This window comes from Lysobacter korlensis (assembly GCF_042434515.1).
This window is the reverse complement of sequence record NZ_JBHLTG010000008.1, coordinates 1-114,117: the sequence shown is the minus strand read 5'-3', so window position 1 is coordinate 114,117 and position 114,117 is coordinate 1. Positions and strand designations below refer to the sequence as shown.

The following is a 114,117-nucleotide window of genomic DNA, read 5'->3' as shown; positions in this document are numbered from 1 at the left end:
TCGCGGGACTCGGCCGCCTGGGCTTCGGCCATGTCGAGGTCGGCACCATCACTGCGCTCCCGCAGCCCGGCAATCCCAAGCCGCGGCTGTTCCGGCTGATCCCCGATCGGGCCGTCATCAACCGGATGGGCTTCAACAACCAGGGCGCTGAGGCGGCACGCCGCCGCCTGCATGCGGTGCAGTCGGTCGCCCGCCGTCCCGTGATCGGTGTGAACATCGGCAAGTCGAGGGTCGTGGAGGTGGAGGACGCCGTCGCCGACTATCTGCGCAGCACCGCGATGCTCGCTCCGCTCGCCGATTACCTCGTCGTCAACGTCAGCTCACCGAACACGCCGGGCCTGCGCGGCCTGCAGGAGCTCGACCGCCTGGAGCCGCTGCTCAGCGCCGTGCGCGGCGCCGCCGGGCGGACGCCGGTGCTGGTGAAGATCGCCCCCGACCTGGAAGACGACCAGGTGCGGCGGGTGGGTGCCCTGGCCGTGCGGCTGGGCCTCGCCGGCGTCATCGCGACGAACACCACCCTGTCCAGGGCTGGGCTGCAGACGGAGCCGAAGACGGTGGAGGCCGCGGGAGCAGGCGGTCTCTCCGGTGCGCCGCTCGCCGCCCGGGCGCTCGAGGTGCTTCGCGTGGTCCGCGAGGTCGTGCCGTCCGAGCTTTGCGTCATCTCCGTCGGCGGTGTTGAGACCGCTGAAGACGTGCAGGAGCGGATCGACGCCGGCGCGACCCTGGTGCAGGGCTACACGGCGTTCCTGTACCGCGGTCCGCTCTGGGCCCGGTCGGTGAACCGTGGCCTGCTGCGGATCAGGCGGGGTACTGCCCGCGCTTGACCTGCGGCTTCGGCAGCCGCAGCCGGCGGAACTGCAGCGCCCGCATCGCGGCGTAGAGCTTCACGCCGCGCTCCACCTTGTCTGCGCCGAACTTCTGCGCCAGCCGCCTGCGGATCAGGAAGCCGAGAATGATCGAGTCGACCACGGCCAGCAGGATGTACGCGTACAGCGCGATGTAGCTGAAGAACTGCACTTCCAGCGACGGCACGAAGGTGAGCAGGATCACGATCAGCATCATCGGGATGAGCAGTTCACCGATGCTGAACCGGGCGTCCACGAAGTCGCGGATGTAGCGCTTCTGCGGCCCCTTGTCGCGGACCGGCAGGTAGCGCTCATCGCCGGCCGCCATGCCGACGCGTGCCTTCTCACGGGCCGCGGCCATCTTCGCGCGTGCCTCCTTGCGCGCCTGCGAGCGGTCGTCCGGTACCAGCGGACGCTTGCGCGCAGACTCACGCTCCTTGCGGGTGGGCGTCGCTCGTCCCTTGCCCGCGAGGCGCGCCGCGGTCTCCTCGGCCGTCTCGCCGGTCTTCTCGGCGGACGGCTCCTGTGCTCTTGCCACGAACTTCCCTGCTTTCGGCTCACCTTAAGATTACCCGCATGACCGACTCACAGCCCCCTACCCAGCCCGCAGATACGTCGGCGCGCCCGCTTTCGGAGGCGCTCCGGGATGCCGTGCGCGACGGGATGCCGTCGGCCGTCGCCGATCTGACCCGGCTGGTGCGCATCCCATCCGTCTCCTGGGACGGATTCGACCCTGCTCACGTGCAGGCGACCGCGGAGGCGGCGAAGGAGCTTCTGGAGGGGACCGGTGTCTTCGAGTCGGTGCGCATCGAGCGTGCGCCGATCGCGACCGGCGAGCATGCCGGGAAGCTCGGGCAGCCTGCGGTGCTTGCGACCCGTGCCGCCCGGAACGGCCGCCCGACCGTGCTGCTCTACGCCCACCACGACGTGCAGCCGCCGGGCAGGGACGAGGACTGGGAGTCGCCGGCATTCGAGCCGACGGTGCGTGGCGACCGGTTGTACGCCCGCGGCGCCGCCGATGACAAGGCCGGCGTGATGGCTCATGTGGCGGCGCTCAGGGCGCTCGTCGAGGTCGCCGGGCCGGACTTCGACTTGGGGCTCGCGGTGTTCCTGGAGGGTGAGGAGGAGTTCGGCTCCCGGTCGTTCGCCTCCTTCCTCGCCCGGCATACGGCGCAGCTGGCGGCCGACGTGATCGTCGTCGCCGACTCCGACAACTGGGACACCGAGACGCCGGCGCTCACCACCGGACTGCGCGGCAACGTCACCTTCAGGCTGACCGTCTCGACCCTCGAGCACGCGTCGCACTCCGGCATGTTCGGCGGTGCGGTCCCGGACGCGATGCTCGCGACGATCCGCCTGCTCGCGACATTCCACGACGCGGATGGCGCCGTCGCGGTCGACGGGCTCACCTCGTTCGACGGGACCACGCCCGAGTACGGGGAGGAGAAGCTCCGTGAGGAGGCCGGCCTCCTCGACGGCGTGACCTCGATCGGCCGGGACAGCATCCTGAGCCGGATCTGGAACCAGCCGGCGATCACCGTCACCGGGATCGACGCACCCAGCGTGCTCAACGCCTCGAACACGCTGAGCCCGAGCATCACGGTGAAGATCAGCGCGCGGATCGCACCGGGCCAGAAGTCGGGCGAGGCCTTCAGTGCGATCGAGCGCCACCTCCGGGCGCACGTCCCGTTCGGCGCACACCTGGAGATCTCCGACGTCGACACCGGTGACCCGTTCCTCGTCGACACGACCGGATGGGCGGTGCGACATGCCCTCGACGCGATGGAGACCGCATGGGGTGCCGCGCCGGTGCAGATGGGCGTGGGCGGCTCCATCCCGTTCATCGCCGACCTGGTGCGGGAGTTCCCCGCCGCGCAGATCCTCGTGACCGGTGTCGAGGATCCGGATTCCCGCGCGCACAGCCCGAACGAGTCGCTGCACCTGGGGGTGTTCTCGAGGTCCATCCTCACCGAGGCGGTGCTGCTCGCGTCGCTCAACCAGCTCGACGGTGTGCCGCGCACGGCCTGAGCTCTCGATACCCGCCATCCGCGCTCCTCGATCCGAGCGCGCCTCCGCAGGCGCTTCCCGCGGCGAGCATTTACACTTGACCTCAGATTTGCAGTCGAGTGAGCTTTCCGAGCAAGGAGCAGGCATGAGCGAGACCATCACCGCGTCGCACGGCGTCACCCTCACCGAGGCCGCCGCCGCCAAGGCGGCGAGCCTGCTCGAGCAGGAGGGCAACGACGATCTGAAGCTGCGCATCGAGGTCCAGCCGGGCGGCTGCTCCGGTCTCATCTACCGGCTCTACTTCGACGAGAACCTGCATGAGGGTGACGCCGTGGTGGAGTTCGGGGGAGTGGGCCTGGTGGTGGACCAGATGAGCGTGCCGTACCTCGACGGCGCGTCCATCGACTTCGAGGACTCGATTCAGAAGTACGGCTTCTCGATCGACAACCCCAACGCACAGGGCAGCTGCGCCTGCGGAGACAGCTTCAACTGAGGCAACCGGAACCGCGTCGGGGGCCGGCGCACAGGAAGAGGGAGCCGCGATCGCGGCTCCCTTTTTCGTGTCCACGTGCCGCCGTGCTGGCCGGGTGCCGCCGGGAGGGCTGATGCGTGGATATAGACTGGCGGGACACAGTCCGAGCTTTTCCGAGAGGTTCCAGGTGCGTTCTAACCGCCGTCTTCGTTGGGCTGCGATACCGGTCGCTGTCGCACTTGGCCTGGTGCTCGCCGGCTGCACTCAGGAGCAGCTTCGCGGATATCTGCCGGGCGAGCCGGGGATCACCAACCACACCGACCGCATCACCGGTCTGTGGACGACCTCGTGGATCATCCTGCTCGTCGTCGGCATCGTCACCTGGGGCCTCATCGTGTGGGCGGCTCTCGTCTACCGCCGCCGCCGCGGCCAGACCGGCCTTCCGGTGCAGTTGCGCTACAACATGCCGATCGAGATCCTCTACACGATCGTGCCGCTCATCCTCATCCTCGGATTCTTCGCCTTCACCGCGCGGGATCAGGCGGCCATCGAGAACGAGACGCCCGATCCGGATGTGCACATCGAGGTGTACGGCAAGCGCTGGTCGTGGGACTTCAACTACGTCAACGAGGACGTGTACACGCAGGGCACACAGGCGCGCCAGGAGGGTCCGGACAATCAGATCGACCGGTCGACGCTGCCGACCCTTTACCTGCCCGTTGGGCAGGAGGTGCGCATCGACGTCAACTCGCGCGACGTGCAGCACTCGTTCTGGGTGGTCGAGTTCCTCTACAAGAAGGACATGTACCCGGGTCTCGACAACTCGATCTTCTTCACGCCGGAGAAGGTCGGCAGCTACTCGGGCAAGTGCGCGGAGCTGTGCGGTGAATACCACTCGCTGATGCTCTTCAACGTCGAGGTGGTCGAGCAGGCGGAGTACGACGCGTACATCGAGGACCTGCGGGCCGCGGGCAACGAGGGTCAGGTCGATGGCACGTACGACACCCGCTACTACAACATCCAAGAGGACGCGCCGGTCGATGCACCGGTCGACGGAGAAACGGAAGACTGAGACCAATGACAGTCACCGCTGATCGCCCTGAGGTCGTCACCCCGACCGCGCAGCGCAAGGGGAACATGGTCGTCGAGTATCTGACGACCACCGACCACAAGAAGATCGGGTACCTCTACCTGGTCACGTCCTTCATCTACTTCCTGCTCGGCGGCGTGATGGCCCTCGTCATCCGCGCCCAGCTGTTCGCTCCCGGCCTCGAGATCGTGGCGACGAAGGAGCAGTACAACCAGCTGTTCACGATGCACGGCACGATCATGCTGCTGATGTTCGCGACGCCGCTGTTCGCCGGCTTCGCCAACGTGCTGATGCCGCTGCAGATCGGCGCTCCCGATGTCGCGTTCCCGCGGCTGAACGCGCTGGCGTACTGGCTGTTCAACTTCGGCTCGCTGATCGCGGTCGGCGGCTTCCTCACCCCGCAAGGCGCCGCATCCTTCGGCTGGTTCGCCTACACGCCGCTGTCGAACCTCACCTTCACGCCGGGGCTCGGCGGCAACATGTGGGTGATGGGCCTTGCGATCAGCGGTTTCGGCACCATCCTCGGCGCCGTCAACTTCATCACCACCATCATCACGATGCGCGTGCCCGGCATGACGATGTGGCGGATGCCGATCTTCACCTGGAACACGCTCGTCACCTCGATCCTCGTGATCATGGCGTTCCCGGTGCTCGCCGCGGCACTGTTCGGCCTCGCGATCGACCGGCTGTTCCAGGGGCACATCTACGACCCGTCGGCGGGCGGCTCGATCCTCTGGCAGCACCTGTTCTGGTTCTTCGGGCACCCTGAGGTGTACATCATCGCGCTGCCGTTCTTCGGCATCATCTCCGAGGTGCTGCCGGTGTTCAGCCGCAAGCCGATCTTCGGCTACAAGACCTTGGTCTACGCCACCATCGCGATCGCCGCACTGTCGGTGACCGTGTGGGCGCACCACATGTACGTCACGGGCTCCGTGCTGCTGCCCTTCTTCGCCCTGATGACGATGCTCATCGCGGTGCCGACGGGCGTGAAGTTCTTCAACTGGATCGGCACCATGTGGCGCGGCTCCGTCACGTTCGAGACGCCGATGATCTGGGCGATCGGCTTCCTCATCACGTTCCTCTTCGGCGGGCTCACCGGCGTCATCCTGGCGTCACCGCCGCTCGACTTCCACGTCTCCGACACCTACTTCGTCGTGGCGCACTTCCACTACGTCGTGTTCGGCACCGTGGTGTTCGCGATGTTCTCCGGGTTCTACTTCTGGTGGCCGAAGTGGACCGGCAAGATGCTGAACGAGACGCTCGGTAAGATCCACTTCTGGTTGCTGTTCATCGGCTTCCACACCACCTTCCTCATCCAGCACTGGATCGGCGTGCAGAGCATGCCTCGCCGGTATGCCACCTACATGGAGGAGGACGGCGTCACCTGGATGAACCAGCTCTCCACCGTCGGCGCGATGATCCTCGCGGCGTCCATGATCCCGTTCGCGTACAACGTCTGGGTCACCGCACGGCGTGCGCCGAAGGTGACGGTGAACGACCCGTGGGGCTACGGCCGGTCCCTGGAGTGGGCGACCTCGTGCCCGCCGCCCCGCCACAACTTCACCTCGATCCCTCGCATCCGCTCGGAGTCGCCTGCGTTCGACCTGCACCACCCGGAGGCGGGAATTCCGATCGGCGTCGGACCGCTGAAGGATGCTCCGGAAGCCCCGGTCAAAGACGCCGGCGACGGGAAGGTGAAGTAGGCACATGCGAGCCAATGCAGTCCTCTGGTGGGTGCTGTCCCTCTTCTTCGGCATCGCCGCCGTCGTGTACGCGTTCTGGACGCTGATCGAGTACGGCGACGTGCCGGAGGGCGAGTTCAAGCAGTCCGGCGTGGAATGGGTGGGCACCGTGGCGCTCAGCCTCACCTCAGCCCTCGGGATCTTCCTCGGCTTCTATCTGCAGCGGGCGCACAAGGCGCAGGGCGGCGAGCTGCCCGAGGACCGTGGTGACGCCGACATCGACGACGGCGACCCCGAGGTCGGGCACTTCAGCCCCTGGAGCTGGTGGCCGATCGCTCTCGGCGCCGGCGCGGCCGTGGTCGCGCTCGGCCTGGCGGTCGGCATGTGGATCCTCTACATCGGCGTCGCCTTCACGGTGATCGCCCTGATCGGCTGGCAGTACGAGTACTACCGCGGCAACTTCGGGCGCTGAGGTGCAGATCCGACCAGCCCGTCCGGAGGACGCCGACGCCGTGTTCGGTCTGCTCGGCCAGCTCGCGGCGTCATTCGACCCCGATCGCGCGGCGTTCGACCGAACCTTCGCCGACCTGTTCCAGGCGGCCGGCGCCCAGACGAGCACGACGACCGAGACGCTGCTGCTCGTGGTGGAGGACGACGAGGGCGTTGTGCGCGGGTATGCGCTGACCTCCATCGTGCCCCTGCTCTACACGAACGGCCCCGCCGCGCAGATCCATGAGCTGGTCATCGACGAGGCGGCCCGCGGCCAGGACCTCGGCAGCCAGCTTGTGCACGCGATCGAGCAGGAGTGCCTCTCCCGAGGCGTGCGTCAGCTCACGGTCGCCAGCAGGCGCGCTGCGGGCTTCTACGACCGGCTGGGGTATCACTCCACCGCTGAGTACCTGAAGCGCACCTTCTAGCGCCCGGTCCCTGCGCCGGTCGAAGGGGCCTCGGTCTGAGGCCGTCGCAGGGCACCGCTCGCTTGTGGGCCCCGGTCTCTGAGCTGGTCGAAGGGGGCCCGCTCGCTGATGACCTCGGTCCCAGCCTGTCGAAGGGGGCCCGCTCGCTGATGACCTCGGTCCCAGCCTGTCGAAGGGCCCGCTCACGGGAAAGCCCCCGTGCCGTGGGGCGACGGGGGCTTCCTCGAGCTGCTGGCGACTAGTGGTGTCCGCCGCCGTGCGAGCTGTGCGAGCGCTCCACCTCGGTGCGGGTCACCGGTGCGATGCGGTCCTCGAAGAACCACTTCGTCACGTACGCGCGACCCCGATCGGAGAGGGAGATGCGGCCTCGCGAGTTCGGGCGCAGCATCAGCGGCTTGTAGTCGTCGTAGCTGACCAGACGCCAGCGCTCGTAGTCGTCGAGAGGCTCATGCACCTCGATGTACTCGCCGCCCGGGAGACGCACGATGCGTCCCGACTCGTAGCCGTGCAGCGCGATCTCGCGGTCACGCTTCTGCAGGTTCAGGCAGATCCGCTTCGTCACGATGAACGCGAGGATCGGTCCGAGGATCAGCGCCGTCTGCAGCGCGTGCGTGACATCCTCCACCGCCAGCCGGAAGTGGGTCGCCATGAGGTCCGAGCTCGCCGCCGCCCACAGGACCGCGTAGAACGTCACACCGGCCGCGCCGATCGCGGTGCGCATCGGCGCGTTCCGCGGCCGGTCCGCCATGTGGTGCTCGCGCTGGTCGCCGGTGATCCACGCCTCGATGAAGGGGTAGATCATGACGAGCACGATGAAGAGCCCGAGCACACCCATCGGCACGAGGATGTTGAACGAGAACGTGTAGCCGAAGAGCACGACCTCCCAGCCCGGCGGGATGAGCCGCAGGATGCCGTCGGCGAAGCCGATGTACCAGTCCGGCTGCGTGCCGGCGGAGACGGGGGAGGGGTCGTACGGGCCGTAGTTCCAGATCGGGTTGATCGTGAAGAACGACGAGATGAGCACGATCACGCCGAACACGATGAAGAAGAATCCGCCGGCCTTCGCCGCGAACACCGGCATGATCGGCACGCCGACCACGTTCTGCTCGGTGCGTCCCGGGCCCGCGAACTGCGTGTGCTTGTTGATCACCAGCAGCACCATGTGCACGCCGAGCGCAGCGACGAGGATCGCAGGCAGCAGCAGGATGTGCAGCACGTAGAGCCGCGGGATGATGTCCGTGCCTGGGAACTCATCGCCGAAGAAGAGGTAGGAGGTCCAGGTGCCGACGATCGGCAGGCCCTTGATCATGCCGTCGATGATGCGGAGGCCGTTGCCTGAGAGCAGGTCGTCCGGGAGCGAGTACCCGGTGAACCCCTCTGCCATGGCGAGGATGAACAGCACGAAGCCGACGACCCAGTTCAGCTCGCGCGGCTTGCGGAACGCGCCGGTGAAGTACACCCGGAGCATGTGCAGGCCGATCGACGCGATGAACAGCAGCGCCGCCCAGTGGTGGATCTGCCGCATCAGCAGGCCGCCGCGGATCTCGAAGCTGATGTCGAGGGTCGAGGCCATCGCGGCCGACATCTCCAGGCCCTTGAGCGGCACGTAGGCGCCCTCGTACTCGACCTCGGTCATCGACGGGTCGAAGAAGAAGGTGAGGAAGGTGCCGCTCAGCAGGATGACGACGAAGCTGTACAGCGCCACCTCACCGAGCATGAACGACCAGTGGTCGGGGAAGATCTTGCGGCCGAGCTCCCGGACGAGACCCGAGATGGCGGTGCGCTCGTCGATGTAGTTGGCCGCCCACCCGGTGGCGCGCATGCCGCGGGAGGTGGTCTCCACCGGCGCTGTCGAAGGGCGGGTGGTTGGACGTGGTGCCTCGGTGCTGGTGCTCACAGCGCTCGCTCCCAAAAGCTCGGGCCGACGGGTTCGTGGAAGTCACTGCGGGCGACGAGGTACCCTTCCTCGTCGACCGTGATCGGCAGCTGCGGCAGCGGACGCTTGGCGGGGCCGAAGATGACTTCCGCCTCGTTCGCGATGTCGAACTGGGACTGGTGGCACGGGCAGAGCAGGTGGTGCGTCTGCTGCTCGTACAGTGCCACCGGGCAACCCACGTGCGTGCAGATCTTGGAGTACGCGACGATGCCGTCGTACGACCAGTCGGCTCGCTCGGGGGAGATGTTGAGGTCCGCCGGGTTCAGGCGGACGAGCAGCACCGCCGCCTTCGCCTTCTCCTCGAGGCGGTGGTGCTCGAGGCCGGGCAGATCCTCCGGGATCACGTGGAATACGGAGCCGATGGTCACGTCCGCTGCGCGGATGGGCGTGCCGTCGGGGTCACGCGCGAGGCGCATCCCCTCTTCCCACATCGTGTGCTTCAGCAGCGCGACCGGGTCTCCATTGGCCGGTGCGAGGTCGCGGAAGAGGGCGATGGCGGGAATGGGGCTCACCAGCAGGGCGCCGATCATGGTGTTGCGCAGCAGCGCGCGCCGTCCGAAGCCGGATTCCTGGTTGCCGAGGGTGAAGACCTCGACCGCCTTCGCGCGGGTCTCGGCCTTGCCGTGGGACGGGTGGCGGGCCTCCACCAGGTCATGCCCGTCCATCAGGGATTTCGACCAGTGCACCGCGCCGAAGCCGATGCCGAGCAGCGCCAGCGTGATGCCGACGCCGAGCAGCATGTTGTTCAGCCGGACCGTGCCGAGGTCGCCCTCCTCGATGGGGAAGGCGATGTAGGCGATGATTGCGAGCGCACTGCCGAGGATCGAGATCCAGAACATCCCGATGACCCGGCGCTCGGCCTGACGGTCCTTCTTCGGGTCGAGGTCCGTGACGCGAGGGCGCTCCGGCGGGAAGCCCGGGTTCTCGAAGGCGTCGGGCGCGAGAACGGCGACACCGGGGCGCTCAGGCCGCGGCGCGGCCTTCTCGAGAGCCCGGCTCTGTGTTGCGCCGTCGTGCTGCTCTGCCAATTCGTTTCCTTCCGAGAGTGATTCGGTGTGCTCGGTCGATTCGCTTGGTCCGGCTCAGTTCGATTTCGCTGTCAGCCAGACCGTGATGCCGACCAACGCACCGAGTCCGAAGATCCAGATGAAGAGGCCCTCCGCGACGGGACCGAGGTCACCGAGGTCGATGCCGCCTGGGGAGGTGGCGGACGCGTAGTTCACCAGGTAGGTGATGATGTCCCGCTTGTCCTCAGGTGTGAGGTTGAGGTCGTTGAACACCGGCATGTTCGACGGACCGGTGACCATGGCCTCGTAGATGTGCTTGGCGCTGACGTCCTGCACGCTGGGGGCCCACTTGCCCTCGGTGAGCGCCCCGCCGGCCCCGGCGACGTTGTGGCACATGGCGCAGTTGATGCGGAAGAGCTCCGCCCCGTTCGTGGCATCACCGTTCGGCTCGAGGTACTGCTCCTCGGGAACCGCTGGTCCCGGTGCCAGGGAGGCGACCCATGCCGCCATCTGGTCGATCTGCTCCTGGTTGAACTGGATCGGCTTCTCTTCGCCCTGCGGTCCCTGGGCGGCGAGCGGCATGCGCCCGGTGCCGACCTGGAAGTCGACGGATGCGGCGCCGACGCCGATGAGGCTGGGGGCGACGTCGGATCCCTCGGCGTTCAGTCCGTGGCAGCTGGCGCAGTTCGCGGCGAAGAGCTTCTGGCCCTCGTCGACCATCTCCTGCGACGCCTCGGTCGTCTCGGCGGCAGCGGTCGTCGTGAAGAGCGCGTACGTGCCGCCGGTCGTGAGCAGGCCCAGCACGAGGAGCGCGATCGATGCGAGCGGGGATCGGCGTCCGGTGGGCCGGGTGCGGGTGTTCTTCGCCATGCTGTGTGGTGCGTCCAATGCTTCCGAGGCTGAGCCTGACCGGGATCGTGCTATTTCAGGAAGTAGATGATGAGGAAGAGCGCGATCCAGACCACGTCGACGAAGTGCCAGTAGTAGGAGACGACGATGGCGCTGGCCGCCTCACGGTGGGTGAAGCGCTTGACCGCGTAGGCGCGTCCGATCATCAGCAGGAAGGCGATGAGCCCGCCGGTCACGTGCAGACCGTGGAAGCCGGTGGTGATGTAGAACGCGGAGCCGTAGGCGTCGCTCGAGAGGCTGACGAACTCGCTGACGAGAATCGAGTACTCGTAGGTCTGCCCGACGATGAAGATGGCGCCGAGGATGTAGCTGGCGAAGAACCACTCCACCATTCCCCATTGCGTGGGCTTCCAGCCTGTCGCGCGGTGCTGCAGGCGCTCCGCTGCGAAGACGCCGAACTGGCAGGTGACGCTCGAGAGCACCAGGATCACGGTGATCGTGAAGGCCAGCGGGATGTTGAGCTTCTCCGTCTGCTCCGCCCACACTTCGGGGGCGGTCGAGCGGTTCGTGAAGTAGATCGCGAACAAACCGGCGAAGAACATGACCTCGCTGCCGAGCCAGACGATCGTGCCGACCTGAACGACGTTCGGCCGGTTGATCGCAGGCGCGCCGAGGGGCCGCGTCAGAGAGGTGCTCACATAGCCATTATGTCGGATGCGCATCAAGCCGCGAACTGCGGCGCGCACCCGGGCACAAGCCGGGAGATACTCTGGTTCGCATGCTGACCGAGCCGACCTGGGCGTCCTTGATCACCGACCTCCTGGACCAGCGGGACCTCTCGATCGGCGAGGCGAGCTGGGCGATGCGTGAGGTGATGGCGGGACGCGCCACGTCGGCGCAGCTGGCCGGGTTCCTGGTCGCCCTGCGGGCGAAGGGCGAGACGGTCGACGAGATCGTCGGGTTCCGGGATGCGGTGCTCGAGAACGCGGAACGGCTGGACGTCGACCCGATGGCCCTCGACATCGTCGGCACCGGCGGAGACCGGTTCAAGACGGTGAACGTCTCCACGATGGCGTCGGTGGTGGCCGCGGCAGCGGGCGCCCGGGTGGTGAAGCACGGCAACCGGGCCGCGAGCAGCGCGTCCGGCGCCTCGGACCTGATCGGTGCGCTCGGCATCGACCTCAGCCTCGAGCCTGCACGCGTCGCCGAGGTGTTCGAGGAGGTGGGTATCACGTTCGCGTTCGCGGCGAAGTTCCACCCCGGATTCCGGCACGCGGGCCCGACCCGCAGCGAACTGGGCGTCCCCACCGTCTTCAACTTCCTCGGTCCGCTCTGCAACCCGGCCCGCCCGGAGGCTTCCGCTGTCGGGGTCGCGAACGCGGACAAGATCCCGCTCATCGTCGGCGTGTTCCAGACCCGCGGCGCCACCGCGCTGGTCTTCCGCGGCGATGACGGACTCGACGAGCTCACCACCACGGGGCACAGCCACATCTGGGAGGTGTCGCGGGGGCTGGTGACCGAGCACGACCTCGACCCGGCGGACGTCGGCATCGCCCGCACGGACATCGAGTCGCTCCGCGGCGGCGACGCGGCCCACAACGCGGGCGTAGCCCGGGCGACCCTGGGCGGTGAGCCCGGCCCGGTGCGGGACATCGTGCTGCTGAACGCGGCCGCGGGTCTCGTCTCCTGGCAGCTTGCGCAGGACAGCACGCAATCGCACCGCGACATCCGCGAGCGCTTCGCTGAGCAGCTGGTCGTCGCGGCAGCGGCGATCGACTCCGGAGCGGCCACAGCGAAGCTGGACGCATGGGTGGCGGCGACGCGCGCCTGACCAGCCGGCGCGCCGGAGCGGTCAGCCGTCGTCAGTCGTAGAACGCGGATGAGACGCCGCTCACGTCGTCGGCGGCACCGCCACCCGCCGTGGCCGACTTCGTCTTCGGCTGTCCGAGGCAGATGTAGTTGCCCTCGCTGTCCCGGAACCATGCGGCCCGTTCGCCATCCATCTCGGCGACCCCGTCGACGGTCTTGAGGCCAGGGAAGTCGTAGTCCTCGAAGATGATGCCCCGGTCGCGGAGCTGGCGCATGTCGCCGTCCAGATCGTCGGTATGGAAGCACATCTGGGTGTTCTTGGCGGTGCCGGCGTTGGAGGTCTCGTAGACCTCGAAGGCGATGCCGGCGCGCGGCCGGTAGACGAGATCCCCATTCCGCACCTCGACCGGGTCGAATCCGAAGGCGTCGTGGTAGAACGCCTTCGCTCTGGCGAGGTCGGAGGCGGGAAGCACGGCGATCGTTTCTGTGAACATGAGGAGCTCTTCCTTTCGCCAGGCCGGGCGACAGCGGTCGCCGGGCGCTGATCCGCGCACGCCTACGGGATCGGCGGCGACGAGCGCAGGATACGCCCGCCGCCAGCAGGGGAGTAGGGACCTTCGACCATGGTCGCCACCGGCGGTGGTGGACGCGTTCTTCGAGAAGACCTCGTTCACCTCCGCGAAGACGATGGCCGACTGTCCGCCGCCATCGCCTGCAACGAGCGGTGTCGGTGGCGGTGCCTAGATTGCCGGGATGGGAAAGATTCTTTTCGACACGGCGACCACCATCAACGGCTGGATCGCCGATGAGCACAACTCTCTCGCCTGGCTGTTCGCCGTCGCCGATGAGCCGGACGAAGAACTCCTGCCGCAGGGCGTCTCGGCGATGGTGGAGGGGTCGACCACATACGAGTGGGTTCTGAACGAGTCGGACATCTTGGCGAACCCGGAAAAGTGGCGCGAGTTCCACGGCGACAGGCCCGTGTTCGTGTTCACCTCGAGATCGCTGCCCGTGCCGGAGGGTGCGGATGTCCGGTTCGTCTCCGGGTCGGTCCGGGACGCGCTGCCGGCGATCCGGGCTGCCGCCGGGGAGGGCGACATCTGGGTGGTCGGCGGGGGCGATCTCGCGGGACAGTTCCTCGACGCCGGGGCACTCGACGAGATCGCGCTGTCCGTCGCGCCCGTCGCGCTGACCGGCGGTGCACCCCTCTTTCCCCGACGTGTCGAGTCCGACCGGCTGAAGCTGGTGTCGGCGCGCGCCGTCGGTCAATTCGCGCGACTGATCTACGAGGTGGTCCCGCCGCCGGCGTCCTGACGAGCGGCGGCAGCGTGCGGGTCTTGCCCGGCACGGTGACTGGGTTTACCGTCGGCAGTGGGCCGATGCCGCCCGCCGCTCGCCCCGATAGGGATGGTGAAGGCATCCACAACCATGGTCAACTGGCCTCACGATCACGATGCCCGGCGCCAATGCGAGCAGCACCGACCGCGCATCGGGAATCGAAGGACAAGTGATCACTGCCGACGACGCCAAACGGATGGCGAAGCGCCTGCGCACCGAACTCCGGGAAGACGGCACCGACGTCACCCACTCGCGGGCCCTCGAGTTGGTCGCACGCCAGCTCGGGTTCCGGGACTGGAACACCGCCGCGGCGGGGCTGGAGCCACACCCGGCCTCTGGCGCCGCGGTGCCGGTGCTGCGGGTGACGGAGACGAGCGCTGCGTACCCCTTCTATCTCGACTACCTCGGCTTCGCGCTCGATTGGGAGCACCGATTCGCCCCCGACCTGCCCGTCTACGCCGCGGTCCGCCTGGGAGGCTGCGTGCTGCACCTCTCCGAGCACTACGGTGATGGCACTCCGGGTGCTGTGTGCTGGATCCCCGTCGATGACGTAGTGGGGGAGTCGCTTCTCCCGTCCCGCCGTCGACGACGAGGCGCCCGGCGGGCCGATGCTGACGGTCACGGACCCGTTCGGCAACGTGCTGCGCTTCTGCGAGAGGGCGAAGCGGGGCTGGAGGAAGTCCGCGACAGTCAGCGGGTGAGGCCGAGCCAGGTGGCGAGGTCGTCGAGCTCGCGTTCGACATCGTCCCGGATCGCCGTCGAGAACGGCACGTCCTCGTGGACCGCGTGCACGGTGAGCACGCCGCGCTTGCGGTCCGCGAGGGCGTCCAGCTTGCCCACGAGCCGATCCCCGGACAGGATCGGCAGCGCGAAATAGCCCCAGCGTCGCTGGGCCGCCGGCTTGTACATCTCGAGCACATACTCGAAGCCGAACAGTGCCTGCGCCCGCACGCGGTCGTAGATCAGGCGGTCGAAGGGGGAGAGCAGCGCGGTCCGGCCGCCCTCGAACGGCACGCCGATCGCCTCCGGGTCGACGCGCCAGCTCCCCGGCACACCGTCGACGACGGCGTCCTCGCCGGCCTGCCCGACGTGCACCGGTTCGATGGGCTGCTCGGGGGCCTTCGTGCGGGCGATCCCGAGGGAGCGCAGGCGTCGCTCGTCGCGGATGCGCCGCGCCTCTTCCAGCGGGAGTGGTGCCACACCGGCGGGATAGACGCGTTCGGCGAGGTCGAAGAACCGCTCCCGGCCCTCCCGGCGGGCGATAGCGACCTCGCCGCGCAGCACCAGGATCTCCAGCAACTGGGTGACGTTGCGGTTGTTCGTCCACCCGGTCGATGCCCACGGCACCACGCAGGTGTCGGGGATGTTGCGGGAGCGCAGTGGTCCGGCGTCGCGGAGTCGGGCGAGCACGTCGACGCGGAACCGGTCGTTGGCGTGCAGCCACTCGCGGGTGCGCTCGCGGACCGGGAACGCCGCCATGCCGGCGAGGAACAGCGGCAGATCCTCCATCGGACGGATGAGCGCGTCGAGCTCGAACAGGCTGCGCTCTTCCTCGAGCTCCCGCTTCAGCTCCTCCGGGCGGTATGAGGCACCGATCCGGCTCCAGAGCACCAGGTCCGCATTCGGCGCGACCGCGGCGGTCGGGTCGATCTGGAGCAGCGTGAGCTGCCGGACGACGTCGACGATGTGCTCTGGGCGCCCACGGTCGAGCAGCTGCGCGCGCACGGCGATCTGACGCGCTTGGGGGAGCGTCAGCCGGAGGGCCACGGGTCCGAGGATATTCGACGCCCGACCTGGGTCATCGAGACCGCCGGTCGGCCGGGGGAGCGGGACGGTGGCGCTCCACGTCGAATTCGGAGGGGGTGAACCCGAGCCGCTCGTAGAACGGCATTGCGGACGCGCTCGATCGCACGGTCACGGTCGGGATGCCGAGATCGTCGGCCGCGGCGCAAAGCTCGGACATCAGTCGCCTGCCGACTCCGCGGCCGCGGAATCGGGGGAGAACGAACACACTCTGCACATCGCCCGTGCGGCGGCGTCGGTCATCCGGGTTCGGCACCCGCTCGTAGATCGCCAGCCATGCCATTCCGATCAGGCGTCCGTCGGCGACGGCGATCTTGCAGAGGACGTCGTCCCGGTGCGCCGTCATCCAGTCGGCCAGCCACTCGGTGAAATCGCGGAGCGCCTCGCGGTCATCAGGCTGGGCGGGCGGCGACCAGACCCAGCGCAGCGCGGCCAGTTCGCCGATGTCGCGCTCCTCCGCTGTGCGGACGACGACGTGGGGATGCATGCTTCACGATCCCACGCGGACCGTGAGGTCGGGTGAGCTTTCGCGCTCCCCGCGCGCCATCGGCCGAGGTCCGTGCGGCCCTGCGGCGACATGAAAAAGGAAGGGATTCTGCTTCCCTTCCACTCTCAATCTATAGCGCAGCGGGGGGCTTGCCACAAGACCCCTGTGGTGGTCGAGAATCGTCGACCGTGCACCTGACTACCAGCGCGTTCAACCTTCCCGACCGGCTCACGGCCAAGGCCGACCCGGCCATGATCGCCGACGACGAGCGGCACTTCGCGGCAATCGCCGAAACGCTCACAGAGTCGATCTCCGACCTCTGCGATCGCCTCGACGCCGAGCGCAAGAAGCCCGGCGGAACAGGCCAGTCGGCGATGGAACGCGACCTGGAGATCCACCGGCTGACCGCACGACTGCGGGCACTGCGCCGCTTCAGCCTGGACCTCTGTCTCGGCCGCATCGTGAGCGCGGATACCGGGGTGCCGGTCTACATCGGCCGGCTCGGCCTCGCCGACCGCGATGGCCGGCAGCTTCTGATCGACTGGCGCGCCCCCGCTGCCGAACCGTTCTTCGCCGCGACCCATGCCGAACCGATGGGTTTGGCGAGCCGCCGCAGGTACCGCTGGACCGGCGGCCGGGTCAGCGACTACTGGGACGAGGTCTTCACCGCGGACGGGCTGGTCGGGCACGCCGCCCTCGACGACCAGTCGGCGTTCCTCGCCAGCCTCGGCACCAGCCGGTCGCCCCGCATGCGCGACGTGCTCGGCACGATCCAGGCGGATCAGGACGCCATCATCCGGGCTGGATCCCGGGGCGCGCTGGTCGTCGACGGAGGCCCGGGCACCGGCAAGACGGTGGTCGCCCTGCATCGTGCTGCGTACCTTCTCTACTCCGAGCCGCAGCTGGCTCGCGGTGGAGGCGTGCTGGTGGTCGGACCGCACCAGCCGTACCTCGCATATGTGGCTGATGTGCTGCCGAGCCTGGGGGAGGAGGGTGTGCAGCTCTGCACGCCGCGGGACCTGGTGATCGAGGGAGCCGAGGCGGTGTCGGAGCTCGACCCGGAGGTCGCCCGGCTGAAGTCCTCAGCAGACCTCGTGACTGCAGTCGAGAGCGCCGTCGGGTACTACGAGAAGCCGCCGTCGAAGGGGATGACGGTGGAGACGCCCTGGACGGACATCTGGTTGAGCGCCGCTGAGTGGGCTGAGGCATTCGATGCCGCGGAACCGGGAAGCCCGCACAACGACTCCCGTGACCGAGTCTGGGAGGCGCTGCTCGACATCCTGATGGACCAGGTCGATGAGGACGACGCGCCTCCCCACCTGCTCCGCCGGTCTCTGCTGCAGAACGAGCAGCTGACCACCACCTTCGCGAAGGCATGGCCACTGCTCGACCCGGCCGGCGTCGTCGCGGACCTGTGGTCGGTGCCCGCCTACCTCCGGATCTGCGCTCCCTGGCTGACTGAGGATGAGGTGCAGAGCCTGCAACGCCCCGAGGCCCGCGCCTGGACCGTTCCCGATCTGCCCTTCCTTGACGCCGCGCGCCAGCGGATCGGCGATCCGGAGGCCTCGCGACGGCGACGACGGCAGGAGGCAGCACTCGCCGCTGAGCGCGAGCAGCGCGAAATGGTCGCCGACCATCTGATCGCCGCGGACGACTCCGAGATGTCGATCATGTCCATGCTGCGGGGGCAGGACTTCGACACCACGCTGGTCGACGAGGCCGCTTCGCTGGCGCCCGACCCCGATCTACTCGCCGGCCCGTTCGCGCACATCGTCGTGGACGAGGCGCAGGAGCTGACCGACGCGGAATGGCAGATGCTGCTGCGCCGTGCGCCGTCCCGGAGCTTCACGATCGTGGGGGACCGGGCCCAGGCCAGGCACGGGTTCACGGAGACGTGGGAGCACCGGCTGAAGCGGGTCGGGCTCAGGAACGTCCATCTGGCTTCGCTGAGCATCAACTACCGCACGCCGGAAGAGGTCATGACGGAGGCCGAGCCGGTCATCCGGGCGGCGCTGCCCGATGCGAACGTGCCGACGTCCATCCGCAGCAGCGGAGTCCCGGTCGCACATGGACCGGCCTCGGACCTGGAGACGGTGCTCGAGGACTGGCTCGCCGCGCACACCGAGGGCATCGCCTGCGTGATCGGCGACGGAAGATTCCGGGGGAGTGCCCGAGTCCGGTCACTGTCCCCAGAACTCGCGAAAGGCCTCGAGTTCGACCTCGTCGTCCTCATCGACCCGCACAAATTCGGCGACGGCATCGAAGGCGCGGTCGACCGTTACGTCGCGATGACGCGCGCCACCCAGCGGCTGGTCATCCTGACGAGCAGCTGACCGGGCGCATCGATAACGTGGGCGGATGAGAACCGACCGGGTCGACGCGGCGAGCATCGACGAAGCGCTGGTCCGCGAGCTCCTCGTCGAGCAGTTTCCTCAGTGGCGTGACCTGCCGATCCGTCCGGTTGAGGGAGGCGGCAACGATCACCGGAACTTCCGCCTCGGCGATGCACTGAGCGTCCGGCTGCCGAGCGCGCCGGGTTACGTGCCCCAGGTGGAGAAAGAGCAGACCTGGCTCCCGCGCCTGGCGCCCGTGTTGCCGCTGCCGATTCCGACGGTGCATGGAACGGGCCGGCCGTCGGTGCGGTTTCCCGCGCCCTGGTCCGTATACGGGTGGCTTCCGGGGGAGACGGCGTCGACCACGGACATCACCGATCCCGTGCGACTTGCGGCCGAGCTGGCCGAATTCCTCGTGGTGCTGCGATCCGCGGACACCTCGGGCGCCCCGGGCCCCGGACTGCACAGCGCATTCCGCGGAGCCCCGCTCGACCACCTCGACGACGAGATGGGAGCCCTGCTCGAGCGCGTGCAGGGGAGCGAACGAGACCGGGCGGCGGGGCTCTGGCGCGACGCACTGGCGGCCCGCTATACCGATGCGCCGGTGTGGTTCCACGGCGACGTCTCGTTCCACAACCTGCTCATCCGGGACGGGGAGCTCGCCGCGGTGATCGACTTCGGGTGTGCCGGGGTCGGCGATCCCGCGTGCGACACGGTCGTCGTCTGGACGTTCCTCAGCGGCGCCGCGCGCAACGCCTACCGGAGTGGGCTCGCGGTCGACGACGCGACGTGGGCGCGCGGCCGCGGTTGGGCGCTGTGGAAGGGGCTCATCATGATCACCAACAAGCCGCCCGGCCAGGCGGAGTTCGCGCGTCACGTGCTGGACGAGCTGTTCGCCGGCGTGTGAGCGCGGGGGAGCGCTCGACCTCGCCGACCGGCTGGGTCCGTTCCCTTCACCCGCCGAGTTCTCGCGGGCTAGCTTGGGGGGATGGCGTCCTTCACTGTCGACTTCTTCAGCAGTCTCGACGGCAACGGCTCCGCGCGGGGCTGGCCCGGATATTGGGGCAAGGAGGGCCCCGAGCTCCGCGAGGACCGGGTGCGCACCTTCGCGCAGGACCAGGTGCTCGTATTCGGCGCGACGACGTTCCGTGAGTTCCGGAAGTTCGTGGCCGAGTACGACGAGCCCTATTACGACAGCCTGAACAGGCTGCCGAAGCTCGTCTTCTCGAGCACGCTCGAAGAGCCGCTCGGGTGGGAGAACTCGACGCTCATCGCAGAGGATGCGGTGGTCGCGGTCGAGCGGCTGAAGCGTGAGACCGCTGTTCCGCTGCGCTCGCACGGCAGCATCTCGCTGAATCGCGCACTCCTGGCCGCCGGACTCGTCGACCGACTCGAGGTCATGCTCTTCCCTGCGATCACCGGGCGGGCCGGCTATGCGTCACTGTTCCAAGACGGGCCGGAGTTCGACCTCGAGCTGGTCGAATCGACGGTGCTCGACGGTCGCACGCAGAAGCTGGTGTACATCCCGCACCTGCACTCGGGCATCACTGAGGGCGTCGGACCCCAGCGGCGCGACGGGGGATAGGGAAAGCACGCCGCTATCCGGCCGCCTCGTTCTGCCCTTTCTGGGCGAGCCGCTGCAGCTGCCAGCTGTGCACCTCCGGCAGCCAATCCAGCGGGGCCGATGGACCGACCCGCGGGTCGTCGGGAACACCGCCGTCTCGCAGCGCCTCCACGTACGCCCGATCCTGTTCGATCCGTGCCAGGAGCTGTCCAGCTCGGCCGACCGAGCCGTGACCGGGGATGACCGCATCGACCCCGTCCGCCACGCTCTCGAACATCCGCAGCGCGGCGAGGTAGTCCTCGATCGGATCCGCGGCCTCCAGGTCGAGGAACGGCATCAGGATGTCGGACAGCATGTCGCCCGCCACGAGGACGCCGCGCTCCTCGATCAACAGCGCCGCGTGGCCTGGTGCATGTGCCCGATGCTCGAGGATCCGGACTTCGGGACCGTCCCAGGGAATCCGGGCAGCTCCGGCGGGCAGACCGGCGAGAAGTCCGAGCAGGGCCATCGGGATCTCGTCGGCGTACTCAGGGGGGAGTCCTTCGGCTATGCGGGCTTCCCAGTCCGCGTTCGACAGCACATCGTGGATGGAGGCCGCGCAGCGGGCCGTCCCGTACCGGGGCGGGTCGCCGAAGCTCCCGTGCCACAGCACATGGTCCCAGTCAGGATGCGTGGAGAATCCTGCCACGACGGGACGGCCGAGCTCGCGAAGGTCATCCGCGAGGTCCGCCATCTCGCTGCTCGTGATTCCAGGATCGATGAGCAGCACACCGGCGCGGCCCTGCACGACGACGGAATTGGTCCGGATGAACTCGCTCTCGTGAACGAGAACGCCCTCAGCGATCTCCGTCAGCATGAATCGCCTTCCGCTTGCTCCCTGCGACAGCTGTCGAGACAGTATTGCGTGGCGACCGGTCGACCGCGATGTGGATCACCTCAAGGCGAGCTGACATAATGTGCATTATCAGCGTTAGAATTCGCGAGGTTTTCGATGATCGACCAGTGCGACTTAGTTCCCTTCGCTCGGCCAAAACCAGACTTGGATTGCGACGTCGTCATCTCCAGATCGACCCGGCTGGCTTTGCCCTGATACGTCTGATCGGTGATGTACGCGCCGACGTCCGGCGCGTTCTCGACCCACGCGAGCTGCTGAGCGTCGACAGACACTCGGCCACCCTCAGCGACAACAATCTGCACCCACCGGCCCAGCATGTCCTGAACCGCGTGCTCGGCCGCTCCGCGGCCCGCCGCACGCGGCATCAGGACAAGCGGGTGCAGGTGCGGATGCCAGCCGTTCGCACCGATGTTGATTTCCAGCGACCGGATGAACTGGATCTGGCCACCCGCAGCGTCGACGATCTGCTGCCAGCCGGCGCCCTGAATCAGCCGGCGCCAGGAACGGTTCAGCGTACCGAGCGACATCGGCAACGGATCGTTCGGCCCATGGTGAACCGTCAGCGCACCGAAGAACATCGCGACGCCGTTGGCTTCGGCCCACTCAGTGACCGCCGCAACTTCTAGAGAACGGTACGCCGCGATCTTCGCCTGGCACGGCGGGCAGAGCCACACCGCGCCACAGGTCACCAGTCCCCCGTATGACGCCCGACCATCCGCCATGCGCAGCTCCACCGTTGACGAGTGCCGCACGCGGCCGCACTTCTGCACGTTCGGACGATGCGAGAGCCGCTGGACAGCCTCACGAGCTGCCCATCTCTCAGCCCGCCGATCAGCGCGCTGCTCCCCCGCCGAAACATTAACCGCGTAATTGTCTAGAGCCCCGGCCTGACGGCCGGGGGCAGTCGTAGAATCACCCATGTCGGGCTCGATTCCCGGCAGCCTCACCACAAGGCAGTTTCAGAACGCCGGGAGTTCCAGCTCCCGGCGTTCTCGCGTCAGGGCGTGACATCGACCCTGTACCGATCCGCCGCGACGCGGTCGGCTGCTTCCCCAATGGCGTCCCGCAGCGCTTCGTACAGGCGGGGGTCCAGTTCGACGCCCTCCGCAAACAGTTCCCGCTGCGGGCTTCCGGCAGTGACGATTTGCTGCAGGCGGCTCACGGTCATCCCGGCCGCGGCAGCCATGACGGAACGGCGCATGCCCTCCTGGCCGTCGAGCATCCGGAGAAAGTCGTCGCGGCAACGCTCCTGCAGCTGCAACTGCTCACGTACCTCCTCGACGCGCTGAGAGAGGCGGCGGACGAGGTCGAGGGCTTCTTCGGTCGAAATCTCCATGCACTGAGCTTACAAGTGCGCTTGCAATTGCGCTACAAGTGCGCTTGTATGTCACCACATCGACCCGTGCGGCTTTCGGCCGGAGATCGTACGGGACCACTCGCTCCGCGCACGGTCTCCCCCTCGACCGTTCCAGCGTGCCTGCGGAAGGTTCTCCGAACCTGCGCACGCCTGCTTCGCCGTGCCCGCGTCGAGGGAGACACCTTGCACTCCGCTCCCGGCCCCGTCCCCTGCAGGTGCCGAAAGGCGCACCCGACGCAGGGACAGGAGCAATGGAGCAGGAACGAGTCACGGAGCCCAAACCGGGCGAAGTGATCCTGCGCGTCAGCCTGCGCCCTGGATGGCAGCAGTGGATCCCTGAACCTCTCTACTCCGACGAAGTCACGAACCGGATGGCGAAGTACGCCCGATTGGCTTTACAGCAGTTCAAGAACGCTGACCACGTCGTTGTCACTGTTGTGGACGAGCACGGCGAGGTCCGGGAGTTGCTACAAGCAAGGACCGATAGTGAGCAGCTTGGGCCGGTGGTTCCCATGGCGGAATACATCCTGCTCCGCATGCAATACGAAGCCATGGCCCAACGAGTACTCGAGCTCGAGCTCGTCCTTGACAGTCTGGGCGTAAAGGAGCATCGGATAGCGCCGCGCACGACAACCCAAGGCCCCGAGTGACTCGAGCATCCGGGGCACCTCTGGCCCCGAGTGCGTTACATATCAAGTCGCGCCGCTCCGGTCCTCACCGGTACGGCGTGCCGGTCCTACCGTGCCAGCAACTGAACCCGAGTTTCTGCGCCATGAGGTGCTGCACTGCTTGCTGCTGAGCCCCAATATCCGTAGACGGTCCAACGATGGCGCCCGGACCGCCGAAGGACTCCTCACTTCGCATGGTGGGATGCTCAGGAGTGTGTAAGTCGAATCGCATGTAGACCTTCAGGCCGCTATCTCCCGGCATGAAGTGAAGTCGCGCGTCACCGACGTGGGAAGGGCGAGAGACCAGCCGCCATTCAAATTCCTCTTTGAACGTCGGGTGCTTCAGGAGCGGCCCGTATTGGGCGAGATCCGCGGCGAGCGATACGGCACATCGCTCACCTTCTTCGGCCTCGCGTGAAGGGTCACGCTCAATCTGACGCACGAAAGATTCAAGGTGGTGATCCACCAGTTCTCTGATTAGCCGCCACTGGGAGGCACCGTCATACAGGCACCGGGCGAGGAAAAACCCCTGCACGTTTGCCACGCTACGAAGGTGGTGCGCTGGCAACCCCAGAGCTACGCCACCGCTGCGAGGGCAGTACGCGCGCCACTGCGAGAGCACGTCTCGCTCGGCGCTCAGCGAAACGGTGTACACCTGTCGGTTCGTGAAGTGAACCGAATCCCTCATTCTCTCCAGTTGTGCGGCGACTCGCGGGTCCAAGTTGGATGCCGACTCCAGAATGCCCGCGATATAGACGCGGGCTTGCTCCGGTGCGTATTTCTGCTCGGTGGCGTCATTGAGGTCCGCCGCACGCCCGGCCCACATCTGCTTACTGTCGAGAATTCCAATCAGTCCCGCGCCGCCGGTGTAGTGGAACAAGTGCTTCGGAGGTTCCTCCGTCAGCAGCGAGTCGACGTAGGGCAGACGGCCGTCAGTAAGCATTGCTCCATCATGTTGTCGAGACCCAAGGATCGCTCTTGACTGGGCGCCGGACGACTGCTTCTTCACCCCGGTGGACGAGTATGACGTTCTTCCCCTCCTCGAAAGACTTATCAGTCACCTGCTTCAGCTTTGGAGTTCGCAAAATGCTTGCCGAGGAAGGCATCGGCTCGCGATCGGTGACACGGCAGATGCTGTATCTAGCGGCCACCGTATTGACTTTCAGTTTGAGTCGGGCAAGACGCACCTGACCAAGTGGTTCATCGGTTTCGGGATCTGTAATGTCCACCGTCCGAAAAAGCGTCACTTCGTCGCCGACCTCGATTCCGGAATCGGTCCCTTGATTCAGACTGAGCTGCGTCTCATCAACGACGCCAGCCACTTTCGCAGTCGCGACCACCATGTATTCGTCAGCCATCGAGGCCCTCCGTATCTGCCTGCACGATCACCTGTGGGGCTGAGAAGTCGGGCCCCGTCTCGAATGAAAAATCGGTGGTGAACGGCGCAAGCACCGCTCCTTTTGGCGCCGAGTCGTCTTCCCCGACCCTGGCAGCCAACCCCTCCCAGTACTTCTCCACGGTAGGCTCCACGCAGGTTAGTGGCACCCGGGCGCTTCCGGGCTGCGTGGCGAGAGCTTCGACCACTCCCCACACCTGTCCGGTGTACTCCGACCTGACCACGAATCGCGCGCCTTCTGGAACCGATGAATCCTGCGCTTCTCCAACCAGGATGAGTTCTCCGTGGTACTCCGCCACGCCTACGAGCCGAGGCGGTTCCACGCCATCCGCTTTCACCGCGCCGAGGATCCGGTTCTCGCCTTCCCTTACACCCTCAGCTCGAGCGGTGTGCAGGTTCTCGTTCAGGTCCTTGTTCTCGGCTTCAAGTTCCGCGACGCGATCCTTCAGGGTGCCGACCTGCAGGAGAAGTTTTGGGTAAGTCCGTAGCTTCTGAGCCCCGTCGAGAAGCGCGGGCCCGATGCCAAACAGTAGAGCAACGACGGCGGCAACCGCCACGATCAGCCAGAACAACCAGACCACCTTGGCGGCCTCTGCGGCCAGGTAGGAGGCCACGAGGCCGGCGCCCGAGCCGACCGCTACCCAGAACAACACGAGGGCGCGCCAGAATCGTCGCAACAGCACTCCCTCCAGCAAGGCTCAGATTGAGACTACCGGCGTCGAAGGAGGCGAACTCGCGACTGGCGCCTTTGCTGCCTCAGTAGGGCGCTTCCAGGAACTCGACTCCGTTGACGGTCCAAAGGACCGCTAACGCCTCCCAGCCGCCGCTCTCCAGGGTCGACAGTGAACGCAGCGCGAGTTTCAAATCCCGCACGCGTTCCCAGCCCATCGGCGTCAGCTCGGCAACGACCCGGCCTTCATGCGCGCCCGCAACCGTTTCATCCGACCTCTCGCCCGTCAGTCCTGCCGCAGAACGAACGGCACGCGACCACGTCATCTGGCGTTTGCGGCGCGTGTGCGCCTCTAGATGCCAGTACTGAGCGGCATAATCCGCGAAATGTGCATTATCGGCGCATCGATAGGGCGGCCGAGAGGGGCATTCGGGCGGGCTGACCACCGGTTCACCCGACGCTCCTCCGATGGTCCAAGCCTGGGCCGCGGTCGGTTCGCTGTCCGAGTCGTCCGGATGCTCCAGTCGAGCAAATTTCCGGATTCGTGAACAGATGCTCGGCCAGTGAACTGAGGATGTCTCACCCGGCATCGCGCATCGAGTGGACGCAGATGGCTGGTTGCGCGGCCGGATGGCAGCCGTCTGCGTCAGCCCGGGAGGTTCTCTGGGGGAGTCGCTCCCCCAGTGCACCCGGGATCAGCCGAAGGTGAAGCAGTACGCCTCCGCACCGGCCTCGAGGAACTCGATCTGGAGCAGCCGCTCGGTGATCCGGCCGGGCTGGCGGATGAGCTGGTACGTGTTCTGATCGCGAACGGTCCCCCGGCCTTCCGCGTCCACGTCGCTCCCCCGGCTGTCACCCACGGGGTCGCCGTTGAGGGTGACCCGAAAAGGAACGCTGGTGTCCGATCTCCGGGGACCCATGACCAGGTTCAGGTCTCGGGCATGGAACTGGAACGAGATCCGTGCCCCCGGGGCGTTCGAGACGGCGGCGTGCCTGCCGAAGGTCCAGTTTCCGGTCAGATCCCACGTGTTGAGCGGCAACCGGGACGCCGCGGCGTAGTCGTAGGGTCTGTCGAACGCCGCGGTGCCCTCCGACGCGAAACCGCTGCTCTGCAGGTATCCCAGGTACGTCTCGGGTGACCGCAGCGACTGCCAGTCGGCGGCGACCTCGAGTCCGCGAGGCTGGACGTCGACGAGGTCGAGGTCGAGGTCGAGGTCCTGCGTCCCGGCCTCGACGAGGAGGCGCTGGATCACCATCTCGGTCTGGGCGTACTCCCCCTCGCCGAAATGGTGGTGCCGGATGCGCCCCTCCGTGTCGGCGATATAGACCGCCGGCCAGAAGCGGTTGGCGAACGCGCCCCAAACCGCATATCCACTGTCGATGGCGACCGGATGCTCCACCTGCAGAATGCGGGTCTGCGCGACGACATTGTCGACATCGCTCTCGAAGCCGAACTCCGGCGTGTGCACGCCCACCACTGTCAGGCCCGCGTCCTCGTACTTCGCCGCCCACGCGCGGACATACGGCAGCGTCCGGAGCCAGTTCACGCAGGTGTAGGTCCAGAAATCGACGAGCACGACCCGTCCGCGAAGCTTCTCGGGCGTCAACGGCTCGGAGTTCAGCCAGCCGGTGGCGCCGTCGAAGGGCGCAAGGCGCCCTTCGATCGGCAGCTCCCCTCTGTCGCTCCCCAGCCAGTGGGCGATCGATCGGACGATGCCGGTGCGGGCGTTGCCGCCCGGACGCGTCGGCGTCGCGCCCGGGTCGGCAAGCGGATTCCGTTCATCAAGCATTCAGAGCTCGCTCTCTCAGCGTCATCGACCGGCGCCTCATCACCGCAGTGGCCTGAACGCGGCCCGCATCTCAGCGCAGAAGACCTCCGGCTCCTCCCACGCGGCGAAGTGGCCGCCCCGGTCGGCCTCGTTGAAGTAGGCGAGGTCGGGGTAGATCGCCTCGACCCAGCTGCGCGGCGACGCCCAGATCTCGTCGGGGAACGTCGTGAAGGCGACCGGCACGTTCACCGGCGGTGGTGCCTGGCCGCTCGCCAGCGCAGCCGCCAGTGCTCGTGCGTCCTCCCAGTACGACCGGGCGGCGGACACTGCGGTGCCGGCAAGCCAGTACAGCGTGATGTTGTCCAGGATGTTGTCCCTGGTCAGGTTGCCCACAGGAGCGTGGTCGACGAACGCCCGGGAGATCTTGACGTAGCTGTCCGTGTCATGGTCGAGCATCCAGGCAGCCAGCCCGACGGGCGAATCCATCAACGAGTAGCCGATGGTCTGTGGTCGTGTCGCCATCTCGAGGAAGTAGCCGAAGCCGTCCTCCCGGAACCTCCCGAACGCTTCGGCTGCTGCGCGTTCCTTCTCCGACTCCCTGGGCAGCTGATCGCCCACTGCGAGCACCGCCGTGAGCAGGCTCAGGTGATAGCCGATCAGCCCCTCGACCCCCTGGCGGCCCATGAGGTCCGTGACCAGGGCACCCACGTCGCCGCCCTGCGCGACGTAGCGGGTGTAGCCCAGACGGTGCATCAGCTCCGCCCATGCGCGCGCGGTGCGTCCGGATTCCCAGCCGAGTTCGACTGGCTCGCCCGAGAAGCCATAGCCAGGCAGCGAGGGCAGCACCAGGTCGAATGCGTCCTCCGGGGTGCCGCCGTATTCGGTGGGGTCGGTCAGCGGGCCCACGGTGTCCAGGAGCTCCAGAACCGAGCCGGGCCAGCCATGCGTCATGATCAGCGGCATCGCGTTCTCATGGCGCGACCGGACGTGGATGAAGTGGATGTCCACACCGTCGATCTCCGTCGTGAACTGCGGCAGCGCGTTCAGTTTCGTCTCGACGCTGCGCATGTCGTACGCGGTCGTCCAGTAGCGGGCCAGCGCCTGCATCGTCGCCAGCTGCACGCCCTGGGAGCGATCCGGAACGAGCTCCTCCGAGGGCCAGCGCGTCGCCTCGATCCGGCGCCGGAGCTCCGTGAACCTCTCTTCGGGAATCCGGACCTCGAACGGACGCACGTCCGACGGACGCCTGTCGGTGCCGGTCTCAGCTTCCGTGATGACCGACGACAGCCCCGCGGGTTTTGCGAACATGGTGATCTCCTCCTGCAACGCACCCTGCACCGGAATGCGGAAGCGAATATGCGGTCGTCGGGACTCGTCGACCCAGGAGGGGCGGTGCACCCACTGGCACGATTGCGCGCGCGGACAGCCCTTGTGGGGCCGGTTCGCTGGCGGCAACACCTCGAAGTCGTACGGGGTGCGGCCGAACGATCAGATCCCGGCTTCCCAGTGCCGGCTCAGTTGTCCCGCATCCCAGACAGGGAGATACATGAAGGAATCCCGATGTACCGCACGCTACGCCCGCCCCTGACCGGTCGCCAAGGTCGAAGGTCCTATTTCGCGATCTGCCCCTGCGGCTCAGACGGTGCCGGTAGCGTTCCTGGGTGGCTACGAAATCACCTGCACCGTTGAGCTTCGTCCAGGTCGGGATGGGCGGCTGGGGCCGCTCCTGGGCCGAGGAGCTCCAGAAGTACCCGGAACTCTCGCACACCGTCGGCTACGTCGACGTCGAGCCGGAGATGCTGCGTCTGCTCCGCCGGGATGTCGGCATCCCGGAACCGCTCTGCTTCGGCAGCCTGCAGGATGCCCTCGCTGCCACGGAAGCCGAGGCGGTGCTCGTCACGACGGCGCTGCCCGGTCATGCGCCGGTCGCCATCGAGGCCCTGGAGGCGGGCAAGCACGTGCTGGTCGAGAAGCCGATCGCGCCGACCATCGCCGACGCGCGCCGCATGATCGACGCGGCCCAGGCGGCCGGGCGGATGCTGATGGTGAGCCAGAACTACCGGTTCTACCCGGCCGCCCAGACCGCCGCGCGGCTCGTTCGGGACGGCGAGCTCGGCCCGGTCGGGTCGGTGTCGCTGCAGTTCCGCAAGTACGGCAACACGGCGGACCCGGCGACGAACGCGCACTACCGGATCGCGCAGCCGCTGCTGCTCGACATGGCGATCCACCATTTCGATCTGATGCGCTTCGTGCTCGACGCGGAGCCGGTGAGCGTCGCCAGCGTGACGTCGAATCCGCCGTGGAGCCGATTCGTCGAGCCGCCCACCGCGGTGACCACCGTGCGCTTCCCGAACGACGTCACGGTGGCGTACGAGGGCAGCTGGGTGAGCTCCGGCCGGCCGACGACCTGGGCGGGCGATTGGCGCGTCGAGTGCGAGCAGGGGGCCATCGAATGGACGGGCCGTGACGACCTCACCACCGACTCCGACCGGGTGTTGATCCGCCGGCTGGGGAAGAAGCCCCAGGAGGTGAAGCTTCCGGCGATGGACCGGTTCGACCGGGCCGGATCGGTCCGGGAGTTCCGGGACGCGATCCGTGAGGGCCGCTCCCCCGTGACCAGCGGCGAGGCGAACCTCGGCACGCTCGCGCTCACCCTCGCGGCCATCGAGGCGTCCATCACCGGCCGGCCGCAGGACGTGGCCGCGATGCTGGACGGCGACGCAGCCTAGCCCGCGAGGAAGTCGCGGATCCCCTCGAGCACGAGCCGGTGATCCGGCGGTCGGTGCTTCAACGTGAGGGCGGACGAGGGGTAGGCAGCCGCCCGAGGGCGGATCGGGCGAGGCCGACGAACCCGTCGGGCTGGACGGGCTCAGGGGTCGACTCGAGCCCGTCGAGCGTCCACCAGCGGAACGCGAGCACATCGTCGTGCTCCTCGACGGTCCAGCCGGCGTTCGACGGCTCGAAGGAATCGGTCCGGTAGACGAAATAGGTCGCCGGCACGATGCCGATATCGCCGTTCACCCGGGGCACCGAGATCTCGGTGTGTCCCACCGGCTCCCCCAGCGAGCCGGCGACGAGGCCGGTCTCCTCCTGCAGCTCTCGCCGGGCAGCCTGCTCCGCGGACTCCCCCGGCTCGATGCCCCCGCCCGGCGTCAGCCATCGCGGCTGCCGGTCGACAAGTCGATGCCAGCGGGTGAGGAAGAGCAGCAGCCGGTCCTGCGCGTCGAACAGGAGCACGCGGGCCGTCGGACGGCGGAACTCGGTCACCGCCCGGAGGCCACCGGCAGGTGCCGGCTCCACCAGTCGAGGATCGCCTCGAATCGCTGCAGCCGATGCCGCGGCCGCCCCGTGCGGCTCAGCTCATGGTTCTCGCCGGGGAAGACCACCAGCTCGGTGTCCACACCGTTCGTCTTCAGCGACCAGAAGTACCGCTCCGCCTGCGACAGCGGACACCGCAGATCGTCGGCGGAGTGCAGCACCATCGTGGGCGCAGTGACGCGCTCCACGACCGCCTGGGGGCTCTGGGAGCGCACCAGCTCCGGATCGGTGCCGACGTACTCCTGCCCGAAGTAGCTGCCGATGTCGCTGGTGCCGGCGAAGAGCTCGGGGTCGAGGAAGCCGCGCTCCACGATGCCGGCGGCGAACCGGGATTCGTGCGCGAGGATCCACGCCGTCAGGTAGCCGCCGTACGAGCCGCCCATGATGCCGACGCGATCCCGGTCGAGCATCGCGTACGCGCCGAGCGCTCCGTCCAGGAAGTCGAGCACGTCATGCATGTCGACCGTGCCCATCGCCTGCCGGATGGCGCGGCCGTGGGCCTGCCCGTAGCCGGCGGAGCCGCGCGGGTTGCACATCACCACCGCATATCCGGCGGCCGCGTACACCTGTGCCTCGTCGAAGAGCCCGCAGGTGTACGTGTGGAACGGTCCGCCGTGGATGTTGAGGAGCACCGGATGCGGCCCATCACCCTCCGGCAGCACCACCCAGCCGTGCACCGGGTAGCCGTCCCGGCCGGCCACCGTCAGCTCCCGCGCGGGGCGGACGCCGGCGCCGTGGATGGCGGTGGAGAAGTCGGTGAGCACCGTGGCGCCCTCGTCTTCGAGCAGCGCAACCTCCCCGGTGCTGTCTGCCGCGGCGACGGTGACGACGACCGAGCCCCTTGCGGTCGCGGACCCGGTGACTTCCAGCGGGCCGGACGTCAGCGCCGTGTGGGTGCCGGACGCGGTGACCTTGATCAGCTGCAGCGTGCCGAGGGACCGGTTCTGGGCGAGCACCGACTCCTGGTCGACCGCGGTGAGCGACGCGTCGGCGTCCCCGAAATCCAGGTGCTCCGGTTCGGTGAGCCGACGGAACTCTTCCTTGACGCCGCCGATCACTCCCCCGTGGGTGTCGAGCACATAGACGGATGCGTTCCGGGCGACGAAGTCCGTTCCGGACTCCCCGAGCTCCTGCGCTGTGAAGAACAGCCGGCCTGGCCCTGCGAACACCAGGTCGTGCACGGCGAGGCTGCCGTGCGCCGCCGTGCGGTTGACCGGCTCTCCCCCGGCGGCCGGGAGTTCGTAGATGTCGGCCCTCAGGTCGTCGTCGCGCGCCTCGTGTCGGCTGGACACGAAGGCGATGCTCGTCCCGTCGGGCGAGAACCGCGGCGACCGGGCATCGAATCCGCCGGTCGTCAGCTGGCGCGGCTCGGGCACGGCGGGCGCCTCGTCGCCGTCCGGGGCGTCGGGTGACGGCGCCTGTTCGTAGCGGGGCTCCGCCGTCAGGTCCGGCACGTCGACGCGGAACAGGTGCGCCCGCTTGTCCACCACGTAGCCGACCCCGTTGGCCCGGTATCGCTTCTCGGTGAGCCGGCGCGGCGGCTCGGATGCGGGGTCGAGCCCCTCCACGGTCCCGTAGCGGCCGTGCTCGGGTTCCCGGGAGACGAAGACCAGGGAGCGGGAGTTCGGGGCCCAGTCGAACTCGGTCACCCCGAGCTTCCGGTCCGTGAGCGTGACCGTCTCTCCCCCGCCGATCGGCATCACGACGAGCTGCGGCGGCGTCGTGCGTCCAGCGCGCAGGAAGGCGATCGCCTCGCCGTCCGGCGAGAACTGCGGCGACGTGTCGCGGAACCCCTGGGTGACCCGGCGTGGGGTGCCGCCATGCAGGGGCACCGACCAGAGCTGGCCCACGGACGCGTCGGCACCGAGGTCCGGCCGGGTGACGCTGACGACGGCCCTGCCGCCGGCCGGGTCCACGGTCGGGCGGGAGACGGTGAGCAGCAGCTCGATGTCGGCCGGCTTCATCGCAGGAAGTCGGCCACGTCTCCCACGTACCGGGTGCTGTTCTCGGGTATCGGCTCGACGGCCGCGAGCGCGACCTCGGCGGCGAACTCGCCGACGTTGTAGAGGCGTCCGGCCGCCTCCTTGCGGGTGGCGATCGCGCCCGGGTTGGCCCGCTCCAGGAGCGTCGCGGTGATGGTGCCCTCGATCATGTCCCCGGAGACGACCACGAACCCGATGCCCTTCTGCGTGAGCTCCGGGATGCGGTCTCGGAGAGCGTCCTCGCCCGCCCGCTTGCTGAGCGCCACCGGCACGTACTCCGGCATCGTCTCGACGGTGCGGATGAAATGCGCCTGGTGGCTGGTGACGAACACCACGCGAGAACCTTCGGCGAGCAGCGGCAGGGCGGACTCCAGGACGTTCAGCTGTGCATCGCGGTTCAGTCGCATCGCATAGTCCTCACCCATGCCGCTCTCCATCCCGCCGGAGGCGTTCAGCACGAGCACATCGAGCCCGCCGAACTCCCGCTCGACCTGCCGGAACATCTCGGCGACGGACTCCGGGTCGGTGAGGTCGGCGCCGAGTGCGATCGCGCTGCCGGCGCCCGCGTTCAGTTCGTCGACGAGCTTCTGGGCCCGGGCGGCCTTGTTGCGATAGTTGACCACGACTCGCGCGCCCGCCTCGGCGAAGTAGCGTGCCGTGTCGGCGCCGATGCCGCGGGAGGAGCCGGTGACGAGAACTCGCTTGTCGGCCAGGGATCCGGGCTCAAGGGGATTGCTCACGAGGATCGACCCTAGCAACAGCGTCTGGCCGCATCCCCTGCCCCCGCAGGTCAGCCTGCGTGCTCCGCCAGCCAGGACAGCAGCACCTCGAGCACGGCGTCCGGCCGTTCCACGCTGGGCAGGTGGGCGGCCGCCTCGATGCGCGCGGCGGTCACGTCCGGCAGGTGCTCGGCGAGGAGCCGCTGCTGGTCGTGCACGAAGCTCAGGTCGTGCTCCCCGGCGAGGACCAGCGCGGGGACGGCCACCTCTGTGAGGCGCCCGATGGCCGGTGGGTCGAGCGGCACGGGAATGCACTGGCCCTGCGCCTCGAATGCCGCGCGGTTCGACCGGCCGAGCGCGCGAGCGGTCTCGAGGAACGCCGGGTCGACGTCGTCCCGACTGCGCCGCGGTCCGATGTTCCACAGCTCGAGCTCCAGCTCGAACAGCCGGTCCCACTCCCCCGCTTCCTCGGCGGCGTCGGCCGCGTCCAGCATCGCCTCCTCCGCCGGGTCGATCGCCCCGTCCCAGCCGCCGGGGCCCGAGCCGATGAGCACGAGGGCGCGGACACGGGACGGATGCTCGAGCGCGGTGTCGAGAGCGATCGTTCCGCCCCGCGACGCGCCGATCAGCGTGGCGGACGCGACACCGACGGCATCGAGCACCGCGATCGCGTCGGCGCGGTTCGAGAACTCCACCGCCTGCGACGTGCTCTCACCGAATCCGCGGGTGTCGTACCGGATCACGAAGAAGCGCTCGGCCAGCGCCGGGATGAGGGGGTCCCACATCCGCCTGGTGGCGATGCCGGCATGCAGCAGCAGCAGCGCCGGTCGCTGCGGATCCCCATCGGTCTCGGCCGCCAGGGCACCGCGGTCCACGGCCACGGAATGTCGAGTACTCACGGGTTCAGACAGTAGCGCCCCGGCCTCCCCCCGGCGGGCCCCGCCAACTGGTAGCTTCGAGGAAACCGAGCACAGCAGCTGAGAGTGGCGGAAATGTTCCCCGATCTGACGTCCTATCTGTGGATCGTCTGGCTCGTGTTCATCTTCATCTTCGTGATCATCGAGCTGCTCACCCTCGAGTTCACCTTCCTGATGATCGCCGTCGGCAGCCTCGGCGGACTCGCGGCCAACCTGCTGGGCGCCCCCTGGTGGCTGCAGATCCTCGTCGCGCTGATCCTGTCGGTGCTGCTGATCCTCACCATCCGCCCGGTGCTGCTGCGACGGCTCCGCCGCGGCGAGGACCCGACGCCGAGCAACGTCGAGGCGCTGCTCGGGATGACGGGCCGGGTGCTGCTGCCGATCGGTGACTCCGCCGGTCAGGTGAAGCTGCTGAACGGCGAGACCTGGACGGCTCGACTGTCGCACGTCACCCAGTCTCGGGAGGTGGTCGCAGGCGAACGCGTCGTCGTCACCGCAATCGAGGGGTCGATCGCCATCGTCGTCCCCGCAGAGAGGAATGCACCGAATGCTTGACCCGGGGGCCTTCATCGGCCAGATCTTCGTCATCGCGCTGCTCGTCGTCCTCGCGATCTTCGTGCTGGTGGTGCTCATCCGCGCCATCCGCATCATCCCGCAGGCATACTCCGGAGTGGTCGAGCGGCTCGGCCGGTATCACCGCACTCTGTCGCCGGGCCTCAACGTCCTCGTGCCGTTCATCGACCGGGTGAAACCGCTTGTGGACATGCGCGAGCAGGTCGTCTCCTTCCCGCCGCAGCCGGTGATCACCGAGGACAACCTCGTGGTGTCGATTGACACGGTGGTCTTCTTCCAGGTGACGGATGCGCGAGCCGCCACCTACGAGATCAACAACTACATCGGTGCGGTGGAGCAGCTGACCACCACGACCCTGCGGAACGTGGTCGGCGGCCTCAACCTCGAGGAGGCGCTCACCAGTCGCGACGAGATCAACACCAAGCTGCGCGTCGTGCTCGACGAGACCACCGGCAAGTGGGGCCTCCGCGTCGGACGGGTGGAGCTCAAGGCGATCGACCCGCCCTCGTCCATCCAGGACTCCATGGAGAAGCAGATGCGGGCCGAGCGTGACAAGCGCGCGCAGATCCTCACCGCCGAGGGCACCAAGCAGGCGTCGATCCTGCAGGCGGAGGGGGCGCGGCAGGCGGACATCCTGCGGGCCGAGGGTGAGGCTCAGGCCGCGGTGCTCCGCGCGAACGGTGAGGCGCAGGCGATCACGACGGTCTTTCACGCGATTCACGCGGGCGACCCGGACCCGAAGCTGCTGGCATACCAGTACTTGCAGACGCTGCCGAAGCTTGCAGATGGCCAGTCGAACAAGCTCTGGATCATCCCGAGCGAGTTCACCGAGGCGCTGAAGGGCATCGGAGAGGGCTTCTTCGCCCCGCGGGGCTCGCGTCCGGGTGAGTGACGCCCCACTGCCCTATTTCTCCCCGCCGACGCCTCGGGTGTTCGCACACCGGGGTCTGGCTTCCGGCGTCCCCGAGAACACGCTCGCGGCGTTCTCGCACGCCCTGAACGCTGGCGCCGGCTATCTGGAGTCCGACGTCCGCGCCACCCGCGACGGCGTCGCGGTGCTCGCCCACGACGCCGACCTCCGGCGCCTGACCGGCCGCACGGACCGCATCTCCGACCTCACGGCGGCCGAGCTCGCAGACACCGACCTCGGTGGTCACCGGGTCCCGACGCTCCACGAGGCGCTCGCCGCATTCCCGGCGGCCCGGTTCAACCTCGACCTGAAGGCCGCCGACGCTGTCGACGCGGCGATTGCCGCCATCCGCGAGGCGGACGCGGTCGACCGCGTGCTCGTGAGCTCCTTCGATGAGCAGCGCCGTGCGGGCGCCGTGCGGGCGCTTCCGGGGATCGCGACCTCGGCGTCGTCACGCATCGCCACTCGGGCGCTCGCCGCCCTCCGCGCCGGGCTTCCCAGAACCGCGGCGAGAGTGCTGAATGGGGTACACGCTGTGCAGGTTCCGGAGACGGCGCGCGGCGTCCGCGTGGTGAGTCCCCGCACGGTGGCCGGCTTCCATAGCGCGGGCGTCGAAGTCCATGTCTGGACTGTGAATGCGGCGTCCGCGATGCGCCGTCTCCTGGAATGGGGTGTCGACGGGATCGTGACCGATCGCGCCGACGTGGCCGTCTCGGTCGTTCGGGGTACAAACCTGTCCCACTAGTCCACGGTCACTGGGAAGGTTCTGACAGAGGGACGGGCCGGGCATGAAACGCCCAGGCGCGCGGTTTATAACTGTTCGGAACGCGAGAGAGGGGAACGACATGGCCGACCGGAGCCTTCGCGGAATGAGACTTGGTGCTCAGAGCCTGCAGAGCGAGGAGGGTGTCGAATTCTCTCCCCGCAAGCGGAGCGTCTACCGCACGCCCGACGGCTCGACGTTCGAAGTCGTGTTCGCCGCCGAAGCTGATGTGCCGGAGACGTGGGAGTCCCCGAAGACCGGCGTGGAGGGCCGCCTCGTCGCCGCCGACGGTGAGCTCGTGCAGTCGGACGAAGCCGAGGCCAAGACCCCTCGCACCCACTGGGACATGCTGCTCGAGCGCCGCACCCGCGCCGAGCTGGAGGAGCTCCTTCAGGAGCGCCTGGAGTACCTGCGCGCCCGTCGGGGTCAGCACAAGATCGGCGCGTAGCAGTCGTCGGTGATCGAGGGGTGCCAGAGGTAACCCGGAATCACCGGACTTCCAGCAGACTTGTCGCATGACGACGGCTGACGACATCGTCGAGCGCCTGCAGCAGCTCGCCGACGAGACGGAGCGCGCGAAGATCCTCAAGCGCATGCCGGCCGATCAGGTTGTCGGCGTCCGCATGAAGCTCGTGTTCGACCTCGCGAAAACGCACACACGGCTGCCACTGGATCAGGTCGAGGCGCTGCTCGAGAGCCACTTCTACGAGGCGCGCATCGTGGCGGTCAGCATCCTCGACTTCCGTGCCCGTTCGCCGCGCATCACACCGGAGGAGCGCGCGGCGCTCTTCGAGCTGTACCTGCGCCGCCATGACCGGATCGACACGTGGGATCTGGTGGACCGCGCGGCGCCCCGCGTCGTCGGCTGGTATCTGCTCGACAAGCCGCGCGACGTGCTCTACGAGCTGGCGGCGTCGCCGAACATCTGGGAGCGCCGCACCGCGATCACCGCGGCGTTCTGGCTGATCCGTGCCGGTGACGTTGACGACGCGCTCCGACTCGCGGACCGGCTGCTCGAGGACGAGCCGCTGATCCAGACCTCGGTCGGCACGGCGCTCCGCGAGATCGGGCGTGTGGACACGGCCAGGCTCGACGAGTTCCTGGACCGGAACGCCGACCGGATCAGCGCCACGACGCGGCGGATGGCGACTGTCGACCGGCGCGACAGCACCCCGGCATGATCGCGTCGCTGTCGGATGATCGGGCTCGTGTGCGCCCATTCGGCAAGAACGCGATCATCTTGCGCGCCTCGGAAATCCCCATGCCGTGACGCGGATCAGCGCCTCGAGCACGATTCCGATGTGCATCTTCGACCGCCCGTTCGCGCGCTCGACGAAGGCGATCGGATGCTCCACGACCTTGCGGCCCCCTCGTTCCAGCCGCCACGCCAGCTCCACCTGGAAGCAGTAGCCCTGGCTCGACACGTCGGCGAACGTCAGCTGCCGAAGTGCCTCCACCCGGAACACCCGGTACCCGGAGGTGAGGTCCCGGATGCGGGACCGGAGCATGGTCTTCGCGTAGCGGTTCCCGGCGCGGGAGATCGCCCGCCGGATCCATGGCCAGTTCAGCACCGTGCCGCCGGGGACCCAGCGGGATCCGAGCACGAGATCGGCCCTCGTCTCCTGCGCGAGCGCCAGCATGGCCGGCAGCGCTGCCGGGTCGTGGGACCCGTCGGCGTCGATCTCCACCACGAACTCGCGGCCTTCGGCGATCGCGCGCTCGAATCCGGCGAGGTACGCGCGTCCGAGCCCGTCCTTCCGTTCCCGGTGCAGCACCTGCACCTGCGGGTCGCCCCCGGCGAGGCGGTCGGCCAGATCCCCAGTGCCGTCCGGGCTCGCGTCGTCCACGATGAGCACGTCGGCATCCGGAACCGCCTGACGAAGGCGGCCGATCAGCGCCTCGAGGCTCTCGATCTCGTTGTAGGTGGGGACGACGACCAGCACGTCAGGCACGGCTCCTCCGCGTCAGCGGCGGGATCAGGATGCCGGCAAGGCCGATGCCCGAGACCAGCAGTTCGATCCCGCGGCCGGCGAGCACCGCGAGTGTGAGCTGCTCCGACAGCGGGATCTCCCGCACCATCGCGCCCGGCGTGTACCAGTCCAGCCGGTCCACGATCTCGCCCGTCGGCAGGACGATCGCGCTCACCCCGACCGTGGAGATGTTCACGACCGTCCGCGCCGTCTCGAGCGCTCGGACCTGCGCGATCTGCAGCTGCTGGATGCTCTCGTCGGTGGTGCCGAAGTCCGCGTTGTTGGTCTGGGCGAAGATGGCCTGTGCCCCGCCGAGCACGCTCTCCCGGATCAGCTGGTCGTCGACGATGTCGAAGCAGATGTTCACTCCGACGGACACGTCGCCGAGGTCGAACACCGAATCCAGCGTTCCTGGCGTGTAGTCGCGGCCGATCATGTCGATGAGCCGGGGGGCGAACTGACGCCAGAACGGCCGGTCGGGCACGTATTCGCCGAACGGCACCGGGTGCTTCTTGTCGTAGAGGTCGGTGGCGCCCTCGCCCTCCTGCCACAGCATGGACGTGTTGTAGACGCGACCGTCCCGCTCGGTGATGGCCCCCGCGATGAGCGGGGCATCCATTTCCCGGGCGATCCGGTCGAACACCGCCGCGGCGGCGTTGGAGGCCAGCGGATCGATGTCGCTGGAACCCTCCGGCCACACCACGACGTCGACGTCCTCGCCGAAGAGCGGCTCGGTGGCCTCGACCTGGTCGGCAAGGTTGTCGCCGCGCTCCCGCTGGTCGAAGTATCCGGCCTTCGCGTTGCCCTGCACCGCGGCGACCGTGAGGGTCGAGGAGGGGATGACCGGCCAGGCGGGGACTACGACCGCCAGGGCGACGCCCGCGACGACGGCGGTGGCCCGCGGGAGCCGCGGAAGGCCGCGCTCCAGCCAGCACTCGATCGCGAACGCCACGAGGAACACCGCGACGAAGCTGACCGCCGCCGTGCCGATCCACGGGAACAGCGAGGCGAGCGGGCTCTCGGCCATCGAGAAGCCGACCCGCCCCCACGAGAAGCCTCCGTACGGCCAGACGGCCGAGATGCCCTCCTTGGCGGTCCACAGACCGGCGACGACGGCGGGAAGCAGCAGCAGGCGTCCCAGCACTCCCGGCCACGCTCCGGGCACCAGCCGGTACGCGAGGGCGATCAGGGTTCCGCCGAGCGCCGACCACAGCGCCATCACGGTCGACAGCGCCAGCCATGGCACCGGTCCGAGGAAGACGGTGGCCCACTGGATGTGGATCAGGAAGAACGACAGGCCGGCGACCAGTCCGAGGTGCACCGCGGCGAGGAGGCTCCTCCCCCGCAGCGCGACGAGCATCATGCCGACGCCGACGAAGGTGAGCGGCCACCAGCCCCGGTCGGGGAAACCGGCATCGAGCACGGGGCCGGCGGCAACGCTGAGGACCAGCGCAAGCCAAAGGGGCACCGCGGCCTGCACGTTGGAGCGGTGGCCGGATCCGGCCGTTGCAGTGCCGCCCGTGCCGGCGGCCGGCTCGGCCGTCGCTGCCCTGGCTGCGTTCATCGCATCCGAGCCTAAGCGACCGCAGAACTCTGCCGTCGACAGGCTCGGGTCGGCGGTGGGGAACGGTCAGCCGACGCTGGAGTAGGCGACGATCCCGCGGCGGATCGCGTCGAGGGCACGCCGTGCTGTGGTGCCGACGGGCGGGTCGGCGACGACCGAGAGTTGATCGAGCAGGTCGATGGTCTGCTTGGTCCAGCGGACGAAGTCCCCGGCGGCGAGGTCTGCCAGGGTGAGCACGGTGTCGAGGCTCGATCCCTGCGCCCACTTGAACATGGCGAGGCTGAGGCTCGACGACAGCGGTTCGCTGCCGGGCAGCTTGTGCTCACGCTCCAGGTCGTCGAGCTTGGCCCACAGGTCGGTGGTGCGGTCGAGTGCCGTGCGGAACTTGCCCGGCGGCAGGTTCCGTTCGTACGTCTGTCCCTCCTCGCGGCGGGGCTCGTAGACCAGTGCCGCGGCCATGGCCGCCATCGATGCCGGGTCGAGCTCGTTCCACACCCGGCGGCGCAGGCACTCGGCGACGAGCAGGTCCCGCTCGCCGTAGATCCGCCGGAGCATCTTGCCTGCCGGTGCGAGCGACAGGCGGCCTTCTGCGTCGTCGACCAGGTACTCGCATTCGACGAGCACCTCGGTGACCCGGTCGAAGATCTTCGCAACGGCGCCGGTGCGGCCGCGGATCTGAGAGGTGAGCCCGTCGGCCTGCTTCTTCAGCCGGTACCAGCGCTCCGCCCAGCGGGCATGCTGCTCCCGCTCCGCGCAGCCGTGGCAGGGGTGCTGCCGCATTCGCCTGCGGAGGCTGGTCAGCTGCCGCTGGCGGCGTTCGCGCTCACCCCGGCTCAGCGCGTCGGGACGTCCTCCCGACTTCTCCAGGTCGCTCAGCTCACGGCGCATCGAGAAGTACTCCCGGAAATCGCCGAGGTGGCACGACATCGACTTCTCGTAGCCGGCCATCGACTCCTCGAGCTGACGGGCCTTCCGTGCCATGTCGACCACCGCGCGGTCCGCCTGGAACTGGGCGAACGAGCTCTCGAGGATCTCCCTGGTGCGGTCCCGGCCGAACTGTTCGATGAGGTTCACGGCCATGTTGTAGGTGGGCCGGAAGCTGGAATTCAGCGGATAGGTGCGCCGGGAGGCGAGGGACGCGACGCCCTGCGGGTCGAGCGCCCCGCTCCACTGGATGACCGAGTGCCCCTCCACGTCGATGCCGCGGCGGCCGGCGCGACCGGTGAGCTGCGTGTACTCCCCCGGCGTGATCGGCACCCGCGCCTCGCCGTTGAACTTCTCGAGCTTCTCCAGCACCACCGTGCGGGCCGGCATGTTGATCCCGAGCGCGAGCGTCTCGGTGGCGAACACCACCTTCAGCAGCTTCCGCTGGAACAGCTCCTCGACAACCTCCTTGAACGCGGGCAGCAGCCCAGCGTGGTGGGCCGCCACGCCACGCTCCAGCCCGTTCAGCCACTCCCAGTAGCCGAGGACCGCGAGATCCTCATCCTTCAGGGTGCGGGTGCGGTCCTCGACCAGGGCGCGGATCTCGTCCCGCTCCCAGCCCTCGGTGAGCCGGACCCCGGCGGAGAGCACCTGCCGCACCGCCGCGTCGCAGCCGACCCGGCTGAAGATGAAGAAGATCGCCGGGAGCAGGTTCTTCGACTTGAGGAGCTCCACCACGTCCGGCCGGTCGATGCGGTCGCTCATCCCGGGACCGCGGGAGTGGTGCCGGGCCGGCCGGCCCTTCCAGTGGGGCGGGTTCCCGCCGCTGGTGGACTGCACGATCCGCAGGAGTTCCGGGTTGACCCGGTTGGTTGGCACCCTCGACGAGCCTGCGCTGAGCCCCGTCGACGTGTCGAAGAGGTCGACCAGCTTGCCGCGCACCAGCACGTGCTGGTCGAGCGGCACCGGGCGCTCCTCGGAGACGATGACGTCGGTCTCACCGCGTACGGCCTGCAGCCAGTCGCCGAACTCCTCGGCGTTGGAGACGGTGGCGCTGAGGGAGATCAGCCGCACCCGCTCGGGGAGGTGGATGATGACCTCCTCCCACACCGGCCCGCGGAAGCGGTCGGCGAGGTAGTGCACCTCGTCCATCACCACGTACTGCAGGTCGCGCAGCAGGTCCGAGTCGGCGTACAGCATGTTCCGCAGCACCTCGGTGGTCATGACCACGATCCGGGCGCCGCTGTTGATGTTCGTGTCGCCGGTGAGGAGCCCCACCTCGGCGGGTCCGTACGCGTCGACGAGCTCGCGGAACTTCTGGTTGCTGAGCGCCTTCATCGGCGTCGTGTAGAAGACCTTCGCGGTCGGGTGGAACATCGCGAGGAACACCGCGAATTCCGCGACGATCGTCTTCCCCGCGCCGGTCGGTGCCGCGACCAGGACGCTCCGCCCCTCCTCCAGCACCTCGCACGCGGCCACCTGGAACGGGTCGAGCCCGAAGCTGAGATCCCGGGTGAACGCCTCCAGACGCGGATGGCTCTTCCGCGACCGCCAGGCGGCCATCCGTTCGGCGGGCGAAAGCTCGGTCGTCACACGCCGAGCCTACGTGGCGAACCCTGCTAGGTCGCCAGACTCTCCTCCACCCGCTGGTTCCGGGCCGCAGCTCGGCGATCATGCAGATACGCGACACCGGCCGCGGCGAAGTAGAGCCCCACCATGGGAATCGCCAGCAGGAACATCGACAGCACGTCGGCGGCGGGCGTCACGATCGCGGTGAAGAGCGTGATGACCAGGATGGCGACCCGCCAGCCCTTGAGAATCGATTTCGCGCTCATCACGCCGAGGAAGTTGAGGATCACCAGAAACACCGGCAGCACGAACGCGACGCCCGTGGCGATGACCAGCTTCAGCACGAAGTCGAAGTAGATGCGGGCGCTCACGATGCTGGCGTCCTCGGCCGGGACGAAGCTCGCCATCAGCTCCACGATGTGCGGCAGCACGAACCAGCCTGCCGCGCACCCGCCGAGGAACAGCGGCACCGCCGAGAAGAAGAAGCCGAAGGTGTACCGCTTCTCCTTCGAGGTGAGTCCGGGGACCAGGAAGGCGAAGATCTGATAGAGCCAGACCGGGCTCGCGATGACCAGCCCGATCGTCACCGCGAGCTGCAGCCGGATGTCGAAGGCGTCGGTGATGCCGGGGTAGTTGATGGTGGCGTTGCGCGCCTCCGCGATGCGGCTGATCGGCTCGCGCAGCTGGTCCCAGACGAACTCGGTCAGCAGCCAGCCCATGACGGCAGCCACCACGAGGGCGACGCCGGAGATGAACAGGCGTCGCCGCAGCTCGAGCAGGTGCTCACCGAGCGACATCCGCCGTTCGGGGTCGCGTCGCCCCCTGAACCTGGACCGGGCGGTCGCCACCTGTTACGGCTTCGGCTGGGAGGAGTTGCTGCCCGGCTCCGCGGCGGCGCCCTGAGCGGGCGTTGGACCGGGCTCGGGGATGTTCGCCCCGGATCCGGAGGACGCCACCGGCGCGGATTCCTCCACCACCGTGACGTCGGAGCGGCGCTCGTCGGCTGCCTTCTCGTCCTTCAGGGTGCTCACCTCCTTGCGGAAGATCCGCATGGACTGACCGAGGCTCTTGGCGAGGCCGGGAAGCTTGGGGGCGCCGAACAGGAGCAGGATCACCACGAGGATGACGATCAGGTGCGGCCATCCGAACGCGTTTCCGAAGGGCATCGGTGGGCTCCTCAGTGTCGAGAATCGCCTGCGGCTGTGTGGGCAGGCGCTGCCAGTCTACCTGTGGCGCGCCGCGAACGGAGGGTGCGGCCACGCAACTGGTCGACCGCGGCGCTCGCCGGCCGCCGGAGAGGGCGAGTCGTTCAGTCGCGGTACTGGGCCGCGCCGGCCGCCGCCCACTCAGCCACGGCATTCCGGGCAGCCTCGGGCTCGACCACGGTGGCGACCCCCGACATGCCGGCCAGAAGGCGCTTCAGTCCTGAGTAGTGGGAGACGCGGACGCTGGTGCGCACGCGACCCTCGACCTCCGTTGCGGCCGCGCCCTCCGGCACGTAGTCGGCGAGCAGTGGCAGCGCAGACTTCGCGACCTCGATGGTGACCACGAGGTCGTCTCCGGAGCCCTGGAAGAGCGAGTCGGAGAGCGGCACCTCGTCCGGCCGGTGCGTGACCGGCGCCGTCGACCGCGCCACACTCGACATCCGGTCGATCCGGAACGTGCGCGGCGCCTCACGATCGGTGTCCCACCCGCGCAGATACCAGGTCGCGTCGACCGACTCGACACGCAGCGGCTCCACCGTCCGTCGCCGCTGTTCCCCCTCGGCGTTCACGTAGTCGAAGTCGATCCGGAGCCGCTCGTCCATGGCAGAGCGGATGAGGGCCACCGTCTCGTCCGAGGCCGACTGCTCCACCGCCACCCGCGTCGGCTCGTCGGACGCGCCGCGCGACAGCTTCGCCATCAGCTCGGCGAGCGTCGCCCGGTCGGCGTTCTCCGGCAGCGCTGAGAGGTACTGAAGCCCTGCGATCAGGGCGGCCGCCTCGCGGGCGGAGAATCGCGGCGAGTCGTCGATCGCGACGAAGTTCATGACCACGATCTCGCCCCGGTCGAGCGCGTCGTAGTCCACCTCGAACAGGTCGCCGTGCAGGTACGCGGCGGTGTCGCCGGGGACTCCGCTCAGCCCGATCAGGTTGACCGCGTCCCGGATCTGCGCCTCGGACACGCCGAAGTGCGCCGCCGCCTCCGCCACGGTGACGCGGTCGTGATCCATCAGGTAGGGCACCAGGGACAGCAGGAACGCGAGCTTGTCGGTGGCCTGGAATGCCGGGGATCTGCGTTCAGCCATGATCCGCCGCCGTCCGCTCCAGCCGGGTCCGCACCGCGTCGCGCAGTTCCGGCGGCGAGAGCACCAGCACCTCCGGTCCGAAGCTCGCCAGCTCGTCCGCGAAGAGGTTGAGGTCGGAGTAGTGCAGCGCGAGCATCCCGTTCCCGCCGGCGACGGCGCCACGGCGCTTCGCGAGCCGCGTGGCCGCGTCCGTGCCCGGCTGCACACGCACCTCCGCAGTCTGCTGCTCCCAGAAGTCCTGGAGGGACTTCAGCGCCGCCGCCGTGGAGTCGCCCGCCGGCCGGGGGAACGTCTTGCCCGTCGTCCTCACCGGGCCGACGATGCGGCTCAGCAGGAAGCTCTTGTCGATGCCGGCGCCCTGCTCGCGGGCATACAGCAGCCAGCGTCCGCCGAATTGGACGAGCGCAAGCGGGGCGACGATCCGCTCCATCGCCTCGCTGCGTCCGGGGTTCAGGTACGGGAAGCGCACCAGCTGGTTCTTGCCGAGCGCCGTGTTGAGCGGCTCGAATGCCGCATCGCGAGCACGGATCTGCGGGGCGTAGCCGACGACCAGCTCATCGGCGGCGGAGCCGAGCGCGTGCAGCTTCATCAGGGCGCGTCGCGAGTCGCCCGAAAGTGAGCCCTCGCGCCACACGTTCGCCGCCAGGTTGAGGAGGGCCAGCTCGTTCGGGGAGAACTCGACGTCCTCGGGGAGGTCGTACTCCCCCTTCGGGATGCGGTAGCGCAGGGCCTGATTGTTGCCGGGGTCGCCGGGATCGTCCACCGTCTCCAGCGGCACGCCCAGCTCGCGGATGTCGTCCTTGTCCCGCTCGAACTGCCGCTCGAGGGCCGGTGTGACGCCCTCCGCCTCGTAGCGCTGCCGGTACCCCTGCACGGTGGAGAGGATCTCGGTCTTGGTGAGACCGGACTCCGTGGCGAGCAGCGCGAGCACCAGGGAGAACAGCCGCTCCTCGACGGCGACCCGCGACGGTGCAGCGGCCACCAGGCTTCCTCCCCTAGAGCGGAACGGTCGGTCGGCTTACTCGACCGGGCTTTGGTCGATTCCGAGCACGTCGAAGACGAACACCATGGTAGAGCCCTCGGGAATGGCGGCGGGGCGCTGGCCCTCCGGGTAACCCTGCTCCGGCGGGATGACCGCGATCACCTGAGAGCCGACGTTCTGGCCGATGAGCGCCTCGGCGAGACCGGGCACGATACCCGCCGGGTCGTCCTCGAAGCTCACCGCCGTGAAAGTCGCCGGCACGCCGGCCTCCCAGCTCGAGTCGAAGATCTGCTCGTCATCCCAGGTGAGGCCGGTGTAGTGGAGCACGACCCGGTCGCCCTGTTCCACCTCCGGGCCGTTGCCCTGGCGCAGCACCGCGACCCGGAGGTCGGTCGGGGGCTCCTCGGCCGGCACGCTGATGCCAGGGCGGCCGTTCGGCGCCAGCACGACCGCCGGCATGCCGTTCTGGCCGAGCTGCGGGGCGCCGTTCGCGCGGCCGGGGAACGCATCCTCCACGTCGAAGACGGCGACGATGGTGGCGTTGTTCTCGAGCGGGATCTGGGGGTTGTCGGGGCCGTAGACCTCTTCCACTGTGGTGGTGTAAACCACACGGGAGCCGACCGCCGTGCAGGCGAGCGCCTTCCCGAGCGAGTCGTCCGCGCTGGCGGTGCGGCGCAGGATGACCTCCGGGTTCTCCTGGTAGCCGGTTGCGGTGAGGAGCTGCCCGTCCTCTCCGTTGTAGAGGCTGACCTGCGCATCGGCGACCTCGCCGCGGGAGATCACTTCGCCATCACCCCGGACCACCTCGGTCGCCTGGCCCGCCTCCGTCACAAGGGGGGTCGGGAAGGTGACGGTGGGCTGCGAGCCGACATCACCCTCGACGTTCACCGCGCGGGAGGCGTCGCCCTGCGGCACGAATGGCGTGCAGCCGGACCGCTCATCCGCTGCGCCGCAGGCGGCAAGGGTCGACACGAGCACCGCGGCAGCGATCAGCCCGGAAGTTCTGCGCACGAATCTCTCATTCCAACTGGCTCGGCGGCGGAAGGCAGGAACCACTCTATCGGCTCGGGGGTTGCGGCTCCGTCGCCGCGGCCGCGGCGTGCTCGGCGGTGCGGAGGGCCTCCCGTGCAGCCTTGCGGAGCCGCTTGTCGCTGGCCGAGCGCTCCCCCAGCGCTCCGGGGGTCCAGAGCTCGACGTCCTCGTCGGAGTAGCTGGACTTCGACGCGCGCCGGGCGCGGGTGGGAAGGACGGCGCCGGGGGCGAGCCGTCGCGCGGTGACGAGGAAGCCGGTGTGGCCCACCATCCGGTGATCCGGTCGCACCGCGAGGCCCTCGACGTGCCATCCGCGCACCAGCGTCTCGAATGGCTCAGGATTCGTGAACAGGCCGGTGGCACGCAGGCTCTCGACCGTGCGGGAGAGCTGCGTGACCGTCGCGACGTAGCAGACGACGAGCCCGCCCGGGGTCAGCGCCTGGGCCACCGCTTCGATGCACTCCCACGGTGCCAGCATGTCGAGCACCACCCGGTCGACGGTGCCCGGCTGCGCGGCATTCGGCAGCTCGTCCGTCAGGTCGCCGAGTGTGACGCTCCAGTTGGCAGGCTCCGCGCCGAGGAAGCTCGCGACGTTCCCGCGCGCCACGTCGGCGAACTCCTCACGCCGTTCGAACGAGTGCAAGCGGCCGTCCGGGCCGATCGCGCGAAGCAGCCACAGCGACAGGGCGCCCGAGCCGACACCGGCCTCGACGACGGTGGCGCCCGGGAAGATGTCGGCGAATGCGACGATCTGCGCCGCGTCCTTCGGGTAGACGATCGCGGCTCCGCGGGGCATCGACATCACGAAGTCGTTGAGCAGCGGCCGCAGCGCCAGGTACTCGTCCCCGTTGCTGCTGGCGACCACCGAGCCGTCCGGTGCGCCGATCAGGGTGTCGTGCTCGAGCACACCCCGGTGGGTGTGGAACTGCTTCCCTGCCTCCAGGGTGATGGTGTTGAGCTTGCCTTTCGGGCCGGTGAGCTGCACCCGGTCCCCCGCGCGGAAGGCTCCGCTCTGCCGCCGCAGCACGTCGCTCACGGGTGAACTCCCTCGGCGTACTTCGCGGCGAGGTCGGCGACGGTGCGTCCGGCCAGCGACGGCCAGAGCGTCACCCCGGGCTGCTCGGGCAGCGTGACGATGTTCGGGACGCCGATGACGTGCGCGCCGGAGTTGAGGGCGGACTGCACACCGGGGATCGAGTCCTCGATGGCGACGCAGTCAGCGATGTCCACTCCGAGCAGCTCCGCAGCCCGCAGGTACGGCTCGGGGTCGGGCTTCGGCAGCTCGACATCGTCGCCAGAGACGATGTGGTCGAAGGCATGGAATCCCATGGCGGAGACCATCCGCTCGGCCAGGGGGCGGATCGACATCGTGACGAGCGCGGTCGGCACGCCGGCATCCCGCAACTCGGACAGCAGCTCCCGCGCGCCGGGACGCCAGGGGATCTCCCGCTCGAGCTGCTGCATCACGATGGCGGTCAGCCGCTCGATGATCTCGCGCTCGGGCAGTTCGACGCCGCGGGTCTGCATGAGGCGGGCGGTGACACCGAGGCCCTGCCCGACCAGCTGCACGCTGTCCTCGTGGTGCCAGGTGCCGTTGTACGACTCGACGAGCGCCGCCTCGGCCGCGAGCCACGCGGGCTCCGTGTCGACGAGGGTGCCGTCCATGTCCCACAGGACGGCGGCGGGCAGGTTGTGCGTCACACCGGTCAACTGTAGTGAGCGCTCGCCGCCGCTCCGCACGCTCCTCGCGCCGGAGTCCTATTCTTGACTGCAGGTGTCCGGCGTCGCGCCGGGCGGGTTGGACGGGTCTTGGCTGACACATTCGCGAGCGGGCGGCTCCTCATCGTCGCCTTCGAGGGATGGAATGACGCAGGTGAGGCGGCGAGCAACGCCGTCCGGGCGCTGCGCGACGACCTCGACGTCGAGCCGATCGCCGATGTGGAGCCGGAGGACTACTTCGACTTCCAGTTCAACCGGCCCACGGTGCGGACGGACGAGGACGGCAACCGGGTGCTCGAGTGGCCGGGCGTCACCATGTTCGGTCCGGAGACGCCGGACGGCCGAATCTTCCTGCTGCTCGGCACGGAGCCGTCCCGTGGCTGGCGCACCTTCTCGGACGAGATCCTCGAGATCGTGACGGCGCGGGAGATCACCGGGATCGTGATGCTCGGCGCCATGCTCGCCGACGTGCCGCACACCCGCCCCATCTCGATCTTCGCCTCGAGCGAGAGCCCGGTGCTGCGCTCGGAGCTGGGGCTCGACCGCAGCTCGTACGAGGGGCCGGTCGGCATCCTGTCGGTGCTGGCGGAGGCGGCGCAGCGGCTCGGCATCCCGTCGGTGTCGATCTGGGCGTCGGTGCCGCACTACGTGCACAACGCGCCGTCGCCGAAGGCGACGCTCGCGCTGCTCGACAAGCTGGAGTCGCTGCTCGGGATCCCCGTGGAGCGAGGCGACCTCGAGGAGGAGGCGGCCGCCTGGGTGAGCGGCATCGACGCGCTCGCGAGCGACGACGACGACATGTCGAGCTACATCGAGCAGCTCGAGCAGGCTCGCGACACGGTCGACTCCCCCGAGGCGAGCGGCGAGGCGATCGCGCAGGAGTTCGAGCGCTACCTCCGCCGCCACGGCCGCGGCCCCGGCGGCCACGCCGGCCCGGCCGGCCCGGCAGGCCCGGCAGGCGACGACCCCTGGCCACCGAAGGCGTAGACGCACACGGTGGTCGAGGCGGGCGCTCCTCAACCACCGGAAGTCGCTACAGGCGGATGCCGAGGAGTGCGTCGATCGCGTCGCGCTCGAGCGGGCTCAGCGAGGTGCCGTCGGCGACCCGCTCGTCGATCAGCGCGAGCGCAGCGGGCGTGTCGAGGTCGTCGGCAAGGGTCTCCCGCAGCGAGTCGACGAGCGGCTTCCCGGACGCGTTCTCCGGGAAGCTTCCGACCGACGACCACGCCGCCAGCCGAGCCTCAGCATGCTCGAGGTCGGCATCCGTCCACTCCCAGCCTTCGCGGTAGTGGTGCGCCAGCAGCGCCAGCCGCAGTGCCCGCGGATCCGTGCCGCCGTCGAGCAGCGTGCGGACGAACACGAGGTTGCCGAGCGACTTGCTCATCTTCTCGCCCTGATACCCGACGAGCCCGGCGTGCACATACGCGCAGGACAGCGGGCTGCCGCTGAGCGCCGCGGAGTGGCCGGCGCTGAACTCGTGGTGCGGGAAGATGAGGTCCTGCGCACCGCCCTTCACCGTGAGCGGCACGTCGAGAACGAGCTGCGCCAGCACCGAGCACTCGATGTGCCAGCCGGGCCGTCCGGGCCCGACCGGAGACGGCCAGGACGGCTCCCCCGGCCGCTCCGCACGCCAGAGGAGCGGGTCGAGCGGGTCGCGCTTGCCCGGCCGGTCCGGGTCGCCGCCGCGCTCGGCGGAGAGCGCCAGCATCGTCTCCGCGTCGAGGTGGCTCCCTTCCCCGAGCACCCAGGGCGACGACTCCTGCGCTGCGGCGATGTCGAAGTAGACGTCGTCCTCGACGCGGTAGCCGGTCCCCTGCTCCACGAGCTGGGCGACGGCGGCGGAGATCTCATCGATCCGCTCCGTGACCGGGATGAAGTGGTCCGGCGGCACGATGCTGAGCGCCTCCATGTCGCGCCGGAAGAGCTCGGTCTGCTCCTCGGCGAGCTCGCGCCAGTCACGCCCGGTCGCCGCTGCCCGCTCCAGCAAGGGGTCGTCGACGTCGGTGGTGTTCTGCGCGTACTGCACCTGGTATCCCGCGTCCCGCAGCAGCCGGTTCAGCGTGTCGAAGGCGAGGTAGGTGTTGGCGTGGCCGATGTGGGTGGCGTCGTACGGGGTGATCCCGCACACGTAGATCGTGGCCGTTCCCGAGATGGAGAGCTTGGTCTTGGCGCCGCTCGCGGTCTCATGCACCGTCGGGATCGGGCCGGTGCCCGGCAGTCGAGGGAGGTCGGGATGGTGCCAGGCGCGCATCCCTCGATCGTATGCCGCTTGCCTGATGCTCCCGTTCCGGCCTGCTCTCGACAGCGTGGTCAGAGCGGGTCGAGCACCCCCGTGCCGAGGAGCACCAGCAGCAGCGCGCCGAGCGCCAGCCGGTAGATCACGAACGGCAGGAACGACCCGCGCTTGAGGTAGCGCATGAGGTAGGCGATGACGGCGTAGCCGACAGCGAACGCCACGACCGTCGCCACGGCGGTCTCGAGGTAGCCGAACGGCGCGCCCGGGTCCGGCTCCGTGATCGAGTTGTACAGCTCGTACAGGCCACTGCCGAACACCGCGGGCACAGCGAGCAGAAATGCGAACTCCGCGGCAGCGGGCCGGGTGTAGCCGAGGGCGAGGCCACCCGTGGCGGTGGCTCCCGACCGGGAGACGCCGGGGATGAGCGCCAGCATCTGCGCGAGCCCGAGCAGCAAGCCGTGCTTGTAGGTCAGCTGGTTGAGCTCCCGCTCCCGCCTGCCCAGCCGGTCCGCGAGGCCGAGCAGGATGCCGAACACGACCAGCACGATCGCGACCAGCCACAGCGAGCGGAACGTCGTCCGGATGTACTCCTGGGCGAAGAATCCGACGACGACGATCGGGATGGTGCCGAGAATGATCAGCCAGCCCATCCGCACGTCCGGGTCGTGGCGGCGGACGCCGGCGGAGTGGCGGCCCCTGCCAGTCGCACGTGCTGAGCCTGTCGAAGCAAGAGAGCGGAACCAGGCGGAGATGATCCGCGTGATGTCCTTCCAGAAATAGATGAGCACCGCGAGCTCCGTGCCGATCTGGGTGATCGCGGTGAACGTCGCTCCAGGGTCGGTCGCGGACGGCAGGAACTCCCCCGCGATCCGCAGGTGCGCGCTGGAGGAGATCGGCAGGAATTCGGTCAGGCCCTGGATGAGGCCGAGGACGATCGCCTCGAGAAAATTCACGAGACCCAGTTCTAGTACGTCAGGAGCAGATCCGTGAGGACCTTGCGCCCGAACACGAGCGCGTCGAGCGGAACCCGCTCATCGACACCGTGGAACATCGCCGGGAAGTCCAGGTCCGCCGGCAGCTTGAGGGGCGCGAAGCCGTACCCGGCGATCCCCAGCTGGCTGAGCGACTTGTTGTCCGTGCCGCCGCCGAGCAGATACGGCAGCACTGGGGCACCCGGGTCGTGCGCCTGCAGCGTCGCGACCATCTTCTCGACGAGCTCGCCGGAGAACGGGTTCTCGAGCCCCACGTCGCGCACGACGACCTGCACCTCGATCTCGTTCCCCACGAGCTCCCGCACCTGGGCGAGCACCGCGTCCTCCTCGCCGGGCAGCGTGCGGATGTCGATGAGCGCCTCGGCGCGGTCCGGAATGACGTTGTGCTTGTAGCCGGCGTGCAGCACCGTCGGGTTGGTCGTGGTGCGGAGGGTGCCCTGGATGAAGCCGGATGCGGTGCCGGTGGCGAGCACCACCTCCTCGGGGCCGAGCCGCTGCGGGTCCACGCCGAGCAGCCGGGCGAGCTCCGCGACGAGCTGCTCGGTGGTGTCGGTCAGGCGCACCGGCCAGGACTGCCGGCCGATCTTCGCCACCGCCTCCGCGAGCTTCGTGATGGCGTTATCGTGCATCACCCGGGATCCGTGCGCCGCGGTGCCCTTCGCGACGAGCCGCACCCAGACGAGTGCCTTCTCCCCCGTCTGCAGCAGGTACGCGCGCGAGTCGCCGACCATCACGGAATAGCCGCCGACCTCGCTGATCGCCTCGGTCGCACCCGCGAAGACCTCCGGGTGGTTGTCGACCACCCAGTGCGCCCCGTGGATACCGCCCGCCTCTTCGTCGGCGAAGAAGGCGACGACGAGCTCGCGCTCAGGCAGCCGCCCGCTGCCGAGGATCTCCTGCAGCGACGCGATCATCATCGCGTCCATGTCCTTCATGTCCACCGCGCCGCGTCCCCACAGCATCCCGTCGCGGATCTCGCCCGCGAACGGGTCGACGGTCCAATTGGCCGGGTCGGCGGGAACGACATCGAGGTGGCCGTGCACCACGAGGGCAGGCTTGTCGGGATTCGCTCCGGGCACGCGCGCGATCACGCTGGTGCGCCCGGGTGCGGCGTCGAAGTACTGCGGAGTGAGGCTCAGCTCTTCGAGGAGTGCACCGACGTACTGGGCGGCCTCCGTCTCGCCGTTCGACCGGCCCTCTCCGTAGTTGGTCGTGTCGATCCGGATGAGGTCCCGGGCGATCCGCGCGGTTGCGTCGAGCTTTTCAGGGTCGGTGCCGGCGGAGTCCGCCGAGTCGAGGGAGGGGCCGGGAGAAGTCATTCCTCAACCGTAACCGGAGGCACACCTGCCGCACCCGCCTGAAAGTGGCCCGGAAGGTTCGTGCGAGCGGGCCGTATGGCAACTGGCCGGGCGTACCGTGGAATCCGAGGAGGCCCCATGCCATCGACAGAGTCCGAACGTCTTCGCCCCGGAGCGGGTCAGAACGAGATCGAGCTGTTCGTCACCAAGACGCGGGACGAGCTCGACAGCACCATGGACGAGCTGCGGGAACGGTTCGATGTGAAGACGCGCTCCAAGCGCGCCGTGGAGAGCTTCCGCCGCGACTACGACAAGAACCCGACGCTGTGGCAGTCGACCGGCGTCGGAATCGTCGCGGTCGGCGCGATCATGGTGGTCATCGCCCTTGTGAAGCGCGGTCAGAATGGCTGAGCAGAACGCGAGCGAGAAGGCTCGGCAGGCGCCGCACCAGGACGACGACCGCAAGCCCGACGAACTCAGCGAGATCAGCAAGCCGTCGTGGAAGTACGTGCTCGGCAAGACGCTGCGCGAGTTCTCCCGCGATCACTGCACGGACCTCGCTGCAGCGCTCACCTACTTCGCGGTGCTCGCGATCTTCCCCGCCCTGATCGCGATGGTCTCGATCCTGGGCCTCTTCGGCGACCCCCAGCAGACGGTGAACGGGCTGCTCGACATCCTCGGCGGGTTCATGAGCTCTGACGTGATCGACGCGGTCCGCGAGCCGATCGGGAATCTGGCCGCCTCACCCGCCGCTGGCATCGGCCTGGTGACGGGTCTGCTCGGTGCGCTCTGGTCGGCCTCTGGCTTCGTCGGCGCGTTCGCGCGTGCGTCGAACCGCATCTTCGAGGTCGAGGAGGGCCGCGGCTTCCTGCAGCTTCGTCCCGTGCAGTTCGGCGTCACGGTGGTGGCGGTGCTGCTGCTCACCGTCGCGGCGGCGCTCATCGTGCTGAGCGGCCCGGTCGCCGAGTCGATCGGCGCCGCCATCGGTCTCGGACCCCAGGCGGTGATGATCTGGGACATCGCAAAGTGGCCGGTCGTGGTGATCATCGCGGTGTTCGTGCTCGCGCTGCTCTACTACGCCGCCCCGAACGTGAAGCAGCCGAAGTTCAAGTGGGTGAGCGTGGGGTCGCTCGTCGCGCTGCTCATCTGGGCACTGGCCACGCTCGGCTTCGGGTTCTACGTGTCGAACTTCGGCAACTACGACGCCACGTACGGATCGCTCGGTGGAGTCATCGCGTTCCTGCTGTGGATCTGGATCTCCAACAACGCGCTGCTGTTCGGTGTCGAACTCGACTCGGAGCTCGAACGCGGCCGTCAGCTTCAGGGCGGGATCGCAGCTGAGGAGATGCTGCAGCTGCCGCCGCGCGGCACCAAGAAGAGCGAGAAGATGGCGGACCAGCGCGCCGCGGACATCCTGCACGGCTACCGGCTGCGGAAGGCTCACGAGGGCAAGGACTACTCCGACGATGACAACGGCGGCGACCAGGATCACAATGGGGACGAGAACGGTTCCCAGACCGCCGGCGCCACCGCCGTGAATGCCGGGAAGGAGAACCGGAACGCCGAGAACAGGGACTCGAAGGAGAGGACCATGAGAGACAAGGGATCGGACGACACCGGCCGCAAGGGGCTCTTCGGCCGGAAGAAGAAGCAGCCGGAGGGGATTCCGAGCCACGGTGCCCGCGACGCCTGGATCAAGGAGAAGATCACACACAGCGATGATCCGCCGGTGCTGCCGGACGGCACGCGGCCGATTCCTCCGGAGCACCACGTCGACCCCGCGGTGATCAACAAGGACACTCGTTTCGCGCCGCACCGGAGCCCCGGCGAACGCGTCGAGTGAACAGGGCTCCGCTCCGGTCGTGCTAATCTCGTACGTCGGTTGGCGACAACCGGATGGCACGCGCGGGTGGCGGAAATGGCAGACGCGCTAGCTTGAGGTGCTAGTGCCCGAAAGGGCGTGGGGGTTCAAGTCCCCCCTCGCGCACGCGTGCAGAACGGCCCCGGAGTTCTCGAACTCCGGGGCCGTTCCCCGTTCCGGGGCTGCCGTTGCCGCGTGTGGGCGACGTCGCAGCGAGCGCCTTCGTCCTGGTCCCTTCGACGGGCTCAGGGACCGAGCTCGTCCTTCGGCACGGGCCACACGTAGGGCAGGTCGGGCGGTGTCCCGGGGAACAGCGGCAGATAGTGCTCCGGGTTCTTCCGGATCAGGTTGGAGCGGTGGCTGAGGTGCAACGCCTCGTTCCCGAACCACGTCGGCTTCTCGAGCTCCTGCTCGGGAATCTCATCCACCTCCGGGGCGAACTCGATCAATTGCGGCCGGACCGTGTCGGAGAAGCCCGCGTCGATCCACGCGTCGGTCATCACGAGCCCGTATTTCGTGAGCGCCGGCACGTAGCCGCGCCACATCCGCGTCGCCGGGTGGTTCTTCCACCCGTAGGTGGGCAGGGTGAGCGCTCGCAGCAACTGGAACGTCTCGACGCGCTGCTTGCCCAGTCTGGAGCGGTCGAGCGCTGCGGCGCTGGCCGCGAAATTCGGGAAGGGCAGGAACGTCTGCACCAGATGAGGCTCCCAGGACAAGCCGAGCGGGCGCTGATGGACGGAAGGGAAGGTGCGTAGGCTGATGCGGGATGGACACTTCGCGCCGCAGCTTCCTGGTCGGGGCCGCGTCCGGCTTCTCGGTGCTGATGCTCGCAGCGTGCACCGATCAGGACCCGCCCCGTCCTACGCCGACGCCCACCGGTGGCGTCGACAATGCGGTGCCGGCACCGCTGGCGTCCGTGCGCACCTCGTGGGGCACGGATCCGTTCTCTCGCGGTTCATCCAGCTTCCTCCCGGTCGGCTCCTCCCCCGCCCAGCGCGTGGTGCTCGCCGAGCCGCTGCAGAACCGCGTCTTCTTCGCCGGTGAAGCGACCTCCTTGGAGCATCCGAACACCGTCCGTGGCGCCCAGGAGTCCGGTGCCCGGGCCGCGGCGGAACTCGACCTCGTCGCGGATGAGGATGAGCGGGTGATCGTGGTCGGCGCCGGAATCGCCGGCGCCACCGCTGCCCGGCGGCTCGCCGACGCGGGATACCAGGTGCAGGTCGTCGAGGCCCGCGACCGCACCGGCGGCCGCATCGTCACCGTGCGGCCGGAGGAGTGGCCGATTCCGCTGCAGCTGGGGGCTGCGTGGGTGCCGGACAGTGAGACCAATGCGCTCCTCGAGCAGCTGACGCTGCTGGGCATCCGGACCGTCGCCGCAGTTGAACCGCCGTTGGCGCTCGCCGGAAGTGGTGAGCCGGTCGACCTGGCGATCGGTTCCACCTCGGTGGCTGACGCCGTCGAGCTCGCCGCGGAGGCGCCCGCCGACCTCTCCCTCACGAGCGCGCTCATCGAGACCGGGGCCGCCGAGTCCGACGACTGGTCGGTGATCGATGCGTACCTCGCTGGGCGAATCGAGGCGGTGCTCGGCGCCGAGGCCGCCGAGGTGTCCGCCTGGTACGGTCTCGAGGAGGTGCCGGAGGCACCAACCTCGCGGTTCGTGCTGGGGAACTTCCAGTCGCTCGTCGACGACGCGCTCGAGGGGGTCGACGTGGCATTCGACACGCCAGTGACGAGCATCTCCTACGACGGCGAGGGAGTGAGCCTTCGCCTCGCGAGCGGCGAATCGGTCAATGCGGACCGGGTCGTCGTCGCCGTGCCGCTCGGCGTGCTGAAGGGCGAAGGTCTCGCCTTCGAGCCTGCACTGCCGTTCGAGCGGCGTGCGGCGATCGCGGAGATCGGCGTGGGCGTGCAGGACGTGGTGTGGCTGCTGTTCGACGAGCCGTTCTGGGAGACCGACGCCGTGCTCTGGAATCTGACCGGCGAGGACGTCGATGTGCCCACCTGGGTGAACCTCGAGCCGCTCAGCGGTTCTCCCGTCCTCGGCGGGCTGATCATCGGCGACAACGCGCAGCGGCTGGGCGAATTGAGCGAGGAGGAACTGATCGCGGCCGCACTCGCGAGCCTCCGTCCGTTCCTGGACTTCGTGCCCGGTTCCTGACAAGGGGGGCTCCACGACGTCATGCCGGGGCTCACCGCTCAGGCTGCGGGAAGCTCCTCCGACTGCTGACGCCTGAGCTCGTCGACCAGCCGGCCTTGGGGCAGCATCACGTCGGCGTAGGTGAGCACCTGATCCTTCTTCACGTCGCGCACCAGGCGGCATCCTTCGGCTACGCCGATCGGAAGCAGGCTCTCCCGTGCGGTGACGTCCGCCCGTTCGGCGACACCGTAGGTGTGATAGCCGCCGAGCCCGTCCAGTTCCGTTCCGGCGGCGAGGTCTGTCTTCGCCGTCGTGAGGACTTCGACCGTCGGTGCACCGAGCGGCGCGAGGGCGGCATCGCCGAAGAGCACCGCCCGGGCGACAGAGTTCGGCACCTCGAAGTGGCAGAGGTGATAGGGCGTGTAGAAGCTGTAAAGGGGACCTTCACCGAGCTTGTACAGATTGAGATAGTGGCGCTGCTTGGGGTCGTCGTGCTTCGCCAGCACGAAGACCCCCGGACCGGGCCGGCTTCCCACCACGTAGTCGACGACACCGCCCACGGCCATGAGCTCATCGGCGTCATAGGCGGTCGTCAGCTCGTCGACGTGCCCGTGGTGATCGGCGCCGCGCATTCCCCGGCGTTCCACCGTCATGCCCGTCGCGTTCGCGACGATGGCCTGCTCGAACGAGACCTTCGTCCCGTCGGCGAAGCTCGTCACCATGTAGGGGTCCTGGCCCCACCGGGCTGCGAACTCCGCCTGGGTGGCGGGTGTCCGGTACTCGTCCTGCAGGCCCTTGATGTTCCCGCATACCAGCGGAGTGAGCCCCATGCCCCGCACGAAGCGGACGAGATTCATCTGAACCACGGGCTGGTCACCGTCCGCACCCGTGAGGACGATTCCGGCATCCCTGGCTCGTTTGCCGAGGATCGGTCCGACGGTGCCGTCGAGCTCGGCGTTGAGCAGGATGACGTGCTTGCGGCTCTCGAGTGCGCTGACGACGACATGGCAGCCGTACTCGACGGCGCCGGTCGCCTCGATGATCGCATCCACCCCGGCCGCCTGAGCTGCCGCTCTATGATCCGTCGTGATCGCCGCGACTCCGTCCGCGATCGCACGATCGAGATCGTCTGCCGAATCGACGCTCCGCACCTCGCGGACACCGGCATCCCGGTACGCTCGCTCGGCCTTCTCGAGGGTGCGGTTGACGATCACGACGAGCCGCATGCCGGGCACGCTGTTCACGATCTGGTTGGTGATGCCCCTGCCCATGAAGCCGGCGCCGACGAGGGCCACCCGGATCGGCTCGCCGCTCGTCTCGCGTCTGGCGAGCAAGCTGTCGATGAGGATCATCGGTCTGCGCCGACCTCGGCTCCGCTCGGCACGAGGAGCGGCCACGAGGCATCCTTCGCAGAGATGACCGACACGGGAAGCCGCCATGGCAGGTTGAGCACCGGATCGTCATACCTCAGCCCGCGCTCAGCGATGGGCGCGTAGGTTCCGCTCACCTGGTAGGTGACCTCCGTGTTGTCCTCGAGGGTCTGGTAGCCGTGGGCGAAATAGGGCGGAACGTACAGGGATCGCCGGTTCTCCGCGGTCAGCTCGACCGCGACGTGCTGCAAGGCAGTCGTCGAATCGGGCCGCATGTCGACGATGATGTCGAGGATCGAGCCGCGAATGCACCGGACCAGCTTCGCCTCGGGATGCGGAGCGATCTGGAAGTGCATGCCGCGAACGGTCCCGGCCAGGTGGTTGAAGGAGGTGTTCGACTGCTCCACCACCGCTTCGAGACCCGCCGCCAGGAACTCCTCCTTATCGAAGGTGCGGGCGAAGAACCCCCGGTCATCGGAGCGGAGCTCGAGGTCGATCACCGCGACGCCTTCGATCGGCGTTCGGCTGATGATCATCCCGCCCGCCAGAAGAGCTTGTCGTCGATCTGCTCCGTCTTGATCAGGTACTCGAGCTGCTTCAGACGGGTGTGGCCACGTCCCGTGAAGGTCGTCTCGTCCAGATCGATCGCGCTGAAGACCCGCTGAAGCTGCTCCGCACCGGATTGCGCATTCCAGTCGCAGGAGAAGCCAGGCAGCTCGCTGGCGATCTTGTCGAACGACACCTCGTAGCTGCGGTTGTCCTCACTTGCGGCGCCGAAGGTCACCTCGGCGCCGGGGAAGGCGGCGCCCACCACCTCGGCGATGTCGCGGACCCGGTAGTTCTGCTCATTCGAGCCGACGTTGAAGACCTGCCCGTGGATCGCGTCCCTGGGCGCCTCGAGCACGCGGCGGATCGCTTTCGCGATGTCGAGGGCATGGACCAGCGGCCGCTTCGGGCTGCCGTCGCTCACCATCGCGATCTTGCCCGTCGTCCACGCCAGCCCAGCGAGGTTGTTCAGGACGATGTCGAACCGCATCCTCGGCGACGCCCCGAACGCCGTCGCATTCCGCAGCATGGTCGGTGAGAAGCCATCACCCGCGAGCGGTGCCAGATCCCGCTCCACGAGCGCCTTGCACTCGGCGTATGCGGTCTGCGGGTTCAACGCGGACGTCTCGTCCACCACACCCTCGGCAACGCCGTACACGCTGCAGGAGGACATGTAGACGAAGCGTTCGACGCCCGCCTCCTTCGCCAGCTTGGCGAGCCGGATCGACCCCTGGTGATTCACCTCATAGGTGATGGTCGGCGACAGCTGACCAAGGGGATCATTGCTGAGTTCTGCCATGTGCACCACAGCGTCGATGCCGGCGAAGTCGTAGTGCTGCACGTCACGGACGTCCTTGACCAGGGTCCGGGGTGTCGTGTCCAGCCCGTTGTAGAGCCAGCCTGCCTTGTAGAACCCTGTGTCGACCCCGAGCACGTCGTGGCCGTCGCGGAGGAGCTCTGTGGCCAGCAGACAGCCGAGGTAGCCCTCGGTGCCCGTCACCATGACCCTCATTCGGCGTCTCCCGCCATCCCGATCATCCGGAGCTGCATCACTCCCAGACCTTCCATTCCGCTGTGCCGGCGTCCCACAGCTGGTTCAGCTCGGTCCAGTCCCGGAAGGTGTCCATCCCCATCCAGAAGCCCTCGTGCTTGTAGATTCCGAGGCCGCCATCGGCGGCGAGCCGCTGCAGCGGCTCCTTCTCGAGGAACACGTTCGGGTCCTCACCGATGTACTGGTCCACCATCTCCCGCTTGAACGCGAAGAATCCGCCCGAGACCCAGCCTTCAGCCATGGTCGGCTTCTCGTTGAACTCGGCGACGTCATCACCGTCGATCCTCATCTCGCCGAAGCGGCTCGTCGGGTGAACCCCCGTCACGGTGCCGGTCTTGCCGGACCCCAGGTGCTGCTCGAACTGCCGTGAGATGTCCACCGACCCGATGCCGTCGCCATACGTGAGGAGGAAGTGCGGCTGGTCCAGGTACTTGTCCGCCTTCTTGATCCTCCCGCCGGTCCCGGAGGTCAGGCCTGTCTCGACGAGGGTGACCTCCCAGTCCTCGGCCTGTGCGATCCCGTGCCAGTCGGGCTCCGAGTTGTCGGAGAGCTTGATCGTGAAGTCGCGGGAGTGCCTGCTGTACTCCATGAAGAAGCGGCGGATCTCATCGCCCTTGTAGCCCAGCGCGAGCACGAATCGACGGAAGCCGTGCTGACCGTAGATCTTCATGATGTGCCAGAGAATCGGCTTCCCGCCGATGTCGATGAGCGGCTTGGGCAGCTTCTCGCTGGTCTCCCGGATCCTGGTTCCCATACCGCCGCACAGAATGACGACGGGAATCTCGGCCGGGTCGTACGCGGGCGTCGGGTTGTCCGCCACGGGTTCCTCCATCGGTTCGGGTCAGGTGTCTGCTCGAGTCTCTCGAATCAACACACCGCGGGTCGCCGAGCATACACGGTCCGTCAAGCCGTCTGTCGAATGATTGTCAGGGATCACGCCACGGAGATGTAATTGTCGAGCAGGTGATCGGCGATCGACATCGCCGAGGTGGCGGCCGGCGAGGGTGCGTTTCGGAGCAACGTCACCGATCCGATCTGTTCCACGACGAAGTCGTCGACGAGCGATCCGTCTCTCGCCCAAGCCTGCGCTCGTACCCCGGATGCGGTCTTCTCGGTCAGGTCCGACATGCGCAGCTCCGGCACGAAGCGTCGTGCCTCGCGGAAGTACAGCGGCTTGATCAGCGACGAAGAGATCTCCTTGGCACCCATCCGCCAATGCTGACGAGCGAGCCTGGGTGCTCCGGGCCAGGTGAGCGACTCCCAGGTGTCCTTCACGGAGATCTTGAGCCAGCGGTAGCCCTCTCGGGCCAGCGCGGGCACCGCGTTCGGACCCACGTGGATGCTGTCATCGACGCCGCGCGTGAAATGTACCCCGAGGAACGGGAATCGAGGATCCGGAACGGGGTAGATCATGCCGCGCACGAGATCGGCCCGCGCGGGATCGAGGGCCCAGTACTCGCCTCGGAAGGGAAGGATTTTCGGCGACGGCGAGGCCCCGATGAACCGTGCCACGACGTCTGACTGGAGTCCGGCACAGACGACCACCCGGTCGAAGACGTGCTCTGCGCTCCGCGTCAGCACCCGGACGCTCGCGCCGTCCTGGACCATCCCGGTGACCTCCTGGCCCAGGAGCACCGCGCCGCCCGCGGTCCTGACGTCGTCGGCCAGTGCAGCGGTGATGGCGGTGTAGTCCACGGCCGCCGTGTGCGGCGAGTGCAGGCCCGCGACGCCGGCGACATGAGGCTCGATCTCGCGCATCTCGTCCGGCTGCACCCGGCGCAGCCCTAACACCTGGTTCGCGATCGACCGCTGCTCGATCCTGGCGAGCGCAGGAAGCTCGTCCTCGGTCACCGCGACCACCAGCTTGCCCACCTCCCGGTACGGCAATCCTCTTTCCAGGCAGTAGTCGCGCGTCGCGATCCGGCCGAGGGCGCACAGCTTCGCCTTCAGGGATCCGGGCGGGTAATAGAGGCCGGCGTGCACCACCCCGGAGTTGTGCCCGGTCTGGTGCTGCGCGAGCGCGTGCTCCTTCTCGAGCACCGTCACCTCACCGGCGCCGCGGAGGGCGAGGGCCCGCGCCACGGCGACTCCGACGATTCCGCCGCCGACGATTCCGATCCGCTCGATCACTCGGCCTTCACCGCCTCGACGTGTCGCGGCCAGCGTCACCGGCGGCTTCTGGGGATCGATTCGTCACAGGAGTCACAGGAGTCACAGGAGTCAGAGTAGCCAGGGGCGGCGGAGATTCCACAGCGTGGGTCGCGGAGACTCGGAGCGCCGGCCTTCGCCGTGTCTTCGCGAGGTTCGCCCCGATGGGCAGGATCACCCGGCTCCCCAGATTCAGCGTGGTCGCAGCGGCAGCGAAGAGTGCGAGTGCCAGTGAGCTGTACGTGGCGAACTCGCCGATGCTGCTCAGCTGACCCGGGTCGAGGAAGAAGTACGGATACCAGCCCACGATCGAGCCGCGCACCATCGTCACCGCGCCCCAGATGAGCGGGTACAGCAGCACCAGATAGCTGAACCGCCACGGCACCCGGTGTCTGCCCGGGGAGAGCAGCCAATCGGCGAGGGCGAACCCGGGGATCCAGAAGTGCAGCAGCTGATCCGACCACGGCACGTCCAGGCGGTAGTCCCGCTCAGCGGCCTGCGCCGCCAGCAGCCCGAACACGATGCCGGCGACCACCAGGTAGCTCGTGATCAGCATCCGCGCCGCGCTCGCCCACCCCGGCTCGCGGATGCCCCGGAGCATCGTCACCCCGCCCGCCGCGAACATGAGGACCGCCGCGATGTTGGTCTGGTGGGTGAGGTAGCCGAGGTAATTGCCGACGCTGAACGTGATGAAGCCCTGGCCGTAGAAGAACCGGCCGATCAGCGCAGCGACGCCGGTCGCCGCCGCAGCGAGGCGCAGCACGCCGATCGCTGTGGCCCCCTTCACCGCGCGAACGCTTCCGACGGGGCCGTCATCAATACAGGAAGATCGCGAACCATTCGCGGTTGTGGGCGTGGATGAGCACCAGGAACAGCACGAAGTCGAACAGCAGGTGGACCGCGACGATGTAGCTCAGCGACTTGGTGAGCCGGAAGGTGTAGCCCTGCAGCAGCGCGAACGGGTAGATGAGCAGCGGGCCCCACGCGTGGAAGCCGAGCTCCCAGAGGAAGGAGGTGAACAGGGCCGCTTGCAGCAGGTTCGCCAGCCAGAACGGCACGTGCCGCCGGAACAGCGCGAACGCCGTGCAGATGAAGAACAGCTCGTCCCAGATGCCGAGGGCGTTGGTGCCGAGGAAGAGGCGTCCCACCTCGCTCGCGCTCGAGGCGTCCGGCCAGTTCTGGTAGACACCGGAGTGGATCATGTACCAGGGCAGGATCAGGTAGCCGAGCACGATGACGAGACCGAGGTAGAGCCACTCCGGTCTCCCCCACCGCTTGCCGGTGAGCACCGGGAACCGCACGGCGTGGTCTCGGAACACCCACCGCGAGATCGCGTAGGGGGCGCCGACCGCGACGATCATCGCGGATCCCATGATCAGCATGTGGTCCCAGCTGATGTCGGTCGTGATGGGCACGAGACTCATCGTGACGACGCCGAGCCCGACCAGCAGCTGGTCGCGGAACAGGGAGCGGTCGATCAGGAACGCGAGTATGAGTGAGGCGACGAGCACTGCGTATCCGGCGATCCGCGCCTCGAACGCGAAGATCGCGACCCCGGACGCCACGAAGAGCACGAGCGGGGCGATCCGCCAGCTGGCGGCGACGTCCTGGCGCTCGCCGCGGTCGAGGATCTGCTGGGTCACGGCTCAAGACTACGTTCGTCGGGGCCGTTCCTGGCCCAGCGTACGTGCAGGCGGGCGGAGCAGAGTGCTTCCAACACCCCAGCAGCCGATGGAGGCCCCGCCATGTCCAGTCGAACGACGTTCTTTCGAAGCCTGCACGATGTCGGGCTCGCCGCCTGGTTCGGCGGCAACCTGATGGGCGCCGTCGGGCTCAACGGCGCCGCAGCCAAAGCGCGCGATCCGCGGGAGCGGCTCTCCCTGTCGTCGATCGGCTGGGCAAGATGGGCGCCGGTGCAGCTCGTTGCGATGGTGATCCACGGAATCGGCGGGATCGCGCTCATCGTGGACAACAAGGCGCGGCTGTCCGCGCAGCGGGAGGCCCGCATCAACACCGCGGTGAAGAGCGCGGTGACGTTCGCCGCGATCGGCACCACGGCGGCCTCCGCGGTGGTGGGCGCGAAGATGGCGTCCAACGCCGACGAGGGCACCCGCGGCGTGACGGAGCCGGACGAATCGTCGCCGGATGACCTGGCCGCGGCGCAGCGCCTGCAGAAGGTGCTGCAGTGGGCGACTCCCGTGCTGACCGGTGTGCTTCTCGTGCTCGCAGCCCAGCAGGGCGAGCAGCAGCGTCCCTTCGCCGGCCTCCTGAACGCCAAGCACAGCCTGCTCTCCCGCTTCGCCCGCCGCTGAGAACCTCGGTTCCCGAGCTCCTATCCCAGCGCGCCCGCCGCAACCCGCAGATCCGCGCACAGTTCCTCGAACGCGACCTCCCACTCCGGGCCTCCCCCGGAGCCGCAGCACCGCGGACGGATGCACCGTCAGCAGCACCGCCGGGCCTGCCTGCCCCTCGAGCAGTCGTCCGCGCTCGGCGCTCACCTTGACGGTCCGCCCCAGCACCGCCCGCCCTGCCGTCGCGCCCAGAGCCACCACCACGCGCGGTGCGACCAGGTCGAGCTCCGTCGCGAGCCACGGCCGGCACGCCACGATGTGCGGCACTGCGGGCGACTTGTGGATACGGCGCTTGCCCCGCTCCTCGAACCGGAAGTGCTTCACCACATTCGTCACGTAGGTCTCCGTCGGGTCGATCCCCGCCGCCTCGCGCGCCTCGTTCAGCACCCGCCCGGCAGGGCCGGCGTAGGGCACCGCCTGGGTGGCGGGCGCCCACAGCTCACACCCACGGCACGCATCCACGGCGATCCGGAGGTCTTCGACGGTCGGGTCGGCCGGAATCCAGTGTTCCGCCCCCGGGCGCTCGATGTCGGCCATACCGCCTCCTCGTGCACTGGCTTCCGGCTGGCGATCTGGCGGAGTTCAGGATCGGGCCCTGCGAGTCAGTACAATGGGAAGCATTTTCCCAGTCGAAGGGTCACAATTGGAGCAATCGAAGGAGCTCCCGTGTCGGTCAGGGCCCGAGTCGGCATGCTCGCGGCGCTCGGCGCCGCGGCATCGCTGCTGCTCGTCGCCGCCCTGACGCAGGCGGTCTCGGAGGAGTCGCGCATCTCGGCGGAGCGGACCGCCGCCGATCGGGAGTCGACCTACGTGCCGCTCGAGGGCATCCCGATGAGGGACCCTCTCGGAGGCGGCGAGGCGACGCCGGCGACGGACGGCGTTGGCGGCGCCATCGAGCGCGAGGAGACGCGGCAGCCCACGGTGCCGGACCGTGTGCCGTGGAGCGTTCCGCGACAGCGGGTGCCACACACCGACCCCTATCTCGACAAGCAGAACAGCCCACACGTCGGCGGGCAGAACGGAGCGGCCGAGCGCCAGCCGAAACCCCCGACGCCGCCAGGCGAGGGGCCGAGTGGCGGGAACGCTGCCGGCGGTGCGCCGGTCGCGGAGCCGACCACCGAACCGGATGCTGCGACCGGAGAAGACGGTGCCGCGGCGGCTCCCCCCAGCGAGCCCGTCGACGGCGCTACCGCCCCCCGTCGAGACGGCACGACGGCCGGGCGCGGCGACGATCAGACCGGGACGGATGGGAACGGTGCCACGCCGGTTCCCGCTCCCCCGGCGGCGCCGGACACCGGCGCGGTCGGCGGCGGAGCCACGAGCGGGGACCGCGGCCGCGCTGAAGGGCCACCGGCAGACCTGCCGCCCACCGACGTGATCGAGGGCATCGAGCCGCCGCCTGCCGAGCTTCTGCCTCCTCCAGAGACCACGGTTGAAACGACGCCGACACCCGCAACCGAGCCGGCGCCCTGATCAGCGGGGTCGCACCCGTTCGCGCCCGAATCGAGGCCCAGGCTCCGCTATTCGGCCGAAAACGCCCCCAGACCTGGGGTATTCGTTACACCGGCGACACACGGTGTGGCTACCCTGCCTGCATGACCCGAATTCGAAAGGCCGTCATCCCTGCCGCCGGCCTTGGCACCCGATTCCTGCCCGCGACCAAAGCAATGCCCAAAGAGATGCTTCCGGTCGTCGACAAGCCAGCGATCCAATACGTCGTCGAGGAGGCGGTCGGCGCGGGCCTCACCGACGTCCTGATGATCACCGGACGCAACAAGAGCGCGCTGGAGAACCACTTCGACCGCGTCACCGAGCTGGAGGCGACCCTCGTGCTGAAGGGCGACGTCGACCGGCTCGAGAAGGTGATGCACTCCAGCAACCTGGCGGATCTGCACTACGTGCGACAGGGCGACCCGCTCGGCCTCGGCCACGCGGTTCTTCGGTCGAAGATGCACGTCGGCCGCGAGCCGTTCGCCGTGCTGCTCGGTGATGACCTCATCGACGCCCGCGACCCGCTGCTGTCGCGGATGATCGACGAGTCCGAGCGCACCGGAGGCAGCGTGGTCGCGCTGCTCGAGGTTGCCCCGGAGATGGCCCATCTCTACGGGATCGCAACGGTCGAGGCGACCGGCACCGACGACCTCGTGCGAATCACCGGCCTCGTCGAGAAGCCGGCCACCGGCACGGCCGCCTCGAACTATGCGGTCATCGGCCGGTACGTGCTCCAGCCTGAGGTGTTCGACGTGCTGGAGAACACCAAGCCAGGCAAGGGGAACGAGATCCAGCTGACCGACGCGCTGCAGACGATGGCGGCGGACCCGGCGGGTGGCGGCGTGTACGGACTCGTCTTCCGCGGCCGGCGATACGACACCGGTGACCGGCTCGACTACATCAAGGCGATCGTGCAGCTCGCCTGCGAGCGGGAAGACCTCGGGCGTGAGTTCCGGCCGTGGCTGGCCGGTTTTGTGGCGGATTCGCTCGTGAGTCGTTGATTCCTCGATAGTGGCTTCGGGCGGCTTCGTTCCGCATGAGCGCAGCCGTGACGCGAGTGGCCGTCCGTGTGGGCCCGGGTGACACGAGGCAGGCTTGATCGCAGTCCGACGTGCCGGTGTCGGTGGCGATTGACATAGTCGAACGTATGTTCGAACATGGGGGCATGTCATCAGCGGCGGTCACGCTCGCTCCCCCGGCTCCCAATTCAGAGCAGGTGCGGGAGCTGCAGGCGCGCATCCGCAGCATGCAGGCTACCAAGCTCGACACCCGCAGCCTGCCGACGATCGATGCGCTCGCCGGGCTGCTTCCCGGCGGTGCGCTGAAGCAGGGAGCCGCCTACTCCGTGGTCGGCTCAACCTCGCTGGCGATGGCCCTTCTGGCCGCCGCATCTGAGGCCGGATCGTGGTGCGCCGTCGTCGGTGTGCCCGATTTCGGGATCGAGGCGGCGGCCGGCATGGGCATCGAGCTCGAGCGGCTGGTGCTCGTGCCCTCCCCCGGCGACCAGTGGCTCCCGGTCACCGCCGCACTCCTCGACGTGCTGACCCTGGTGGTGCTCCGCCCGCCTGCCCGCATCTCCGACGGCGCCGCGTCCAGGCTCGCCGCCCGGCTGCGGCAGCGCGGTGCGACGCTGGTCACGCTCGGCGACTGGCCACAGATCGAGGCGCAGCTGCGCATCACCGAGAGCCGCTGGACGGGCATCGGCGCAGGGCACGGCTACCTGCGCGGCCGGCAGGTGAAGGTCAGCGTCTCTGCCCGTTACGACACTGCCCGCTCCGACGTCGCGCGCAACGGCCGGATGTGGCTGCCGGATGCCGAGGGACGGCCACGCAGATGACCCGCACGATCGTGCTGTGGTGCCCCGATTGGCCGGTCACCGCACTGGCGACCGAACAGAGGCTGGACCCCGGCTCACCGATCGCGGTGATCGACCGCGGCACCGTGTTCGCCTGCTCGGAGCGCGCCCGCGAGGAGGGCGTGCGGCGGGGCCTCCGGGTGCGTGAGGCGCAGGCCCGCTGCCCCGGGCTGATCGTCGCCCCCTGCGACCCGGCTCTCGACGCGCGCATCTTCGAACCGGTCGTCACGGCAGTCGAGGATCTGGTGCCCGGAGTGCAGGTGCTGCGGCCCGGCACCTGCGTGCTGCGCGCCCGCGGGCCGGCGCGCTTCTACGGCGGAGAGGACCGCGCGGCGGAGGCGCTGCTGTTCTGCCTCGAGTCGCTCGGCATTGCGACGGCGCGGATCGGCATCGCCGACGGCCCGTTCGCTGCGGAGCAGGCCGCGCGCACGAGCGGCGCGGCCCGGGTGAGGGTGGTCGAACCGGGCACATCCGCAGAGTTCCTCGCACCGTTCCCGGTCAGCGTGCTCGACGACCCCTCGCTGATCACGCTCTTGCGACGGCTCGGCATCCACACCCTCGGCGCGTTCGCGCGGCTGCCGGCGCTCGACGTGCTCGGCCGGTTCGGGCAGGCCGGCGCGCAGGCGCACGCGCTCGCCAGCGGGCAGGACTTCCGCCGGGTGGTGCCGCGCACTCCCCCGGCGCACTTCGATGTCGGCATCGACTTCGAGCCGCCGCTGGACCGCATCGACTCCCTCGCATTCGGCGTCCGGGCGACCGTCGACGAGTTCCTTGAGCGGCTCAGTGACGCGGGCCTCGTCTGCACCGAGCTCGGCGTCGAGATCCGCACCGACAAAGGCGAGGAGAGCTCTCGCACCTGGCAGCATCCCCGCTGGTTCACCGCGGCGGACATCGTCGACCGGGTGCGCTGGCAGCTCGGCGGCTCGGAGGGGCTCAGCTCCCCCGTGAACCGGGTGCACCTCATCCCGGAGCGAGTGGACTCCGCCGGCAACCACGAGGCTGGACTGTGGGGCGGCGGACCCGACGAGAGCATCCACCACGGGCTCTCCCGGGTGCAGGGTGTGCTCGGCCACGAGGCGGTGACCACCGCGGCGGTCGCCGGCGGCCGGTCGCTGAAGGACCGCGAGGTGTTCGCGGCGTGGGGCGACCGCATCCCGGCCGACCGCATCCCGGTCTCAGCGGCAGCCGGCCGCACCTGGCCGGGCAGCCTGCCGCCGCCCGCACCGGCGAGCGTGTTCGCCGAGCCGCTGCCGGTCACCGTGCTCGGGCGGAACGGGACGCCGGTCGACGTCGACGAGCGCGGCATGCTCACCGACGAGCCGGTCGTCTTCTCCCCCGGCGGCAGACCGCAGCAGATCGAGTCGTGGGCGGGACCCTGGCCGGTCGAGGAACGCTGGTGGGACAAGGACGCCGCTCGGCACTTCAACCGGTTCCAGGTGGTGGCGGCCGACGGGATGGCATGGCTGCTGGTGCTGGAGTCCTCGTCCTGGTGGGCCGAGGCACGCTATGACTGAGCGCCGGTCGCTGAGCTCGTCGAAGGGAGCCCTACGGTGAGCAGGGGCTGGCACAACCCGCCGATCCCGTGGTCGGAGCTGGAGCGGCGGCTCTCCGACCGGCGCCCCGGCGGACCGCCCGCGAACGCAGACGGCGGCGACAGCCCCGCATGGTCGCGCAAGCGGCAGCCGTACAACGCTCCGCGGACCGAGCCGCCGCGCGACGGCCCCCGGGTGCCGTACGCGGAGCTGCACGTGCACTCCAACTTCAGCTTCCTGGACGGCGCGAGCGGCCCGGAGGAGCTGCTCGAAGAGTCGGTGCGGCTCGGCTTGGACGCGCTCGCTCTCACTGACCACGACGGCCTCTACGGCATCGTGCGGATGGCGGAGGCGGCGGAGCAGTACGACATCGGCACCGTGTTCGGCGCCGAGCTGTCGCTCGACCTCGGCGCCCCGCAGAACGGCATCCCTGATCCCGAGGGGAGCCACCTGCTGGTGCTCGCCCGGCGCGAGGAGGGCTATCACCGGCTCGCGGCGGCACTCACCTCAGCGCAGCTCGCCGGTCAGGAGAAGGGCAAGCCAAGCTATGACCTCGGCGAGCTCTCCGATCGCGCAGGCGGTGCCTGGATGGTGCTCACGGGATGCCGGAAAGGCCGGGTGCGGCAGGCGCTGGCGGGCGTCGGTGCGGAAGCCGCCGACCGGGAGCTCGGCCGGCTCATCGAGCTGTTCGGGCACGACAACGTGCTCGTCGAGCTGACCGACTCCGGGTATCCGCTCGACAGCACGCACAACGACCAGCTCGCCGAACTCGCCCGCCGGCGGCGGCTGCCGGTCGTCGCCACCGGCAACGTGCACTATGCCACCCCCGCCGACGCGAAGCTCGCCGGCGCTCTGGCGGCGGTGCGGGCGCGGCGGAGCCTGGACGAGATGGACGGCTGGCTGCCATCATCCCGCAGCGCGCATCTGCGCTCGGGTGCGGAGATGGCGGCGAAGTTCGCCCGCTACCCCGGCGCGGTGGAACGCACCGTCGAGGTCGCCGACGACCTCGGGTTCACGCTGAAGAGTGCCAGCCCGCGCCTGCCGAGGCAGGAGGTGCCGCCCGGCCACACGGGGATGAGCTGGCTCCGCGAGCTGGTCTGGCGCGGCGCCGAGCAGAAGTACCCCGGGTTCGGTCCGGACATCCGGCACCGGATAGAGCGGGAGCTCGCCGTGATCGAGGAGAAGGACTTCCCCGGCTATTTCCTCATCGTCCACGACATCGTGCAGTACGCCCGCAGCCGCGGCATCCTCTGTCAGGGGCGCGGCTCGGCCGCGAACTCCGCTGTCTGCTACGTGCTCGGCATCACCGCGGTGGACTCGATCTTCTTCGACCTGCCGTTCGAGCGGTTCCTGTCGAGCCTGCGCGACGAGTATCCGGACATCGACGTCGACTTCGACTCCGACCGGCGGGAAGAGGTGATCCAGTACGTGTACCGCAAGTACGGCCGGCACAACGCGGCGCAGGTCGCGAACGTCATCACCTACCGGCCGAAGTTCGCGGTGCGCGACATGGCGAAGGCGCTCGGCTACAGCCCCGGCCAGCAGGACGCCTGGTCGAAGCAGATCGAGTCGTGGGGGTCGGTGGCCACCACCCAGGAGCACGACATTCCGCAGCAGGTGGTCGAGCTGGCGGAGCAGGTGCTGAAGTTTCCCCGGCATCTCGGCATCCACTCCGGCGGGATGGTGCTCACCGACCGGCCGGTCGGCGAGGTGTGCCCGATCGAGCACGCCCGCATGGAGGACCGCACGGTGCTGCAGTGGGACAAGGACGACTGCGCCTGGATGGGGCTCGTCAAGTTCGACCTGCTGGGCCTCGGCATGCTCGCCGCACTGCAGTACTCGCTCGACCTGATCCGCGATTCGACCGGTGAGAACTGGGATCTCGTGACGCTCCCGAAGGAGGAGGCGGGCGTCTATGACATGCTCTGCCGTGCCGACTCCATCGGAGTGTTCCAGGTGGAGAGCCGCGCGCAGATGGGCACACTCCCCCGGCTGCAGCCGCGCCGGTTCTACGACCTGGTGGTGGAGATCGCACTCATTCGCCCCGGTCCGATTCAGGGCGGTGCGGTGCACCCCTATATCCGGCGGAAGCTCGGCAAGGAGCCCGTGCACTACCGGCACCCGCTGCTCGAGCCGGTGCTGGAGCGCACCCTCGGGGTGCCGCTGTTCCAGGAGCAGCTGATGCAGGTCGCCATGGCGGTCGGCGGCTGCGGGCCGGAGGAAGCGGACCAGCTGCGCCGCGCCATGGGCTCCAAGCGCGGGGTGGAACGGATCTCCTCACTGAAGGAGAAGCTCTACGCCGGGATGGCCTCCAACGGCATCGAGGGCGACCTGGCCGACGACATCTACGGCAAGATCGAGGCCTTCGCGAACTTCGGCTTCGCGGAGAGTCACTCGATCAGCTTCGCGCTGCTCGTCTACGCCAGCTCCTGGATCAAGCTGCACTACCCCGCAGCGTTCCTCGCGGCGCTGCTGCGAGCCCAGCCGATGGGCTTCTACTCCCCGCAGAGCCTCACCGCGGACGCCCGCCGCCACGGCGTCGAGGTGCGCCGCCCCGACATCCAGATCTCCCTCCCCCACCCCACCCTGGAACCCTCGGTCCCTGAGCCTGTCGAAGGGGCCGCACGAGCCACAGGAATGGACTCCTGCCTGAACCGCACGCAACCCCCGGTTGGGGACTTCGATCGCACCGCCCCCGACCGCACCGCCGACCACCGCCGCGATGGCGAGTTCACCGTCCGCCTCGGTCTCGCCGACATCACCGGAATCGGCCAGGCCACCGCCGAGCGCATCGTCGAAGAGCGTGAGACCGGCGGCGCGTTCCTCGACCTCGCCGATCTCTCCCGCCGGGTCGGCCTCTCCAGCGCCCAGCTCGAGGCCCTCGCCGCGGTCGGCGCCTTCGACTCGATGGGGCTCGGCCGCCGTGAGGCGCTGTGGCAGGCGGGATCGGCAGCGCAGGAGAAGGCGAGCTACCTCAGCGGCACCTCGGTCACCGTGCAACCACCGTTGCTGCCGATGCTGAGTGAGGGCGAGCAGGTGGTCTCGGACCTCTGGGGCATGGGACTCTCGCCGGAGGACCACCCGATGCGGCACGTGCGCGACCAGCTCGCCGAGCGCGGGGTGCTCTCCGCCGCGCAGCTCCGCGAGGCGGAGCCCGATCGTCGGGTGGAGGTCGGCGGGGTGGTCATCCACCGGCAGCGTCCGGCGACCGCGGGCGGTGTCACCTTCCTGAACCTCGAGGACGAGACCGGAGTGGTGAACATCATCTGCACGGTCGGGGTGTGGAACCGCTACCGCCGCGTCGCTCGTGGGGCGCCCGCCATGATCATCCGGGGCATCCTGGAGCGCAGCCTAGAGGGGGTCACCAACATCCTTGCGGACCGCTTCGAGGTGCTTCAGGTGAACGGGAAGACGGCGGTGCGGAATTTCCGGTGACCATGTCGCTGGCAACGGTGAAGCGCGACCGACGGCGATGGTTTCCGGGATGGCTTGTCGTCTGGACGCGGTACTCGTGTGACGCTTCGAGGGGTCACCCGCCGGCAGGGTCTTTCGACCTTGTCCAGCGCAAGACGTTGCTGTCAGGCTGATTTATGTCCTGACGACCAGAGAGGGACGCGGTCAGGAACAGATGAGGATCACAGACCTCGCGCGGTACATCAGCCGAGCGGAATAAGAGGGATTCATGGCTGGCGAACGAGTGTTGGCTATTGACCTCGGTACGGACGCGGACGGAACGAGCGTCCGCCTTGCCGTCGTGGCAGAGCAGGTCGGTCAAACGCTCGTGTCAGATGAGGACGTGGTCGCTCGGCTCGGCGCACTGACCGCACCCATAGAGCGAGTCAGCAGGGAAGTGCTCAACGCACTGAAACGTGCCGCGCCGACCAAGGCGACAGTGGAACTGTCATTTGGCATCGCAATCGAGTCGAGTGGGCTGGTGGCGATGATCGGCAAGGGCAAGGGCGAGGGAAGCATCACCGTCACGCTTGAGTGGGATGGGCGGGAAAAACCCGAAACCGGTGGCTAAGCCGTGGAGCTACCTGACGAAACCCTCGAGAAGCTGAAGGCACTTCTCAAGGAATGCACCGCGCTCGTCATCGTCGACGGGAAGCCGAGGGGGTCGGCCGTCTTCGTCAGCCCTGAACTGGTGCTCACCTGCGAGCACGTGATCCGTGGCGGGCAAGCCTTGCGTTTGCAACCGTTCGGGCGCCCGGAAGTCAGAGAAGTGACCGTTGCAGAGGTGTTCAGGGAAGGCGATGTCGCGCTGTTGCGCGTTCCAGACGCCAACGTAGATGCAGAGCAGCCATGTGCAGCAATCAGTTCAAAGCTCCGAGATGGCCGGGTGTCGGTTGTCGGTTTCCCACGTGAAGACGGCCATCCGCCAGGCATCGAGGTACGTGAGACGAAAGGCACGACGCGCGCGACAGGGCCTACCACGTATCAGCTGCTGCAGCTGGAAGCCGGCGTAATCATCACCTTCGGCATGAGCGGTGGCCCGGTGCTGAGCCACGAAACCGGTGCTGTCGTCGCCTTGGCGCAATCCTCGAGGCACCCGGTGGACGCTTTGGGCGGCAGCGCAATCCCCATCGCGCGCGCCTCGGAACTGCTTGACGACATTCAGCGAATCCTCGAGAGGCCGCCAGCGGCCGTCCATCGCTGGCGTAATGTGCTCGGCCGGGAAGGGTGGGCGGATCTCGGTCTCCCCTGGGACCTCAGGGACCAGATCGAAGTCCTGGTGGTCGAAGACGAGTCGGGATGGAAGATCGGCGTCGATCCGCCGCCGATCATCGGCTTGGTCCAGCAACAACTGCCCGATCTCGGAGGCGACATCAACGATGCACTCTTCCGGTGGGCGCAACGTCAACGTATGCGCGAGGAGGAGGAGGTGCTGGTGCTCGGCCGTCTCTTGGCCGGTGCGCTGTTCCCAGCCGCGTTCGCCTCAGAACTCCGACGTCTGCAGGCCGCGGATAAGGTGATGATCCGACTGACCGTTCCTTCTCGGAGCCGTCTGGCCGACATCCCCTGGGAACTCTGTGCCGTGCCGGGGACTCACGACAGATTCTTAGCGGCCGACAAACGGTACCGCTTCGTACGCATGCTCGACGACCGGATGATCCCCCCTGCCCCCACCACCGATTTTCTTCGCGTAGCCGGGGTGGTCGCGCTCCCGAGCAGGTGGACGTATCCCGTCGTCTACGGAGACGACACGTACCGCTACCCTCCGGCCGCTGAAATCGCGAACCATTTGACAGCTGCCATCGAGGGAGAACGAGGAGGGCCAGTTCGACCCGATGTCCTCGTAAATCCCCGCCCGGCAGACATTCAAGAGCGATTCGTCGATGTCCCCGAGCGGTTCGAGATCTTTCACCTGATTGCGGTGGGACGTACCGTCCGGGCGGAGAAGGACTCAGTGCAGGTCGCTCTGGTGAGCGAAAAAGCGACGGGGGCCTCGCAGAAAGTCGGGCCGAAGTGGGAGCCCCTCGAGAACGTGCTGTCGACCGCGGTCGCCGCTGGGGCGAAGGTCGTTGTCCTCGAGCTGATGGTTCCACCAGTCAGCTCTCAAGATCAGTCGATCACCGTGCAGACGCTGGCACCGACGATTCCGAAGCAGCTGATGGCTGTGGTCGTCACTCGCTTCCCCATTCATCCCCGGCAAGCTCGGGAGTTCAACGAGACGTTCTACGACCAGTTGCGTCGCCGGAAGTCGGTGGAGACCGCTGTGCAGCTTGGCCGCGCCGCATTGGCGTCGAACAAGCCAATCGAAGACAGCGCCGGATTCGGCTGGTTCAGTCTGCTGACACGCGGCGCCGACGAACTTCATCTCCTGAGGGTGCCCCACGGGGAGCAGGGACGCCCGATGACCGAAGGCAGTCCTACCGCGGCACTGCACGGGCGGATCGACGAGGAAAACGCGGGGTATCGCCTTCATGGGTCCGGGAGTGAGAGCGTCCAGCGCAGCGATGGAGGCGCGGCCGATGGCTACTCGAGATGAGTTCGTTTCGCGAGCGCTCCGCGAGGCGGAGCTCGCGTTCGACCTGCGTACCGCGATTCGTGACGCGCAAGAAGCGCTGGGTGGCGGTTCTGTCGTCAACGCCGAAACGGTGGAGATCGTGGGGTCGACCCTGCGAGACCGAATCAGGAGTGTGGAATCCGGGTTGGCAACCCTGAATCGTGTCGTGATTCGTCTCGATCACCTTGCGCATGTGCTCCCATTCACGGAAGAGGGATGGCCGACAGTGCGTGCGTCCTTGCGCGTTCGCTTGGACGATGATCCGTCGGTCGGTGTGGCGGAGTGGGCGCGATATGCGCTGGACGCCGCGAGCAGGATGCGGACGTCCGCGGTGAAGCGACTACTCACAGAGGTGCCGCTGCGTATGGGAACCCCCCTTTCCCTGCGTGTTTCGGCGATGGCGGATGCTCTTGAAGATGCCCAGGTCGTTGGTCAGGAGGCGAGAAGCTTCTACACTGCGCAGGCCCTGCTTGAACCGGCGATGGCCGGGCTCGTCCTGGGAGGAGTTGCGGTCCCCGAGGCGCACGTGCGACGAGACCTCCAGGCGCTTCTTGTTCGGCTCGCCTTGAACGCCGGCAGGGTAGAGGATGCGGCACGTCTACTCGACAGTTCGGTGGACGCAGACGAGGACTCCGGGGATGCTCGGCGCCTGGCTTTGAATGGGTTGGTGGCCGCGGCCAACGGAGACGGTCGTCGGGCCGAACGTCTCTTGGCGGATGCGCGCAGCCTCGACAGCGTCAATCTCGATGCCGCTGCGGCGGTGATCCAACTGCGGCGGCGAGCGCGGGCCGCAGAAGACGAACCCATAGCTCAAGGGCGACGCGATGCTGATGGCGCGCTTGCGGCGGCGCGCGAAGCAGTGGGTGCACTCGAATCTCTCGCGGATGTTGATGCTGACCTTCGCGTGCTCTTGGACACGCCCCCGGAGTTGTGGCTTGCCGTTGTCGAGCGAGCCGCGGCGGAGGGCGATACGCCGACCTGTCGACACGCCCTGCAACAGTTGGTTGATGCCGCGACAGGCATTCACGACGGACCATTGCGTGCCGCCGGCTACGAAGCGCTCGCCGCGGTGGAGGAAGATCCGGAACGGCGTTGTGCTGCACTCATCAGCGCCGGTGACGAGCGTTCGTCGGCGAAACAATCTCGCCAGGCCGCAGCACTGTTCCATCAGGCCATGGGGGTGCGTGGGGCTTCCGATCGCGCCACAGCCCTGGCGACAGTGCGCTGGGCGGACGAGGTCGCAATTCTCGCGTGGGAATTGCCCTCCAAGGAAGTCGCCGTTCAACTCCAGGAGGCGATGCAACGTGTCCGGAAGGCGGTGATTCACCTTGACTACGCGGGTGAGGACTCGTGGTCGTTCTTCGTCGTTGCGAGGCTCGACGAGATCCTTGCGCGGGGAGACGACCCCGGGAGGTCGGCGCTCAAGGAGGAGGCATTACTGGCAACAGCGCGCGCTGTCGCTTTTCAACCGAATCCCGGCCGCTGGGAGTGGCTCGGGAGTGCCGCCGAGAATCTGAATCTGCACCGTGTGGCGTTCGCCTTCTTCAAACGGAGCCAAGGGGAAGCGTGGGCCACCGAGTCGTCGCCTTCCAGCGAGATCATCCAAGTCTTGGTCAACATGGGTCGACTGGATGAAGCGATCAAGGCGCTCGAGGGGTCGCAAGGGCTCTGGGAGTCCTGCGCGCGAGGATATGCCCTTCTGCGGACTGGCGATGCGCGCGGCGCGGCAACAGCTTTTGAGTCTCTGCCCATAGACCCGACTTGGGGCTGGGCATGGACCTCCTACACGGCTGCACTCATGCTGCTCGGCCGCCGTGAAGACGCGGCTGCCATCGCCAACCGCCGGCTTGTCGAACTCACCGACCGTTGGGACGAGATGGTTGGACTCGAGGCTCGGTGTGATGCGGCGTTCGTGGACGGTAAATCAGTGGAGCTCCTGCGGCTGGGCGAGCGCCTCCGGGAAATCGAGGGAAACGACTACGGCGAAGGTCAGGCCGCCGTGGCACTCGGTCTGCTCATCGCCGGTCAGGCGGGGGATGCACTCGCGGTGTGGTCTGGAATGATGAGTCGGTCCCCGGAAATCGTCGACTTGATCGCTTGGTCTACCGTAGTGCGCCCCATGTTCGTGATGTTGACGGGAACAAGGCCGCCCGACTTCAGCGGGGTGGATGCCGTCGTGCGAAACCGCTTGGTCGAGTTCCGAGGCGTGGACGAACATACCGAGTTGGAGCGACTGCGTCAGTCCCAGCGAGCGGACGCCGAGTTAGCCGCTGATCTCTGTGCCGCGTTGCTCACAATCGGTTCCGGTGAGGAAGAGTTCGATCGCCTACTGAAGCGGCCGGGCAAATGGGCTGAACTCGAAACGGAGACGTCGTCGATTCGCGCTCACGTTCAGGCTCTCGACCGTTCCAGCAGAACGGTCGCTCTTGCCAGGACCGCTGTCACCGCTGCGCGGAGCGGAGACCATGAAGAGGCTGAACGCGCCTTGCGTTCGCTGCTCGATAACGCCCCTCGCCCGGTCGACGAGCTGCTGGACGCGCCAGGAGGCCTCGACTTCATCGGTGACGTCGTCGGGGCCCTGGAGCGCTTGAGGTCCGACGCAGCGTACCGCGAGCGTGCGCATGACCTGCTCGTCCTGCTCGGGCAGAGTCAGGCCGACGAGGACGGCGTTTTGCGACTGCTCCTGCCAAGTTCCTGGTTCCACGGTTATGACGATCCCCCCGCCGAGCACGAGGTGTTCCGGGTTGCGCTGCCCACGCTTCGTGCGTCGCCGCTGTCGCCGCCGGAGCGGATCATTGTCGGCACTGCCGATGATCTGGAACCGGACGTCTTCGTGGTCGTCGGCACGGACGGCTCGATTCTCGACCGCGGGAGCATTCCCCTCGGACGTCGGTACCTGACCGATGACGTGCTCCCGCTTTTAGGACCGGTTGATCCGGACGCGGTAGGACCTGGCGTCCTGCCCGGGTGGCGCTCGATCCAGCGTGAAGCCTTCGATGGTGACGACCCCACGATCGCCCTGCTCACGGTGTCACCGTTCGAGATGGCGGTTCAGGCGTTAGGACATGCGGTGCACGGGATGCAGCAGAACCAGCTCAAGCAGAGCGTGTGGTCCGTCGCTAAAGACGGCTCGAAGCGATGGCTCGCTCAAGTTGGCAAGGGCGTGTCAGCTCAGCTCAAACGATTGTTCGATGGATGAGAGCTATGTGCGTATCGATCGCGAGCAGGCGACCGATGCGGAAAGCCGAGGGAGACGGGCGACAAAGACTTGCGCTCCGGGCGTTCGCTCGTGGCTTCCGCGCCCCGGGTCGCCCAACTCGCTGATCGTTTCGTTCAAGACCTCGCCGAAGGAGCCTCCGGTATCCATGTGTGCAAGGAACCGCGATCGCCGGTTCACCGTGGTGACACGCCTGCTTCCTCGCCACGGGCGAATAACCCTCAGCTGCCGATGCGGCGGCGCAGCAGGTCGATACGGGCCTGCAGTTGGGTGACGCTCGCCTTCGCGACTTCAGGGCCGCCGCAGATCCGCCGCACCTCTGCGTGGACGATGCCGTGCGACTGATTGGTGGAGCGCGCCCAGATGCCGACCAGGCTGTTGAGCAGGGTGCGCTGCTCCTTGAGCGTGCGGTAGAGCGGTGGGGGCTCGGCTTCCTTCGGCGGCTCGTGCTTTCTGCGGTCCGCCATCCGCCGCGACTGCCGCTGCTGCCGCGACTTCAGCAGCTCCCCCACCTGCTCCGGGTCGAGCAGGCCCGGGAGGCCGATGAAGTCCCACTCCTCGTCGGTGTCCGGCTGCACCAGCTGGCCGAACTCGTCGCGGCCGTAGAGCACCTTCTCGAACTCCGCCTCGGACTCCAAGGCGGTCCACTCGAACTCCTCCTGAAGCTCCGAGGACGCCTTCTCCTCCCGGTTCGCGCTCTCGATCAGCGACTCGTCGAGCAGGTCGTCCTTGCCGCTGTCGCGGTCGAGGGCGTGATCACGCTCCTTCTCGAGGGCTGCCGCGAGGCCGAGGAGGATCGGCACGCTCGGCACGAAGACCGACGCAGTCTCGCCCCGGCGCCGCGCGCGCACGAAGCGCCCGATGGCCTGGGCGAAGAACAGCGGCGTCGCCGAGGACGTGGCGTAGACGCCGACGCAGAGGCGCGGCACGTCGACGCCCTCGGACACCATCCGCACCGCGACCATCCACCGATCGGTGTTGTTCGCGAACTTCTCGATCCGGTCACTCGCCGCCTTCTCGTCGGAGAGCACCACGGTGGGCATCTGTCCGGTGATCTCCTCGAGGATCGCCGCGTATGCCCGCGCTGTGGTCTGGTCGGTGGCGATCACCAAACCTCCCGCGTCGGGCACGGCGTGACGGACCTCGGTCAGCCGCCGGTCCGCGGCCCGCAGCACCGCGGGGATCCACTCCCCGTTCGGGTCGAGCGCGGTGCGCCAGGCCTGCGAGGTGACGTCCTTGGTGTCGGGGTCGCCGAGCCGCGCCTCCATCTCGTCACCGGTCTTCGTGCGCCAGCGCATCCGGCCCGCGTACGACAGGAAGAGCACCGGCCGGACGACGCCGTCTTCGAGGGCGCGGCCGTAGCCGTAGCCGTAATCCGTCTGCGAGGTGCGGATGCCGTGCTCGTTCTGCACGTACCTGACGAACGGGATCGGCGCGGTGTCGGAGCGGAACGGTGTTCCGGTGAGACACAAGCGGCGGCTGGCCGGCTCGAATGCCTCGCGGATCGCATCACCCCAGCTGAGGGCGTCGCCGCCGTGGTGCACCTCGTCGAGGATCACGAGCGAGCGCCCCGACAGTGTCAGATTCCGGTGCACCGACGCCTTCACCGCGACCTGCGCGTACGTCACGGCGACCCCGTGGTAGTGCCGGGCGTGGTGCCCGTGGCGGTTCTCGAACTTGGGGTCGAGGCGGATGCCGACCCGGTGCGCCGCATCCGCCCACTGGGTCTTCAGGTGCTCGGTGGGCGCCACCACGGTGATCCGGTCGATGACGTGCCGATGCAGCAGCTCGCTCGCAAGACGAAGCGCGAAGGTGGTCTTTCCTGCGCCCGGGGTCGCGGAGACGAGGAAGTCCTTGGGTTCGAAGCGGAAGTACTCGTCGAGGGCTTCGACCTGCCACGCGCGGAGCTTTCCCGCCGTGCCGCGGGCGGCCCGATCCGGGTACGAGGGAGGGAGCCGGTCGCCCGCGAAGTCACCAGAGTGGTGGATCGGGAGAGGACTGCTCACTTGATGGAATGCTACCGGCCAGCGGGAAACGACATGCCGAGGCCGGCCGTCGTGCCGTGCGCAGCCCTCCGGAAAGCGCAGTCTGTCCAGCAATTCCCGGAAGCAAAAAGGGGCGCCGCACACGCGACGCCCCTTCCGTGTCGTCGAGTTACTTGACGAGCAGCTTCCCGCTCGACTTGACGGACGCGAAGCCGCTGACGCAGTCGCCCTGATTCTTGTAGACCGGCTTCGTGCTGGTGGCCCAGCCGCCGTTCTTGCACTGGTCTTTGCCGGTCAGCACGGTGTGCTGGGCGAAGGTGTAGCTCGTGCCGGCAAAATCGATGGCGGTCAGCACACCGTCGCCCTTTACTCCGGAGCCGAGCGAGAATCCGAAGGCGACCACCTGGGCGTCGGGGAATGCGGTGCGCCACCCGTCGAGCGTGCCGTGGTTGGCGCTGCCGGAACCGCCCGTGTGCGAGGGGGCGCCGACCTTCACGAACTGCTGTGCGGCGTTGTTGAGCCACCAGTCGTTGCCGTACACGCCGGGCTCGCCGACCAGGATGCCATCGGCCGTGCCGTTGCCATCGAAGTCGACGACCAACTGGAAACCGGGGGCGCCGCCCGTCGTCGCCGAGTACTGCAACGCCGGTTCGCCGGCCGCGGCAAGCGGTGTGTCCGTCGCGACGTACTCCGCCACCTTGTCGGTGCTGGTGTTGCTCTCTGTCCAGACGCGAAGTCCGGTTCCGACGACCTCGAAGTGGCCGGTGGCGCGGGTGTCGGACAGCGCCGTGACGAAATCGTCGGGCACGTTGATCGTGGCGCCGGCGGCCGTGGCGGGGGTGGCGAGCGCGACGCTGAGGCCGACGCCGAGGACGGCCGCGAGGCCGAGGTGCATCTTCATTGGATTCCTTCGGGATCACACCCGGGAGCGCCCAAGAAAGCCCCCCCGAGTTCTTGTTCCTGAAAGCTAGCGGCGCCCTCCGTCACTTCGGAGCAGCGGCATCCGTGTGCCCCCGCGATTGGGGCGCGGATTCAGGTGTCTGCGTGACGTTTCTCGACGTCAGACCGCAACAGCGCCGCCGGCCGCACGGTGCCCCGGCCGAACCTCGCCTCGAGGGCGTCCAGGGTCTGCTCCGCCTCGCGCCAGTCCTCGTCATCGTCCCAGAGGCCGGCCGCTCCACCGTCGCCCTCGCGAACTTGTTCAACGCGGACGCCGATGAGCCGGATTCGCTGGCCCGGCTGCGAGACGGCGTCGTACAGCTCGCGGACCTCCTCGTAGATTCGCCGACCCGTTGCCGTCGGCTCCGCGATCGTCTTCGACCGCGTGATGGTGGTGAAGTCGCCGAACCGGAGCTTCAGCGCCACCGTGCGGCCGGCGAGTCCGGCGTGGCGGAGCCGGACCGCCACCTGGCCGGAGAGCCGCAGCAGCTCGCGACGGATCGCCTCGGGATCGGTGACGTCCACCCCGAACGTGTGCTCGTGACCGACGCTCTTCTCGTGGTGTTCCGTCACCACGACGCGCGGGTCCCGCCCCCACGCCAGCTCGTGCAGCTTTGCGCCGCTCGCGTCGCCGATCCAGCCCTGCAGCGTCGGCAGTGGCGTCGACGCGAGGTCGCCCACGGTGTTCAGCCCCATCCGGCGAAGCTTCTCCGCAGACTTCTCCCCCACGCCCCAGAGTGCGGTGATCGGCAGCGGGAACAGGAACGACTGCGTCTCGGCGAGCGGCACGACGAGCATCCCGTCCGGTTTCGACCGGCCAGATGCCAGCTTCGCCACGAACTTCGTCGCGGCGACACCCACCGAGCAGGTCAGGCCGGTCTCCGAGAAGACGCGCCGACGCAGCTCATTCGCAATCTCGTATGGGGTGCCGAGGAGCCGCCGGGCACCCGCGACGTCGAGGAACGCCTCATCGATGCTGAGCGGCTCGACCAGGGGCGTGAGGCTCCGGCAGATGTCCATCACCTGTCGGGAGAACTTGGTGTAGCGGTCGTAGTGCGGCTCGAGCACGACCGCCTTCGGGCATCGCCGCAGCGCGACGGCCATCGGCATCGCGGAGTTCACGCCGTAGCGGCGGGCGACGTAGTTGGCGGCGGACACCACCGATCGGGGATTGCGGGAGCCGATGACCACAGGCTGATCGCGGAGCTCTGGATGGTCCAGGAGTTCGACGGATGCGAAGAACGCGTCGAGGTCCATGTGCAGGATGTGGGCGGCCGGGTCATCGACCGGCTCGAGCGTGACGGCGCGTCCCCGCCCGTCCTGTTTGCTCATACGCCGATTGTTCCAGGAACGGCAGACAGCGGAGCTCCGGAGCGCGACACCCCCACCCTGGGTCTATCGAAGAGGCTGATCTACCGGCATACTTCGGCCCATGGGGGAAATATTGATTGTGCTGGCTGTCTGGCTTGTCGCCTCGCTCGGGCTGGCATTGCTGCTCGGGCGGATCATCTTGGTTTCGGAGCAACGCGCGGAGGCGGAGCGTTCGTTCCGCTTCTCGACGGAGTCGGAAGGCGACAGGACTCCGTCGCGAGTCGCCGTCTAGGGCGCTCCCGATTCGACGTCAGCCGAGAGGCGGTCGAGGAACGGCGAAGCGGCGGGCAACCGAAGGCCGCCCGCCGCTCGTGGTGTCGTGTCAGGCCCTGCTGCCGCGACGGTTGGTCAGGAGACCGTAGATCAGCAGCACGATGAGCGCGCCACCGATCGCGAGAAGCCACGTCGAGATCGACCAGAACTCCTCGATGTTGGCGTTGAACAGGACGCTGCCGAGCCAGCCGCCGAGAAGTGCTCCGACGACACCCAGCAGGAGCGTGACGATGATGCCTCCGCCCTGACGGCCGGGAAGGATCAGCTTGGCGATCGCCCCCGCGATGAGTCCCAGAACGAGCCAGGCGATGATGCTCATTTCGTTCTCCTATACGTAATGACGGCGCACGATGCGCCATGTGGAGTCAACCGCCCAGCCCACTCCGGTGTCACGCGGTTTAGGCGACTCCCAGGCGGCATACGGCTAGCGTTCAGCAGACGCGCGGATGCGCTACAGGCGAAGTGGATGTGCGGTCGCCTTTGCGGCAATCTTGAGGGATGACTGCTACGCATCCGTGGTCGAGGTATGTCGCGATCGGGGACTCATTCACGGAGGGTATCGGTGACCCGGAACCATCCAGTCCCGGAGGCTCCAGAGGCTGGGCGGACCGGGTGGCCGAGGTGCTCGCGGAGGCGACGAATGACTTCGCCTACGCCAATCTCGCGGTGCGTGGTCGGCTGCTCCAGCAGATCGTCGACCAGCAGGTGGAGCCCGCACTGGAGCTGCGTCCCGACCTCATCAGCATCTCGGCCGGCGGCAACGACATCCTGCGCCCCGGCTCGGACCCCGACGAGGTCGCGGACCGGCTCGAGCGCGCCGTCGCACGGCTTCGCACTTACGGTGCCACCTTGGTGCTCTTCGCGAGCCCCGACGTCGGGATGACCCCGGTGCTCAGCAGAGTGCGGTCGAAGGTCGCGATCTACAACGAGAACATCCGGGCGGTGGCGTCACGGAACGACGCCGTTGTGGTCGACCTGTGGGCGATGCGGCAGCTCAGGGATCCGCGGATGTGGGCGCCGGACCGCCTGCATTTCTCGGCGCTCGGCCACCACACCATCGCACGCGAGGTGCTGGCGACCCTGAATGTGCCCAACGAGCTCGAGCCGTACTCCCCCGAGCCGATGCATCCGATCTCGTGGCGCCAGGCGCGCGTCGAAGACATCGGCTGGGCTCGCGAGTACCTGGTTCCGTGGGTGATCCGCCGGATCCGCCACCAGTCCTCCGGCGATCACGTGGAGCCCAAGCGGCCTCTGGCGGGCCGGGTTCGCGAGTGAGCCGACGGGCAGATGCGCCCGCGAAGCTCAGAACAGCAGCGGCACCGGGTTCGTCAACCGCCACCATGGACCGGGATCCCCGACGCTGGTGGCGAGCTCCAACGGCACCTCCGCGGTCTTCTTCCCCACGGTCACACTGAGCACGCCGACCTCTTCCCCGGCGCTGCCGGTGGTCACGTCCCGGGTGGTGACGAGCGCGGTGACCGGCGTTTCCGACCACATCACCTCGCGGTAGTCCTCGGCGACCACGATCTGTGCGGTCTCGCCCCATTCGGTCGTGAGCTCCCCAACCACCTGGCCGGCGGTCGCGAGCTGCACATCGGCGAAGTTCGCCTCGACGGACGCCAGCAGCCCTCGCACATCCGCGGCGAGCTCATCGTGGTTGCGGGCGCCGAGCGAGACGCCGACGAGGCTGACGGTCTCGTCGGCGATGGTGAAGTCGGTGGAGAACAGCAGGCACGCTCCGGCCTCGTCGAGGGTGCCGGTCTTGATGCCGTCGACGCCGTCGACGCCCAGCAGGATGTTCGTGTTGTCGATGGTGCCGAGGCCCGGAAGATCGGTTTCGCTGGTGCTCACCAGCTGCGCAAGCACGGGTGACTGGAGCGCCAGTCGACCGAGCTCGACCAGATCCGCCGTGGTGGATGTGTTCTGCGGTGACATTCCAGTGCTGTCGACGATGGTCGTTCCGCTCAATCCGTGCTCCGTCAGGAAGGCCTGCGCCGCCTTCAGGTACTCTGCCTCTGAGCCGAACGCCCACGTGACCAGGGATTCCGCGTAGTTGTTGGCCGATTCGATGAGCACGATCTTCAGCGTGTCGAGCTGGCTGAACGTTGTGCCCGAAGAGACCCAGACGACCTTGCCGTTCTGCGCGACGTACTCGTTGTAGATGGCGATGTCGTCCTGGTCGAACGTGATGTCGGGTCCCGGCTCGCCCTCCGCAAGCGGATGCGCGTCGAGCACGGTCAGCGCGGTCACGATCTTCGTGATGGATGCGATCGGCAGGGGCTCTTCGCTGCCGGTCCGGGCGAGCAGGACGTCGTCTCCCAAGAGCCCGATCGCGGCTCCCCCGGATCGCGGCCAGGTGAGCTCGACGGCCACGGGGGGCGCCACACTGAAGGGCGTCAGCTTGGCGGCAGCGCGCTCGAGCGGGGCAAGCAGTGTCAACGGGAGATAGATGAGCACAGCGAGCAGCAACGCGAGACTCCCGAAGACGACGATCCTCCGCCGGTGGTAGATCTGCTGTCTCGTGAGCGGCACCCGACCATCCTAGGAATGCGCGGGCCGCCCGAGGCCCGGTACGCGCCGTTTCCTGCGCCGGATTCACGTGCGGGACTCGGCGACGGCCAGTACGCTCTGGCGGGACGGTGCAACCGGGGTTTTCAGGGGCCCCTGAAAATGAACCGCTTGACCCGGCGGAGTCCGTAGGCGGTCTCGATCAGCGCAAGCAGCGGCAGGCGAAGCGGGGTCCTCGCCCGGGCGATCTCGCCCTCTCGCCAGATGCTGCCCCCTCGGAGGGCCGCAATCGGTCCCCTCCACTCGCGAGCCAGGGATGTGTCGTCGGTGCCGAAATCGTTCGATCGCCGCCCGACGTCCAGCACCTCGCCGATTTCCTGATCCGGCCAGATCAAAGAACGGTGCAGCGTGGACCATGCTCGCTCGGCATCACCGGTCACCCTCGCGGCAGGCCGCTCCGGGAGCGCATCGATGTAGTCGAGAACGCCGGCGAAGAGGGTGCCGGCTGCCGGCGCCACGAGCTCCTCCCAGCCTTCGCGTTCGAGGTTCGATCGCACCCGGTCCCGCACCAGCTCGAACTCCTTCACACTCGGAAGCTGGGGTTCGAAGACGGACTCGACGAGGTGCCAGTACCGGAGCAGCGCGGTACGGCGATCGAGCGGCGAGTACAGGTCCGCCTCCACCGAGAGCCCGAAGGTGCGGGCGTAGTGCGGGGCCGCGCTTCTTCGATAGTTCGCTCTCGCGATCAACGCGCTGCTGAACTGGATATCGGGGAAGCCCTCCATCAGCAGCTGCGCCGTCGTTCCGAAGAGACCGGTGTCGACCAGGATCGCTCGGCTTCGGCCGCCGAGTGCGTCACGAAGCTGCTGCTCGAAAAGGTGTGCCTGAGTGCCGATCGCCGCGACGACCGAGCGCGCGTCCGGACCGCGGAGCTGCGCTGCGAATCGCTCGACGGTGAAGGGTTCATCCCACATGCCGGAGCGGCCGCCTGGCGGCTCCAGCCTCGAGAGCGCCGTCGTCACCTCCCCCAGGGACATGTCCGAGAACTCGTAGCGGAGGGTGTCGGCGGCGGCGGGGCTCAGCGCTTCTGCAGATGTGCTGAGGCTCCGGACCAGCGTCGGTTTGATGGCGACGACCCGCGAGACCATCAAGGGTGCGATGTGCACCTCGTTGGGAAGCCCGCTCGCGGCGATGAAGCGCTCATACGCCAGCTGCATCCGCAGCCCGCCGCGGGCGCAGAACAGCATCGCCGTGTCGCTGGGGACTCTCAATTGCGACTCCAGCGACCAGAGACGCAAGCTGAACTCAGCGACGATGGGGCCCAGGACGTCGTGCCCGAAGGAGTGCGGCGACCGGCTCATGCGGTGCCCGTTCGCCCGCTTCGCACCGTGGCGAGGAGGAGCCTCGCGCGGTTCGCCGCTTTGCCGAGCATCCTCCGGCGGGAGCCTGCCCTGGGCAGGTGCACCGCGGTGCAGCCCGCCGCACGTGCCATGGCGACGTCGGCGTGCCAGCTGTCGCCCAGATGCAGCATCGATGAGGTCGGAGTCTGCTCGAGCTCTGCGACCCTCGCGAACATCCCTCCGGCATGTTTGGTCGATCCGAGGTCAGAGCTGGAGTAGACCGCATGAAGGGGGCTCCGGCCGACGACCTTGCCCAGGATGCGGTGCAGATCCCCGGCACTGTAGTAGGTGTCTGAGACGGCGACGACGCGCTTGCCGGATGCCGCTGCGCGTTCGAGCACAGACAGCAGCGGACGGTTCGCCGTCAGATGGTCGATGTCCGTGTCGACCTCGATGTCACGAAGCGTCTGCACGGCTGCGTCCTCGAGCCCGAGCGACGTTGCGATGGTCGCCCAGATCGCGGCAAGCGATGCGTCTCCTTCCGGCCGCTCCACCGCGACCGCGCGGTAGGCGCTGCTGTGAACGCTCCAGCGAAGACGGGTCAGGACCGCAGGATCGACGCCCACGATGGCGGCACCCCGACGGCATGCCTCCGCCAGTCGCCCATCCTGGACTGACGCGTCGCGAAGGAGCACCGTGTCGAACAGGTCCGTCGACACGATCCGGTGTGCCGGGTCGTCGATCGCGGAGATCAGCTGGTGTATGGACAATGTCCCTGTCCTCTCGGGCGATTGGAGGTCCGTGGATCATCAACGTCGTCGGGGACGTGTCAATCGTCTCAGTTCCGACGAGGCGAGCACGAAATCGCTCCGCCGGAGGACCAGGAAATCCCGTGCCGGCACCTTCATCACGCGTGATGCGGCGACGACGTTGAAGGTCGTGAGCACCACATTGGCGACGATGCTGGTCCACGCCGCCCCGATTGCCCCTGCGAGGGGTACGAGCAGGATGAAGACCGGGATGTAGATGGCGAGGGTGAGGGTCAGCCCGAGGCTGCGCAGTCCGGGACGGCCCCACGCCCCGAGTCCGGCGGAGGCCATCAGGCCCGGGATGCAGAGGAGTGCGGAGACCATGAGCATCCACGTCGGGATGATCGCCGCCTCGAAGCCGTCCCCGAACACCGGGCCCATCCACGCGGGAAGCGTCACGCCGATCGCGAGGCAGCCCGCCCCTCCGATCAGCACGCTGATCCTGCTCGTGGTGGTGATCTGTTGCGGGTCGTTGGTTCTGCTGTTGACACCGTAGAGCGCGTCGCGAACGGCAAGGGCGACGATCAGCGGAACGTCGGAGATCGTCGTCGCGACGATGTACAGCCCGAGCTCGGCGAGACTCGACAGCGGGGCCATGATGATCTGCCCGACGCGGGCGAGCACCATGCTCGCGACCGCGCCGATCCACATCCGGCTCCCGAACGACATGAGGGCACGCCCCACGTTGCCGGCGAACGGTTGGTCGGCGTCGCCCGCGGGCGGCACCGTCCACAGCCTCCAGTAGACGACGCCGGCGATGATCGGCGCGAGGCTGGTCACCAGGACGGCATTGAACACCGTCAGCTGGTCGAGGACGAAGAGGGCGCCCAGCACGACGATCCGCAGGGCGGCATTGACGACCCGCTCCGTCGCGACGGCGTTCCACATCTGGCGGCCCGAAGCCGCACCCCGGAAGATGGCGACGACAAGGGCCGGGATGACGAGCGCGGTCGCCAGGAGGATCAGGTCACCGAGCTCCGGGTCGCCGGTCGAAAGGAACGGTAGTGCGACCAGTACGAGGACGAAGCATGCGGCGCCGAGGACCGATGCGATGACAGCAGACCAGCCGACCGCGGGGCGAGTGATGCGCGGGTGCTTCGCGAGGTAGTAGGTGAGCGCCTCCGGCAGCCCCAGCGTCGCGACGGCGACAACGAGTGCACTGGGCGCGAGCGCGGCCGCGGCCGCACCGCGCCCGGCGACGCCGAGGCCCTGGGCCAGGATGGGCGCGGTCAGGACACCGGTCAGCGGCACCAGGAAGCTCGACGCCGTCATGAGGAGTACCGTTCGCCGGAACCCTGGCGAGGCTCCGGTGGTTTCAGTCACCGGACCAATGGTACCGGGCGCCCGCTTGCCGGGTTTCCGGCCGAGTCGGTGTCCGACACGGTGGGCGCCGGGGATTCTCGTGTCCGTAACAAAGTGCGGCTATCATCCCCAGGAGCTTCACAAACCCGAATTGTTCTCAAAGGAGGCCTCATCGTGGTCTCGCTTTCCCACGGTTCCCGAGTGGAAACCAACGATTGGCGGTCTGGCTACGCCCGGCGCCTGATCGTGACCGACCTGATCGCCCTCTCCTGGGCGGTGCTCGGTGCTCAGCTGATCTGGTTCGGTTTCGACGTGAGGGCGGTTGACGGCGGCGCGGCCGCCAGCTTCCTGGCCCTCAGCTACACGACGGTTTCGGTGCTCATCGTGCTGAGCTGGGTGCTGGCGCTGCAGTACTTCGGCAGCCGGGATGCTCGGGTGATCGGCACGGAGTTCACCGAGTACAAGCTCGTCGTCGTCGCGAGCCTCTGGACGTTCGCGCTGCTGGCGATCGCGGCGTATCTGCTCAAGATGGATCTTGCCCGCGGGTATTTCTTCACGGCCTTGCCGCTCGGCGTGCTTGTACTGCTGATCTCGCGCTGGATGTGGCGCCAGTGGCTCCGCCTCCAGCGCAGCAGCGGACGGTTCTCCTACCGACTGCTCCTCGTCGGGTCGGCGTCGAGCACCGTCCACCTGGCGCGCGAACTGCTCTCCCGGCCCGAGGCCGGATATCACGTCGTCGGCGTGTGCATACCGGATGAGCAGCCCACGCCGGCGCTGCTCGAGTTCGACGTCCCGGTCTGGACCGGCCTCGACGACCTCGTCGGCAAGCTGGAGGAGTCGGGCGGCGACACGGTGGCCATCACCGGAAGTGACCAGCTGTCGCCGAGCCGGGTGCGTGAACTGAGCTGGAGTCTCGAGCCGGGACGGAAGCACCTCATCGTCGCGCCGAGCCTCACCGATATCGCGGGTCCGCGGATCCACACCCGCCCCGTCGCGGGGCTCCCGCTGATCCACGTCGAGACACCCCGATACGAAGGCGCGAAGCACCGGTCGAAGCGCGCGTTCGATCTCGTCGGCTCCGCCATCCTGCTGTTGCTGCTCCTGCCGGTGTTCCTCGTCGTCGCCGCGCTGGTCAAGGCGTCGAGCAGGGGCCCCGTGTTCTATCGTCAGGAGCGGATCGGGCTCAACGGCGAGGCGTTTCGGATGTACAAGTTCCGCTCGATGCGTCCGAACGCCGATCAGGAGCTGGCGGCGCTCCTCCAGGCGCAGGGAACCAGCGAGACGCCGCTCTTCAAGGTCCAGAACGACCCCCGCATCACACCGGTGGGCCGGGTGCTCCGCAAGTACTCCATCGATGAGCTCCCCCAGTTGATCAATGTGCTGAAGGGCGACATGAGCCTCGTCGGCCCCCGCCCGCAGATCGCCGGCGAGGTCGCGCTCTACACGAGCGCTGCCACGCGTCGGCTGCTGCTGAAGCCGGGAGTGAGCGGACTGTGGCAGGTGAGCGGCCGGTCATCCCTCTCCTGGGAGGATGCCATCCGCCTTGACCTGTACTACGTGGAGAACTGGTCGATCACCGGCGACATCCTGATCCTGTTCCGCACTGCCCGGGCGGTGCTCATGCCCGGCGCCGACGCGCAGTAGTCGTCGTCCGAGTCGGCTCGTCCCCCGAGAGTTTACAAACTGGAAACATCCGGGCCCCCTTTTGGGGGACCGGGGACCACTACTGTGATGAGTGCGGTCCCGGGGGGCGCGACCGCAGACCCGATTCGCTCCATCTGAAGGATGTGTGCCTTCTCCATGCTCAAAAAGACCCTCATTGCGCTCGCCATTCTGCCGGTGGCGACGCTTGCGCTTCCCGTCGCTGCGACCGCCGTCGCCATCGACCACGCCGCCGAGGCCGCCGCCTCGACGGCGGGCGTCAGCCACTCTCAGGCTGCTGCCACCGCGACCACGGATGACCTGCTCGGCACCGCCGTCACGCTCTGGGGCGTGACCGGTGTCGTGGGCGTCGGTGGGATGATCGCGTTCGGAATTGCGGTCGGTCGCGTCGGCCGCACTCGCCCGGACGCGATCGCGATCGCGGCTCCCGGCACGCAGCCCAGCCTGGCCTGACCGCTCACCCCCAGCGCTGACACGTGCGCTGGAGGGCTCCGCGCTGCCCGGCGGGGGTCGTCCCCCGTTCGGCGCTCGCTACTTCCGCCCACGGCGGACGAGGCGCCGAACTTCGTGCCGCACCTGACGGATGTCCCCGGAGTTGAGCGCGAAGAAGGCGCTGGGCGGCACCGTCATGACTCGGGACGCCGCCAACACGTTGAACAGGGTCATCGCCACGTTCCCGGCGATTCCCGCCCATCCGGCGCCGACGGCTCCCCATGCCGGAACGAGCAGCACGAACAGGGGGACATTGACCAGCAGCGTGACGATCAGCCCGAGGCTCCTGAGGCCCGGGCGGCCCCATGCGCCGAGGCCGGCCGCCGCCATGAGCCCGGGGAGCGAGATCACCGCCGCGAGCAGCAGCAGCCAGGTCGGCACGGTCGCGTCCGTGAACTCCGCCCCGAACACCGGGCCGATCCACGCGGGCAGTGACACCCCGATCACCAGGCAGCCGACCGCTCCGACCAGCAGGCTGATCCGGCTCGTCGCCGTGATCTGGGCTGCATTGGTGGTCTTGCTGTTGACACCGAACAGCGTGCCCTGGATGGTGAAGGCCACGATGAGTGGCACATCGGCGATCGTGATGGCGACCACGAAGAGACCGAGCTCGGTCAGGTTGGAGAGCGGCGCCATGATGATCTGGCTGAGACGGGCGTAGACCATGCTGGCGACCGCGCCGATCCATACCCGGCTGCCGAAGGTCAGCAGGAGCTTCGCCAGCGGCCCTGCAAGGGGCTCGTCGACTTCGTGGCGCGGCGGGCGGGTGAAGAGCTTCCAGTAGACCACCCCGGCGACGAGCGGCGCGATGCTGCTGACCAGCACGGCGGTCAGCACGGTCAGTTCTCCGAGGATGAAGAGGACTCCGAGCCCGGCGATGCGCAGGATCGCGTTCGCCACCCGCTCGAGCGCGACCGCGGTCCACATCTGACGTCCGGTCGCCGCGCCCCGCATCATGTTGACGACGAGGGCAGGAATCACCAGCGCGGTCGCCAGCATGATGAGGTCCGCGAGATCCGCGTCGCCGACGGAGAGGAACGGCAGAGCAAGGAACACGGCGATCAGGCACACCGCGCCGAGCACCGCTGCCACGGCGGAGCTCCAGGCGACCGCGACGCGGGTGACCCGGGGATGCTTCGCCAGGTAGAAGGTGAGGGCCTCGGGAAGGCCGAGTGTGGCGATGCTGACCGCGAGGAGGCCTGGCGCCAGGGCTGCGGCGACCGCGCCTCGCCCCTCGGCGCCCAGGGCCTGCGCGAGAATGGGCGCGGTCAGGATGCCCGCGGCCGGAACGAGGAGGCTCGACGCAACCATCAGGATCATCGTCCGTCGGAAGGTCGGAGCCCCATCTGGCGGTCGGGTCACCCGCCCAATGTTAGCGGCAGCCCGATTCGCGGCGTCCGGCCGCGGTGCGCGCTCAGGTGTAGACACGGACGGAGTCGACGTAGAGGTCCACCACGTCGGACGTCCCCTCCAGGGCGATCGGGTAACCGCCCCCGAGCGCCAGGTTGAGCATGAAATAGAACGGCTCCGCCTCGTGCGCCAGGCCGGTCAGCCGGGCGACCCGCACACCGTCGATGAAGTACTCCACCGCGCCGGGCTTGATCCTGACCCCGTAGGTGTGCCAGCTGAGCGCCCAGTCGTCGTGCCCGTTGGGCCAGAGGCAGCGGATGTCGCCGGCGTCCTCACCGTCCGTCCAGTGGTGCATCGCATGACAGCTGGCCGTGGAATCGTGGCCGTAGAGTTCCACCGCGTCGACCTCCGCCTCCGAGGCGGCGCCACGCTTCGTCGCGCTCTCGGAGTTGAGCATCCAGAACGCCGGCCACGTGCCCTTCCCGGCAGGCGCAAGCATTCTGGCTTCGAAGTAGCCGTACTGAGCCGAGAACCCGGTCGCTCCGACTCTGAGCGACGAGAGAATGCCGCTCGTGTGACGCCGGTTCCAGCCGTTCGGGTCGGCTGCCGGGTCCGACGGCTCGGCGCGGATGCGCAGGTATTCTCCGCCGAGGGTCGAGATGCTCTCCGGGTTCGCCGCCGGGTCAACGAGCACCGCCTCACCGAATGTCGCGCTGCCCCAGTACGCCGGTTTGGTCGCGGCATAGACTGCGCCGTCTCCCCAGTGTGTGGCCGAAAGCGGTGAGCTGAACTCCTCGCTCCACTGCAGGGTCATGCCGGGCGGGGAGTGATCGACCGGCGCCGGCGTCCTGCCGCCGAGGTTGTAGAGCTGCACGTAGAGGGGAGTCGCCGCGCCGGCACTCGGGGGTGCACGATAGACGACCTTCAGCGCGGTCGGGCCGTGTTCGAGGCGGGCGGTGTCCACGAGGAGCGTGGCGATCCCGTTCGAGGCGGCCGTCGAGGACGCGACGGTCCCGATGCGCGCGGAGCCGTCGGCGAGCGGCAGCCGCGCCGTCGCATCCACGACGGTGCCCGGGTGCCCCTTCACGAGGATCGTTGCGGTGCCCGTCACCGACGCGCCAGGGGTGGGGCACAGCAGCGCGAGCGAACTGTCGGTGGTCGTCCCGGATGCCGACCCGGTGTGGCCGCAGTGCTGCACCGCAGGCGGTTGGGTCGCATAACCGGGTCCGGCCGGCGCCTTCCAGCGCGGAGGCGTCGTGCCTGCCGGGTACGCAGTGAATTCTCGCAGGCCGGGGCGAGCGACACCGATGGTGGGGTGCAGCCGCAGCTCCACCGACGTCGTCATCCGCGGCATGAAGGCGATCGTGGTGGGCTGACTCTCGCCTCCGGCGATGCCGCTCACCTTGACCACGCTCCCGTCGTCGAAGACGAGCTCGCCATGGAGCGCGGCGGCGGCGGAATAGGCCGGGTCGAAGAACGTCTCGCTCGGGCCGAACACCTGAACGCTGGCGATCTCCAGCGGGGACGGCCAGGACAGCGCGACGGAGGGGTGCCGGTCCATCGGGTTCGGGGCCCACTCGTTCCCCGTGGACCCGGTTGCCGGGTTGCCGTCGGAGAACGCCAGCGCACCCTCACCGCCGGCGTTGGACGACGCCTGTGCGACCGGAGGTACCGCGGCGGCGGACGCGAGCGGGGAGCCGGAGTCGTCGACACTCCAGTGCGACAACGGCGCGCTGGACTCGCTCGCGGCTGCCTCCAGGATCGTCAGGCTCGCTGCCGTGACCAGGCGCTGCGGGAAATCGACGTCGATGCTGCCATCGGCATCGGGCACAAGGTGCAGCGAACTTCCGTCGCTGAACGACAGCGCGGCACGTGTGATCACGGCGGCGGGATCATCCGGACCGACGATGCTCACGTGATTGACCAGGGTGGGTTCCGGCCAGTGGAGATCCAACGGCGGAGCCGCCGGTGGCGCTTCGGCCGGCTGCGGCGCCCCGGCGGGGGCAGTGCTGCCAGGGTCGTCGGCTGTGCCGGACGCCGGCGGGGCGGCGTCGGCATCGACGGTGCCGGCCGACGGCGGTGCGGGTTCCGGGGCGTCCGTGAAGACCGAAGCGGCCGCCTCAGGCGCGCCCCACGCGGCCGCGCTGCCGGATTGGTGCTCCGGGTTCAGTCCCCCGACGGGAGCGAGTGCAAGGCACCCCGCACCGATCGCCACCATCGCGGCGGCGGCCGTCGCTCTCCTGTATCGCACGTCCGTCCCCCCACACGGGCCCGTCGGCACGCCGCGGATCCGCTCCCCTGAGCCCGAATGCTAACGGTGCGGCCGGATCGGTCGCGGGAGGCACGCGGTGTCGAGTGATCCTCAGCGGTCAGGTGTACACCCGGACGTAGTCGACGTAGAGGTCGACGGTCTCACCGCTCGGCGAGAGATCCACGGGCCAGCCGCCGTCGAGCGCGAGATTGACCAAGAAGTAGAACGGCTCGGAGGAGTGCGAGAGATCGGTGAAGGTGCCGATCTCGGAGCCGTCGATGTAGAAGATCGCCTTGCCCGGAAGGACGCGCACTCCGTAGGTGTGCCAGGCCATCCCCCAGTCGTCGAAGCCGTTGGGCTGAAGGCATCGGATCTCGCCGCCCCGGTCCTCTCCCCCGGCCCAGTTGTGGATCCCGTGGCAGCTGCCCATGGTGTCATGACCGTAGAGCTCGACCGCGTCGACCTCGGCGGTGGTCTCCGACACCTTGGTTGCGCTGTTCATGTTCATCATCCAGAACGCCGGCCACGTCCCGCGCCCGGGCGCACCGAGCATGCGTGCCTCGAAGTATCCGTACTGAGCGCCGAAGCCCGATGCACCGACGTCCATGGACGAGAGGATGCCACTGACGTGCTCGCGGTCGAAGCCGTTCGGGTCCTCCCGTCCCTCAAGGGGGCTCACCCGGATGCGCAGGTACTCCTCGGCGAGCGTGGCCAGCGCCTTCTCACCCAGCGCGGGGTCGGCGAAGACGGCGGCACCGAACTCGGACGGGCCCCAGTACTCCGGCTTTGTCGCAGCGTAGGTCGCGTCGTGGCCGAGCTTCGACACCGACAGGGGATCGCGGAACTCCTCCTCCCATTGGAGCGTCATGCCCTCGGACGGAGAATCGGGCGGTTTCACCGACTGCCCGCCCTCGTTGTACAGCTGAACGTAGAGCGGAGCGCCGAGCCCGTTCGAGAAGTCGCCGGTGGTCGCGGACAACCTCACGTTCAGCGGCCCGTGCGCGAGTGATGCGGTGTCGAAGGTCAGTGTCGCACGCCCCGAGTCGTCGGCCGTGGCGGTGGCGACGCGTGCGATTGCGCCCTGGCCGTCCTCCCCCCCGACGGGCTCGAACGCTTCCGCAACGATCGACGTCCCGGCCGGAGCTGCGGCCACGATGACCGCCTCGTCGCCGACGGTCGCCCCAGGAGTCGGGCAGACGAGCGCGATGCGGTCGGAGTCGATGTCGCCGAATGGTTCGCTGTCCGGCTCGCACTGCTCCGCGGGTGGCGGCTCGACGGCGTAGGTCGAATCGGAGGAGGCCGGCCAGCGCGGTGGCGTGACCCCGGATTCGTAGATCGCGACTTCGCGAAGCCCGATCTCGGCGGCCGGGATGGTCTTGTCGAGCTCCAACCGGACCGAGGAGGCCATCCGCGGCATGAAGCTCACCGTCGTCGGCTCACCGCCTCCGCCCGCGATCCCGCTCACGCCCACCACGCTGCCGTCTCCGAAGACGAGCCGGCCATGAAGGGGTGCCGCCGCCGTGTAGCCCGGGTCCGTCCATGTGCCGCTCGGACCGAAGATCTGCGCACTCGCGACCTCCCGTGGCGCGCCCCAGTCGAGCGAGACCCAGGATTCGTCCTCTGACGGATCCGCGGCCCACTCCGCACCGGTCTCCCCTGAGGCGGCATCACCATCGATGAGGTCGTCGCCTGCGGACCCGTCGGCGTCCGACGAGGTGGCGACTGTCACATCGCCGATCGAGGCGCCGCTCGCTCCGTCGCCGTCGCCGTCGTCGAACGTCCAGGACGCCAGGCCGACAGCGTCGGACTCTGACGGAACCTTGGCGAAGGTCAGTCTCGCCGTGCTGATCGTGCGCTCTGGGAACTCCAGGTCGATGTCCCCCTGGTCGTCCGCCGTGAGGTGAAGGAAGCTTCCGTCCCCGAACGCCATCGTGGCGGTGTCGAACGTCAGCGAAGGGTCGTCCGCGCCCTCGATGTGCACCCGGTCGACGGTCGTCGGCTCCGGCCACACCATGTCGAGCCAGGCGCCCTTGGTCTCGCCGTCACTGGTCCAGACGGTGCCCTCCCCCTCGGTCGGGACGAGCAGTGCGTTGGCATCCCCGGCAGAGGTCGACGAGGCGACGATGTGAAGCCGGTCGTCGTCCGGCCGGTTCAGGTTCGAGACGACCACGGCCGATGTGGCCAGCGTCGCGGTGCCGACGATCGCCGCACCGACGATGACGATGCGCCGCTTCCGGTCCATGACATTCTTTCCGCGGCTCGTCCAACCGGTATGGTGAGCCCTCGCGCTCGGGGTGGCGGCATTCAAAGCTGTGGAGCAGGGTCGTCTCATCGGCCGCGTTCGCGTGCGCCAATTGTAGACCGGCCGGCCTGTGGTTCCGTCCCGGTCAGATGCGGCCGGGTCACGAGGTGATGTCACAAGTTCCGCATCCGGCTGCTGCAGCCGTGCCAGACTCGTCTGGAACATCAATCCCGGTGCGTCCTCACACCCGGGCGGAAGCCATTCGGAGAACACTGTGACGACCCTCACGCCGCTGCTCCTCGCCGTGATGCTCTTCGCAGCCGTCACGCGGCACGGGTACTGGCGAGCGCTGGCGATCGGCGGGGCGACCCCGGTCGGCGCGGGGCTCTTCCTGAACGGTGTGGCGCTCCCCACGTTCTACCTCGCAGCGGTCGGTGCCCTGCTCGGCGTCGCTGTGAGATTCCTCGGGCGCACCCGCCGCACGGAGCGCCTCAGCTATGCGCTCTTCCCGGGTGCGGTGCCGCTGCTGCTCTTCGCCGTCTGGGCGATCTTCGTGACGCTGGTCGCCCCGCTCATCTTCGAGGGCACCGAGACGCTGAGGTCCGACGGCACGACGCAGGAGCTGCAAGCCGGGACGCTGACGACTTCGAACATCGCGCAGATCCTCTACCTGCTGCTCGGACTGGCGGTGGTCTTCTTCCTGGCGAGGACGCCGGGGCTGGGGCCGCAGGTCATCGGCTGGGCAGCGACCCTCGTCACCGTGCTGTCGTTCTGGAGGTACCTGAGCATCTCCTTCGGTCTCCCATTTCCCGAGGGCCTGTTCGACAACTCCCCGCTCTTCGTGAAGATCGAGACGGAGCCCGGTGGCGCGCCGCGCTTCCGGGGCATCCTGTCGGAGCCGGCGGGTCTCGCAGGCACCTGTCTCGTCTCGATCGCCTATTCGCTGTCACGAGCGACCCAGGTGGCAGGACTGCATCGAGCGGGTGTGCTGACGGTGGCGGCGATGGCGGCGTTCATGGCGAGCATCTCCACCTCCGCCACGTTCGTGGTCGCCAGCGTCGCGCTCGTGGTGCTGGTCGGCCTCACCTTCCTCGCGCACATCTTCATCAAGCGCGGGGGGCTGCCGCGTCTGGCCATTCTCGCGGCGACGGCCGCCGCCGTCGCGGCGCTCTGGGTGCTTCCCTGGGCCGCTGAGACCGTGGAGCAGGTGGTGGACCAGAAGGTTTCGTCGTCGTCGTTCGAGGACCGCTCCGGCGCCGACGAGCGCTCGTACGGGATCGTCTTCGAGACACTCGGGTTCGGCGTTGGCCTCGGCGCGCACCGGCCGTCATCCTTCGTCGCCGCCCTGCTGAGCACCACGGGAATCGTGGGAACCGTGCTCTTCGCATCGGCCGTCTGGGCGATCGTCCGAAGCGCGATCCCCTACCGGGAGTTCCGTCCGGTCATCTGGGCGCTGACCGCGGTGCTGATCACGAAGGTGATCGCGGGGCCGGACCTCGGGGACACGAGCGGGGTCCTCTGGATGTCACTGGGCGCCCTCGCCTATGCAGGAATGAACGCCGGGCGTTCACCATCGCTGACCGTTCCCGAGCTGCGTCGCGCACGTCACTAGGCCGCCTGGTCCGCGCGGGGGCTGCCGCGATCGAGGGATCAGCCGGGGAGATCCCCGGGCTGCCGGCGATGCTGTCTTCCGAGCTGTCTTCCGATCACAGCGGGCTGAGCTCGCCCGCCCGGGCACGGGCGGAGAGATCGATCTCCCGGACGTTCTCGAGCACAACGCTGATCGATGCGGCGCGGACCCCGGCCAGCAGCTCCATCGCATAGAGGTATGACGAGCGTTTGGTGGATCCCGCCTCGATCACGACCAGTGCCGAATCGGCCTGCGCGGCGATGACGGCGGACTCGGACCGCTCGATCACCGGAGGGCAGGCGAGAAGCACGTAGGCGTAGTCACGCTCGAGCTCGTCGAGCATGTCGGCCATCTGCGGCATGCTCAGCAGCTGCGCGGTTGTGCCGTCGGCGGCACCGGCTGGAATGGTGAACACGTTCTCGGCTTCGGCCGGGGTGGTGGCGTCCGCAACCGTGGCCGAGCCTCGCAGCACGTCGGCCAGCCCCAGCGCGGCCTGGACACCGTCCTTGGTGGAGCCGGAGCGCCGGAAGTCGACGTCCACGACGACCACTCGCGAGCCGATCTCGCCGATCGCCGCCGCCAGCTGACGAGCCACGGCCATCGCGTTCGCCCTGCTGTCGACGCCCGCCACGGCGATCGACCCGCCGGTCCGCGTTCCGAACTGGAGGTTCGCACGCAGCGTCCGGAACGCCTCGACCCGTGCATCGCCTGCGCCGCGCCGGAAGCCACGGGCACGTCGGCTCGGAATCGTGGTCTGGCTCGCGAGGCCGCTCGAGCGCGGCAGATCGCTCAGCGTGCGGATCCTGGTGTCGATGGAGTGGGCGACGATGAGCCCGGCGAGTCCGAGGGCGAATCCGACCACGCCGCCGACCATCACGTTGTAGCGGGGCTGCGGGCTCACCGCCACGGTCGGCACCTCCGCGGCTCCGACGACGCTGACCACGACGGGTGAATCGACCGGGACAGGGGTGCCCGGCGTCGCCGGCGCGGGCTGCTCGTTCGCGGCCTCCAGCCGGGCGACCTCGGCGGACAGCGCCTGCGCAACGGTGTTCACCCAGGCCGCGACCTGCTCGGGATCGCTGCCGCTGCCATTGATGTCGATCAGGCTGGTGTTGAGCTGCAGAGCGGGCTCGATGGCCCCTCGCAGCTGATTCACGGTCGTTCCGTCGTTCAGCTCCTCCACCGCGCGCTCCAGCACCGTGCTGGTCTCGATGAGGCCGACGTAGGACGCCGCCCGTTCCCTCGCGAACGCGCTGCCTGCCTGCCGCTCCCCGACCGTCCCCGCACCGACGCTCGTCACATAGACTGTTGAGACCACCTGGTACGTCGGCGTGGCGATCGCGGCCAGGGCCAGACCGGCGAACGCTCCGAGGACCGCGAGAAGGGCGATCAGCCACCAGCCGCGCCGGATGATGCGGATGTAGTCGTGAAGGTTCATTCGGCCTCAAGGGTCTCATGTCGACATCCGCGAAACCGCCTCCTGGCACCCGGGTGTCGTGCTGTACACAGACGGTAACAGGTTGCACGGTCGCCGGGCGGGCATGGCCGCTCCGGCGGCGGGTACCCTGGGTACAGCGCGCCCGAATCGCGGACGGAAGGATGCCGACGGTTGGCTGTTCCGAACCTGCCCTTGCTGGCACGACGTCTGCGCTTCGACAGCGTCGAATTCGTGAAGGCACATCTGCGCAGAGTCTGGAAGGCCCGGGAGCTGGTGCCGGGTGATGTCCGCCCGTCTCTCGCCGACGCGGGCATCGTCGCGGTCATGGCGGTTCGGAACGAGGTGGGGAGGCTGCCGAGCCTGCTCGCGTACTACCGGGGGCTCGGCGTCGACCACTTCATTCTCATCGACAACGGGTCCGCGGACGGCCTCGATGATCTGATCTCGGGCGAGCAGGACATCTCCTGGTACCGGTCCGCCGGGGAGTATCGGCGGGCGCGGTATGCCAACGACTGGGTGAACGAGGTGCTCCACCGGCATTGCGACGGCAAGTGGGTGCTCTATGTCGACGCCGACGAGTTCCTCGACTTCGCGGCGGGCACCGCCACGACCCTGCCCGAGCTGTGCGCCCTGCTGCAATCGCGCGGGCAGCGGGCGCTGCACGCGCTGCTGCTCGACATGTACAGCGAGCGGCCTGGCGAGGAGAACGTGGTGACCCCGGGCGGCGACCCGCTTGGCGTGTGCCGGTTGTACGATGCGTCGGGCTACGTCTCGGACAAGGACCCGGCGACCGGCACCACGTGGATCAAGGGCGGCGTCCGGGGTGAGCTGTTCGATGACGTGTGGGACGGGCCCGCGCTCAACAAGACGCCGCTCGTCCGTTGGCGGCGAGGGTACGCCTTCCTGAAGTCAGCACACGAGCTCTGGCCGCGCTCGCTCAATCAGCAGTCGGCGCAGCCGCAGAGCGTTCTGCTCCACCTGAAGTTCACGTCCCTGTCGCTGGCGAAGATCGCGCAGGAGGACTATCGCGAGCAGCACACCAGCGAGTACGCGGCGTACGACGACCTGCAGGATCGCGTGTTCCTCAGCGACCGCACCCGCACCTATCGCGGCGCGGACGGCCTCGTGGAAGAGGGACTCATCGCGCCGGTGGTATGAGGCCGAGGTCCCGTCCCGAGGCGATCTCAGAACTCCAGCATCCGCTCCGGGGTGAAGCGGCCGCGCATCGCATCGAGCAGGGCGGCCGCGTTGCCTTTCAGCCGCTCCCGTCGCCAGCCTGCGTCGGGTCCGGCGACGGCCAGAACCAGATTCTTGCCGCAGCGCGGGACGATCTCGCGGAACGCCAGCCACGCCGGAAAGCTCCCCTTGTGATGCAGGTACAGGGGGTTCATCATCTGGGAGTAGCCGAGCCGGGTATGAGCGACCCGGCCGCCGGACTTCACGCCGCGGTGCACGATCACGCAATCCTCGACCTTGGCCAGTCGCCCGCGACGCAGTAAACGGCGTGCGAAGTCGTGGTCCTCCAGCCACGAGTACAGCGGGAGGCGCTCGTCGAATCGCTCTCCTCCGGCGTCGGCAGGCCGGTACGCGAAGTTGCAGCCGTACAGCTCACGGCTCGGCGCCCAGCGGCGCCTCGCCGGTGTACGACCGCTCTCGGAAAGGGCGGCCTCCGCCTCCGGTCGCGGTATCTCGTCGCCGGCCGCTCCGTCCAGCAGGACCCGGCCGGTGATGCCGACGACCTCGGGATGCCGCACGAAGAACCGGACACCGTGCTCCAGGTAGTCCTCACGCACGACCGCATCATCGTCGAAGAAGAACACGAAGTCGGCGTCCGGCACGGCGGCGAGCCCGGCGTTGCGCTGGGCGGTCAGACCTCGGTCGAACACCACCTGCACGCCCGGTGGCGTGCCGTGCTCCGGCAGGCTGGCGCGATCGGGAACCGACACGACGAGTGTGTGGGCGCGTGTCTGCCTGGCCAGGTCGGCGATCGTCTCGCCGAGGAGGGCGGGTCGTCCCGCGGATGCGAGGACGACCGCGACCCGGTGTCCGTCGGTTGCGGATTCGTCAGCCATTCTTCCTCGTGTCCTCTGCTGCAGGATGCGCCTCGATCGCAGTTCGTGCCGGCGGAGTGCTCCGGCCCGAGCCGATGGTCGCCGTGGCCGCGATCGTCGCCGCGCTCGCCTCCCAGCTGAAGCGGTTCGGATCGATTCTTCCAGTGCCCGGTGGAAGTCCGTCCGCGACCTCGGCGATGGCAGCGGCGACACTTGCGGTGGAGGTGGGGTCGACGTAGGTGGCCGCGTCCTGACAGATCCACCGGAACACCTCGAGGTCGGAGACGATCAGTCGCGGGGTGCCGGCTGCGGACGCCTCGACGAGCGGCAGGCCGAACCCCTCCGCGAGGCTGACGAACACGACGGCTGCCGCTCCGCCGTACAGTGCGCGGAGCTCGTCATCGGAGACGTAGCCGGCGAGCTGCACCTCGGCAGGCCACGCGACCGCGGCATCCCGGTAGATGTCTGCGCTGCCGCCCACGACGACGAGCGGGAGTGCGGCACGCTGCGCTTCGGAGAGCTCGGCATAGGCCGCAGCCAGCCGCGACAGGTTCTTGCGGGGCTCGAGGCTGCCGACCGTCACGAGGTACCGCCCGGGGGTGAGTCCGCGGACGGCGAGGGCGTGCGGGTCCTTGGGACCGGCTTCGGAGAAGACCGGACTGGGCGCGTTCGGAGCGACCCGAACGTGCGCGTTCGGCCACTGCTTCCGCACCTGCGCGGCAACGGGCTCACTGACCGTCACGATCGCCTTGGCGGTCGACATCTGCAGCCGTTGCAGCGGGGCGTGCGTCAGCTGGTAGGTGCGGGAGAACCACTCCGGGTGCTCGATCACGAACAGGTCGTGGACCACGAGCACATGCCGGGGGTGCCACAGTGGTGCTCTCGCTGTCATCGAGATGAGCACACCCCGCCGGCTGCGGAGCGGGAGCACGGTCTGCACCCAGAGCCAGGTGTGCAGCTTCGACCTCGCCCAGAAGCCCTCCGGGCGGAGCCGGACGAAGCCGGCCGGCAGACGATCGGAGATCTCCGTCGCATACCGCTGCTGCCCGCTCACCCGCTGGGGGCGGAACGCTTCGTTCACGTACACGCGCCGTGGCCGCTTCACGCGCCGACCCATCCTTCGACCTCTCGCACGAAGCGTTCCCGGGAGAAGGTGCGGGCCCGTTCAAGCCGGTCGTTCCGCTGGGTCGCCATTGCGTCCCGGACCGCCTGCTCGACGTCGCGGTCCGAGGCGAAGTCGGTCAGCGCGCCGGTCACCCCGGGAACGACGGACTCCGCCGCGCCACCGATCGCGTTCGCGACGACGGGTGCCCCGGCGGCCATCGCCTCCACGGGCATGATGCCGAAATCCTCCACCGCAGGAAACACGAAGACCGAGCATCGCCGGTACAGGGCGTAGAGCATCGGCGTGGATGGCGACAGCACGAACTGCACCGGCACAGAGCTCCGCTCGGCACGGGCTCGAAGGAAGTCGAGCTCCGGCCCATTGCCGGCGATCACGACCGGAAGACCGGATACCTCACCGGCACGGATCGCCTCTTCCAGTCGTTTATAGGGGATGAACCGCGAAGCTCCGAGCACGAACTCGGGCGGCAGGGAGTCGAGCACCTGCGTCTCGTCTGGACTCGACTCCGCGGCCCAGTCCTCGGTCTGCTGGATTCGGGTCACCTCGACCGGTGGGTGGATCACCCGCGCCTCCACACCCCAGGCATCGGCAACCCTGCGCCGTACGAACTCGCTGTTCGTGGCGAACTCCCGCGTCTCGCGCGCCCGGCGCCGGTCGAGTGGTTTCAGCGCCGCGGCGACGGATCGCGCGATGGGCCCAGAACCCCGCCGGTCGAGCTCCGGCGTCCAGATGTACCGGGCAGGGCTGTGGACGTACACGTAGCGCCGCACGTCTCGCTTGTCGAACCGCACATGGTGTGCGAAGAGGTGCGAACTGACCAGCGCCCAGTCGTAGTCCCTTCCCGGCCGCCGAGCCCAGGTCGCCGGCATGAAGGGCAGCGCAAGCGCCTTGCTCTTGCGAAGGGGCGTGCGAGCGAGCCACGACTCCCGCACTCGGCGGGGATCGAAGCGCCCGGTCGAGTCGTTCCAGAGGCAGAGGATGTCGGCATCGGGGTAGATGTCCGCCATCACCTGAAGCACATTCTCCGAGCCGCCGGACTGCGCGATCCACTCGTGGACCAGTACTCCGGTCACGGGCGGCCTGAGCGGATCGGGACGGGCACGATCGGCGCGATTCGGGTCATCGCTGCATCACCTGCTTCTCGGGACGGGCGCGGGCATCTCGACTGTGACCCTACCTGACGCGCGGTTGCGCTCCGGGCGTGCGTGCCGGGGCAGTCAGTGGTTGTAGCGCCGGCGGATCAGTCTCCTGGCAAGAGGTCGAGGTGCAATGAGCGTCACCACCGACCAGGCCGCGATGAGCAGGCGGGTCGTGAGATCCTCCGGGCCGGGATGCAGCGGTGACCTGACGGCGTCCCACAGCATCCGGGCCCGCGTGTCCCCAGGCAGGCCCGGGGGTTCCGGGGACAGCCGCACGGCGGCGATCCGGAGCTGCAGCAGCTCACGGCTGCGGCGGAGGGGGCGCTCGTCGGCCGGTGCACGGCCGTTCCCGCGGACGCGGGTACTGAAGAGATAGCGGGCGCGGGCACGCTCGACCTCTCGCCGGAAGCGGCTTGGGTCGTTGAGCAGATTGCTGTCGTTCCGCCCGTGCACCCGGTAGAGGCCGAGCGGTTGGGGGATGGTGAGCACGTCACCGAGGAATGGAGCGGCGGCAAGGCACGCGGAGTCGGAGAACTGGCCCGTGGAGTCGTCGAGCGGGAAGATCCGCTCGAGGAACGACCGCGCATAGGCGTTGCCGGATCCTGGCGGCGTCGGATACGCGGTGGTCTCCTCTGCCCAGCGCCGGATCTCATCCGGCGACGGAGCCGTCCGGTACTTGGGGAACACCGATCCCAAGGGTCGATCCTGGCTGTCGACCCGTTTGAGCTGGAACTGCACCTTGCTCACGCCAGGCCGCCAGATCTTGGCGAGCTCGGGCGCAAGCGACGGCACCAGCATGTCGTCGGAATCCAGGAACATGACGACATCGCCAGTGGACATCGCGAATCCGTTGTTGGAGGCGACCCGCTGCCCCATGTTCTCCTGCAGCAGGACACGGATCCTCGAGCCGAAGCCGGCGATCACCTCCCGGGACGAATCGGTCGAGCCGTTGTCCACCACGATGACCTCGACGTCCGGCCACTCGAGCGCCAGTGCGCTGTCGATCGATCGACCGACGAAATCGGCGTAGTTGTAGTTGCAGATGATGACGCTTATCCGTTGCACGGGGCGTCCCCTTCCTCGATCACACGAACCAGCTGGTGGGGGCTAATGCCGGAATGCAGGTTCGGCGCTCGCTGCGGAACAGGCCGAGACGATCCGCCGGATGAGGTCCGCCGTCTCCTCCCAGCCCTGGACCGCGTGGCACCGGATGCCGGTTGCCTTCACCGGGAAGTCGTTCCCGTCGCGGTCGAGCCGATCGCCGACGAAGAGCATCTCATCCACGTTCATCCCGGTGAGGGTGACGAGCTTCCGGATCCCGTACGCCTTGTCGATCCCCCGACGGGTGATGTCGATGGAGGTGGAGCCGCCGGAGCGCACCTCCAGATCCGGCAGATCCCGCGCGACCGCCGCTCGAAGTGCCCCCTTCTTCTCCCCCGTCGGATCCCAAGCGCGCTTCGCGTCAACCGGTGCCGCTTGACCGAGGGCGGAGAAGGTCACCTGCGACCCACGGTTCTCGAGGATGGGGCCCCAGGTCTTCTGCTCCCAGAGGTCCAGCTCCTTGGCCCTGGCCGTCAGTGAGGCGAGCGCGGCATCGATCTCGCTCTCGGTGAGGTTCTCGGCATACTCCTGGCGCCATCCGGAGCCGTCGTACCGCCAGTACTGCGTGCCGCACGTGGGCATCAGATGCAGGCGCCGGAGCAGCGCTCCGTCGGCATCGTCGAGGCGGTCGACGAGCTGCAGGCGGAATTGGGAGATCTGTCCGCCCGATATGACGCACACCTCGACGAGGCCGAGCAGTGCTCGCAGGGCGTCCAGCATGGGCTGCTCGACCGGCGACTTGGAAGGTGCCAGCGTGTCGTCGAGGTCGAAGGCGACGAGGCGAGGATTCCAGTCTGCAGTCCAGGAGTCCTCGACTCGGGCCCAAGAGTCGTCGGCGGTGTTGAGGTGTTCGGGTGCACCGTGCATCCGCCCATTCTGCCCGAACCGCCTGGCGGAGGAGGGGACTGATGGTGGTCACAGCATCGCGGGCGGCGCCGTGCGACGTGAGGTGCCGGATCCCCGGCGCGCCCGGCAAACCAAATACGCTGGTGATCCCGACATCCGACGGGTGCCGGCGACAGGCGGGAGTAGGGCTCTGTGCGTGGGATCATCCTCGCCGGTGGATCCGGCACGCGATTGCACCCGATCACGCTGGGCATCTCGAAACAGCTCGTGCCGGTGTACGACAAGCCGCTGATCTACTACCCGCTCTCGACGCTGATCAACGCGGGGATCACGGACGTCCTCGTGATCACGACGCCGGACGACGCACCGCAGTTCCAGCGGCTCCTCGGCGACGGCAGCCGATTCGGCATCTCCATCAGCTTCGCGACGCAGCCTCGCCCGGAAGGCCTCGCGCAGGCGTTCCTCATCGGCAGGGACTTCATCGGCGGCGACACCGTCGCGCTGATCCTGGGTGACAACATCTTCTACGTTCAGGGTCTCGGCAATCAGCTGAAGCGCTTCGACGGGATCGACGGCGGCGCCATCTTCGCCTACTGGGTGGCCGAACCGAGCGCCTACGGCGTGGTGGAGTTCGACGACGCCAACCGCGCGGTCTCGCTCGAGGAGAAGCCCGCGGCTCCGAAGAGCAATTACGCGGTGCCCGGGCTGTACTTCTACGACAGCGAGGTGGTGGAGATCGCGGAGCGATTGCAGCCGTCGGCGCGCGGGGAGCTTGAGATCACCGACGTCAACACCACGTACCTGACACGCGGGAAGCTGCACGTGGAGGTGCTGCCCCGGGGCACCGCGTGGCTGGACACCGGGACCTTCGACTCCCTGAGCGACGCGGGCGAATTCGTGCGCACGATCGAGCGCAGGCAGGGCCTGAAGGTCGGCGCGCCGGAAGAGGTCGCCTGGCGCCAGGGGTTCCTCTCCGACGACGAGCTGCGGGACCGGGCGGAGAAGATGGTCAAGTCGGGATACGGGAAATACCTCCTTGGACTGCTCGACGGCGGGCGCCGCGAATGAGGTCGATCGTCGTCACCGGCGGAGCCGGGTTCATCGGCTCGAACTTCGTGCACCACGTGCTGCGCAACACCGACCTCACCGTGACCGTGCTCGACAAGCTGACGTACGCGGGCAACGTCGCCTCACTGGAGGGGCTGCCGCCGAACCGGTTCACGTTCGTCCGTGGCGACATCGCCGACGACGAGCTCGTCGATGAGCTGGTCGGCACGCACGATGCCGTCGTGCACTTCGCCGCAGAGTCGCACAACGACAATTCGCTGCACGACCCCGCCCCGTTCCTCCAGACGAACGTGATCGGCACCTACACGCTGATCGAGGCCTGCCGGCGGCACGGGACCCGGTTCCATCACATCTCGACGGACGAGGTCTACGGCGACCTGGAACTCGACGACCCCGAGCGGTTCACCGAGTCGACGCCGTACAACCCGTCCAGTCCCTACTCGTCGACGAAGGCCGCCTCCGACCTACTGGTGCGGGCCTGGGTGCGATCCTTCGGTCTGCGGGCCACGCTCAGCAACTGCTCCAACAACTACGGTCCGTATCAGCACGTCGAGAAATTCATCCCCCGCCAGATCACGAACGTGCTCACCGGCGTTCGACCGAAGCTGTACGGCGCCGGGGAGAACGTGCGTGACTGGATCCACGCCGACGATCACTCTTCAGCGGTGCTGACCATCCTGACGTCCGGAGTCCTCGGCGAGACGTACCTCATCGGTGCGGATGGGGAGCAGAACAACCGGGCGGTCGTCGAGCTCATCCTCGAGCTGGTCGGTCAGCCGGCCGATGCATACGATCACGTCGTCGACCGGGCGGGGCACGACCTCCGCTACGCCATCGACTGGTCGAAGCTGCGCACCGAGCTCGGCTGGCGGCCCCGCTTCAGCGACTTCCGCGCAGGGTTGGAAGCGACCATCGCGTGGTACCGCGACAACGAGGCGTGGTGGGGGCCGCAGAAGGCCACGACGGAGGCGAGATACGCCGCCCAGGGACAGGTCGCTCTGGATGCCGCGGAAGGACGCGTCCAGTGAGCGGCGACATCACCGTCGCGCCGACGAGCATTCCGGGGCTGGTGGTGCTCGACATCCCGGTGCACGGCGACAACCGCGGCTGGTTCAAGGAGAACTGGCAGCGCGAGAAGATGACCGCGGCCGGCCTGCCCGACTTCGGTCCCGTCCAGAACAACGTGTCCTTCAACACCGCGGCCGGCACCACCAGGGGAATCCACGCCGAACCGTGGGACAAGCTCGTATCGGTGGCCGCCGGCCGGATCTTCGGCGCCTGGGTGGATCTGCGCGAAGGGCCGCACTTCGGAACCGTCTTCACCGCAGAGGTCGACCCGTCCAGGGTGGTCTTCGTGCCGCGAGGCGTCGGCAACGCATACCAGACGCTGGAGCCGGACACCGCCTACACCTATCTGGTCAACCACCACTGGAGCCCCAGCGCCGAGTACACGTTCGTGAACCTCGGCGACGAGACGGTGGCCATCGACTGGCCGATCCCGCTGGCGCAGGCAGCGGTGAGTGACAAGGACAGGGCGCACCCGAGGCTCCGCGACGTCGCCCCCGTGCCGCCGCGTCGGATCCTCGTGCTCGGGGCCGATGGCCAACTGGGCCGTGCCCTTCGCCTTCTGCTCCCGGACGCGGAGTTCGCCGGACGGCGTGCTCTGGACCTCAGCGAACCCCGCGCCCTGGACGGCCGCACCTGGCGCGATTACGCGGTGGTCATCAACGCGGCCGCGTACACGAAGGTGGATGAGGCCGAAACGCCCGAGGGCCGCGCTGAGGCCTGGGCGAGCAACGTCCGTGGTCTCGCACGGTTGGCCGCCGTCTGTCGCGAGCACCGGATCACCCTGGTGCACCTCTCTTCCGACTACGTCTTCGACGGCAGGCGGGCCGTTCACGGCGAGGATGAGCCGCTCACGCCGCTAGGTGTCTACGGTCAGACGAAGGCAGCCGGTGACGCGGTCGTGGGCTCGCTCCCCTGTCACTACATCGTCCGGACCAGCTGGGTCATCGGCGACGGGAACAACTTCGTCCGCACGATGGCGGCGCTCGGCGACCGCGGGATCGACCCGGCGGTCGTGAGCGACCAGGTCGGCCGGCTGTCGTTCACCGGCGACATCGCCGCCGCGATCCTGCACCTCCTCGGCACCCAGGCGCCGTTCGGCACGTACAACGTCTCCAGCGGAGGCGAACCCGCTTCGTGGGCGGACATCGCCAAGCGCGTGTTCGCGCTGCGCGGGCACGACCCCGACCGGGTCACGCCGGTGACCACCACGGAGTACTTCGCGTCGCGAGCCGCCGCGCCGCGTCCGCTGAACAGCGTTCTCGACCTGACGAAGATCGAGGCGAGCGGTTTCGCGGTTCCGGACTGGAATGAACGGCTGGAGCGCTACCTCCGCGCCCTCCCCTGAAGGCCGTGAACGCATCCCGCGTAGGGTGGGCGCGTGGCTTCCCCGTTCGAGCGCAGCGCGATCGACGCGTACCCCACGAAGCCCGCCTGGGACGCCGTCGCGACCGAGATCCTCGGATCGATGCTGGACCGCTGGCACCTGTCGGAGGCGCACGTGTTCCCCGCCACCGCAGCGGCCGTCGTCGCCGCCGTGCGGCGTCAGGACGGCTCGCCGGCGGTGCTGAAGATCGGATTCCCGCATGAGGAGGCGATCTGGGAGGCTGTGCTGCTTGACGGGCTCCCGGCAGACCTGGCGCCGAGCGTGCTGGACCAGGACGCATGGTCGTGGGCGATGCTCCTGGAGCGGCTCGACCCAGGCACCACGCTGGCGGACGCCGGCATCCCCGACATCGAGGCGGTCGGCATCGGAGCGGAGCTGCACCGCCGTCTCCTGGCCGCTCCCCCGCCATCAGGCGTGCCGGCACTGGCAGAGCAGTATCGCCCGTTCGTCGACCGGCTGGCTGAGGACGCCGCCGGTGCGCTGCTGCGGGACGCTGGGGTCGCGGAGGGCGCCGGGAACGAGGCGATCGACGAGTTCGACCGCCTCTGCAGAACCGCACCGGCGCAAGCGCTGCTGCACGGAGACCTCAACCCGGGAAACATCCTCCGCCACGGCGATGGCTGGCGGATCATCGACCCGAAGCCGGCGCTGGGAGACCCCGCGTTCGACACCTTCTCGCTGGTGCGGGACCTCATGACCGACACCGGTTCGCCGACGAAGCTCGCCGAGCTGACGGAGGCGGCGGTGAGCGCCGCGGGCGTCGATCTCGAGCGGGCAATCCGCTGGATCCGGGTGCGCGGCATCCTGTCGGCGTTCTGGAACCTCGAGGACGGGCTCGCCGACGACGGCAGACGCGACGTCGAGCTGGCTTGGAGCGCGGAAGATCTGCTCGGACTGCCGAGCCCGCGCTGAGCGTTCCAGCGTCAGTGCGTGAGCGCCCAGATGGCGACGGCGCTGGCGGATGCGACGTTGAGCGAGTCCACGCCGCCGCGCATCGGGATGGTCACCACCACATCCGCGGCGTCGAGGGCGTGCGAGGTGAGGCCGTCGCCCTCGGTGCCGAGCAGCAGCGCGACCCGGGGCGGCGCCGTCGCGGCGAACGCGTCGAGCGGCACGGCGTCGTCGCTCAGCGCCAACGCGGCGACCGTGAAGCCGGCCTCCCGCAGCTCGTCCAGGCCGCCCGGCCAGGAGTGCAGCCGGGTCCACGGCACCTGCAGCACCGTGCCCATGCTCACCCGGACGCTGCGGCGGTACAGCGGATCGGCGCAGCTCGGGCTGACCAGCACCGCATCCGCCCCGAGCGCCGCCGCGGACCGGAAGATCGCGCCGACGTTGGTGTGGTCGACGATGTCCTCAAGCACCACCACGCGGGTCGCGTCGCGCAGCAGCTCGGCAACCGGCACCGGCTCCGGCCGGTGCATCGCCGCCAGCGCTCCGCGGTGCAGGTGGAAGCCGGTGAGCTCCTCGAGCACTTCGGCCGGGGCGACGAAGCACGGCACGTCGGCGTCGCCGAGCATCGGATCGAGATCGGGCAGCCACTTCTCGAGGGTGAGCACACTGCGCGGACGGTGGCCGGCGGCGAGGGCTCGCTGGATCACCTTCGTCGACTCGGCGATGTACAGGCCACCGGCCGGCTCCGACCTGCGGCGGAGCGCGACATCGGTCAGGCGGGAATAGTCGGCGAGGCCGGGATCCGAGCGGTCCGTGAGGTCGGTCACCGGAACGATCCGCACGGGCGCACTTCCCTTCGCTCAGCAATCGGAAACATATCCGAAAAACGACCCGCCTACTGTTGGAGTCCGGAAAGCGAGGTGATGGGCGTGCTCAGTACAGTCCCTCCTGCGATCCCCCTTCCCGAGCGGGACCGGGCCGCGGCCGCCGACATCGACCGGGCCATCGGCATCCTGACCGGTCGCCGGTTCACCGTGCTGACCGGCGCCGGTGTGAGCACGGACTCCGGCATCCCCGACTATCGCGGCGAGGGCGCGCCGGTGCGCACCCCGATGACGTTCCAGCAGTTTCTTCAGGGTCCGGACTACCGCAAGCGCTACTGGGCGGGCAGCCATCTCGGGTGGAAGGCGTTCCGCTCCGCAGCGCCCAATGAGGGACACCGTGCACTCGCCGACCTCGAGGTCGCGGGCCGTGTGACCGGCGTGGTGACACAGAACGTGGACGGCCTGCACCTGCGCGCCGGATCCCGCCGCGTCGTCGATCTGCACGGCTCAATGGACCGTGCCCACTGCCTCCGATGCGGTCAGGTGTTCGCCCGCGACGCGGTCGCAGCACAGATCGACGCGCTCAACCCCTGGCTCGACGAGCCGGGCGCGGTGGAGCTCGCCCCGGACGGCGACGTCGAGGTGCGCGGTATCGGCCGGTTCGAGGTTCCGGACTGCACCGTCTGCGGCGGCATCCTGAAGCCCGACGTGGTGTTCTTCGGGGAGTTCGTGCCGCTGGAGAAGTTCACCGAGGCGGCGGCGCTCATCCGCACCGCTGAAGCGCTCGTGATCGCCGGCTCGTCGCTGGTCGTCAACTCCGGCATCCGGCTGCTGGAGCAGGCCGCGCGCCGCCGGCTGCCCATCATCGTGATCAATCGCGGCGAGACGAAGGGCGACCTTCGCGCCACCGTTAAGATTGCTGCGGGCACGTCGGAGACCCTGACCGCATTCCGGGAGCACCTGGCCGCGTAGCGACGTCGTCCTCTCTCGTGAAGGATCCGGATGACGCTGCTCTACCTCGTTCGCCATGGTGAGACCGACTGGAACGCCGAACGGCGCATCCAGGGAAGCTCCGACATCCCGCTCAACGACACCGGACGCCGGCAGGCCACCGCGGCCGGCCGACTGCTCGCCCGTCGTGAGTGGGACGGGATCCTCGCCAGCCCGCTCATCCGGGCGCTCGACACCGCCCGGCTGATCTCCTCCGAGGTGGGGCTCGGGGAGCCGGAGATCGTGCCGGCGTTCGTGGAGCGCAACTACGGCGAGGCGGAGGGGCTCACCGGCGACGAGGTGGACGCCCGCTACCCCGATGGTGCCCCCGTGCCGGGGCGGGAGACCCGGGGCGAGGTCGCCGAACGGGTGCTGCCCGAGCTGCTGGCGCTCGCGGCGGCGCGACCGGGGCAGGCGCTGCTCGTCGTGAGCCACGGCGGCGTGATCCGCGCCGTGCTCGACACCGTCGAGCCGGGGATGAAGATCGAGCGGATCCCCAACGGGTCCGTCCACAGCTTCCGGGTGGAGGACGGCACCCTCGAGCTGATCGAGTTCGACGACCCTCTCGAGGCGGAGACCGACTGGCCGGGCAGCGAGGACATCACCGAGCAGAACCGGCTCGAGCGCGAGGACGCGATCGAGCGATGACGAATGTCGCCTCCGACGCCGGAGTGGTGCGCTTCCTTGCTGCGGCATCCTCTCTCGGTGCCGGCGACCTGGACGTGCGGGTCATGGACGACTCCACGCACACCGCGGCGGAGGCCGCCGCGGCGGTCGGTGCGCCGGTGGAGGCGATCGTCAAGAGCCTGGTGCTGATGGCGGACGAGTCGCCGCTGCTCGCGCTGGTGTCGGGGCCGAACCGCGTGGATGTCGAGGTGCTGTCCGCGGAGCTCGGCATGCCGGTGCGAATGGCGAAGGCGCGTGAGGCCAAGGATGCCAGCGGATACAGCATCGGCGGTGTGCCGCCGTTCGGGCATGTGGTGCCGTTGCCGACCGTGCTGGACGCCTCGCTGCTGGCCCTGGAGGTGGTGTGGGCAGCCGCCGGGAGCGCACGGGCGGTGTTCCCGATCTCCCCCGGGCGGCTGGTCGAGGTGACCGGCGCGAGGGCGGTCCGGGTCAGCGCGTAGCAGGTGGTTCGGCTGACACCTCTCCTCCACGTGTGGAAGAAAGTGCCGCTTCACCAGCAAATCTGTGGAAAGAAGTTCTCCACATCCGGTAGAACAAACGTTCTCCCCGTGGGAGAATGGAGGCATGCCAGCAGTGGTGGACCTCCTCGTCGAAGCGAAAGCGACCGTGTCGCAGCTGCCGACGAGCCGGGAGCAGCTGGCGCCGCTGGATGACGACCAGCTGATGCAGGTGCAGCGGCTGCTGGCCGACGTGGACCGGATGGTTCGGGCCAGTTCCGCGGCGACCGCGGGTGAAGTCGCCTGGCGGTCTCGGCCGGAGCTTGGCTATGCGGGTCTGGCGCAGCGCACCGGTGCGCGGACGGCGGAGTCGTTGGTGCAGCAGCTGATCGGCTCCACGGGGCGGGAGGCGGCCACCCTGGTGCGGGTGGGCAAGGTGATGCAGGAAGCGGAGCTGGTGCCTCCGGCTCCCGAGGGTGACACCGCGACGGTTGAAGCGGCGCCTGCGCCGTGGGATGGGACCGGCACGGCGTGGCTGGCACCGGTGGGGCGTGCGGTCGCGGCTGGGGCGCTTCCGGTCGTGGCGGCGGATGCGATCCGGACCGGGCTGGGCACTCCGAGCGAGACGGTCACGATCGCGATGCTCACCGCGGCGGCGGAGCGGCTGGTGGTGGAGGCGGCGGACCTGAATGCTGACC

General features: G+C 68.5%; 105 protein-coding genes, 1 tRNA gene and 3 pseudogenes (1 of these 109 only partly in view). 48 read left to right on the top strand and 61 right to left on the bottom strand.

Features of this window, described 5'->3' with window-relative positions:
* On the top strand, window positions 1–824 hold the 3' portion of the coding sequence (locus ACFFGH_RS27010; RefSeq protein WP_386674219.1) for a quinone-dependent dihydroorotate dehydrogenase. Its footprint begins 220 nt before the window's first position; only the last 824 of its 1,044 coding nucleotides appear in the window; its start codon lies beyond the left edge, outside the window; it ends in the stop codon at window positions 822–824.
* Here the strand turns inward: ACFFGH_RS27010 and ACFFGH_RS27005 are convergent.
* Complete coding sequence (locus tag ACFFGH_RS27005) at window positions 799–1,383, bottom strand: DUF3043 domain-containing protein (protein WP_386674216.1); 585 nt, start codon at window positions 1,381–1,383, stop codon at window positions 799–801. The genes ACFFGH_RS27010 and ACFFGH_RS27005 overlap by 26 nt on opposite strands.
* Before the next feature lie 38 nt (window positions 1,384–1,421).
* Here ACFFGH_RS27005 and ACFFGH_RS27000 point away from each other — a divergent pair, with 38 nt between their 5' ends.
* From ACFFGH_RS27000 to ACFFGH_RS26975, 6 genes are all read left to right on the top strand, one after another.
* The gene (locus ACFFGH_RS27000; RefSeq protein WP_386674213.1) at window positions 1,422–2,873 is read left to right on the top strand and encodes a dipeptidase; all 1,452 of its coding nucleotides are present in this window, start codon (window positions 1,422–1,424) and stop codon (window positions 2,871–2,873) included.
* A gap of 124 nt (window positions 2,874–2,997) precedes the next feature.
* A complete protein-coding gene (gene erpA / locus ACFFGH_RS26995; RefSeq protein WP_386674211.1) occupies window positions 2,998–3,345 on the top strand; it encodes an iron-sulfur cluster insertion protein ErpA in 348 nt (115 codons plus the stop codon).
* A gap of 166 nt (window positions 3,346–3,511) precedes the next feature.
* On the top strand, window positions 3,512–4,396 hold the full coding sequence (ctaC, locus tag ACFFGH_RS26990) for an aa3-type cytochrome oxidase subunit II (RefSeq protein ID WP_386674208.1): 885 nt from the start codon (window positions 3,512–3,514) through the stop codon (window positions 4,394–4,396).
* Between the two features lie 5 nt (window positions 4,397–4,401).
* Window positions 4,402–6,117, top strand: a complete 1,716-nt coding sequence (ctaD, locus tag ACFFGH_RS26985) for an aa3-type cytochrome oxidase subunit I (RefSeq protein WP_386674205.1) — start codon at window positions 4,402–4,404, stop codon at window positions 6,115–6,117.
* 4 nt (window positions 6,118–6,121) lie between these two features.
* A complete protein-coding gene (gene ctaF / locus ACFFGH_RS26980; protein WP_386674202.1) occupies window positions 6,122–6,568 on the top strand; it encodes an aa3-type cytochrome oxidase subunit IV in 447 nt (148 codons plus the stop codon).
* A gap of 1 nt (window position 6,569) precedes the next feature.
* Window positions 6,570–7,013 carry a GNAT family N-acetyltransferase gene (locus ACFFGH_RS26975; protein ID WP_386674199.1) on the top strand — a complete coding sequence of 148 codons (444 nt, stop codon included), beginning with the start codon at window positions 6,570–6,572 and terminating at the stop codon, window positions 7,011–7,013.
* Window positions 7,014–7,251: 238 nt separating this feature from the next.
* Here the strand turns inward: ACFFGH_RS26975 and qcrB are convergent, their stop codons facing one another.
* Genes qcrB through ctaE form a run of 4 tightly spaced genes read right to left on the bottom strand, consistent with a single transcriptional unit; the run spans window position 7,252 to window position 11,503 of the window.
* Entirely contained in the window at window positions 7,252–8,856 is a 1,605-nt protein-coding gene (gene qcrB, locus ACFFGH_RS26970) for a cytochrome bc1 complex cytochrome b subunit (RefSeq protein WP_386674196.1), read from the bottom strand.
* A 50-nt stretch (window positions 8,857–8,906) separates the two neighbouring features.
* On the bottom strand, window positions 8,907–9,977 hold the full coding sequence (gene qcrA / locus ACFFGH_RS26965; protein ID WP_386674193.1) for a cytochrome bc1 complex Rieske iron-sulfur subunit: 1,071 nt from the start codon (window positions 9,975–9,977) through the stop codon (window positions 8,907–8,909).
* A 54-nt stretch (window positions 9,978–10,031) separates the two neighbouring features.
* Window positions 10,032–10,826: a cytochrome bc1 complex diheme cytochrome c subunit gene (gene qcrC / locus ACFFGH_RS26960; RefSeq protein ID WP_386674190.1), complete on the bottom strand. Its 795-nt coding sequence runs from the start codon at window positions 10,824–10,826 to the stop codon at window positions 10,032–10,034.
* Between the two features lie 50 nt (window positions 10,827–10,876).
* A complete protein-coding gene (gene ctaE / locus ACFFGH_RS26955) occupies window positions 10,877–11,503 on the bottom strand; it encodes an aa3-type cytochrome oxidase subunit III (RefSeq protein WP_386674188.1) in 627 nt (208 codons plus the stop codon).
* Window positions 11,504–11,583: 80 nt separating this feature from the next.
* On the opposite strand from ctaE, the gene trpD reads away from it, so the two are divergent.
* On the top strand, window positions 11,584–12,636 hold the full coding sequence (gene trpD, locus ACFFGH_RS26950) for an anthranilate phosphoribosyltransferase (RefSeq protein ID WP_386674185.1): 1,053 nt from the start codon (window positions 11,584–11,586) through the stop codon (window positions 12,634–12,636).
* Between the two features lie 31 nt (window positions 12,637–12,667).
* On the opposite strand, the gene ACFFGH_RS26945 is transcribed toward trpD, so the two are convergent.
* Complete coding sequence (locus ACFFGH_RS26945; RefSeq protein ID WP_386674183.1) at window positions 12,668–13,108, bottom strand: VOC family protein; 441 nt, start codon at window positions 13,106–13,108, stop codon at window positions 12,668–12,670.
* Window positions 13,109–13,367: 259 nt separating this feature from the next.
* Here ACFFGH_RS26945 and ACFFGH_RS26940 point away from each other — a divergent pair, with 259 nt between their 5' ends.
* From ACFFGH_RS26940 to ACFFGH_RS26930, 3 genes and pseudogenes are all read left to right on the top strand, one after another.
* Complete coding sequence (locus tag ACFFGH_RS26940) at window positions 13,368–13,928, top strand: dihydrofolate reductase family protein (RefSeq protein ID WP_386674180.1); 561 nt, start codon at window positions 13,368–13,370, stop codon at window positions 13,926–13,928.
* Window positions 13,929–14,067: 139 nt separating this feature from the next.
* Window positions 14,068–14,478: pseudogene (locus ACFFGH_RS26935) on the top strand (glyoxalase superfamily protein); the annotation flags it as partial.
* A 49-nt stretch (window positions 14,479–14,527) separates the two neighbouring features.
* Window positions 14,528–14,653 (top strand): annotated as a pseudogene (locus ACFFGH_RS26930) (hypothetical protein); the annotation flags it as partial.
* Here the strand turns inward: ACFFGH_RS26930 and ACFFGH_RS26925 are convergent.
* Window positions 14,643–15,719, bottom strand: a complete 1,077-nt coding sequence (locus tag ACFFGH_RS26925) for a DNA glycosylase AlkZ-like family protein (RefSeq protein WP_386674177.1) — start codon at window positions 15,717–15,719, stop codon at window positions 14,643–14,645. The pseudogene ACFFGH_RS26930 and the gene ACFFGH_RS26925 sit on opposite strands and share 11 nt — an antisense overlap.
* A gap of 31 nt (window positions 15,720–15,750) precedes the next feature.
* Window positions 15,751–16,242 carry a GNAT family N-acetyltransferase gene (locus ACFFGH_RS26920; RefSeq protein ID WP_386674174.1) on the bottom strand — a complete coding sequence of 164 codons (492 nt, stop codon included), beginning with the start codon at window positions 16,240–16,242 and terminating at the stop codon, window positions 15,751–15,753.
* Window positions 16,243–16,430: 188 nt separating this feature from the next.
* Between ACFFGH_RS26920 and helR the strand changes: the two genes are divergently transcribed.
* From helR to ACFFGH_RS26905, 3 genes are all read left to right on the top strand, one after another.
* Window positions 16,431–18,575: an RNA polymerase recycling motor ATPase HelR gene (helR, locus tag ACFFGH_RS26915; RefSeq protein WP_386674171.1), complete on the top strand. Its 2,145-nt coding sequence runs from the start codon at window positions 16,431–16,433 to the stop codon at window positions 18,573–18,575.
* 25 nt (window positions 18,576–18,600) lie between these two features.
* Complete coding sequence (locus ACFFGH_RS26910) at window positions 18,601–19,482, top strand: aminoglycoside phosphotransferase family protein (RefSeq protein ID WP_386674168.1); 882 nt, start codon at window positions 18,601–18,603, stop codon at window positions 19,480–19,482.
* Between the two features lie 81 nt (window positions 19,483–19,563).
* Entirely contained in the window at window positions 19,564–20,160 is a 597-nt protein-coding gene (locus ACFFGH_RS26905; protein ID WP_386674165.1) for a dihydrofolate reductase family protein, read from the top strand.
* A 13-nt stretch (window positions 20,161–20,173) separates the two neighbouring features.
* Here ACFFGH_RS26905 and ACFFGH_RS26900 read toward each other — a convergent pair whose 3' ends face one another.
* From ACFFGH_RS26900 to ACFFGH_RS26890, 3 genes are all read right to left on the bottom strand, one after another.
* Window positions 20,174–20,995, bottom strand: a complete 822-nt coding sequence (locus tag ACFFGH_RS26900) for an MBL fold metallo-hydrolase (protein ID WP_386674162.1) — start codon at window positions 20,993–20,995, stop codon at window positions 20,174–20,176.
* An 80-nt stretch (window positions 20,996–21,075) separates the two neighbouring features.
* Complete coding sequence (locus tag ACFFGH_RS26895; RefSeq protein WP_386674159.1) at window positions 21,076–21,804, bottom strand: protein rep; 729 nt, start codon at window positions 21,802–21,804, stop codon at window positions 21,076–21,078.
* A 227-nt stretch (window positions 21,805–22,031) separates the two neighbouring features.
* On the bottom strand, window positions 22,032–22,370 hold the full coding sequence (locus tag ACFFGH_RS26890) for a hypothetical protein (RefSeq protein ID WP_386674156.1): 339 nt from the start codon (window positions 22,368–22,370) through the stop codon (window positions 22,032–22,034).
* Between the two features lie 272 nt (window positions 22,371–22,642).
* Between ACFFGH_RS26890 and ACFFGH_RS26885 the strand changes: the two genes are divergently transcribed.
* Window positions 22,643–23,041: a hypothetical protein gene (locus tag ACFFGH_RS26885; RefSeq protein WP_386674153.1), complete on the top strand. Its 399-nt coding sequence runs from the start codon at window positions 22,643–22,645 to the stop codon at window positions 23,039–23,041.
* Between the two features lie 64 nt (window positions 23,042–23,105).
* On the opposite strand, the gene ACFFGH_RS26880 is transcribed toward ACFFGH_RS26885, so the two are convergent.
* The 6 genes from ACFFGH_RS26880 to ACFFGH_RS26855 all read right to left on the bottom strand — a co-directional run bounded on the left by ACFFGH_RS26880 (window position 23,106) and on the right by ACFFGH_RS26855 (window position 28,202).
* Window positions 23,106–24,002: a DUF2971 domain-containing protein gene (locus ACFFGH_RS26880; RefSeq protein WP_386674150.1), complete on the bottom strand. Its 897-nt coding sequence runs from the start codon at window positions 24,000–24,002 to the stop codon at window positions 23,106–23,108.
* A gap of 7 nt (window positions 24,003–24,009) precedes the next feature.
* On the bottom strand, window positions 24,010–24,417 hold the full coding sequence (locus tag ACFFGH_RS26875; RefSeq protein WP_386674148.1) for a FlgT C-terminal domain-containing protein: 408 nt from the start codon (window positions 24,415–24,417) through the stop codon (window positions 24,010–24,012).
* Window positions 24,410–25,150, bottom strand: a complete 741-nt coding sequence (locus ACFFGH_RS26870; protein WP_386674145.1) for a hypothetical protein — start codon at window positions 25,148–25,150, stop codon at window positions 24,410–24,412. The genes ACFFGH_RS26875 and ACFFGH_RS26870 overlap by 8 nt, the downstream gene beginning before the upstream one ends.
* 61 nt (window positions 25,151–25,211) lie before the next feature.
* Window positions 25,212–25,571, bottom strand: coding sequence for a hypothetical protein (locus ACFFGH_RS26865; RefSeq protein ID WP_386674142.1), 360 nt, complete (start codon window positions 25,569–25,571; stop codon window positions 25,212–25,214).
* A gap of 249 nt (window positions 25,572–25,820) precedes the next feature.
* Window positions 25,821–26,915, bottom strand: a complete 1,095-nt coding sequence (locus ACFFGH_RS26860; RefSeq protein WP_386674139.1) for a thioredoxin family protein — start codon at window positions 26,913–26,915, stop codon at window positions 25,821–25,823.
* 39 nt (window positions 26,916–26,954) lie between these two features.
* Complete coding sequence (locus ACFFGH_RS26855) at window positions 26,955–28,202, bottom strand: epoxide hydrolase family protein (protein ID WP_386674136.1); 1,248 nt, start codon at window positions 28,200–28,202, stop codon at window positions 26,955–26,957.
* 353 nt (window positions 28,203–28,555) lie between these two features.
* On the opposite strand from ACFFGH_RS26855, the gene ACFFGH_RS26850 reads away from it, so the two are divergent.
* The gene (locus tag ACFFGH_RS26850) at window positions 28,556–29,623 is read left to right on the top strand and encodes a Gfo/Idh/MocA family protein (protein ID WP_386674133.1); all 1,068 of its coding nucleotides are present in this window, start codon (window positions 28,556–28,558) and stop codon (window positions 29,621–29,623) included.
* A 58-nt stretch (window positions 29,624–29,681) separates the two neighbouring features.
* Here ACFFGH_RS26850 and ACFFGH_RS26845 read toward each other — a convergent pair whose 3' ends face one another.
* From ACFFGH_RS26845 to ACFFGH_RS26830, 4 genes are read right to left on the bottom strand one after another with little or no spacing between them, the layout of a single operon-like run.
* Window positions 29,682–30,161, bottom strand: a complete 480-nt coding sequence (locus tag ACFFGH_RS26845) for an NUDIX hydrolase (protein WP_386674130.1) — start codon at window positions 30,159–30,161, stop codon at window positions 29,682–29,684.
* The gene (locus ACFFGH_RS26840; protein ID WP_386674127.1) at window positions 30,158–32,176 is read right to left on the bottom strand and encodes a S9 family peptidase; all 2,019 of its coding nucleotides are present in this window, start codon (window positions 32,174–32,176) and stop codon (window positions 30,158–30,160) included. Before ACFFGH_RS26840 ends, ACFFGH_RS26845 begins: the two co-directional genes overlap by 4 nt.
* Window positions 32,173–32,934, bottom strand: a complete 762-nt coding sequence (locus ACFFGH_RS26835) for an SDR family oxidoreductase (protein WP_386674124.1) — start codon at window positions 32,932–32,934, stop codon at window positions 32,173–32,175. The genes ACFFGH_RS26840 and ACFFGH_RS26835 overlap by 4 nt, the downstream gene beginning before the upstream one ends.
* 50 nt (window positions 32,935–32,984) lie before the next feature.
* A complete protein-coding gene (locus ACFFGH_RS26830) occupies window positions 32,985–33,812 on the bottom strand; it encodes an alpha/beta fold hydrolase (RefSeq protein WP_386674121.1) in 828 nt (275 codons plus the stop codon).
* Between the two features lie 93 nt (window positions 33,813–33,905).
* On the opposite strand from ACFFGH_RS26830, the gene ACFFGH_RS26825 reads away from it, so the two are divergent.
* The 5 genes from ACFFGH_RS26825 (at window position 33,906) to ACFFGH_RS26805 (ending at window position 37,257) form a co-directional block, all read left to right on the top strand.
* Window positions 33,906–34,385: an NfeD family protein gene (locus ACFFGH_RS26825; RefSeq protein ID WP_386674119.1), complete on the top strand. Its 480-nt coding sequence runs from the start codon at window positions 33,906–33,908 to the stop codon at window positions 34,383–34,385.
* Window positions 34,378–35,295: an SPFH domain-containing protein gene (locus ACFFGH_RS26820; RefSeq protein ID WP_386674117.1), complete on the top strand. Its 918-nt coding sequence runs from the start codon at window positions 34,378–34,380 to the stop codon at window positions 35,293–35,295. Before ACFFGH_RS26825 ends, ACFFGH_RS26820 begins: the two co-directional genes overlap by 8 nt.
* Window positions 35,288–36,058, top strand: coding sequence for a glycerophosphodiester phosphodiesterase family protein (locus ACFFGH_RS26815; protein ID WP_386674114.1), 771 nt, complete (start codon window positions 35,288–35,290; stop codon window positions 36,056–36,058). The genes ACFFGH_RS26820 and ACFFGH_RS26815 overlap by 8 nt, the downstream gene beginning before the upstream one ends.
* A gap of 43 nt (window positions 36,059–36,101) precedes the next feature.
* On the top strand, window positions 36,102–36,524 hold the full coding sequence (locus ACFFGH_RS26810) for an RNA polymerase-binding protein RbpA (protein WP_386674112.1): 423 nt from the start codon (window positions 36,102–36,104) through the stop codon (window positions 36,522–36,524).
* Window positions 36,525–36,591: 67 nt separating this feature from the next.
* Entirely contained in the window at window positions 36,592–37,257 is a 666-nt protein-coding gene (locus tag ACFFGH_RS26805; RefSeq protein WP_386674110.1) for a DNA alkylation repair protein, read from the top strand.
* A 54-nt stretch (window positions 37,258–37,311) separates the two neighbouring features.
* On the opposite strand, the gene ACFFGH_RS26800 is transcribed toward ACFFGH_RS26805, so the two are convergent.
* From ACFFGH_RS26800 to ACFFGH_RS26755, 10 genes are all read right to left on the bottom strand, one after another.
* Window positions 37,312–38,028, bottom strand: coding sequence for a polyprenol monophosphomannose synthase (locus ACFFGH_RS26800; RefSeq protein WP_386674107.1), 717 nt, complete (start codon window positions 38,026–38,028; stop codon window positions 37,312–37,314).
* Entirely contained in the window at window positions 38,021–39,610 is a 1,590-nt protein-coding gene (gene lnt, locus ACFFGH_RS26795) for an apolipoprotein N-acyltransferase (RefSeq protein ID WP_386674104.1), read from the bottom strand. The genes ACFFGH_RS26800 and lnt overlap by 8 nt, the downstream gene beginning before the upstream one ends.
* Window positions 39,611–39,676: 66 nt before the next feature.
* Window positions 39,677–42,127 carry a DEAD/DEAH box helicase gene (locus ACFFGH_RS26790; protein ID WP_386674101.1) on the bottom strand — a complete coding sequence of 817 codons (2,451 nt, stop codon included), beginning with the start codon at window positions 42,125–42,127 and terminating at the stop codon, window positions 39,677–39,679.
* Between the two features lie 26 nt (window positions 42,128–42,153).
* The gene (gene tatC / locus ACFFGH_RS26785; protein WP_386674098.1) at window positions 42,154–42,900 is read right to left on the bottom strand and encodes a twin-arginine translocase subunit TatC; all 747 of its coding nucleotides are present in this window, start codon (window positions 42,898–42,900) and stop codon (window positions 42,154–42,156) included.
* 54 nt (window positions 42,901–42,954) lie between these two features.
* Window positions 42,955–43,269, bottom strand: a complete 315-nt coding sequence (gene tatA, locus ACFFGH_RS26780) for a twin-arginine translocase TatA/TatE family subunit (RefSeq protein WP_386674096.1) — start codon at window positions 43,267–43,269, stop codon at window positions 42,955–42,957.
* A 143-nt stretch (window positions 43,270–43,412) separates the two neighbouring features.
* A complete protein-coding gene (locus ACFFGH_RS26775) occupies window positions 43,413–44,390 on the bottom strand; it encodes a helix-turn-helix transcriptional regulator (protein WP_386674093.1) in 978 nt (325 codons plus the stop codon).
* Window positions 44,383–45,372 (bottom strand): helix-turn-helix transcriptional regulator, encoded by a 990-nt coding sequence (locus tag ACFFGH_RS26770; protein ID WP_386674090.1) that lies wholly within the window; start codon window positions 45,370–45,372, stop codon window positions 44,383–44,385. Before ACFFGH_RS26770 ends, ACFFGH_RS26775 begins: the two co-directional genes overlap by 8 nt.
* 36 nt (window positions 45,373–45,408) lie before the next feature.
* Window positions 45,409–46,383: an FKBP-type peptidyl-prolyl cis-trans isomerase gene (locus ACFFGH_RS26765; protein ID WP_386674087.1), complete on the bottom strand. Its 975-nt coding sequence runs from the start codon at window positions 46,381–46,383 to the stop codon at window positions 45,409–45,411.
* Window positions 46,384–46,429: 46 nt separating this feature from the next.
* Window positions 46,430–47,440, bottom strand: coding sequence for a tRNA (adenine-N1)-methyltransferase (locus ACFFGH_RS26760; protein ID WP_386674084.1), 1,011 nt, complete (start codon window positions 47,438–47,440; stop codon window positions 46,430–46,432).
* Window positions 47,437–48,105, bottom strand: coding sequence for an HAD family hydrolase (locus ACFFGH_RS26755; RefSeq protein ID WP_386674081.1), 669 nt, complete (start codon window positions 48,103–48,105; stop codon window positions 47,437–47,439). The genes ACFFGH_RS26760 and ACFFGH_RS26755 overlap by 4 nt, the downstream gene beginning before the upstream one ends.
* Window positions 48,106–48,213: 108 nt before the next feature.
* On the opposite strand from ACFFGH_RS26755, the gene ACFFGH_RS26750 reads away from it, so the two are divergent.
* Entirely contained in the window at window positions 48,214–49,110 is an 897-nt protein-coding gene (locus ACFFGH_RS26750; protein ID WP_386674079.1) for a PAC2 family protein, read from the top strand.
* A gap of 46 nt (window positions 49,111–49,156) precedes the next feature.
* Here ACFFGH_RS26750 and mshC read toward each other — a convergent pair whose 3' ends face one another.
* Genes mshC through ACFFGH_RS26735 form a run of 3 tightly spaced genes read right to left on the bottom strand, consistent with a single transcriptional unit; the run spans window position 49,157 to window position 52,670 of the window.
* Window positions 49,157–50,374, bottom strand: a complete 1,218-nt coding sequence (mshC, locus tag ACFFGH_RS26745) for a cysteine--1-D-myo-inosityl 2-amino-2-deoxy-alpha-D-glucopyranoside ligase (RefSeq protein ID WP_386674078.1) — start codon at window positions 50,372–50,374, stop codon at window positions 49,157–49,159.
* Window positions 50,375–50,433: 59 nt separating this feature from the next.
* Window positions 50,434–51,312, bottom strand: a complete 879-nt coding sequence (locus ACFFGH_RS26740) for an undecaprenyl-diphosphate phosphatase (RefSeq protein WP_386674076.1) — start codon at window positions 51,310–51,312, stop codon at window positions 50,434–50,436.
* Between the two features lie 11 nt (window positions 51,313–51,323).
* Window positions 51,324–52,670: a M20/M25/M40 family metallo-hydrolase gene (locus ACFFGH_RS26735; protein ID WP_386674074.1), complete on the bottom strand. Its 1,347-nt coding sequence runs from the start codon at window positions 52,668–52,670 to the stop codon at window positions 51,324–51,326.
* Between the two features lie 117 nt (window positions 52,671–52,787).
* Between ACFFGH_RS26735 and ACFFGH_RS26730 the strand changes: the two genes are divergently transcribed.
* From ACFFGH_RS26730 to ACFFGH_RS26720, 3 genes are all read left to right on the top strand, one after another.
* Window positions 52,788–53,060 (top strand): DUF3618 domain-containing protein, encoded by a 273-nt coding sequence (locus ACFFGH_RS26730; protein ID WP_386674072.1) that lies wholly within the window; start codon window positions 52,788–52,790, stop codon window positions 53,058–53,060.
* A complete protein-coding gene (locus ACFFGH_RS26725; protein WP_386674071.1) occupies window positions 53,053–54,492 on the top strand; it encodes a YihY/virulence factor BrkB family protein in 1,440 nt (479 codons plus the stop codon). The genes ACFFGH_RS26730 and ACFFGH_RS26725 overlap by 8 nt, the downstream gene beginning before the upstream one ends.
* 60 nt (window positions 54,493–54,552) lie before the next feature.
* Window positions 54,553–54,636 (top strand) — tRNA-Leu (locus ACFFGH_RS26720).
* 119 nt (window positions 54,637–54,755) lie between these two features.
* On the opposite strand, the gene ACFFGH_RS26715 is transcribed toward ACFFGH_RS26720, so the two are convergent.
* On the bottom strand, window positions 54,756–55,205 hold the full coding sequence (locus ACFFGH_RS26715) for an MSMEG_6728 family protein (protein WP_386674069.1): 450 nt from the start codon (window positions 55,203–55,205) through the stop codon (window positions 54,756–54,758).
* Window positions 55,206–55,276: 71 nt separating this feature from the next.
* Here ACFFGH_RS26715 and ACFFGH_RS26710 point away from each other — a divergent pair, with 71 nt between their 5' ends.
* Window positions 55,277–56,668, top strand: coding sequence for a flavin monoamine oxidase family protein (locus ACFFGH_RS26710; protein WP_386674067.1), 1,392 nt, complete (start codon window positions 55,277–55,279; stop codon window positions 56,666–56,668).
* Between the two features lie 38 nt (window positions 56,669–56,706).
* Here the strand turns inward: ACFFGH_RS26710 and ACFFGH_RS26705 are convergent, their stop codons facing one another.
* The 7 genes from ACFFGH_RS26705 to ACFFGH_RS26675 form a co-directional block, all read right to left on the bottom strand.
* Window positions 56,707–57,999, bottom strand: coding sequence for an NAD(P)H-dependent oxidoreductase (locus ACFFGH_RS26705; protein ID WP_386674065.1), 1,293 nt, complete (start codon window positions 57,997–57,999; stop codon window positions 56,707–56,709).
* Window positions 57,996–58,553: a dTDP-4-dehydrorhamnose 3,5-epimerase gene (gene rfbC, locus ACFFGH_RS26700; protein WP_386674063.1), complete on the bottom strand. Its 558-nt coding sequence runs from the start codon at window positions 58,551–58,553 to the stop codon at window positions 57,996–57,998. The genes ACFFGH_RS26705 and rfbC overlap by 4 nt, the downstream gene beginning before the upstream one ends.
* Window positions 58,550–59,566: an NAD-dependent epimerase/dehydratase family protein gene (locus ACFFGH_RS26695; protein WP_386674061.1), complete on the bottom strand. Its 1,017-nt coding sequence runs from the start codon at window positions 59,564–59,566 to the stop codon at window positions 58,550–58,552. Before ACFFGH_RS26695 ends, rfbC begins: the two co-directional genes overlap by 4 nt.
* A 46-nt stretch (window positions 59,567–59,612) precedes the next feature.
* Entirely contained in the window at window positions 59,613–60,434 is an 822-nt protein-coding gene (locus ACFFGH_RS26690) for a sugar phosphate nucleotidyltransferase (protein WP_386674059.1), read from the bottom strand.
* A gap of 113 nt (window positions 60,435–60,547) precedes the next feature.
* On the bottom strand, window positions 60,548–61,744 hold the full coding sequence (lhgD, locus tag ACFFGH_RS26685; protein WP_386674057.1) for an L-2-hydroxyglutarate dehydrogenase: 1,197 nt from the start codon (window positions 61,742–61,744) through the stop codon (window positions 60,548–60,550).
* Window positions 61,745–61,751: 7 nt separating this feature from the next.
* Entirely contained in the window at window positions 61,752–62,549 is a 798-nt protein-coding gene (locus ACFFGH_RS26680) for a Pr6Pr family membrane protein (protein ID WP_386674055.1), read from the bottom strand.
* Window positions 62,550–62,577: 28 nt separating this feature from the next.
* On the bottom strand, window positions 62,578–63,405 hold the full coding sequence (locus ACFFGH_RS26675; protein ID WP_386674053.1) for a CPBP family glutamic-type intramembrane protease: 828 nt from the start codon (window positions 63,403–63,405) through the stop codon (window positions 62,578–62,580).
* A 102-nt stretch (window positions 63,406–63,507) separates the two neighbouring features.
* Between ACFFGH_RS26675 and ACFFGH_RS26670 the strand changes: the two genes are divergently transcribed.
* Complete coding sequence (locus ACFFGH_RS26670; RefSeq protein WP_386674051.1) at window positions 63,508–64,074, top strand: hypothetical protein; 567 nt, start codon at window positions 63,508–63,510, stop codon at window positions 64,072–64,074.
* A 108-nt stretch (window positions 64,075–64,182) separates the two neighbouring features.
* Here the strand turns inward: ACFFGH_RS26670 and ACFFGH_RS26665 are convergent.
* Window positions 64,183–64,650 (bottom strand): annotated as a pseudogene (locus ACFFGH_RS26665) (uracil-DNA glycosylase family protein); the annotation flags it as partial.
* Window positions 64,651–64,779: 129 nt separating this feature from the next.
* On the opposite strand from ACFFGH_RS26665, the gene ACFFGH_RS26660 reads away from it, so the two are divergent.
* From ACFFGH_RS26660 to ACFFGH_RS26625, 8 genes are all read left to right on the top strand, one after another.
* Window positions 64,780–65,586, top strand: a complete 807-nt coding sequence (locus ACFFGH_RS26660; protein ID WP_386674049.1) for a hypothetical protein — start codon at window positions 64,780–64,782, stop codon at window positions 65,584–65,586.
* A gap of 122 nt (window positions 65,587–65,708) precedes the next feature.
* On the top strand, window positions 65,709–66,605 hold the full coding sequence (locus tag ACFFGH_RS26655; RefSeq protein ID WP_386674047.1) for a UTP--glucose-1-phosphate uridylyltransferase: 897 nt from the start codon (window positions 65,709–65,711) through the stop codon (window positions 66,603–66,605).
* A 164-nt stretch (window positions 66,606–66,769) separates the two neighbouring features.
* Window positions 66,770–67,441, top strand: a complete 672-nt coding sequence (gene imuA', locus ACFFGH_RS26650) for a DnaE2-dependent mutagenesis accessory factor ImuA' (protein WP_386674045.1) — start codon at window positions 66,770–66,772, stop codon at window positions 67,439–67,441.
* Window positions 67,438–68,973, top strand: a complete 1,536-nt coding sequence (locus ACFFGH_RS26645) for a DNA polymerase Y family protein (RefSeq protein ID WP_386674043.1) — start codon at window positions 67,438–67,440, stop codon at window positions 68,971–68,973. Before imuA' ends, ACFFGH_RS26645 begins: the two co-directional genes overlap by 4 nt.
* 36 nt (window positions 68,974–69,009) lie before the next feature.
* Window positions 69,010–72,426 carry an error-prone DNA polymerase gene (locus ACFFGH_RS26640; RefSeq protein ID WP_386674041.1) on the top strand — a complete coding sequence of 1,139 codons (3,417 nt, stop codon included), beginning with the start codon at window positions 69,010–69,012 and terminating at the stop codon, window positions 72,424–72,426.
* 247 nt (window positions 72,427–72,673) lie between these two features.
* Window positions 72,674–73,015, top strand: coding sequence for a CU044_2847 family protein (locus ACFFGH_RS26635; protein ID WP_386674039.1), 342 nt, complete (start codon window positions 72,674–72,676; stop codon window positions 73,013–73,015).
* Window positions 73,016–73,018: 3 nt separating this feature from the next.
* A complete protein-coding gene (locus ACFFGH_RS26630) occupies window positions 73,019–74,980 on the top strand; it encodes a trypsin-like serine peptidase (protein WP_386674037.1) in 1,962 nt (653 codons plus the stop codon).
* Window positions 74,964–78,197, top strand: coding sequence for a hypothetical protein (locus tag ACFFGH_RS26625; RefSeq protein ID WP_386674035.1), 3,234 nt, complete (start codon window positions 74,964–74,966; stop codon window positions 78,195–78,197). The genes ACFFGH_RS26630 and ACFFGH_RS26625 overlap by 17 nt, the downstream gene beginning before the upstream one ends.
* A 239-nt stretch (window positions 78,198–78,436) precedes the next feature.
* Here the strand turns inward: ACFFGH_RS26625 and ACFFGH_RS26620 are convergent, their stop codons facing one another.
* The 4 genes from ACFFGH_RS26620 to ACFFGH_RS26605 form a co-directional block, all read right to left on the bottom strand.
* Entirely contained in the window at window positions 78,437–80,221 is a 1,785-nt protein-coding gene (locus ACFFGH_RS26620; RefSeq protein ID WP_386674034.1) for a DEAD/DEAH box helicase, read from the bottom strand.
* Window positions 80,222–80,369: 148 nt separating this feature from the next.
* Complete coding sequence (locus ACFFGH_RS26615) at window positions 80,370–81,101, bottom strand: hypothetical protein (RefSeq protein WP_386674032.1); 732 nt, start codon at window positions 81,099–81,101, stop codon at window positions 80,370–80,372.
* Between the two features lie 131 nt (window positions 81,102–81,232).
* Window positions 81,233–82,471, bottom strand: a complete 1,239-nt coding sequence (locus ACFFGH_RS26610; RefSeq protein ID WP_386674030.1) for a DNA polymerase IV — start codon at window positions 82,469–82,471, stop codon at window positions 81,233–81,235.
* A gap of 361 nt (window positions 82,472–82,832) precedes the next feature.
* Window positions 82,833–83,102, bottom strand: a complete 270-nt coding sequence (locus tag ACFFGH_RS26605; RefSeq protein ID WP_386674028.1) for a GlsB/YeaQ/YmgE family stress response membrane protein — start codon at window positions 83,100–83,102, stop codon at window positions 82,833–82,835.
* A gap of 179 nt (window positions 83,103–83,281) precedes the next feature.
* Between ACFFGH_RS26605 and ACFFGH_RS26600 the strand changes: the two genes are divergently transcribed.
* The gene (locus ACFFGH_RS26600) at window positions 83,282–84,058 is read left to right on the top strand and encodes an SGNH/GDSL hydrolase family protein (RefSeq protein WP_386674026.1); all 777 of its coding nucleotides are present in this window, start codon (window positions 83,282–83,284) and stop codon (window positions 84,056–84,058) included.
* A 27-nt stretch (window positions 84,059–84,085) separates the two neighbouring features.
* On the opposite strand, the gene ACFFGH_RS26595 is transcribed toward ACFFGH_RS26600, so the two are convergent.
* From ACFFGH_RS26595 to ACFFGH_RS26580, 4 genes are all read right to left on the bottom strand, one after another.
* Window positions 84,086–85,315 (bottom strand): D-alanyl-D-alanine carboxypeptidase family protein, encoded by a 1,230-nt coding sequence (locus ACFFGH_RS26595; protein ID WP_386674024.1) that lies wholly within the window; start codon window positions 85,313–85,315, stop codon window positions 84,086–84,088.
* Between the two features lie 122 nt (window positions 85,316–85,437).
* Window positions 85,438–86,562, bottom strand: a complete 1,125-nt coding sequence (locus tag ACFFGH_RS26590; protein ID WP_386674022.1) for a hypothetical protein — start codon at window positions 86,560–86,562, stop codon at window positions 85,438–85,440.
* An 86-nt stretch (window positions 86,563–86,648) separates the two neighbouring features.
* The gene (locus ACFFGH_RS26585; protein WP_386674021.1) at window positions 86,649–87,401 is read right to left on the bottom strand and encodes an HAD family hydrolase; all 753 of its coding nucleotides are present in this window, start codon (window positions 87,399–87,401) and stop codon (window positions 86,649–86,651) included.
* 39 nt (window positions 87,402–87,440) lie between these two features.
* Window positions 87,441–88,763 (bottom strand): oligosaccharide flippase family protein, encoded by a 1,323-nt coding sequence (locus tag ACFFGH_RS26580; RefSeq protein WP_386674019.1) that lies wholly within the window; start codon window positions 88,761–88,763, stop codon window positions 87,441–87,443.
* Window positions 88,764–88,943: 180 nt separating this feature from the next.
* Between ACFFGH_RS26580 and ACFFGH_RS26575 the strand changes: the two genes are divergently transcribed.
* Together ACFFGH_RS26575 and ACFFGH_RS26570 are read left to right on the top strand one after the other, a co-directional pair.
* Window positions 88,944–90,386: a sugar transferase gene (locus ACFFGH_RS26575; RefSeq protein WP_386674017.1), complete on the top strand. Its 1,443-nt coding sequence runs from the start codon at window positions 88,944–88,946 to the stop codon at window positions 90,384–90,386.
* Window positions 90,387–90,542: 156 nt separating this feature from the next.
* Window positions 90,543–90,857 (top strand): hypothetical protein, encoded by a 315-nt coding sequence (locus ACFFGH_RS26570; protein WP_386674015.1) that lies wholly within the window; start codon window positions 90,543–90,545, stop codon window positions 90,855–90,857.
* Window positions 90,858–90,935: 78 nt separating this feature from the next.
* Here ACFFGH_RS26570 and ACFFGH_RS26565 read toward each other — a convergent pair whose 3' ends face one another.
* The 3 genes from ACFFGH_RS26565 to ACFFGH_RS26555 all read right to left on the bottom strand — a co-directional run bounded on the left by ACFFGH_RS26565 (window position 90,936) and on the right by ACFFGH_RS26555 (window position 96,739).
* Window positions 90,936–92,216 carry an oligosaccharide flippase family protein gene (locus ACFFGH_RS26565; protein ID WP_386674013.1) on the bottom strand — a complete coding sequence of 427 codons (1,281 nt, stop codon included), beginning with the start codon at window positions 92,214–92,216 and terminating at the stop codon, window positions 90,936–90,938.
* Window positions 92,217–92,310: 94 nt separating this feature from the next.
* Complete coding sequence (locus ACFFGH_RS26560) at window positions 92,311–94,497, bottom strand: glycoside hydrolase family 16 protein (protein ID WP_386674012.1); 2,187 nt, start codon at window positions 94,495–94,497, stop codon at window positions 92,311–92,313.
* Between the two features lie 118 nt (window positions 94,498–94,615).
* A complete protein-coding gene (locus ACFFGH_RS26555) occupies window positions 94,616–96,739 on the bottom strand; it encodes a glycoside hydrolase family 16 protein (protein WP_386674010.1) in 2,124 nt (707 codons plus the stop codon).
* A 274-nt stretch (window positions 96,740–97,013) separates the two neighbouring features.
* Here ACFFGH_RS26555 and ACFFGH_RS26550 point away from each other — a divergent pair, with 274 nt between their 5' ends.
* Window positions 97,014–98,351, top strand: a complete 1,338-nt coding sequence (locus tag ACFFGH_RS26550; protein ID WP_386674009.1) for a hypothetical protein — start codon at window positions 97,014–97,016, stop codon at window positions 98,349–98,351.
* 94 nt (window positions 98,352–98,445) lie between these two features.
* Here the strand turns inward: ACFFGH_RS26550 and ACFFGH_RS26545 are convergent, their stop codons facing one another.
* Complete coding sequence (locus ACFFGH_RS26545) at window positions 98,446–99,807, bottom strand: Wzz/FepE/Etk N-terminal domain-containing protein (RefSeq protein WP_386674007.1); 1,362 nt, start codon at window positions 99,805–99,807, stop codon at window positions 98,446–98,448.
* 171 nt (window positions 99,808–99,978) lie between these two features.
* Here ACFFGH_RS26545 and ACFFGH_RS26540 point away from each other — a divergent pair, with 171 nt between their 5' ends.
* Window positions 99,979–100,965, top strand: a complete 987-nt coding sequence (locus tag ACFFGH_RS26540) for a glycosyltransferase family 2 protein (RefSeq protein WP_386674005.1) — start codon at window positions 99,979–99,981, stop codon at window positions 100,963–100,965.
* Window positions 100,966–100,991: 26 nt separating this feature from the next.
* Here the strand turns inward: ACFFGH_RS26540 and ACFFGH_RS26535 are convergent, their stop codons facing one another.
* The 5 genes from ACFFGH_RS26535 to ACFFGH_RS26515 all read right to left on the bottom strand — a co-directional run bounded on the left by ACFFGH_RS26535 (window position 100,992) and on the right by ACFFGH_RS26515 (window position 106,091).
* Window positions 100,992–101,879 (bottom strand): glycosyltransferase family 2 protein, encoded by an 888-nt coding sequence (locus ACFFGH_RS26535; protein WP_386674003.1) that lies wholly within the window; start codon window positions 101,877–101,879, stop codon window positions 100,992–100,994.
* A complete protein-coding gene (locus ACFFGH_RS26530; protein ID WP_386674002.1) occupies window positions 101,872–102,963 on the bottom strand; it encodes a glycosyltransferase family 4 protein in 1,092 nt (363 codons plus the stop codon). The genes ACFFGH_RS26535 and ACFFGH_RS26530 overlap by 8 nt, the downstream gene beginning before the upstream one ends.
* Complete coding sequence (locus ACFFGH_RS26525) at window positions 102,960–104,057, bottom strand: glycosyltransferase (RefSeq protein WP_386674001.1); 1,098 nt, start codon at window positions 104,055–104,057, stop codon at window positions 102,960–102,962. Before ACFFGH_RS26525 ends, ACFFGH_RS26530 begins: the two co-directional genes overlap by 4 nt.
* Before the next feature lie 144 nt (window positions 104,058–104,201).
* Window positions 104,202–105,188, bottom strand: a complete 987-nt coding sequence (locus tag ACFFGH_RS26520; protein ID WP_386673999.1) for a glycosyltransferase family 2 protein — start codon at window positions 105,186–105,188, stop codon at window positions 104,202–104,204.
* A gap of 42 nt (window positions 105,189–105,230) precedes the next feature.
* Window positions 105,231–106,091 carry an HAD-IIB family hydrolase gene (locus ACFFGH_RS26515; RefSeq protein WP_386673997.1) on the bottom strand — a complete coding sequence of 287 codons (861 nt, stop codon included), beginning with the start codon at window positions 106,089–106,091 and terminating at the stop codon, window positions 105,231–105,233.
* Between the two features lie 171 nt (window positions 106,092–106,262).
* On the opposite strand from ACFFGH_RS26515, the gene rfbA reads away from it, so the two are divergent.
* From rfbA to ACFFGH_RS26495, 4 genes are read left to right on the top strand one after another with little or no spacing between them, the layout of a single operon-like run.
* Window positions 106,263–107,138: a glucose-1-phosphate thymidylyltransferase RfbA gene (rfbA, locus tag ACFFGH_RS26510; protein WP_386673995.1), complete on the top strand. Its 876-nt coding sequence runs from the start codon at window positions 106,263–106,265 to the stop codon at window positions 107,136–107,138.
* On the top strand, window positions 107,135–108,166 hold the full coding sequence (gene rfbB / locus ACFFGH_RS26505; protein WP_386673993.1) for a dTDP-glucose 4,6-dehydratase: 1,032 nt from the start codon (window positions 107,135–107,137) through the stop codon (window positions 108,164–108,166). Before rfbA ends, rfbB begins: the two co-directional genes overlap by 4 nt.
* Window positions 108,163–109,551 (top strand): sugar nucleotide-binding protein, encoded by a 1,389-nt coding sequence (locus ACFFGH_RS26500; protein WP_386673991.1) that lies wholly within the window; start codon window positions 108,163–108,165, stop codon window positions 109,549–109,551. Before rfbB ends, ACFFGH_RS26500 begins: the two co-directional genes overlap by 4 nt.
* A 33-nt stretch (window positions 109,552–109,584) precedes the next feature.
* Window positions 109,585–110,502, top strand: coding sequence for an aminoglycoside phosphotransferase family protein (locus tag ACFFGH_RS26495; protein WP_386673989.1), 918 nt, complete (start codon window positions 109,585–109,587; stop codon window positions 110,500–110,502).
* Window positions 110,503–110,513: 11 nt separating this feature from the next.
* Here ACFFGH_RS26495 and ACFFGH_RS26490 read toward each other — a convergent pair whose 3' ends face one another.
* A complete protein-coding gene (locus ACFFGH_RS26490; protein ID WP_386673987.1) occupies window positions 110,514–111,308 on the bottom strand; it encodes a TrmH family RNA methyltransferase in 795 nt (264 codons plus the stop codon).
* Window positions 111,309–111,410: 102 nt separating this feature from the next.
* Here ACFFGH_RS26490 and ACFFGH_RS26485 point away from each other — a divergent pair, with 102 nt between their 5' ends.
* The 4 genes from ACFFGH_RS26485 to ACFFGH_RS26470 form a co-directional block, all read left to right on the top strand.
* Window positions 111,411–112,277 (top strand): Sir2 family NAD-dependent protein deacetylase, encoded by an 867-nt coding sequence (locus tag ACFFGH_RS26485; protein ID WP_386673986.1) that lies wholly within the window; start codon window positions 111,411–111,413, stop codon window positions 112,275–112,277.
* Between the two features lie 30 nt (window positions 112,278–112,307).
* Complete coding sequence (locus tag ACFFGH_RS26480; protein ID WP_386673985.1) at window positions 112,308–112,943, top strand: histidine phosphatase family protein; 636 nt, start codon at window positions 112,308–112,310, stop codon at window positions 112,941–112,943.
* Window positions 112,940–113,422 (top strand): YbaK/EbsC family protein, encoded by a 483-nt coding sequence (locus ACFFGH_RS26475; protein ID WP_386673983.1) that lies wholly within the window; start codon window positions 112,940–112,942, stop codon window positions 113,420–113,422. Before ACFFGH_RS26480 ends, ACFFGH_RS26475 begins: the two co-directional genes overlap by 4 nt.
* Before the next feature lie 124 nt (window positions 113,423–113,546).
* The coding region (locus ACFFGH_RS26470; RefSeq protein WP_386673981.1) for a hypothetical protein at window positions 113,547–114,117 on the top strand (571 nt) is incomplete at its 3' end.

Excerpts from the sequence above, each read along its gene's own strand:
- ACFFGH_RS26615 (WP_386674032.1), bottom strand. The coding sequence starts at position 81,101 with ATGAAGATGCACCTCGGCCTCGCGGCCGTCCTCGGCGTCGGCCTCAGC.
- ACFFGH_RS26860 (WP_386674139.1), bottom strand. The coding sequence starts at position 26,915 with ATGCTTGATGAACGGAATCCGCTTGCCGACCCGGGCGCGACGCCGACG.
- ACFFGH_RS26610 (WP_386674030.1), bottom strand. The coding sequence starts at position 82,471 with ATGAGCAAACAGGACGGGCGGGGACGCGCCGTCACGCTCGAGCCGGTC.
- ACFFGH_RS26635 (WP_386674039.1), top strand. The coding sequence starts at position 72,674 with ATGGCTGGCGAACGAGTGTTGGCTATTGACCTCGGTACGGACGCGGAC.
- ACFFGH_RS26695 (WP_386674061.1), bottom strand. The coding sequence starts at position 59,566 with ATGGTGACGGGCACCGAGGGCTACCTCGGCTGTCTGCTGGCCACAGAG.
- ACFFGH_RS26805 (WP_386674110.1), top strand. The coding sequence starts at position 36,592 with ATGACGACGGCTGACGACATCGTCGAGCGCCTGCAGCAGCTCGCCGAC.
- ACFFGH_RS26885 (WP_386674153.1), top strand. The coding sequence starts at position 22,643 with ATGGAGCAGGAACGAGTCACGGAGCCCAAACCGGGCGAAGTGATCCTG.
- ACFFGH_RS26625 (WP_386674035.1), top strand. The coding sequence starts at position 74,964 with ATGGCTACTCGAGATGAGTTCGTTTCGCGAGCGCTCCGCGAGGCGGAG.
- ACFFGH_RS26735 (WP_386674074.1), bottom strand. The coding sequence starts at position 52,670 with ATGACTTCTCCCGGCCCCTCCCTCGACTCGGCGGACTCCGCCGGCACC.
- ACFFGH_RS26775 (WP_386674093.1), bottom strand. The coding sequence starts at position 44,390 with ATGGCTGAACGCAGATCCCCGGCATTCCAGGCCACCGACAAGCTCGCG.
- ACFFGH_RS26875 (WP_386674148.1), bottom strand. The coding sequence starts at position 24,417 with ATGGCTGACGAATACATGGTGGTCGCGACTGCGAAAGTGGCTGGCGTC.
- ACFFGH_RS26670 (WP_386674051.1), top strand. The coding sequence starts at position 63,508 with ATGTCCAGTCGAACGACGTTCTTTCGAAGCCTGCACGATGTCGGGCTC.
- ACFFGH_RS26905 (WP_386674165.1), top strand. The coding sequence starts at position 19,564 with ATGGCGTCCTTCACTGTCGACTTCTTCAGCAGTCTCGACGGCAACGGC.
- rfbB (WP_386673993.1), top strand. The coding sequence starts at position 107,135 with ATGAGGTCGATCGTCGTCACCGGCGGAGCCGGGTTCATCGGCTCGAAC.
- ctaF (WP_386674202.1), top strand. The coding sequence starts at position 6,122 with ATGCGAGCCAATGCAGTCCTCTGGTGGGTGCTGTCCCTCTTCTTCGGC.
- ACFFGH_RS26600 (WP_386674026.1), top strand. The coding sequence starts at position 83,282 with ATGACTGCTACGCATCCGTGGTCGAGGTATGTCGCGATCGGGGACTCA.
- ACFFGH_RS26645 (WP_386674043.1), top strand. The coding sequence starts at position 67,438 with ATGACCCGCACGATCGTGCTGTGGTGCCCCGATTGGCCGGTCACCGCA.
- qcrC (WP_386674190.1), bottom strand. The coding sequence starts at position 10,826 with ATGGCGAAGAACACCCGCACCCGGCCCACCGGACGCCGATCCCCGCTC.
- ACFFGH_RS26655 (WP_386674047.1), top strand. The coding sequence starts at position 65,709 with ATGACCCGAATTCGAAAGGCCGTCATCCCTGCCGCCGGCCTTGGCACC.
- ACFFGH_RS26565 (WP_386674013.1), bottom strand. The coding sequence starts at position 92,216 with ATGATCCTGATGGTTGCGTCGAGCCTCCTCGTTCCGGCCGCGGGCATC.
- ACFFGH_RS26605 (WP_386674028.1), bottom strand. The coding sequence starts at position 83,102 with ATGAGCATCATCGCCTGGCTCGTTCTGGGACTCATCGCGGGGGCGATC.
- ACFFGH_RS26535 (WP_386674003.1), bottom strand. The coding sequence starts at position 101,879 with ATGGCTGACGAATCCGCAACCGACGGACACCGGGTCGCGGTCGTCCTC.
- ACFFGH_RS26890 (WP_386674156.1), bottom strand. The coding sequence starts at position 22,370 with ATGGAGATTTCGACCGAAGAAGCCCTCGACCTCGTCCGCCGCCTCTCT.
- lnt (WP_386674104.1), bottom strand. The coding sequence starts at position 39,610 with ATGAACGCAGCCAGGGCAGCGACGGCCGAGCCGGCCGCCGGCACGGGC.
- ACFFGH_RS26940 (WP_386674180.1), top strand. The coding sequence starts at position 13,368 with ATGGGAAAGATTCTTTTCGACACGGCGACCACCATCAACGGCTGGATC.
- ACFFGH_RS26570 (WP_386674015.1), top strand. The coding sequence starts at position 90,543 with ATGCTCAAAAAGACCCTCATTGCGCTCGCCATTCTGCCGGTGGCGACG.
- imuA' (WP_386674045.1), top strand. The coding sequence starts at position 66,770 with ATGTCATCAGCGGCGGTCACGCTCGCTCCCCCGGCTCCCAATTCAGAG.
- ACFFGH_RS26910 (WP_386674168.1), top strand. The coding sequence starts at position 18,601 with ATGAGAACCGACCGGGTCGACGCGGCGAGCATCGACGAAGCGCTGGTC.
- erpA (WP_386674211.1), top strand. The coding sequence starts at position 2,998 with ATGAGCGAGACCATCACCGCGTCGCACGGCGTCACCCTCACCGAGGCC.
- ACFFGH_RS26900 (WP_386674162.1), bottom strand. The coding sequence starts at position 20,995 with ATGCTGACGGAGATCGCTGAGGGCGTTCTCGTTCACGAGAGCGAGTTC.
- ACFFGH_RS26880 (WP_386674150.1), bottom strand. The coding sequence starts at position 24,002 with ATGCTTACTGACGGCCGTCTGCCCTACGTCGACTCGCTGCTGACGGAG.
- ACFFGH_RS26730 (WP_386674072.1), top strand. The coding sequence starts at position 52,788 with ATGCCATCGACAGAGTCCGAACGTCTTCGCCCCGGAGCGGGTCAGAAC.
- rfbC (WP_386674063.1), bottom strand. The coding sequence starts at position 58,553 with ATGATCATCAGCCGAACGCCGATCGAAGGCGTCGCGGTGATCGACCTC.
- ACFFGH_RS26555 (WP_386674010.1), bottom strand. The coding sequence starts at position 96,739 with ATGGACCGGAAGCGGCGCATCGTCATCGTCGGTGCGGCGATCGTCGGC.
- ACFFGH_RS26810 (WP_386674112.1), top strand. The coding sequence starts at position 36,102 with ATGAAACGCCCAGGCGCGCGGTTTATAACTGTTCGGAACGCGAGAGAG.
- ACFFGH_RS26825 (WP_386674119.1), top strand. The coding sequence starts at position 33,906 with ATGTTCCCCGATCTGACGTCCTATCTGTGGATCGTCTGGCTCGTGTTC.
- ACFFGH_RS26705 (WP_386674065.1), bottom strand. The coding sequence starts at position 57,999 with ATGATCCTCATCGACAGCTTGCTCGCCAGACGCGAGACGAGCGGCGAG.
- mshC (WP_386674078.1), bottom strand. The coding sequence starts at position 50,374 with ATGCGCGCCTGGCACCATCCCGACCTCCCTCGACTGCCGGGCACCGGC.
- tatA (WP_386674096.1), bottom strand. The coding sequence starts at position 43,269 with ATGCCCTTCGGAAACGCGTTCGGATGGCCGCACCTGATCGTCATCCTC.
- ACFFGH_RS26475 (WP_386673983.1), top strand. The coding sequence starts at position 112,940 with ATGACGAATGTCGCCTCCGACGCCGGAGTGGTGCGCTTCCTTGCTGCG.
- ACFFGH_RS26480 (WP_386673985.1), top strand. The coding sequence starts at position 112,308 with ATGACGCTGCTCTACCTCGTTCGCCATGGTGAGACCGACTGGAACGCC.
- ACFFGH_RS26725 (WP_386674071.1), top strand. The coding sequence starts at position 53,053 with ATGGCTGAGCAGAACGCGAGCGAGAAGGCTCGGCAGGCGCCGCACCAG.
- trpD (WP_386674185.1), top strand. The coding sequence starts at position 11,584 with ATGCTGACCGAGCCGACCTGGGCGTCCTTGATCACCGACCTCCTGGAC.
- ACFFGH_RS26710 (WP_386674067.1), top strand. The coding sequence starts at position 55,277 with ATGGACACTTCGCGCCGCAGCTTCCTGGTCGGGGCCGCGTCCGGCTTC.
- ACFFGH_RS27000 (WP_386674213.1), top strand. The coding sequence starts at position 1,422 with ATGACCGACTCACAGCCCCCTACCCAGCCCGCAGATACGTCGGCGCGC.
- tatC (WP_386674098.1), bottom strand. The coding sequence starts at position 42,900 with ATGTCGCTCGGTGAGCACCTGCTCGAGCTGCGGCGACGCCTGTTCATC.
- ACFFGH_RS26855 (WP_386674136.1), bottom strand. The coding sequence starts at position 28,202 with ATGTTCGCAAAACCCGCGGGGCTGTCGTCGGTCATCACGGAAGCTGAG.
- ACFFGH_RS26820 (WP_386674117.1), top strand. The coding sequence starts at position 34,378 with ATGCTTGACCCGGGGGCCTTCATCGGCCAGATCTTCGTCATCGCGCTG.
- ctaD (WP_386674205.1), top strand. The coding sequence starts at position 4,402 with ATGACAGTCACCGCTGATCGCCCTGAGGTCGTCACCCCGACCGCGCAG.
- ACFFGH_RS26515 (WP_386673997.1), bottom strand. The coding sequence starts at position 106,091 with ATGCACGGTGCACCCGAACACCTCAACACCGCCGACGACTCTTGGGCC.
- ACFFGH_RS26920 (WP_386674174.1), bottom strand. The coding sequence starts at position 16,242 with ATGCATCCCCACGTCGTCGTCCGCACAGCGGAGGAGCGCGACATCGGC.
- ACFFGH_RS26945 (WP_386674183.1), bottom strand. The coding sequence starts at position 13,108 with ATGTTCACAGAAACGATCGCCGTGCTTCCCGCCTCCGACCTCGCCAGA.
- ACFFGH_RS26545 (WP_386674007.1), bottom strand. The coding sequence starts at position 99,807 with ATGAACCTTCACGACTACATCCGCATCATCCGGCGCGGCTGGTGGCTG.
- ACFFGH_RS26840 (WP_386674127.1), bottom strand. The coding sequence starts at position 32,176 with ATGAAGCCGGCCGACATCGAGCTGCTGCTCACCGTCTCCCGCCCGACC.